Here is a 114485-nt window from a genome sequence, read left to right as displayed (position 1 = left end):
ATGGTGGACGTGCACGTGTTCCGGGCCTAGGGCCGCTGCGGTCGGGGGGAAACCCTTGGGATGGCGCACATCCGGTGCGGGCTTTTCGGAGTTTCCGGGACCGCCAGCAATGAATACGAAGCAGGCCGTGCCGGGTATCCGGTGCGGCCTGTTTTCTTTGGCGGCCTCCGGCGTTCTGGTTCGGCATTCCGGCTTCGCGGGCTGGCTCCGGGCCGCCGTGCATCCGGGGGTGCGTCTGCGGGCAGGGGGACTTCGGTCCGCGCCCTCTTTGCGCAGTGCCGGGTGCACCCGGAATGCCGCTCTGTCCGGTTCCGCCGTCGTGCCCTGGCAGGTCTGCGGTCGTGCTTTGACAGGTCTTCGCTCGGGCCCGGATACGCTCCGGGGGGCACCGCTGCCTCGCCGGCAATCCGCCCTGACACGCTCCGGGGCACCGCTGCCTCGCTGGCATTCGGGCAAAAAAATACCGGGGGAACCCTGACGAGCTCCCCCGGATTTCTGGAACGTTGCGCACGTTCCTCTCAAGTGTTCGTGGCGTGAGCCCCGAAACTACTCGAGAACGATCACAGCACGACGGTTCTGGGGCTCGCGCACGCCATCACCGGTCGGGACCAGAAGGTCAGCCTTGCCCTTGCCGTACACGGCGACCTGCGAGCGCGGGATACCGTTGCGCTCCAGCTCGGCCTTGACGGCGTCGGCACGACGCAGGGACAGCTTCATGTTGTAGGTCTGCGAGCCGACGGTGTCGGTGTGGCCGGTGACGGAGATCACGCTGGTACCGGCGGTCTTCGCATTCTCAGCAGCAGCGGCGATGATGCCGGCGGCTTCCGGGGTCACGCTCGACTTGTCGAAGTCGAAGAAGACCATGTAGCTTTCCGGGGGAACCGGGGACGCAGCAGGCATCGCGGTGACCGGCGCTTTGCAGCAGGCGCTGAGGACGACGGCCGCAGCAATCAGAGTAGCAAGTTTTTTCATTTTTACCTCGACTGTGGATCCAGAGCATTGAGGTCGAGCCGCAGGCAACGCCCCCATGCCACGCAGTGGAAGATAGACATGGACCCCTATGGCGCCGGGCCGTATCTACCTCCGGGGATAACAAAAGCTAACAGAAAAAAGTCTAGGGCGATACCTCTTTTAGAATTCCTCAAAGAGTTGCGCCTTTAAGGATACGATACACAAAATAAGGTGTTATTGGCCAGCTTTTCCCGCTTTTGGTTAAAAGAAAAGCTGTTTTCTCGTGAAGTTGCAGGCTATTTCTGCCCGGAGTCGGCGCGAATCGGGCCAAAAATCACGCTCCGGTCTCAAAAGAGGCCGACCCGGCGCCCCGGACGAAGGGAAATGACCGGCTTCAAGGTGGGCGGAACAGGGGAATCGGAGACACGATCAACGTCCGGTTGGAAGAGCTTGAGGTCGAAGAACTCGCCGGTGCAGACGCTGTCGCCCAGGCCGGGCTCGCCCAGAGCCCCCCAGATCTCGATGCGGCCGAGGCGGGTCAGCAGGACTCGCTGGGACCGGGTGCGTTCCTGGAGCAGGGCAGGGACCGGGGAGTCCGGCTCAAAGACCGAGCGACCGGCGCAGGCCCGCAACTCCCGGATGGTCTCGTCGTCCTCGACCCGGATGCAGTAGTCGATGTGCGAAATGCCAAGACCCAGGTCAAACAGGATCGAGGGGCGGTCGCGCACCCTCAGGGCCTCCGTGTCCCAGCCGATCTCGGTCAGCACGGTGCGCCGGGACATGAAGGCCCGGTTCTCGTAAAGGCACAGGTCGATCCGCGACAGGCTGCCGGTTTCCGGATCCGTGGTGCCGATGGCCTTGATCTTCTTGCCCCGGTGGTCCAGCACAACGCGGATGCCGCCGTAGGCGCCCACCGCATAGCCGCCGTACTCCCACAGGCGGGGCGAGATGGCCACATTGCCCTCGGAGGGGCAGAAGGTGGCGTTGGCGCCCGGCACACCGATGGACCACCGCGCTTTCGGGTCGTCCAGGGATTCCAGGAACAGCCGGTCCAGGGTGGCCATGGGCAGGCCCAGAACCGGAACCCCGAATCCGGTCTCCTTGCGCCGCTGCACCAGGGCCTCGAAAATCCGGGATTTTTCCTCGGCACCCAGGTCTCCCCAGCCGTCGATTTCGTCCCGGGTCCGGGCGCATCCCCTGCAGTAGAGGCCGTCATCGGGAATCTCGCACAGTCCGACGCACGGTGAGGGCATGAGTACAGTCATGGGTGTCTTCCTCGGGCTGAAGGGGAACTGCCCAATTGCGCACGTTTTTTGCTGTTCACGCAAGGGGAAAAACGGCCCGCCGGGTCTGGAGGGGCGGCGGCTGGCGCTGCCCGGCGGTGCCCGATGCTGCGGCTGGCGCTGCCCGGCGGTGCCCGGTGCTGCGGCTGGCGCTGCCCGGCCGGACCCGGCCGGACAAAAGGAAAGGGCCCGGTCAGGGTCCGGGCCCGTTGTCGGTGTCAGTGGCAATGTCAGTGCCGGTGCCGGTGCCAGTTTCAGCGCCCTGGTCGGCCGGCGGTCGTTGTCAGGCGCGCGGGCGGGCGGTTTCCTGCCGGGGAGCGCCGCGTTCTGCAGACCGGGGCGACCAGGCGCGGGCCCGGCAGTCCGCGATCAGGCCCCGGGGGCACGACAGGGCGACAGACCCGTCGGGGAAGCGCCAGCGGCACTGCCGGTCTCCCCGGGCAAGGAAATTGACGGCCTCGATGTCTCTGGGGGCCCCGCCGAATCCCTGGGCCACGTCCTGGGCCACGGCTGCAATGGCCGGAGCGGACACATCCGTGTTCCATTTCGGACCGTAACGGTGTTTCATAAGCGAGTGAAAGAGAAGGACCGCGTTCTGCGCGGTGGACTTTTTCCGGGGCGGGGACATCCGGCCTTCCGGCTCGGACAGTCGCGATACCCCGGGCGGGACGCCGGGGGATGCTGCGGGGGACGAGAGTTCGGTCATTCGAGGATAGACTCCAGGCCGTGTCCTGACCCGTGAGTGCGGCATCATCGGTCACACTGCGCACTCTTTCGGGTGTGGGGGTGTGTGGGGGACAACCAACAGGATATAAAGTCCATACCGTTGTACCTTTTTGCGGGTGAAGATGCCACAGAAATCGACCGCAGTCTGTCCCGTGTTGAGTGTGACCGGTTTGAAAGTCAACGCTTTTTCCTTTCGGTTCGGGATCTTGTCCCGGTTTTCTGAACGATTTTGCGAGCCGGGTCCGGGAGCCGGTTTTTCAGTCAGGATACCCTCATATGGCTATTAAAAAGGACACGGCAGTGACCCGGGGCGGTCGCGACTCCGTGCGATTCGAGGGGGCCGTCAATCCCCCCGTGTACCGGGCCTCCACCATTGCCTTCGAGAGTGTCGAGGATCTGGATGCGGCCTGGGCCCGGCGCTTCGACCGGCCCTATTACGGCCGCTACGGCACCGTCTCCACCCTGGCGCTCGAGCAGGCGCTTGCGGCGGCGGAGGGGGCGGAGCACGCGGTCGTGACCGCCTCGGGCATGGGGGCCATTGCGGGGACGCTTCTGGCGATCCTGCGGCCCGGCGACCATCTGCTGATGGCGGACACGGTTTACCAGCCGGCCCGGGATTTCTGTGACACCCATCTGGCCCGCTTCGGGGTGGCGACCACGTATTACGACCCCCGCGCCGGGGAGGGACTCCGGCACCTGATCCGCCCTGAAACCCGGGTCGTCTATTGCGAGTCCCCCGGCTCCCTGACCTTCGAGGTCCAGGACATTCCGGCCCTGTCGCGGGTGGCCCGTGAGGCGGGGGCTCTGGTGGTCATGGACAACACCTGGGCCTCGCCCCTTGGCTTCCCGGCTCTGGAGCGCGGCGTGGATATCGCGATCCAGTCGTGCACCAAGTATATCGTGGGCCATTCGGACGCCATGCTGGGCTCGGCAGCCCTGAACGACCGGGGGCTCTATGAGCGCATCAAGGAGACCCTGTGCAGCTTCGGCTATGCCTGCGGCTCGGAGGAGGCGTTTTTGGGCCTGCGGGGCCTGCGCACCCTGTCCGTCCGGCTGGAGCGCCACATGCGCAATGCCCTGGAGGTCGCCCGCTGGCTCGAGACCCGCGACGAGGTGGAGAGGGTTCTCTACCCGCCCCTGGAGAGCGATCCGGGGCATGCGCTCTGGGGCCGGGATTTCACCGGGGCCGGAGGGCTGATGGGGGTGATGCTGAAACCCGCACCCGCGGCCGCCGTGCGGCACATGGTGGACGGGCTTTCGCTTTTTTCCCTTGGCTTTTCCTGGGGAGGCTACGAAAGTCTCGCCCTTGTGACCACAGGGCATATCCGGCGCACGGCTGTTCCCTGGACTTACAGCGGCCCGGTTCTGCGTCTGCATATCGGGCTTGAGGACCCGCAGGATCTGATCCTGGACCTGGAGCGCGGCCTCGCGCGCCTGCGGGATGCACAGGCACATGGCAAGGGATGAGAGCACCATGGGAGTGTCCGACACCGCACCGCTCTGGGAGCGGGTGCGTTTTGACAGCAACGGCCTGATACCGGCCATCGCCACCCAGTCCGGGACCGGCGAGGTTCTGATGATGGCCTGGATGAACCGCGAGACCCTGCGCGAGACCCTGGAAACCGGCCGGGCCGTCTACTGGTCCCGCTCCCGGGGGAGGCCCTGGCGCAAGGGCGAGACGTCGGGCCAGATGCAGACCGTCCTTTCGGTCCGGCTGGACTGCGACGGTGACACCCTGCTGCTGGAGGTGGACCAGAAGGGTGTCGCCTGCCACACCGGGCGGCGCTCGTGCTTCTACCTGGAGATCGACCCGAGCGGAAACGTCCGGGAGCTGTGTGCTCCCGAGGTGGATCCGGCGGTTCTCTACGGGGACGCGGCCAAGGGCTGAGGTCAGGGCTGAGGTCAGGGCTGAGGACAGTGGCCCCTGCGGCGGGCCCCGTCGCAGCTGCCCCGGGAGGGCGGCCGCCGGGGCGCCCGGACGCACAGGGGATGACCGGGTGGCTCCATGAGGGCCCCAGGGCCGCGGGCAAGGCGCGGTTTTCGGGCCGCGGGGAAAGCGCGGCTCTTTTGGCCCCCGGGTAAAGTGCGGCTTTCGGGCTTCAGGCACGATGGTTGTGCGAGGGCCGTCCGCCGGGCGGGCGGAGCGGGGCCGGGGGCGCCGGCTCAGCCGCGGGAACGGCCGGTCAACCGGGGGAATGGCCGGAACGGTCGCAGCGGCCGGTCAGTTCTGCTCCCGGGGGGCGTCCTCACCGCTCAGCAGGGGCGGCAGGGGACGGTAGATGGTCTCGTCAAACAGGGCGGCCACCGCAACGGTCCGGAACTCGGTCGCTCCGCTCCACTGCCGGATCAGCCGGACATGGGGCGGCATGTCGGGAACATTGATAACCTCGTCCACGACCCAGACGCTTGTTCCGTTCTTTTCCGCTTTCTCGAAGCGGTCCATGGGGCTGACCGAGTGGCGGCGGAAGTAGGTCTTGACCAGGTTGAAGATCGACACGGGCGGGGACTCCGGAAAAAGGCGATCAGAAAGGAAACAGGGGTGCAGTCCGAACGGCGCGCCCCTCACGACAGGTGCCGCCATGGGGGAGCGTGCGACGCCCAGCATAAGACCAAAAAACACTTAATACAAAGTGTGCGCGTGAGATCCAGGCTTTTTCGCGTCCGCTCCGGCAGGGGGCGTGCCGGGTACGGCCTTTGGAGCGCGAGTTGTCATCTTGGGGTTGTTTTTCCGGCTTTTTAATTGTGTCGGCGGGGCCGGGGCGGTACCCTTGACGGGTCAGGCGAGAGGCGCCGGACGTGTCGGCCTCCGATTTTCCGAATCGGGCCGGTGCAACCGGGGATGTCTCGCCCTCCGCAGGGAGTCTGTCCCATGAGTGTCTTCATCACGCCCGAGACCGTCCGCGCGATTCAGGCCCATGGTCGGGAGCCGGGCGCCCATGGCCGGGAGCCACCGCCCCGCAGCCAGACCTGCCAGAGGTGCGGTGCGACCTTCCGCTGGGAAAAGGCACAGGGCGGCTACGTCATGTGCCTTGTGTCCCCGTCGGAGACCTGCGATTGCGGGTACGGGCAGGCCGGGTCCGGGGCCGGGGAGCCGGAACCGGAGGCGTGAGCGCAACCTCATGCGTGCCCCCCGGCCGCGGTCCGGACGGGCTCTTCCCGGGATGGCGGTTTTGTTGCGATCTGCCCACGCGGCAGGCGGTTCGGGGGGCGGTGATCAGAGCCTCTTGTTGCGGGTGGTCCCGTGGTCAGCCCTGTGGCGAGTGGCGACAGCGTCCCGTGTGACGGTGTGCGCCCGGGATGGGTGACGGCGTGAGCCCGTGACCCCGGGTCCGGTTCGCCTGTCCACCCACACGTCTCCTGTTCCCACGCCGAGGGTACCCGCCCGTCAGGACGGATAGAAGGGCGAGGTGACAATCGGCCGGATCAGGGCCCAGAGGCTTGTCATCAACCCCGCCGCAACCAGAAACAGGGCCGCGCTGCCGACAAGCAGCGCCCAGCGCCGTCGTTGGGCCCGGGCGCGCCGGTGGGCCTGTTCATCCCGCCGGGTCCGCAGCGATTTCGCCAGAACCGGGAACGGCGCGGGCTCTCCGGTGCGGGAATACCGCCGGTTTTCGGGGCGCTCGCACGCATCGATCCGGGAGGGCGTCGGGCGCCCGTCGGGGTTGCTCTGAATTATTTTTAACATCATGTGATGGTGTTTCTTTTCGTTTCCGCAAGTTATGATACGATAGTCCGTACTCGGGCGGAACCGCAGAGGTGTGTCCACCGGGCGATCGGGTGACCGGGCCAGTTTCTTCGGGCCGTGTTCTGCCACCCCTTGCCCCGCGCGCCGTCCCGCCCGTTTGTGCGCGCTCGGACCCGAGGGGCTTGGTGCCCCGGATCCGGCACCGGTCCCGAAGGGCCTTTGCGGTGTTGGTCCCGCAGGGGCCTGGTGGTTCGGTCCCATAGAACCGTGGCGGCGCCGGCCGGTGTGCGCCCGAGTGCAAGGAAACAGAGCCGGGAGATCCCCGACGCAGGAGGACAAGGTGGTCGCAAAACGTCCCTATCGAGTGTTCGCGGTGGAGAAGAGTCTCCAGAAGCGTTTTGCGCAGCAGGCTCAGACAACCATTGATGCCGCCCAGAGCGTGATTGACGCGGCCACCCCGGACCTGGTGGTGTCGGACCAGACGGTCCCCCTTCTGGTGGAGGCGATCAACTCCCTTCGCGAGGACATTGCCCGGATGACCGGCAGCCTGTCGGCCCCCACGCCTGACGGGACGGATCGTGCGCCCGGCGGGGCGGTGCCCAGGACGGACCCCATGTCGGAGGACGAGGCGGACGCGCTGGCCGCATGGGAGGCCCTCGAGCCCTCGGCCGTTGCGTCCCTGTCACCGCAGCCGTCCCAGGTGGACCCCTCAATGGGTCCCGAAGCCCTTCCCACGGGGGTGGGCGACGACGACGCCCAGCTGCTGCGGCGCGAGGTGGCCAGCATGATCCGCTCGCTCGCCGCCGCCAAGCGCGAGATCGCCGAAATCAAGCACCCCGTCGGCGGGGACGACCGGATGAAGCGCGCCACCCTGGAGCTGGACGCCATCGTGGGCGCCACCGAGGAGGCGACCGAGCAGATCCTGGGGGCGACCGAGAGCATCAACGCCAACGTGGACACCATCCGCGCCTTTGCCTCGGGCAGCGCCGAGGTTCTCGCCTCCGTCGAGGTGATCGAGCACGACGTCACCCGCATCATGGAGGCCTGCACCTTCCAGGACATCACCGGCCAGAGGATCACCCGCGTCATCCGGACCTTCGAGTTCATCGAGGACCGCCTGCGCACGATCATCGAAACTCTGGGTGTTGATTCCTTTACGGAAATTCCTGTCTCGTCCGCGGATGTGGTCATCCACAGCGGGGACGAGCTGGTCAACGGTCCGCAGCTTGGGGGCTCGGCCCTCAGCCAGGACGACATCGACGCGCTGTTCGGGTAGGCCCATGAAAACACGAGCCCCACACACGACCTTCACGCATGCCCATCCCGGCCCACGGGATCCGGCTGCCGGTGGCGGGCGGGCGGCGCGGGTGCCGGGCGTCCTGGTTCTGGCCGCGCTGGCGGTCGGGGCGGGGGGCTGCTCGGGCGCAAGCGTTCCCTATATCTATTCGTCCGTCGAGCGGGAATACACCTACTCCCGCTGCGAGACCCTGCGCACCAACATGATGGCCGCCACGGATCCGGTGGAGATCCGCTACTGGGAACTCCGTGTCGAGGATCTCAAGTGCCCGAGCCCGCAGGCAATCATTGATCACGCGCGCTGACAGGAAGGTGATGGTCCTTCTGGGCGGACTGACGTTCGTCCTGTGCGTGGTTCCGGGTGCGGCGGCGGTCTGGATGGCCCAGCAGGTGGCCGCCCGTGATGCCCGGATCGCGGTCCTTGCACCCGAGCTGGAACGCCTGCGCGCGCTGGAGCGTGTGTTCGACGACGAGCGCACGGTTCTGATGGACCAGCTTGTCCTGGTGGAGCAGGAGCGGGACCGGGCCCGGGCGGACCTGGCCCATGAGCGCACCCGCCTCGCCGACCTGGAACGGGAGGTCGTTGAGACCATGGTTCCCCGCGAGATCCTTTCCGCCGCCGATTTCCCGGTGGAGCGGGCCATGGCCCGGGGCGGGGAAACCCTGGAGGCCTTTGCCCTGCGGGAGCGCACCACCGTTCCGGTGCTGACGGCCCTCAATCCCTGGCTCAAGACCGGCTCGACCCTCTCGGCGTACCAGACGCTCTGGGTGCCCCGCACGCCGCGCAAGTGAGGCGCCCTGTGCGAGCGGGCGCCTGCGGCTGCCTGCGGCGCTCGCGGTGGTCCGACATGCTTTGCTACAAGGGAATGCCCCACGCTCCCGGGCGACGGATCAGGCTCCGGTGCCCACGGGGGCGCTCAGGCTCCGGCGGCGCGGTCCGGGGTGTCCTCCAGCCAGTCCAGCAGGGCGGGGCAGGTCTCGAGCACCACATCGGCGCCCAGGCTGTGGTGGGGATCCAGCGCATATCCGTGGGTGAAAACGGCCACCGGAACTCCGGCGTGCCGGGCGCAGCGCACGTCGGTGGCGCTGTCCCCCACAAACAGGGCCTCCGCGGGGGCAATCCCCATGCGCCGGAGGGTCTCGAACAGGGGCGCCGGGTCCGGCTTGCGGGTGGGAAGCGTGTCCCCGCCCACAATGGCGTCCAGAAACGGGGCCAGGCCAAGGTGCGCCAGCAGGGCGCGGGCGGGGGCCTCGGGCTTGTTGGTGCACAGTCCCAGGGTCAGGCCCCTCGCTTTCAGGGTCTCGAGCATCTCCCGGGCGCCGCTGTAAAGGGTGGTTCCCGTGAAGGGGTCGGCGGAATAAAGGGCCAGAAACTGCTTCAAACGCCGGGCGTGGCGCGGATCGTGGCCGCTGGCGTCGCCGGCATCCCGGGCGGCAAAGGCCCGTGCCACAAGAAGCCCCGCGCCTTCCCCCACCATGGCCTGGACTTCCGCCGGATCCAGCGGCGTCAGCCCGTCCTCGGCGAACAGGGTGTTCAGCGCCCGGGTGAGGGAGGGAACCGAGTCAATCAGGGTGCCGTCCAGGTCGAAGACAAGGCCGGAAAAGGATTTTTGTCCCTGCCAGGGGGTTCCGGCCGAGACTGCTCCCGTGTTGTTTTTCATTTTCATCCCCCGTTTTCCTGAGAAGCCACAAGAGCTTCCCGCTGGTTTTATTTGAGTTGGCGCGCCAGTTATGTCACGCTGCGTGCCATCTGAAAACCCGTCTCCAGACCTGCGCCGTCGAAAAGTCTTCCCATGAGCCAAGAAATCGCTGTCGTTGTTCTCGCTGCCGGGGAGGGAACGCGGATGCGCTCCTCCCTTCCGAAGGTTCTTCACCGCCTTGCGGGGCTTCCGCTGGTGGGGCATGTGCTGTCCAGTGGCCGGGCCCTCGGGGTCTCGCGCACCGTGGTCGTGATCGGCCCCGCCATGGACGAGGTCGCCGCCGAGGTGGCTCCGGCCACGACGGTGGTCCAGAAGGAGCGCCTGGGCACGGCCCACGCCCTTTTGCAGGCCCGAAAGGCGCTGGAGGGCTTCACGGGCACGGTGCTGGTGCTGTACGGCGACACGCCCCTGATCTCGGTCCCGACCCTCGAGGCCCTGGTGCGCGAGCGTGCGGCCCCCGACAATCCCGCGCTTGTGGCCCTGGGCTTTGATGCCGACGATCCCACCGGCTACGGCCGCCACGTGGTGGGGGACAACGGCTGTCTTGCGGACATCATCGAGCACCGGGACGCCACGCCGGCCCAGCGCGCCATCCGCCGCTGCAATTCCGGGGTGATGGCCTTTGACGGCGCCGTCCTGTTCGATATCCTGGACCGCATCGGCAATGACAACGTGCGCGGCGAGTACTATCTGACCGACGCTGTGCGGATCGCGAACGCGATGGGGCGGATCTGCCGCGCCGTGGAGGGACCGGAGGAGGAGTTCCTCGGGGTCAACTCCCGGGTCGAGCTGGCCCGCGCCGAGACCCTGTTCCAGGACCGCATGCGCCGCAAGGCCCTGGAGGACGGGGCCACCCTGGTGGCGCCTGAGACCGTCTTCTTCTCCTGGGACACCTGCCTGGGCCGCGACGTGACGGTTCACCCCTTTGTGACCTTCGGTCCCGGGGTGTGTGTCGAGGACAACGCCACGATCCGCTCGTTCTGCCATCTCGAGGGCGCGCGCATCGCCGCCGGCGCCGAGATCGGACCCTATGCCCGCCTGCGCCCCGGCGCCGAGATCGGGCCCAACGCCCGGGTGGGAAATTTCGTCGAAATCAAGAAATCGACGCTGGAAGAGGGTGCGAAAGTCAACCACCTCAGCTATATCGGGGACGCCCGGGTGGGGGCCGGAGCCAATATCGGCGCCGGAACCATCACCTGCAATTACGACGGGTTCGGAAAATACCATACGGATATCGGCCGGGGGACGTTCGTGGGCTCCAACAGCGCCCTTGTGGCCCCGGTGCGCATCGGTGACGGAGCCATGATCGGTGCGGGCTCCACCATCACCCGGGATGTGCCGGGGGGCGCGCTGGCCCTGACGCGGGCCTCCCAGGAGACCCTCGATGGCTGGGCCACCGGGTTTCGCGAGCGCAGAAGCGGGAACGGACCCAGGCGCTAGCGTCCTGTCCGGGCGGGAGCGTCCGCCCGGGACCGGGTTTTTCGGGTCGTGATTTTCGGGTAGTGAATGATACCAGCCGGGCGGTTCGCCCGGTTCCGGGTCCAGGTCCGGTGTTCCGGGGGCGCCGTGCGCCCGCCGGGCTCGTCCGGAGTCCCTTATAACGCAGAGAAAGAGGCCCCCATGTGTGGAATCGTTGGCATTGTTGCCAGAAGCGGAGACATCGTTCCCAACCTGATGGACGGTTTGCGTCGCCTTGAATATCGGGGATATGACTCGGCCGGGATTGCCGCGATCCGGGACGGTCATCTGGAGACCCGCCGCGCCAAGGGGCGCATTCGCAATCTTGAGGCCCGCCTTGCCTCGGAGCCGCTGTCGGCCCCCGTGGGCATCGGTCACATCCGCTGGGCGACCCACGGCGCCCCGGACGAGAGAAACGCCCACCCCCAGAGCGACGGGCGGGTGGCGGTCGCTCACAACGGCATTATCGAGAACTACCTGAGCCTGCGTGAGAAAACCACAGCCGATGGGGCGGTGTTCACCTCCGACACGGATACGGAGGTCGTGGCCCACCTCATCACCTACCATCTGAAGCGGGGCCTGGATCCGGACGGGGCCGTCCTGGCCGCCATCCGGGAGCTTGAGGGCGCCTTTGCCCTCGCCATCCTGATTGCGGACGCCCCGGACCGCCTGTACGCCGCCCGGAAGGGCAACCCGCTGGCCATTGGCGTGGGGGATGCGGGAGCCATGTACCTGGGCTCGGACGCCATGACCCTGGCGCCCTCCACCCAGCGGATCGTCTACCTCGAGGACGGGGACTGGGCCTGCCTGCGGGCGGACTCCTTCGAGATCCGGGATCTGTCGGGCGCGCCCGTCCAGCGGGTCGAGCAGATCTCCTCGGTCTCGGGGGCCATGATCGGCAAGGGCGGCTACCGGCACTTCATGCTCAAGGAAATCTACGAGCAGCCCCAGGTCATCGGCGACACCCTGAGCGCGTTCCTGAACCCTCAGGCCCGCACCCTGTCCCTGCCGGACCTGCCCTTTGACCTCTCCCAGGTGCAGCGGGTTCAGATTCTCGGATGCGGCACGTCCTATTACGCGGGTCTGGTGGCCCGCAACTGGATCGAGCAGGTCGCCCGGGTGCCTGTCGATATCGATGTGGCCAGCGAGTTCCGCTACCGGGCGCCCCCGCTGACCCCGGGCGGGCTCGCGATCTTCATCAGCCAGTCCGGCGAGACCGCCGACACGCTGGCCGCCATGCGCCACTGCAAGGAAGCCGGGGTCTGGTGCGTGGCCGTGGTCAACGCGCCGGAAAGCACCATGGCCCGGGAGGCCCACGCGGTCCTGAACACGCTGGCCGGTCCGGAAATCGGTGTGGCCTCCACCAAGGCCTTCACGACCCAGCTGGTGGTCCTTGCGGCCCTGTGTCTGGTTCTCGGCCGGGAAAAGGGTGTGCTGTCGGACGAGCAGGTGGCCGAGTACGCCGAGGCCCTGGCCGAAGTGCCCGCCCGCGCGGCCGATGTCCTGGGACACGACGCCCGGACCCGGGATCTGGCGGCCGGGCTGGTGGAGGCCCGGGATGTCCTCTATATGGGCCGCGGCCCCAGCCATGCCATCGCCATGGAGGGCGCTCTCAAGCTCAAGGAAATCAGCTACATCCACGCCGAGGGCTACCCGGCTGGCGAGCTGAAGCATGGCCCGATCGCCCTGATTGACGAGACCGTCCCCGTTGTGGTGGTGGCTCCGGGCGATGCCCTGTTTGACAAGACGTTCTCGAACGTGCGCGAGGTTCTGGCCCGGGGTGGTCGGATCATCCTTCTCACCGACGAGCGGGGCGTGGCCCAGGCCGAGGGGCTGGCCGGGGTGGAGCTGATTGTCCTGCCCGGGATCCACGCCTTCACCGCGCCGATCCTCTACGCCATCCCGGTCCAGCTTCTGGCCTACCACATCGCCGTGCTGAAGGGTACGGACGTGGACCAGCCGCGCAACCTGGCGAAAAGCGTTACGGTGGAGTAGGCCGGAGACAGGCATCACGCGCACGGGGACATACCCGGACGCAAACTTTTGGGGCCACGGGGCCGGCGGATGTGCCGGTTTCGTGGCCTTTTTTCGTGAGGCGCCCGCGCGGATGCCCCGTCGGAGGGGACAGGCCGGGGGTGGGCGAGGGGGGTGCCCGTCCGACGTGGCAGGCCCGGGTGGGTGAGGGGGGGCGAGCGGATTCCTGGGCAGCCGTATTTGGTCGTGGTGGGGCAGAGAGTGTGGGGCGGGAGGTGCGAGCGGCCGGGTGAGGGGCTTTCGCCCGGCGTTCGCGTCTGCGCCCCTGACCGCACGGGGCGGGCCGGACGCGAGGGATCCGCTGCCCGCGATCCAATTGTGCCGGGTGGTGGGCGTCGCATCCCGGTGCCTTCCGAGACCGGGAGACCGCCTCGTAGCGTGCCGTCCCCCTGTTTCCGGCCCCGGGTGTGTCTGGCCTGCGCTTTCCGGTGTTGGTGGGGTTCGCTGACCGGTCGGATCCACGAGGGCACGCCGGATCACCCGCAGCTCCCCGGTGCCCCCGGGTCGCGGGGTCGGCAGCAGGTGTGGGCTCAGATGTGCTGGGTTACGGGATTGCGGGCCACGATGAAGATATGGCGCAGGGGGTAGACGATAATTCCGTTCTCGTCGCTCTGATAGACGCCGCGCACCTGTTCAATGTACTCATCCAGGAAATCATAGATCCCGTCCGACCGGGTGCGCGGGGCCTCCAGGCCGATGGGTTCGGACTGGCCGTTGGGGGCGCCCTCCAGGGGGTGCTGGCTTTTCACGACCGCGTGGTAGACCGTCTCCCAGATGTCCAGCTTGTGGACCCGGGGGGTCAGGATGCGCGAGTAGCGGATGGCGGGCGCCAGGGCGACGGAGGCCCCGACATGCTCGGTCCCGTCGAACCAGGGGAGCCCGCGGACCGCCGGGGCCGCCCGTTCGTAGGGCTGGCCCTCCACGTTGCGGGGCATCATGACCGCGAACACGCCCCACGGGGACAGGAGCTTGAGGAGGCTGGGGAAAATCCGCTCATGCCCCGGGAGTTTCTGGAACAGCCCGCAGGAGAAGACCACGTCAGCGCGCCCCAGGGTGTCCCACTCGTCGGGCCTCAGGTCCACGAAGGTGATGCGCCCGTCAGCGTCGCCCTCGCGCCGGGCCCTCTCCAGGGTCTCGGGGTTGATGTCCACGGCTGTGATGCGGGTCTCGGGAAAACGCTTCGCCAGCATGCGGGAGCTCAGGCCGCTGCCGCAGCCCAGGTCGATGATCCTGGCGGGATGCTCAAGCCCGATTCGTTCAATCAGGTCTTGCAGAGACCGCTTGCGCGTCACGTCTACGGACGGGGCAACAGCCAGATCCCATGCAATCATTGTCCTGCTCTCCTCAAGGTTCTCAGAGGCCGGGGCGCTGGGGAAAGATCGGTCCCGGGCTCCGGGAAATCACCTGGCAGTGCGGGGCGGACACCCGTCTCTGGTATTACAGGAGAATTGTATCAAAACTACAGGGGGCGAGCGAGTATTATATTTTCTCCTTATAGGAGCCCCACATTGGAATATATCATGAAATTTTGTTTTGAGGGAGTCTTATCCTCCCGCTATTGGCGCGCTGTAGCTGTAAAGAAGTGTCCCGACGACCAGGTTCCACCCGTCCACCAGGACAAAGAAAATAATCTTGAAGGGCATGGCCAGCATCATCGGGGGCAGCATCATCATGCCCATGGACATGAGAACCGAGGCCACCACCATGTCGATAATGATGAAGGGAACGAAGATCAGGAAGCCGATCTCGAAGGCCCGGCGCAGCTCGCTGATCATGAAGGCGGGCACCAGGGACAGGGTGGAGACCTCGTTCACGTCGCTCACGGTCTCGTTGCGGTAGTCCATGAACAGCTGCAGGTCGCTGGCGCGCACGTTGGCCAGCATGAACTGGCGGAACGGCTCGATGGTCCGCTCCAGGGCCTGTTCCTCGGTGATCTGCTCGGCCACAAGGGGCGCGATGCCCTCGTCCCAGGCCTGCTGGAAGGTGGGCGCCATGATGTAGAACGTCAGGAACATGGCAAGGCTCACCAGCACCATGTTCGGGGGCGTGGACTGGGTTCCGACGGCCGTGCGCAGAAGGGACAGGACCACCACCAGGCGCACGAAGCTTGTGGTGGTGATGATGATGCCCGGGGCCACCGAGAGGACGGACAGCAGGGCGATGATCTGGACAATGCGGGCCGTGGTGGAGCCGCCCCCCTGGCCCAGATCGATGTTCAGGGACTGGGCAAGGGCCGGAGCGGCGAACACGCTGGCGCCCAGAAAGAAAAGGCCCAGGGTTGTCAGGGCCAGCCCGGCCAGCAGGGCGGTCCGGTGGACGCGGCAGGCGGAGCGGAGGGGAGCGGGGCGTGATCGCGTCATGGAGCGGTTCCGGGCTTCTCGGTCATTGCGCTGGGGGAAACGGTTTCATCGTGCAGGAAGCGGGCGAAGTCCCCATCCCCCGACACGGACGGGGCGCTGCCATCCGCCGGGAGTGTCTCCAGCAGGATGTCGTTGCCGCCTCCGATCAGGACAAGATGAAGGACATCGTCCCGCCTGACAAGGAGGACACGCCTGCGGGCGTCGAGTGCCAGGCTTTCCTCAACCCGGAGTCTGCGTTTCGCGCCGCGGCGCATCAGGGGGCGGAACGAGGCGTCGCCGCTCACGAACCGCTTCAGCACCCAGGCGAGGGCGAGCATGGCGCCGAGAACGAAAACCAGCGCGGCCATGTAGTGAAAGTAACCGGTTGAGTCCATCTGGGGTTCCGTCGGGTCCGTGGTCGGGGTCGTGTCAGGTGCGCCGTCCGGTCCCGGAGGGGGCGGACGGGGGAGGGGGCCGTGTGCCCAGGCGCTCATAGGCGGCCCGCACGGTTGCCGGGGCGTGGGGCGCGGGGGGCGTGTCCAGAAGGCCGCTGGCCCGGGCCCGCTCCACAAGGGCGGTCTCCAGCGTCTCGTAGCGCCCGAGAAGGGCCTCAAGGACCGGGACAAACGCCTGCGCGGTCGTGCGGTCCAGGGACTGGATATCCCCGCAAATGCTGGAAACACCCCGGGCGAGGGGCCCCAGGTCACACAGAACGCCGTCGTTCAGCGCGGCCAGGGCCTCGTCCATGAAGGCGCACAGGGACTCCAGGTCCAGCAGGATCCGGTCCTCTGGGGTCATGGGAGGGTCCAGAGGGGGGCGCTGGGCCCCGTCGTCGGGCGGGGCTGTCATCCGCGCTCTCCGCCCGGCGGCGCGGACCGGGGTGCGCGCGGATCCCCGAAGGGCCACGTGGCGTTGGCGTGGTAGACATAGGCGAGGATTTCAGCAACCGCCATGAAGGCCTCCAGTGGGATTTCCGAGTCGATGTCCACGGCGGACAGGACTTCCACCAGGTCCGCATCCTTCCGGACCCGGACCCCGTGGGCGAACGCCAGCTGCAGGATCTGCTCGGCTATGAAGCCGCGGCCGCTGGCAACCACCCGGGGGGCATTGTCCCCGGCCAGAGGGTCATAGTCCAGTGCGACGGCCACCGGAACCGTTTCCCCGGCGGGTTCTTCCTCCTGTCCCTCGAAAAAGACCGACGGGTCGGCCAGCGGGGGCGGCAGGGACGGGGGACGGGGTTTTTCTGGGGGGGCCACAGCTGATGTCTCCGGTCTCGACTGTGATCGTCGGGTCTTTCAACCTTTGCCCCGTCACGATACACGATCGCGCTGGATTTGTGGAGAAATCTGGGGCATCGGGTTTCGGGGGCTTCTCAAAGATGCAGACCGGTAGTATGTGGGTTCTGGACAGTGGCTTGGGCCGCAACAGACCCGGAGAGGTATCAATGACCGGTCAGAGAGAATTCTTTTCGTCCCGTATCGGCTTTATCCTGGCAGCGGCCGGTTCGGCGATCGGCCTGGGAGCCATCTGGAAATTCCCCTACATGACCGGGCAGAACGGCGGCGGCGCCTTTCTGATGGTCTACCTGGCGGTGGTCGCGCTGATCGGCCTGACCATGATCCTGGCCGAGATGGCCCTGGGCCGCGCCACCCACACGGATGCGGTCGGGGCGTTCAGGCGCCTTGGCGGTGGCCGGTGGCGCTTTTTCGGCTATTTCAGTCTTCTGGCGGCGTTTCTGATCCTGTCCTTCTACTGCGTGGTGGGGGGCTGGACGGTGGGCTATCTGGTCAAGGCCGTGAGCGGAAGCCTGTTCGACGAAAGCGCTGGAGACTTCAAGGCCCGCTTCCAGAGCTTTGTGGGCCATCCGCTTGAGAGCCTCTTTTACTTTATCGTTTTCATGGGCATGACCACCGGGGTGATCCTGGGGGGCGTGACCCGGGGCATCGAGCGCCTGAGCAAGGTGCTGATGCCGCTTCTGTTCCTGTTGATGCTGGTCATGATCGTCCGGGCCCTGACCCTGGACGGCGCCATGGAGGGCGTGCGCTTCTACCTCACGGTGGACTTCTCCAAGATCACGGGGCGGGTTCTCATTGACGTGCTGGGCTTTGCCTGCTTCTCCCTGTCCCTTGGCTTTGCGGGGATGCTGACCTACGGCTCGTACATGCAGCCCGGCGAGAGCCTGATCCGCTCGGCGGTGTGGGTCGTGATCCTTCAGACCATCTGCTGCATCCTGGCCGGGTTCATGGTTCTCCCGGCGGTGTTCGCCTTCGGGTTCCTGCCCTCCGAGGGGCCGGGCCTGACCTACATCACCCTGCCGGCCGTGTTCTCGAAAATGGTGGCGGGCCAGTTCTTTGCGGTGGTGTTCTTCTCCCTGTTCCTGATGGCGGCCCTGACGTCGTCCATCTCCATTCTGGAGCCCATTGTCACCTGGCTGATCGACCAGTTCCGGATGACGCGCAAGGCGGCGGGGGCGCTGGTGTCGGTGGCCTCGACCCTTCTGGGGATCTCGGCGTGCTGGTCCTTCGGCGCGGTGGACTGGACCTTCGGGGTGGCGGACCTGCCCGCCTGGCTCCGGCTCACGCCCTTCGAGTTCCTGGACTACATCACCCTCAACGTCATGATGCCGGTGAACGCCCTTGCGGTCTGTCTCCTGATGGGCTGGGTTGCGGACGACGCCTTCCGCCAGCAGCTGTACCCCGCGGGTACGGCCTTCGGTCCGAACGCGGCCCTTCTGCCGCGCCTGTCCTGGCTCTACAGTGATCTGACGGTTCGTTTTGTGGCGCCTGCCGTAATACTGGTGATCATGGCCTCGAGTGTTGTGGATGCACTGAAAAAGGCACTTTAGATCCTGCCTGCGCGCGTTTTTCAGGCACTGTCCGGCGCCTGTTCAGGGGGGCGCCGGGTATTGCCCCCTTTTTTCTGGAAATTGTTCAGGGAGAGAGTTAGAGTGATGCTTGTTTTCCTGTCCGACGGCACTGTCTGCTGTGGAGGCCCTGCACCATGTCTCTGAACAACCTCGCGATTTTTCAGATGGCGAAGATGCGCCTGGACTGGGCCGCCCAGCGTCAGAAGGTTCTGGCCCAGAACATTGCCAACGCGGACACGCCGGGCTATGTGGCCCACGATGTGAAGGCTCTGGACTTCAAGAAACTTGCCGCCTCCCAGGAGCACCGCACCACCATGGTGCGGACCCACGTGGCGCACCAGCCCTCTGTGGCTCCGTCGCCGGGGCCCTACCGGGAGTTCCGGGAGCGCTACCCCTTCGAGAGTTCGCCCGACGGAAACGAGGTGATTCTCGAGGAGCAGATGACCAAACTGTCCGAGACCTCGGACCAGTACAAGATTGCCTCCGAGCTTTTCAAGAAGCACCTGTCCATTCTGAAGTCCGTTTCCCGCAGCCAGCGCTAGCGTGCGCTGCCCCGCCGGTGGCGGTGCGGCCCGCCCTCCAGGGAGGAGGAAAGACACGTGGATACCCTGAGACTGTCCTCAAAGATCGCCACCTACGGGCTGAAGGCCCAGGCGGAGCGTTTGCGGGTCATTTCCCAGAACCTGGCCAACGCCAACTCGGTCGCGCCCCGGCAGGGCGAGGATCCCTACCGGCGGCAGGTGATCACCTTCCGCAACGTGATGGACCGGGAGCTGGATGCCCGCGTGGTGAAGTCGGTCCGGGTGGGCGAGGACATGTCCCCGTTCGACCGGCTCTATGATCCTTCCCACCCCGGCGCGGACGAGCAGGGCTATGTCCTGGCTCCCAACGTGAACATGCTGGTGGAGATGATGGACCTGCGGGAGGCCCAGCGGACCTACGAGGCCAACCTGAACGTGATTACCCTGTCGCGCGAGCTGACCGGCGCGACCCTTGACATGCTGCGCTGAGGCGCATTCGGCCGGCCCGGCTCTGCGGGGGGTGAAACCCACTCCCGGCGGGCCCGCGGGCGGCCCGTGAGGTCCGGACGTATGAGGGCCGGACCTGTGAGGACCGGACCTGTGGAGACCGGACGTGTGGAGACCGGACGATGGCGATTGATTTTGGAAGTGCGGTTGGGGCCTATGACTCGGTGGCGCGGATGTTCACGTCGCCGGGCGGCGCTGTGGACAAGGCCGGGAGCCTCAATCTCCCCGGGGCCTCGCCCGAGGCTCAGGGTCCGTCCTTTACGGATGTGCTGAAGACCAGCCTGCGCTCCACCATCGAGGACAGCCGCAAGGGCGAGGAGTTGACCAAGCTCGCCATCGAGGGCAAGGCCGACCTCCAGGACGTGGTCATGGCCGTGAACAGCGCCGAGGTGTCGCTCCAGACCGTTCTGGCCGTGCGTGACAAGGTCGTCTCGGCCTACGACACGATCCTGCGGATGCCGATCTGAGCGGCGGTCGTCCCGATCGCTCCAGCCTGATGACAAAACGGGGGAACCGGTGACCGAGGGGGTCGTTCTGGACATCGCGCGCGAGGGCATCTGGATGATGCTCCTGCTGTCGCTCCCGCCCCTTCTTGTGGGCATGGGGATCGGGCTGGTGCTGGCCATTTTCCAGACCCTGACCCAGATCCAGGAAATGACCCTGGTGTTCGTGCCGAAAATCCTGCTGGTGTTTCTGACCATCATGTTCACCCTTCCCTGGATGGTGATCCAGCTCACGGATTTTGCCCGCAGGCTGATGGATATCGCCACCCGGCTGCCCGGGGGCGGGTGACCGGCATGGGGGTGCGCCGTGCGCCGGTCCCGCATCTGCCCGGCGTGTCCGAGGACGGTCCGGCGCCTGCGCCCTTGCCTGTGGTGCTGATGCGTGTGGTGCTGACACGGGCTTCTGGTCCTGCATCTGCGCCCGCCCTGTCCGGGGCTCACCCTTCCAGCGTTTGGCCCAGGCGAGCCCGCGGGGGGCGTGCCGCCTCGCGCCCGCCTGTCCGTCGCCGGCTGTGGGGCGGGGGTGCCCCATTCCCCGCAGACGACCTGTCCTGGCGTGCGGCGTTCCGGCGTGCGGTGTGCCTGCCGGAGCCTCGGGGGTGTGGCCGTGCTTGAGCACCTCCTGACCCTCAACGTGTTCCACTTCGCGCTGGTCCTGACGCGGATCAGCGCGGCCATGATGCTGCTGCCCGGCTTCTCCGCCGAGTATGTGAGCACCCAGATCCGGGTGTTTCTCTCCCTTGCCCTTGCTCTGGTGTGTACACCCGCGGTGTCGGCCGGCCTGCCCGAGGTTCCGTCCACCGCCCTTATGGTGGGGCTTCTGGTGGGCATGGAGGCGATCGTTGGCCTTTTTCTCGGGGTCTACGGCCGCTTCCTGCTGGTGGTGCTGTCCTTCATGGGGCACGTGGTCGGCTACAGTTCGGGCCTGATGATGGCCCAGTCCTTTGATCCGGTGACCTACCAGCAGGGCTCACTGATCACCCGCTACTTCAACCAGGTTCTGGTGGTCCTGATGTTTGTGACCGGAATTCACCAGATCATGGTCCTGGGGGTGCTCAACAGCTACACCACCTTTCCCGCCGGAGCGGTGCCCGACACTGCCGATACGGCCCGGCTGTTCACCTCGCTTCTTTTGTCCGGATTCCGGGTCGGGCTTCAGCTTGCGTCACCCTTTATGGTTTACGCTATTCTCTTTCAGGCCACTCTGGGTATCATGGCCCGGCTGATGCCGCGCCTGAACATCCTGTTCATTGCCCTTCCGGCCCAGATCATGCTGGCCTTTGCGATCCTGATCACCGCCGGAGCCTTTATCCTGCGCAGCATGATCGACTACCTTGAGCGCGGGTTCGGGTATCTGGCGATGCCCTGAGGCCACACGGCCGCCCGGCGTCCGCCGCCCACAGGGACCGTGGGGTCCGATCCAGACTGAGGGGCCAAAAGCCCGACCCGGGGAGCCGCGATGGCGGAAGAAGACAGAGACTCAAAAACAGAAGAGCCGACAGAGAAAAAGCTCTCCCAGGCACGGGAGGAGGGCCAGGTTGCCCAATCCCAGGAGATCAAGAGCTTTTTCATGTTCCTGGCGGCGCTTCTTGTGGTCGCGGCCTTTGCACCCTGGATCACCCGGGAGCTGTCCCGGGTGCTGCGGTTCTTTCTCGAGAATGCGGCCTCCCTGCCGCTCTCGCCCTACAATCTGCGCTACCTCAGCCTCGAGACCTTCAACAAGGTCACGCTTCTGCTGTTCATGCCCTTCCTGATTTTCATGGTGGTGGGGGTGCTCGGCTCCATCGTGCAGTTCGGGTTTATCTGGGCTCCCAAGAGCCTTGCCCCCAAAATGAACAAGATCAGCCCCATCGCCGGGGCCAAGCGCCTGTTCTCCAAGCGCTCGATCGTCGAGGGGCTGAAGTCCATCCTGAAGCTGTTCCTGGTCTCGGGGGCGATTTTCGTTCTGGTGGGCCCCCACTTCTCGAACCCCGAGGTGTTCATGGGGCGGGATGTGGCCTACACCATGAGCGACCTCTATGACCTTCTCGTGCTTCTTCTGATCGCGACCTGTATCATCGTGGGCGTGATTGCGATTATGGACTTCCTGTTCCAGAAGTACCAGTTCACCCAGGACCAGCGCATGACCAAGCAGGAGGTCCGTGACGAGCACAAGAACATGGAGGGTGACCCCCATGTGAAGGCGCGGATCCGGTCACTGCGCATGCAGCGCGCCCGGCAACGGATGATGGCCGCCGTGCCGGAGGCGAGCGTGGTGGTCACCAACCCGACCCACTACGCGGTCGCCCTGAAGTACGAGGCCGACAGCATGGCCGCGCCGGTTCTGGTGGCCAAGGGAACGGACCTGATCGCGCGCAAGATCCGCTCGCTGGCCGAGGAGAACGGCGTGCCGGTCGTGGAGAACCCGCCGCTCGCAAGGGCCCTGTTCGCCTCGGTGGAGCTGAACCAGGAGGTGCCTCCCGAGCACTACAAGGCGGTGGCCGAGGTCATCGGCTACGTGATGCGTCTGGGCCGCCGGCGCAAGCCTGCGGCTGCGGACATGAGACCGCCGGGAGGCGATGGCGCAGGGGACGGTGGCCTTGTCTAGACAGTTTGTTCTGCCTTTTCTTTCCGGGCTGGCCCTTCTGGGAACCGGCGGGCTTGGTGTCCTGGCACTCCTGGACGGCGCCCTTGTGACCGGTGGGCTCATCGTGGCCCTGAGCCTGGTGGCTCTGGGGCTGGCGGTTGCCCTGGGCGTGCTCTACGGGCGCGAGCGGGCAAGGGCCGGGCGGGGGCGTGATGCCCTGGTTTTGCTGGACGGGGACGACCGGGCCCGGTGCGTCAGTGACCCCCGGGGGCGGATTGTGCTGGCCAACCGGGCTGCCCGGGACAGCTTCGGGGACCAGGACCTTCTGCCCTGGCTGGAGCGGCGCCTTGTGGTGGACCTCCCCGAGGACCGGGAGCCTCTGGACCGTCTGAAGGCCGCCCTCGACCGGGGCCTGGGGCTGGAGACCGAGCTGGTCCTGGAGGAGGACGGCGAGAGCCGTTACGTGCATATCAGCCTCGAGCCCTCGGAGGCGGGGGACCGGCGGGTGTGGTCGGTGGAGGACATCACCTCCAAGCGCATTATCGACGACCTTCTGGTGCGCGAGCGCGAGGAACTGGCGGATTTCCTGTTCTTCCTGCCTGTGGGCCTGTACTCGGTCGATGTGGACGGGCGCCTGTGCTACGTGAACCAGATGCTGGCCCGATGGCTGGGCGAGGAGCCGGGCGCCCTGGTGGGCCTGCTTCTGGCCAACCTGACGGATGGCCCGGTCCCGGAGCCCGACGGCGTGTGGGAGGGGCGTCTGCGCTTTGCCCCCCTGAACGGGCCGCCGTTTGACGGGCGGGTGTTCCAGTCCACCTATGATGACGCGGGGCGCATCCGCACCCGCTCGGTGGTGCTGCGGCCCGGCGCGCCCGAGGATCTTCTCATTGCCGAGGAGCCCCGCAACGCCCGCGAGCGTCTGTGGCTCTTTGACGAGGCTCCGGTGGGCATCGCCCTGACCGATCCGGAAGGCGCCATCGTGGACTGCAACGCGTCGCTTTTGGGCCTTCTGGGGGAGAACCGCGCCGATGTCCTGGACCGGCCCCTGGCCTCGATTGCGGCGCCGGGGGACCGGGGCCTGCTCTCGACCCAGGCGGCCCGGGTGATGGCGGGGGATGTGGCGCGGGCCCGCTGCGACGTGACCCTGGGCCACTCCGGCTCCGAGCGCTCGGCCGCGCTTTTGCTCTCGCGCATGGCCCGGCAGCTGTCCGACCCCTCGGACGGCCTGATCGTGCACCTGATTGACACCACCGAGCAGAAGAACCTGGAACAGCAGGTGGCCCAGGCCCAGAAGATGCAGGCCATGGGCCAGCTGGCCGGGGGCATCGCCCACGACTTCAACAACCTGCTCACCGCCATGATCGGATTTTCCGACCTTCTCCTGCAGCGGCACGGGGTCGGGGATCCCAGCTTTGCCGACCTGATGCAGATCCGCCAGAACGCGAACCGGGCGGCGAACCTGGTGCGCCAGCTTCTGGCGTTCTCGCGGCGCCAGCCCCTGCGCCCCGTGCTTCTGAACGTGACGGACGCTCTTGCCGAGCTGTCCCATCTCCTGCGCCGCCTGCTGGGCGAGCGGGTCAGCCTGCGTCTCCAGCACTCGCGGGAGCCCTGCTACATCCGGGTGGACCCGGGCCAGTTCGACCAGGTGATCATCAACCTCGCGGTGAACGCCCGCGATGCCATGCCGATCGGGGGCGGCAGCGTCCAGATCGACACCCGGGTGCGCAAGGTGGCCCGCCCGGTCCGCCTGGGGGGCGAGACCATGCCTCCGGGCGAGTACGTGGTCATTGCGGTGTCCGACACGGGCTGTGGCATCCCCCGCGAGGGGCTGGGGCGGATCTTCGAGCCCTTCTACACCACCAAGGCCGAGGGCACGGCCGGGTCCGGCACCGGTCTGGGGCTGTCCACGGTGTACGGGATCGTGAGGCAGACCGAGGGTTATATTTCCGTCGAGTCCACACCGGGTGAGGGAACGACCTTCACCATCTGCCTGCCCCGGCAGGAGGCCGCTCCCCGGGGGATCGACGCCCGCGCCCGGACCGGGGTTAACCGGGACGGCGCACCGGAGCCGCCGCTTTCCGGGGAGCCGGGCCCTCGCAGTCCCGCGCGCACCGCAGGCGCCCGTCCCCGGGATTTGAGGCAAAGCCTGCCGGAGGCGGGCCGGATGGGGCAGGGCCGGGCGGGCCAGGGCCAGATGGATCCCGCCCTGGTGGACCCGGCGAGGGCGGACACCGCCCGGAGCGCGGCGGCGGCCCCGGCGGGGTCCGGATCCTCCGGGGCTCCGGCCCGCTCCGACGGGCCCCGGGCGCCGGAAGGTGGGGGTTCGGTCGACGTTCCGGCCGACCTGGCCCGCAAGGCCGTGATCCTGTTTGTCGAGGACGAGGATGCGGTGCGGGTCTTCGGATCCCGGGCGCTGCGCAACCGGGGCTACGAGGTCCACGAGGCCCGCGCGGGGGAGGGGGCGCTCGAGACCCTGGCGGGGGGAACCCAGATCGACCTGCTGATCACGGACATGGTCATGCCCGGCATGGACGGTGCCGAGCTGGCGACCCGGGTGTGCGAGAGCCATCCGGATATCCCGATCATCCTGGTGTCCGGGTACTCGGAGGACGTGATCCGGGGCGACCTGATGAGCCGGCCCAACACCCACTTCCTTCCCAAGCCGTTCTCCCTCAAGGCCCTGACCGCCAAGGTCCAGGAGGTTCTGGCCGGGGTTCCGTCCGGCGCGGAGCCCTAGGCGCCCCGGACCCGGCGTCCCGGGCGGCCAGGCTCGGGCAAGCCTTCGTGTGCGGGTGATCCCGTGCGAGGGATCGTGTGCACCTGATCCCATGCGGTTGGTCCGTCGCGTCCCTTGCCTCCCGTTGCGTCCGGGTCTCCGGACAGCCTCCGGGTGCGGCGGGGCCGGGAGCCGGGTTCCCGACTACAGACGCGGGAGGGGAAATGTCGTCGTTTTTATAGCCACTCCAGTGTAATTGGAGTAAAATCCCTGCCAGACCCGGGGGCATCTTGATTTCCTGGTTTGGTCCCCTGTATGTCATTTTCCTCGCTACGGGTTTGTAGCGATTCCCAATTATCCCAAAGGAGGAAGCCAAATGGCTGTTCGTGTCGCGATCAATGGTTTTGGACGGATCGGTCGTCTTGTGTTGCGGGCGCTGATTGAGTCCGGGCGCAAGGACATCCAGGTCGTCGCCATCAACGACCTGGGCTCTGCGGAAGCCAACGCCCATCTGCTGAAGTATGATTCCGTGCATGGCGTTCTGCCCGCAGAGGTTTCCGTCACCGGCGACACGATGACGGCGGGCCCCGACAGCTTCCGCGTCCTGGCCGAGCCCGATCCGAAGAAGCTCCCCTGGGGCGAGCTGGGCATCGACATCGTCTTCGAGTGCACCGGCCGCTTTGCCGATCGCGACATGGCCCAGGTTCACCTTGATGCGGGCGCCAAGCGCGTCCTGGTCAGTGCTCCGTCCAAGGGCGCGGACCTCACCGTTGTGTACGGCGTGAACGATTCCAAGCTGACGAAGGACCACCTGGTGGTCTCCAACGCCTCGTGCACCACCAACTGCCTCGCGCCGGTGGCCAAGGTTCTCCACGAGAACTTCGGCATCGAGAAGGGCTTCATGACCACCATCCACGCCTACACCGGCGACCAGCGGATTGTGGACACCCTCCACAAGGATCTTCACCGCGCCCGAGCCGCGGGCCTGTCCATGATCCCCACCACCACCGGTGCCGCCAAGGCCGTCGGCCTGGTGCTGCCGGAGCTGGCGGGCAAGCTGGACGGCACGTCGGTGCGCGTTCCCACCCCCAACGTCTCCGTTGTGGACTTCAAGGCCGTCGTCGCGAAGAACGCCTCCGCCGAGGCCATCAACGCGGTCATGATGGACGCCGCCAACGGTCCGCTGAAGGGCGTTCTCGCGGTCAACAGCCTGCCGCTGGTGTCCATCGACTTCAACCACAACTGCCACAGCTCGATCTTTGATGCGGGCGAGACCAAGGTCATCGAGGGCAATCTCGTGCGTGTCATGTCCTGGTACGACAACGAGTGGGGCTTCTCGAACCGCATGCTCGACACGGCTGCGAAGATCGCCAGCCTGCTCTGATCGGAGCCTCCCGAACAGGCATCCTGCGTTCCCGGAACCCTGGCGGTTCCGGGGGCGCGCGGGCCCGATGTCCGTGGGCTGTGATCCACGGGATGTGATCCATGGCCGTTCCACGGCTGTATCCGGGCGCCCGTACACGCGCCGTGTCCTCTTCCTGTGTCCTTGCCGTGCCCGTTTGCGGGGACTCCGGGCGGGAAACGGCTTTGCAGGCCGCCTGTCTTTTTTGCTATTGTCCAAAAAAACCAACACAACCCCGGCCGGGTTATATGACCTGTACCTCCCTGACAGTGAAAGGCGAACTCATGGTGGCGTTCAAGAAGCTTGAGGATCTGGATGTCAAAGGAAAACGCGTGCTTGTGCGCGCCGATCTGAACGTTCCGATCCGCGATGGCAAGGTCACCGGTCTGAGTCGCATTGTCCGTGGTGCCGAGACCCTGCGGGAGCTGTCCTCCCGGGGTGCCCGTGTGGTGGTGTGCTCCCATCTGGGCCGCCCCAAGGGCGAGCGGAACATGGAGTTCACCCTCCAGCCGGTGGTGGAGCCCCTGGCCGAGGCCCTCGGGCGCCCGGTGGCGTTCGCCGACGACTGCGTTGGCCCCGTGGCCGAAATGGTGGTGAACGGTCTGGGAGAGGGGGACGTGGCCCTTCTCGAGAACCTCCGCTTCCACCCGGAGGAGGAAAAGAACGATCCGGAGTTCGCCCGCAAGCTGGCGACCCTCGCGGACCTGTATGTGAATGATGCCTTCTCCACGTCGCACCGGGCCCATGCCTCCACCGAGTACATTGCCCACCTGCTGCCCTCGGCCGCGGGCCGGCTCATGCAGGCGGAGCTGGAGGCCCTGAGCGCAGCCCTTCGCAGCCCCAAACGCCCTGTGGCCGCCATCGTGGGCGGAGCCAAGGTCTCGACCAAGCTGGAGCTTCTGGGCAACCTCATCACCCACGTCGATGTTCTGGTGATCGGCGGAGGCATGGCCAACACGTTCCTCTACGCCAAGGGGATTTCCGTCGGCAACAGCCTCTGCGAGAAGGAGATGGCCGACACGGCGCGCGCCATCATGGAAAAGGCCGAGACCGAGGCCGGCTGCCGGATCATCCTGCCCATGGACGCGGTGGTTGCCCGCGAGTTCCGTGAGGGTGCGCCCTCGGAAATCGTGCCCATCCGCGACGTCCCCGAGGACAGCATGATCCTGGACGTGGGGCCCGCCTCCGTCACCCGGATCGAGGAGGCCCTGGAGCCGTGCCACACGATCGTCTGGAACGGTCCGCTGGGGGCCTTCGAGATCCCGCCCTTTGACGCGGCCACCGTTGCCGCCGCGAAGTGGGTGGCCGAGCGCACGAAGGCCGGCAAGTTCCTGACCGTGGCCGGCGGTGGCGATACGGTCGCGGCCATGGCCCATGCGGGTGTGACCGGAGACCTGAGCTACCTGTCCGCTGCCGGTGGCGCGTTCCTGGAATGGCTTGAGGGCAAGACCCTTCCGGGCGTCGCTGCACTGGAGGGGTAGGCGTCGTATCGACTTCGGCGGGGCGGCGGTGAGCCGCCCCTTTTCGGACTGATGACAAAAAAGAGGTACGCCTTGCGGTTCCGTTTTCTCCCTTTTGTGACAGTCCTTGTTACTCTTGCCCTTCTGATCCCGGGTGTGGCCGGCGCGGCGCGTCTGTCCGCCTCGGACACCGCCATCTACAACGCCGCCTTCAAGGCAGCCGATGCCGGAAACTGGGGGCAGGCCCTGCACCTGGCCGGGAAGGCATCGGACCGCACGCTGCGCGAGGTGCTGATGTGGCGCTACGTCCGCGCTCCCCTGACCGGGGGACCGGACCTGGCCACCCGCCTTGCGTTTCTGGACGCCCATCCCGACTGGCCCACCGTCACCGGGTTGCGCCGGGTGATCGAGACCCAGCTTCTGACCGAGGCCACTCCGGCCAACCGTGTGATCGATATCCTGGGGCGCTATCCCCCGGTGTCCGCGGTGGGCAAGCGGGCCCTGGCCCAGGCGTATCTCGAGAAGGGACGCAAGGAGGAGGCCGGGCGCCTGTTCCGTGAGGCCTGGATCGAGGGGGATTTCTCCAAGGACAACGAGGAGAAGTTTCTGGCCCAGGCCCGCCCGTTCCTGAGTGCCCGCGATCATATCGCCCGGACGGATCGCCTGATCTGGGACGGCGTGTATGATTCCGCCCGGCGCATGATTGTCCGCCTTCCCAAAGACCAGGGACTTCTGATGCAGGCCCGCATCACCCTGGGCTCGGGCAAGGGGAACCCGACGGCGGCGGTGAACGCGGTTCCCGCCCAGCTCCGGAAAGACCCGGGCCTGGTGTTCGAGCGCATCCGCTGGCGGCGCAAGAGCAAGCTCTACGATGAGGCCATCGAGCTGCTCCAGAGCGCAAAGCCCGTCGCGGGCTATGAGCGGCTCTGGTGGACCGAGCAGAACGTCCTGATCCGTCACGCCCTCTCGAAGGGGCATATCACCCAGGCCTACCGGCTGGCCTCCCGGCACGGGCACACCGCCGGGGCCCACTCCATGGACAGCGAGTTCCTGGCCGGGTGGATCGCCCTGCGGTTCCTGAACGATCCGAAGGCCGCTCTCCCCCATTTCCAGCAGATCCAGAAGAACGTGGAGATGCCCATCTCCCTGTCCCGGGGCGCCTACTGGATCGGGCGCACCTACGAGGCCATGGGGAATACGGCCCAGGCCCAGGAGTGGTACCGCAAGGCCACCGCCTATCCGGCCACGTTCTACGGCCAGCTTGCAGCCTCCCGCACGGGCGTGTCCCTCAACCGGCTGATCTCCGGGCAGGATCCCGCGCCACGGGCGCCGTCCGGAAACACCATGGCCCGCGCGGTCGAGCAGCTGGGCGAGCTGGGGCGACATGATGAGATGCTGCCGTTCCTGATCGTGCTGTGCGACAGCGCGCCGGACCCGGCCCTGCACGCGTTCCTGGCCCGGGCCGCCGCTGCCGCCGGGCGCAATGACTTTGCCGTTCAGGTGGCCCGCCGTGCGGCCCGCCAGAACACGCTGCTGCTGGAGTACGGCTATCCCGTTCCTCCGGGCCTGGACAAAGCCATTGCCCGGCAGGCCCAGGCCAACGGCTTCCCCCAGGCTCTGGCCTACGGTGTGATCCGCCAGGAGAGCAATTTCTATGACCGGGCCCGCTCCGCCGCCGGGGCGCTGGGACTGATGCAGCTCATGCCGGGAACCGCAAAGGACACGGCGAAGAAAGAGGATGTGGCTTACCGTCTGGCCGCCCTGACCGACGAGCCCGCCTACAACACCCGGCTGGGCAACCGCTACCTGGGGGACCAACTGCGCCGCTTTGACGGCTCGATCATTCTGGCGGCCGCGGCCTACAACGCGGGGCCGGGCCGACCGGTGAGCTGGATCAACGAGCACGGTGATCCCCGGTTGATGCGCAACACGGATGATATCATCGACTGGATCGAGCGCATTCCCTTCAGCGAGACCCGAAACTACGTGATGCGGGTCCACGAGGGGGCCCTGGTGTATCGGGTCCGCCTGGGCGAGAAGGTGGATGCGAAGGCGCCGGAGCTCCATCTCCGCCGCGCGGTTCACTAGGGCGCCCGGAGACCGGCGGAAAAAGGGTCCGGCCGGTGCGCCCGGGCGTTCCGCTCGGTCCGGGCCGTTTGCGGGGCAGGCTGGGGCGGGGCAGGTCTTGGACCCCTCGCGGCCCACGCTGAAGGCGGGGCAGGCCTGGGCTCCCTCGGTTCACGCTGAAGGCGGGCCGGGCGTTCGGCTCCGCCCGTTCCTTCCGCTCTGTCACGCGCGGTTGGCCCTGTGCAGTCCGCCCTGCCGGAGCCTCTGTCACGCGCGGTTCGCCCTTTCCGGTCCGTCCTGTCGGAGCCACCGTCCCGTTCGGTCGGTGCCTCCGTTCCGTCCGGGGCGTCAGGTGGGACCGACACCCAGGCCGAAGGCTTCCAGAATGCGGGTCGCGGCCAGGGTGGCCGTCGTCTGCCCCTTGTCCAGCTCCGCCTGCAGCTCCGGCAGGAGGGCGCGGACCTCAGCCTTCTCGTGGACGGCGTCCTTGATCCGGTCCTCGACCATGGACCACATCCAGTGCACCAGCTGGGAGCGTCGCCGCTCGGCCAGGCCCCCGTTTACGGTCATGATGCGGCGGTAATCGCAAATCCGCTCCCACAGGATGTCCAGTCCCTCGCCGGACAGACCGGCACAGGTCACCACGGGAGGCTCCCAGTCCGGGTGCTGGGGCGCAACGATGGACAGGGCGGCCCGGTACTGGGTCGCGGCCAGTTGCGCGGCGGTGTGGTTCTCGCCGTCGGCCTTGTTGACGGCGATCATGTCCGCAAGCTCCAGGATGCCTTTCTTGATGCCCTGCAGCTCGTCGCCGGCGCCCGGCAGCATGAGCACCAGGAAAAAGTCCACCATGTCGGCCACAACGGTCTCGTTCTGGCCGGTTCCGACGGTTTCCACCAGGATGACGTCAAAGCCCGCCGCCTCGCAGACCACCATGGATTCCCGGGTGGCCCTGGCCACGCCCCCCAGCCGCCCGCCGGAGGGGGAGGGGCGGATAAACGCGTTGGGGTCGGAGGACAGGCGCTCCATGCGGGTCTTGTCCCCGAGAATGGAGCCCCCGGTTCGCGAGGACGACGGGTCAATGGCCAGGACCGCGACCTTGTGCCCCTTGGCGGTCAGCTTGCAGCCCATGGCCTCGATGAAGGTGGACTTGCCCACCCCCGGGACACCGGACAGGCCCACCCGGTGGGCGTTGCCCGCATAGGGGAGAAGGCGGGTCAGCATCTCCTGGGCCATGTGCTGGTGGTCGGGCCGGCGGCTCTCCACCAGGGTGATGGCCCGGGCCAGAAGGGTTCGGTTGCCCGAGAGCACGCCCTCGACGTAGGCGTCCAGATCCGGTGTCCTCATGATAAAGCGCTCTCCCCGGGCTTGAGGGGGCTGACGCTGACCGCCGTCCCGTAGACCAGAACCTCGGCCGCGTCATCGGTCACCGAGGACGTGGAGAAGCGGACCGCCACAATGGCGTTGGCACCCATGGCCTCGGCCTGTTCGGTCATGCGCTGCACACACTGCTCCCGGCTTTCCACCAGAAGCTCGGTGTAGCCGAACAGCTCTCCGCCAACGATCTTCTTGAGGCCGGCCATCAGATCGCGTCCGATGTGCTTGGCGCGCACGGTGCTGCCCTGCACCAGTCCGTGATGGCGGTCGATACGATAACCGGGCAGTGTGTCCGACGAGGACAGAAGCATCGGGAATCCTCCAGGTGCCTGCAGGGAAAGGAAGAGGGAGGCGGTGAGGCCTCCCCCGGAAGGATCAGATTACGTGAGCCGGGTCCGGTGTGGGACCGGACCCGAAAAAGGGGACCGGGACCGGAGTTCGCCGCGGAGGGCAGGCCCGGCCCGGCCCGACGGCCCCGAAACCCGTGAGGGCCCGGAGCCGCTGTTGGGTGTCACGCCGCTCAGGCGGCGCGCTCGGGGCCGTAGCCCAGACGCTCGTTGAGCTTGGTGACCAGGTCGCGGGCGCACTCGGTCACGTTGGAGCCCGGCGGATAGATCGCCGACGCCCCGGCCTTGTAGAGGGCATCGAAGTCGCCCGGCGGGATCACGCCCCCCACCACGATCATGATGTCCTCGCGGCCCAGCTTGTCCAGTTCCTGACGGAGCTGGGGCACCAGGGTCAGGTGACCGGCGGCCAGGGACGACGCGCCAACCACGTGGACGTCGTTCTCCACGGCCTGGCGGGCGGTTTCCTCGGGGGTCTGGAACAAGGTGCCGATGTCCACATCGAAGCCCAGGTCCGCGTAGGCCGTGGCGACCACCTTCTGACCCCGGTCGTGCCCGTCCTGGCCCATCTTGGCAATGAGCACCCGGGGGCGGCGGCCGTCGTTCTTCTCGAACTCGTCCACCATCCGTTTCACGCGGTCGATCTCGCCTTCCATGCTGCCCGCCTCCTTGCTGTAGACGCCGGTGATCGCGCGGATTTCCGCCTTGTGACGGCCGTAGACCTTCTCAAGGGCGTCGGAGATCTCGCCCACGGTGGCGCAGGCACGCGCGGCGTCCACCGCCAGGGCCAGCAGGTTGCCCTCGCCGGTGTCGGCGGCCTTCGTCAGCGCGTGCAGGGCCTGCTCCAGGGCGACCGGGTCGCGATCCCGGCGCAGGGTCTCGAGCTGGGCGATCTGCTCGGCCCGGACCTGGGCGTTCTCCACCTTCAGAACCTCGATCTGGGCGTCGTCCTCGACCTGGTAGCGGTTCACACCCACCACGGTCTGGCGGCCGGCGTCGATACGGGCCTGGGTGCGGGCGGCCGCCTCCTCGATCCGCATCTTGGGAATGCCGGTCTCGATGGCGCGGGCCATGCCGCCGGAGGCCTCGACCTCCTCGATGTGCTGCCAGGCGCGACGGGCCAGATCCTGGGTGAGCTTCTCCACGTAGTAGGAACCGCCCCAGGGGTCGATGATCTTGCAGGTGTTGGATTCCTGCTGCAAGAACAGCTGGGTGTTGCGGGCGATGCGTGCGGAGAAGTCCGTCGGCAGGGCCAGGGCCTCGTCGAGCGCATTGGTGTGCAGCGACTGGGTGTGCCCCTGGGTGGCGGCCATGGCCTCGATGCAGGTCCGGGCGACGTTGTTGAACACGTCCTGGGCCGTGAGGGACCAGCCCGAGGTCTGGCTGTGGGTCCGCAGCGACAGGGAGCGCGGATCCTGCGGGTCGAACTGCTTGATCAGCTTGGCCCACAGCAGGCGGGCGGCCCGCATCTTGGCGACTTCCATGAAGAAGTTCATGCCGATCGCCCAGAAGAAGGACAGGCGGGGGGCAAACTTGTCAATGGACAGGCCCGCCTCGATTCCGGCCCTCGCGTACTGGACGCCGTCCGCCAGGGTGTAGGCCAGCTCCAGGTCGGCGGTCGCTCCGGCTTCCTGCATGTGGTAGCCGGAAATGGAGATGGAGTTGAACCGGGGCATGTTCTCGGACGTGTAGGCGAAGATGTCCGAAATGATCCGCATCGACGGCCCCGGGGGGTAGATGTAGGTGTTGCGGACCATGAACTCCTTCAGAATGTCGTTCTGAATGGTGCCCGAGAGCTGGGACGGGGACACGCCCTGTTCCTCGCCCGCCAGGATGTAGAGCGCCATGATCGGAAGCACGGCCCCGTTCATGGTCATGGAGACGCTCATCTTGTCGAGGGGAATGCCCCGGAACAGGGTGCGCATGTCCATGATGGAGTCGATGGCCACACCGGCCATGCCCACGTCGCCGGCCACCCGGGGGTGGTCCGAGTCATAGCCCCGGTGGGTGGCCAGGTCGAAGGCCACCGACAGGCCCTTCTGGCCCGCAGCCAGGTTGCGTCGGTAGAAGGCGTTGGACTCGGTTGCGGTGGAGAAGCCCGCGTACTGGCGCACGGTCCAGGGCTTGGTCACATACATCGAGGGGTAGGGGCCCCGCACATAGGGGGGGATGCCGGGCAGGGTGTCGAGAAAGTCGATGCCCGCGCGGTCTGCCTCGGTGTAGAGGGGCTTGACGGGAATGCCTTCCGGCGTGGTCCAGAGATAGGACTCAGCATGGCTTCCGGTCCGGCTGACGAACCGGCCGTCCCAGTCGGCCTCGGAGGCGGACGCCCGGGTCCGGCCCAGATCGACGCTGGAGAAATCAGGGATACGGGACATTACTCTTCTCCTTCGTCCTGGTCGTCGGCGGGGTAGACCCCGAGACACATCTGGAGTTCCTCGAGGACATCAAAAACCGGGCAGCCCATGTGGACAAAGGCGTCCACTCCGGCGTCCTGGAGAGCGGTGTCCGGTTTTCCGGCCAGGTACAGGCGCGGCAGGCCGGCCTGCTTCAGGGCCCGTGCCACGTCGGCTGCAAGAGCCTCGTAGCGCTCGTCCGAGCCGCACAGGACGGCCGCTCGCGCGCCGGTCTTTTTCCAGGCGGCGACGGCGTCGTCGGCGGTTTCCAGCACACCCCCCGGAAGGGCCTCGATGCCGCCGGCCTCGAAGAGGTTCTGGGCAAAGGTTGCGCGGGCCGTGTGCTCGGCCACCGGGCCAAGGGTCACAAGGAAGATGGACGGATAGCTGCCGTGCTCGTCCTTCCAGGCGTCCGCGTTGTCACGCAGGGCCTCGAAGCCCTCGGCCAGGCGCACCACATCCAGGCCGTCGCGGATGTCCTCCTGGTTGCTGTCGGTCAGCCGGTTGGTCACCGGCAGGAACGGTGCCCCCGCGCGGACGGCCTTCAGCACGTCGTCCGTCGGGCTGGTCTTTCCGTCCAGGGCGTCCAGAAGCTCCCGGGTGGTCCGGGCGGCCGCGCTCATGCGACCGAGCGCCTCCTCCTCGAGGGTGTCCCAGTCGGGCTGGAGCGTCTCGACCTTTGCCTCCCGCAGGTTCGGGAATTCGCTCACCCCGGTGACCGGGATACGGCGCGAGGCAATGGCGCTCTGGCGCTCGGAGCAGGTCTTGCGGATCGACGACAGGAAGGCGTCGCCCTCCAGAGCCCGGACGATCCCGCCCTCGCGCTCGATGCTCTGGAACGCATCCCACGAGGTTTGGGCCAGCTGTTCCGACAGGCTTTCCACCGCCCAGGAGCCGCCCGCCGGATCGATGACCCGGCCCAGGTTGCTCTCGTCCTTCAGCAGGATCTGGACGTTGCGGGCGATGCGTCGTGCGAACTCCGTCGACAGGCCCGCCGCCGCGTCAAACGGCGTGATGGTGATGCTGTCCGCGCCGCCCACAACCGAGGCAAACGTCGAGACCGTGGTGCGCAGCATGTTCACCCAGGGGTCACGCTCGGTCAGCATGCGCTGGGCCGTCTTGGCCGCGATCCGGATGACGCGCTCGTTTTCCGGAACGCCGCAGGCCTCGAGAACCCGGCCCCAGAGCCGCCGGAAGGTGCGCAGCTTGGCAATGCCCAGGAACTGGTCCGCATCCATGGGGATGCTGAAGGTGATCTGGCGGGCGGCCCGGGTCGCATCCAGTCCGGCGGCCTCCATGGCGCGCAGGTAGGCCACGCCGGTGGACAGCATGGCGCCCATCATCTGGGATTCGGAGGATCCCGCACTGTGGTAGACGGCGCCGTCCACCTGGGCCGTGGTGGCGTTGGGCCAGCGCGCGGCCATATGGGCGGCCAACTGCCCCAGACGCGCCAGAGCCCGCTCCGGGGTCACGATCACGGTCCCGCCGTAGGCGTAGTCCGCAATGGGATCGGCGTTGAGGCCGCCCCGGGCCTGCTCGGGAGCGATGCCCTTTTCCTCCCACAGGGCGGTGAGGGCCAGACCCGCCGCCTCGAAGGAGTGCCCGGCGTTCAGGTAGACCGGCGCGGCGTCCAGGTGAACGCCCTCCAGGGCCGTTCTCAGGTCTGCGAGCGTCTGGACAAACACGCCGTCAAAGGCCAGGCCGGTTCCCTCGCCGAAGCAGGCCTGGTTCAGGCCGGACTGGGTGATCCAGTCCAGGCTCAGCAGCAGGGCGGTGGCCCCTCCCTCCAGCTCGCTGAGGGCCTGCCGGGCGGCTTCCTTCGGGTCGGGGTGATTGATTTCCTGACAGATTTCCCAGCCGCCGACGCTGGCGCCCTCGGCGCTGGCACCGCGCAGGAAGGGGGCAAACCCGGGAAGACCCTCGGAGACGGGAAGGGCGGCCTCGTCGGCCCGTGTGTAAAGCGGGTGGAGCGAAAACCCCTCAAAGGTTTTGGTGAGCATTTTCTTGTCAAAAGGTGCGCCGTTCAGCGACTTCTCGACAAGGGTCTTCCAGTCTTCAAGGTCCGGTGTGGGGAACTCGGCACCAAGGGGAAGGTTGTCCTGTGTCATGGGATACCCGGAAGTTTGAGGGCAAGAAAAACGTCCAGAGAGTAAAAATGAACGCTCGACAGAAGGGCGGATTATAGCCGAGAGCCCGAGGCCCGTTCAATCCCCGGAAGCAGGCCGCTGCCGTGGGTTTCCCACGCGTGTGCCCCGCCCCGGGGCGCAGGAGTCGGGCCTTTGTGGTCCCGCTTCGGGCAGCCGGTCAAACCGTCCGGCCTTCGGTGCTCCGGTGGACCGGTGTGGGGGGGCGGGCCCGGTGCGGGGATCCGCCCTGTGCGTCCGGCTTCGGTGGGGGGGGGGGCTGCGGCGCGTCGGGCAGGGAGCGCCGGTTGGGGGGGGCCCGGTGTTGTGGGGCTTCGGTGTCGGGGTGCTTCAGGCGCGTGAAACCGGCGCACAAAAAAAGCACCCGCCGGTGGGGCGGGTGCTTCGCAACAGGGTATCCTCGCGGGTTCGCGAAAACGCCGGATCAGCGCTTCGAGAACTGGAAGGAGCGGCGGGCCTTGGCCTTGCCGTACTTCTTGCGCTCGACCGAACGGGGGTCACGGGTGAGGAAGCCTTCCGACTTCAGCGCCGCGCGCATGTCCGGGTCGTAGTTGCACAGGGCGCGCGAGATGCCGTGGCGCAGCGCACCGGCCTGGCCGGAGAGACCGCCGCCCTTCACGGTGCACATCACGTCGAACTGGCCGGCGGTGTTGGTGACCACAAACGGCTGGTTGATCAGCATGCGCAGCACCGGACGGGGGAAGTAGACGTTCACTTCCCGGTCGTTGATGATGATGCGACCCGTGCCGGGCTTGACCCACACGCGGGCGATGGCGTCCTTGCGTCGGCCGGTGGCGTAGGAGCGGCCCTGGGCGTCACGCTTCGGCTCGCGCTTCACGGGCGCCTCCTGGGCGGACACCGGAGCGACCTGCTTGAGGTCCTCGAAGGATTTGATTTCTTCGGACATCTATCAGGCGCTCCTTTTGTTTTTCGGATTCAGGGCGGCCACGTCCAGAACTTCCGGCTTCTGGGCCTCATGGGGGTGTTCGGTCCCGGCGTAGACGCGCAGCTTGCCAAACTGGGCCCGGCCAAGCGGTCCCTTCGGAATCATGCGCTGCACGGCCTTCTCGATCAGGCGGTTCGGGTGGGCCCCGTCGCGGATCTGGCCGAGGGTGCGGCTCTTGATGCCGCCCGGGTAGCCGGTGTGCCAGAAGAAGCGCTCGTCGCTGGCCTTCTTGCCGGTCAGGTGCACTTTTTCGGCGTTGATCACGATGACGTGGTCACCGGTGTCGATGTGAGGCGTGTACATGGGCTTGTTCTTGCCACGCAGAATGTCTGCGATGATCACGGCAAGACGACCCAGAACGACGCCGTCCGCGTCGATCACGTACCACTTTCTCTCCACCTCGCTCGGCTTTGCGGAGTAGGTTTTCATATTGGCTGCGTTCCCTGGGAGCGGGAGGCGTCCGCCGCGACACGGCGAAGGCCTCTTGATTAAGACGGCGGAACTATGCCAGACGGACGCTGAAAGTCAAACGATAAATATCATTTAAAATCAACATGTTATAAGTATGGTATTATTATACCATACGGTAACGGCTGCGGGGACAAGGGAAAACCCGGGATCCGGGGCCGTCCGCGTTCGTGCCTTCGTCTTTGCAGCGGAACCGGGAGCGATTTGGCGACCCGGCTGGAGGCTCTCTCTGCTTTCCGGGCCCGGTTCCCGAAACCGGGCGCTTCGGGTGGCCTGTCAAAGGGTTCGGAGCCGGTTTGGGGGGGGCGGGGTCGCCCGCGGTCCGGCGCCCTTGCGTGCGTTGCGGACGCGTTGGGTGCGGCCGGGAGGGGGGCTCCGGGGGGCGCGCAGGCGGTGCGGGGGAGAGGCTCCAGGTGGGGAGAGGCTCCAAGTGGGGAGGGGCGGTCGTGTTGGGGCTCCGGCGCAGCATTTTTTGCCCCCGCGGTGGCCTGGCGCCCGGTCCGGGTGATCGAGTCGGGGCGTTCCGCATCCGGCCAATGCGGAGTCTCCCGGATCATGGGATGCGGCCTGTCCTGCAAAAAACGCCTGAGTAGAGATGATCAAGCGAAGGTTGTGGGCAGGTGTGTTTTTTCCGATCCCAAATCATCCGGAAGACAACTCACGCGGGACAAGTCGCGAATATTTTTACGTTTTCTCGTGTCATTGTAGTCATTTTAATATGTTCCTTTACGGCACCCCGGATTTTGGATTAACTCTATATAACGCAATGGTTGTTTCTGTGTGACCCCGGGCTCGCCGGGGTCTGCGAGTTTCAGGGAAGGGCCGTGTTATGGGTCGTGCTGTCTGCAGATCGTCCACCGGTCTTCTGTCCGCACTGGCACTGGCGCTGTCTGCGGGGGTCGCCGGTGCGGCGGCCGGAGCCGTTCCCGGTGACGGGACCGCGGTTCCTGCCATGGTTCCGGCTGTGTCCGGCCCTGCTTCCGCCGCCAGCCCGGGGGGTGCCCCGGTGTCTGAACGCGGGGCATCCGAGGGGAAGGGGGTGGAGGTTCGTCCCGGCGCGCTGGGGCAGGGTCTGTCGTTTCGCATCCGCTCGGACCGAACGGGGGCGCCACGGCAGACCGGGCAGGATGCGGTTTCGCCGGGCGCGGAGGGCGCACGGGAGGCGGGGTCATCCGGGGTGGATGCCACGCCCGGCGAACCTGTTTCTGGGGTCCGTTCGGCTGCCGTCCCGTCCATCGTGGTTCGTGACCGCGGGCCTGTGGCCCGTTCGGATGTGGTCCCGCCGTCCGGGGGCCGCGCGCCCGAGCCCGCGCCCCGCTCGGCGGCAGCGCCTTTTTCCGGGGCCCGGGAGCCCGGTGTTCCCGCCCGCGCCCGGGAGCCGCGTCCGCTTGATCCGGCGGAGCCCGGCTCTGCAGCCCGTGCGGGGGAGCCGCGTCCGGCGGTCCCGGGGGACGCTGCGGTTTTTGGCGGGATGACCTTCCGTCCGGCTCCGCCCCTTTCGGCCCGGTCCGGGGGTGGCCTCGGGGTTGGATCCGGGGCAGGGGTGCGAGGGACGCCCGGCGAGGGAGACGCCGTCCGCGCTGCTGTGCCGGAGGACGGCGCGCAGGACGCCCGCCGCCCCTCCGCCGTGCGGGAGGCCCGTGTGCAGGAGGCCGGTGCGCCGCCGGCCGGTTTCCATGCGGGCGATACCGGGGCAGTGAACTCCGGCGGTGCGGGTTCCCGCCCGGACCCGGATCCGGGGGAGCCTGAGGCTGCGGCCTCTCTCGCCTCTGGCGCGGAGAAGCGGGAGACCATCTTCTATCCCGACGCCAGCCTGCCCCCGACCCTGGCCGGCACCGGGGTGCTCCGCACACCGGATGAGGAGAGTCCCCCACCGGAACCGGTTCCGTCCTTTCCCACGGATGTGGCGATCGTGCCGGGTGTCCGCTCGTCGCTTCGTCCCGGAACGGGGTCGGATCCCGCTCTCCCGCTTGATCGCACCCCGAGCCGTGATCCCGGGGCCGATGCCGGCTCGGAGGCCGCCCCGGAACCCCGGGACGGGCGGGAGCTTGCCGCCGTGGCCGGGGACGGTACCGCGGGGGCGGGGGCAGACGCCCCGGCTTCAGACGCCGCGAGCGCACACACCTCGGGCGCAGAGCCCTTCGGCGTGGAGCGCGCCGGGCCTGCCTCGCCGGCGCCGGGCGCAGACGCCCCGGATCCGCTCCGGGAGGAAACGGCTCCGTCCCGGGGGGAAGCGGCTCCGTCCCGGGGGGACGTGGCGCCGGGGGCAGTCGAGCCCGTGCAGTCTGCCGCAGTGGAGGCCCGCCCCTCAGGGCAGAGCCTGGCGTTCCGGGCGTCAGGGGCCGGCAAAACCGGTGCTGCTGCGCCTGCGGAGGTCGGGACCGAGTACATGGTGGACGCCCGCGCGGGAATGGTGATGACCAAGACCTATGAAAAGGATCTTGTGGTTGACCGGAGGTATCTGACCACCGGTGACGGTACGGGTGTTGTCGAGGTCAATCGGACGCTTCGTTTTGGCGGGGTGAAGGGCGCGGAGGTGGCACTGCAGTCCCGGGGCGAGGGCAGCGGGATGACCGTCCGGGACGGAACCCGGGTGGAGGGGGACGGTCGGGTGGTCGTTGCGAAGAAAAACACCGTATCCCTCGGGGATACCTGGGTCGCCCCAAAAACGACCCTGGAATTGAGAGGGCCCGATGATGTCTCTCTTGGGGCAGGGAGCGCCACGATGGGCCATCTGATCCTGGAGAAAGAATCGACCATTGTCCTGGGGCGCGCCCATCAGGCGCTCGAGAGTGTCTCGCTGACCGGACTCACTCTTGTGGGAGCCGGTTCCCTGTGCGTGGGGGACGTGCCCCTGGCCATTGCTCCGAGCCCGCGCGCAACCCTGACCCTTGTGCCTGATGAGGCGACCCTGAAGCCCATGTTGGTGATGAACAGCCCGCAGAGCGGAAGTCTGACGGGGCATTTTGCCCGGATTGATGTTGCAACGCCGCAAGAGAGGCAGTTCCTGGCGGGTTCCGTAAAGGCCACCGGATCCGTGGGCGCCGGTTACCGTGTCATTGAGGGCTATGAGGGAACCCTTCCCGCGGGGCTGGGGTTCGAGGTCGCCGGGGAGCGCTATACGTTCGTGGTGACGGGGGGAAACCTCGTCTTGCAGCGGGATGCCGCCTATGACGGAAAATACACCGACACCTACGAGCGGCCAAAAACCTTGGGGAAAGACCGGGTCTGGATCGCCGGGGGAACGGGTGACAATACGTCCGACGGCGGCTCGGATTTCTCCGGTGGCCTGCGGGAGGTCCGTTTCCGGGGGGATGTGACCCTGGAAGACGGGGCCCGGGCCGAGTTCCGGAGCGCTCCCGGCAAGGATCTGGCGGTTACGTTCGCTGCAGACCTGAGAGGCGCGGTGCTTCTGGACGCGTCGCCGGCCCCCGGGGCAACACTGATGACCTCCATTACCCGGCTGGATGCCACCGGACAGGATGCCTCGGTGACGCTCAGGGGCGTGGCAAAGGGGGAGACGCGCATCGCCGGGGTGGCGCTGGCGGGCGGGCATTCGGTTCGTCTCAGCCGGGACGACAGCTCCACCGCACCGTTTCTGATCTCGGGCTTCCATTTGGGGGACGGCGGCGGTCGCTTTGATTTCTCCCACCCGATCCAGGCGGAAACGGGGTTTTTCGCTCTCGACCTCACGGTTGCCCCCAAGGCCGCCACGGGGTCGGACGTCCTGTTCCGGGCCTCGGGAAGCGCGGGGTTCTCGGGGGTGACGGCCGCGTCCTTTGTGACGTCGGAGGCCTCCCGCCGGGCCCTTGCCACCGGCGCGAACCGGGGTGGCAGTTTCATCAACGTGATGGACGGCCTTCCGGGCGCCACAGGGGGCAATCCCCTGGGCTTTGGCTCCGAGCCCCTTGTGGCGCCGGCCGGGGACGGGACGGATTCGGGCGAGTATGTCCTGTCCTCGGTGTTTGCCCACAACCGCCTGGTGGCCTATGTGAGCCGCCTGGAGGTCGGGGACATCACCTACGCGTCCGACCGGCGGTTTGATCCGGTCTACGGGCGCTATACCGAGGTGGTGCAGGGGGTCATGACCCTCGAGAAGGGGGTTGCCCTTGACTACTCGGCAGTGTCGGACGACCGGACCGCGCGCCTGGACCTGTCCGGCGCCCGGGGCGTGAGCGTCTCGGGGTTCGGAAACCGGCTGAAGGTGGGTCCGGGCTCGAAAATCGACCTGGCCGGGAAGGCCCTGACCTTCCTGATCGACGCGCCGGTTGACCTTGCAGTTCCCATGCTCGCCATCTCCTCGCCGGGCGCGGTGAGCCTGGCCGGCGCCCAGGTGTACCTGGATGCCACCGCCGCCGGGAGCGCGGCGTTCGACGGGGACGGGCTGACCCTCCTGTCCCTGGACGGCGGGGGGCTCCTGGACGGTGAGATTGCAAAGGCGGTCCTGCGGGACGGGCTTGTGCAGTACAGCGGGCTCGAGGTTCTCAAGACCGCCGACAGCAGGTCGCTGCTGGCCCGGTTCGGCCCCGGGGGAGGGGCGCCGGACACCAGCGGCGGTCATGGCTACATCCTGGGCGCGTTTGCCACCGGCTCGGTGCTGCGCAGCGCGGCCGATGCTCTTGCCGAGGCGGGGGGAACGGTGGTTCCCCTGCCGGGCACCGAGGTCTGGTGGAACGGGGAGTACGAGGGGGTTGGGTTTGCCACGCTCCGGGGATACCGGGAGACGCTGGAGCCGGCCTCCGAGGTGCGCACGACCGGCTTTTCCTTTGCGGGCGGCGCGGGCGTGCGCTGGAACCACGATGCCGGTCCGCTGGCGGTCCTGGCGGTTCTGGAGGGCGGGCGCGGCAGTTACGACATCGAGCACACCTTCGCCGGCTTTGCGGCCTCCGGCGGGGGCAAGGTCATGGCCATGGGTGGCGGCCTTCTGGCCCGGCAGGATTTCCTGAACCGGCTGTATCTGGAGGCCTCCCTCAGGGCGGGGCGGGTGGAGAACGAGTACCACAACCACGGTGTGGCCGGGGGGAGGGACGTGACCCTCAGGAGCGCCTGGTTCGGGGCCCACGTGGCGGCGGGCTATGAGATCCCGGTTTACGAGGACATCGGCTCCCTGGATCTTTCGGCGCGCCTGCTGTGGACCCGGATCGGCTCTGGCAGCGGGGACGTGGGAAGCGGCCAGAGGGTGCGGATCGACGCCTCGGATTCCCTGCGGCTTCAGGCCGGACTCCGCTACACCCAGGTGCTGGCCTCCCAGGTGCGCGGGTTTGTCGGGGTGGTTCTGGAACAGGAGACGGACGGCGAGGTCACCGGCTCTGTCGTCCGGGCCAATGGCCAGGGGGTGCCCCTTCCCCCCGCGGATCTCAAGGGGACCACCGCCCTGTTCGAGGGAGGTGTGAACTGGCATCTGGAGAGTGGCCTGACCCTGGATGCCCGGCTTTTCGGTTCCGTTGGGGAGCGCGAGAGCATTGGCGGGCGGGTGTCGGCCAACGTGGCGTTCTAGGGTCGCGGCGTTGTGGCTCTGTGCTTGCGCCCCTGCCGGGACATGCGGGCGGGGAGGGGGCCGAATCCTGCGCTCCGGAGGCCCGGGCTCCCGACGTCCCGGCCTCCAGCCGTTCCAGGGGTGACGGGCGGCCCCGGGCATGAGCGCTGGCGGGTCCGGGTGCGTTGGGGTCAGCTGCCTCGGCCGCGCCCGGGATCAGGTGTTACGGGCCGTTCCAGGGGTGACGGGTGGCCCCGGGCGTGAGCGCTGGCGGGCCCGGGTGCGTTGGGGTCAGTTGTCCTCGGCCGCGCCCGGGATCAGGCCGTGCCAGCTTTCCACGGGGATGAAGCGCTCATTCCACAGCCCGCGGCCTTTCTCGCGGGCCTCGCGCATGGCGTCCATGTAGGGGCTGTCCGCCGTTATGGGCAGCGCCCAGCCCATTTCCACCATGAGCCGGTTGATCTCCTGGTTTTCCACCTGACAGACGGCGATGGTGTTGCCCTCCGCGTCCTGGGAGTTGCCCTCGCAGGACAGCTCCCGGCCCTTGATGATCTCGGTCAGGAAGAACGCCGCCCAGGTACCGCAGCCGTGCTTGTCCCCGCAGGTCTCGGACAGCGGGGGCACGAACACGCTCCCCAGGACCACCGGCACTCCGCCGGTGCACTTCCCGTAGGCCCTGCGTCCGTTCACCACGATGTGGCTGCCATCCGATATGCAGGCCTTTCCCGTGATTGGGCCACTGGCGGCTTCTGCGGTTCCCGGAGCGGAGCCCGCGACAGCAGCAAGGAAAACAGCAGAGCAGACCGGAAGAAGCTTTTCCACAGCGTGTCCCCAGAACGGAGTGATCGGAAGGTGCGAAAGGCCCGGGCCCGGGGCCCGGGCCGGAAAGGAAGGCGCGCCCTCAGCAGCCGAAGCTCAGGAGCGCGTCCACATCGAGAATGAGCATCAGCTCGCCCTGGAGACGGACGACCCCCACGGACACCGAGCGCCAGTTGGCCAGCATGGTGGTGGGGTTGGGCTCGATGTCCGACTGGGGCAGGGTCAGGACGTTCCCGACCGTGTCCGCCATCATGGAATAGAGCTCGTTCCCCTTCTCGATGGTGACGCACATGGCGTTCTCCCGGTCCTCCTTGGGGGGCAGGCCCAGGCGCGCGGCCACATCGATGACCGTGACAATCCGGCCCCGGAGGTTGATCGTCCCGGCGACCTCGGGGGGCGACAGGGGGATGTTGGCGATTTTCTCCGGCGAGAGGATGTCCTGGACACGCTCCACCGGGATGCCGAACAGCTGGTTGCGGACGTAGAAGGTGACGAACACCTGGTCGTCGGGTTTCATCAGGGCTGTGTTCTGGCTGCTCGGGGCCAGGGCGCGGCTCTGGTCCTTGACGCTGGTGAGTTCATTCATGGACGTGTTCCTGCTTGTGTTCCCGACGGTCGGTTCCACCGTGTCTCTCAGAGTCCCGGCAAGTCAGAGTTCGTATCATAATGCCTTTTTTCTTAACAAATTTGACCTTTTCTTTCAATGAATTTCAGGTAAACCTGTCCGGGTGTCGCGGCCCCACGGCAGGCCGAACCCGCGGGGCGGGCCGAATCGGCTTCCGGAGAGCCCGGGTTTGTGGTAAGCCGTTCCGGTACAACGACAAGGCGATGGAAAGATCACGCTATGAAGTATTCGGATACGGATATCCTCGAGGCGCTGGAAAGCGGGCAGATCGAGATCGATCCCCCGGTTCCCCCGGAGGGAATCGGCGCGGTATCTGTGGATCTTGCGCTGGGTGACCATTTTCGCGTGTTCCGCTCCACCTTCACCGGAGCCATTGACCTGGCCCCGCCGGGAACGGGTGGGCCGGCCATTGACTTCGACCGGATCATGGATGATCTGGTGGTTCCCGAGGGGGAGGCCTTCGTCCTGAACCCGGGAGGGTTCGCGCTCGGGATCACGCGCCAGAGGGTGCGCCTGTCCGCGGGCCTTGCCGGGCGCCTGGACGGCCGCTCGTCCCTGGCACGGGTGGGGCTGATGGTTCATGCCACCGCCCACACCATCGATCCGGGCTGGAACGGTCGGATCACCCTCGAGTTCTTCAACTGCGGCCCGCTTCCCCTGATGCTGAGGCCCGGCATGCGGATCTGCGCCCTGTCCTTCGAGGTCGTGAAGACGCCGACCTCCAAGCCCTATTCCAGCGCGCCCTCGTCCAAGTACAAGGACCAGCACTCTCCCATCCCCTCGCGCATCACCCGCGACCGGCAGGACGGGTGCGGCTCCGATACGGACACAGGCGCCGCCTGATCCCCGGGGGACGATCCCGTCCCCTCGCACACGGAGGGTGTGGCCAGCCCGGGGCGCTGTTCCCGAGGCGGGCGGCTGCCCGGGTTCCGTCTTTCCGGAGGAAATCATGACGACAGCGAACGAGATGGCCCGCCGGTTCCCGGGGGCGCATATCCTGCCCTTCAACGGCATCTGGCCGAAGATTGCCGAGGGTGTCTTTATTGCCCCCGGGGCCGTGGTGGCGGGCGACGTGGAGATTGGTCCCGGATCGAGCGTCTGGTTCGGCTGCGTCCTGCGCGGCGACGTGAACGTGATCCGCGTCGGTGCGCGCTCCAACATCCAGGACGGAACCGTGGTGCACGTGACCGCCGGCGGTTGGGGAACAACCATCGGGGACGATGTGACCATCGGGCACCGGGCGGTTCTTCATGCCTGCACGCTGGAGAACGCCAGCTTCGTGGGCATGGGCGCCGTGGTGCTGGATCAGGTCGTGGTCGAGGAAAAGGCCATGCTGGCCGCCGGAGCCCTTGCCTCGCCGGGCAAGCGCATCACCGCGGGGACGCTGTGGGCCGGATGTCCCGCCTCCGAGAAGAGGCCCCTGCGCCCGGCGGAAATGGACGGTTTCCTGGACTCCGCGCGCAACTATGCGGCGCTGGCCGCCAACTACCTGGACGCGGCCGCCCGGGGCTGAGGCCCGGGCTATTTCCTGACACCGGCGGGCCTGTGCGCCCTTGCAGGGGGCGCCGGGTCTGGTCCTGGCGGCGGTTTCCGGTCTCGCACCGGTCGCCGAACCCCTTCATCACACGATGCTGCGAGCCTCCCCGGGGGCGCCACTGCCCGGCTTCGCCGTTCCCGGAGCGGGCCGGACAGGCCTCGCCCCGCACGGTGGGCGACCGTACAGGGGCGGCGTTCTGTCCATCGGGTGTGCTGAGGTTCCGGTGTGCGGTCGTCAGCCCTGTCTGGAGCCGGCAAGCGCCGTGCGCAGGGTCTTTTCCGCCGCGAAGGCATCGCGTGCCAGGCGGATGACCGGCGCCACGCGGGGCGGGGATACGGCCAGAGCCTTCAGCAGGGGCATGACCCGGGTTCGTCCGTGCTTGTCCACGCCGCCCATGATCCAGGGGGGGACCGAGCGCCCGGCCGGGTCCGCAACGGCCCGGATCACACAGAAGGGGACGGCGCAGGCCTGGGCCTCCACCGCAATGGCGTGGCTTTCCATGTCGGCGGCCACCGCCCGGCTGGACTCGAAGAGGGAATTCTTGTCCGACGGCCCGAAAAGGGGCTCGTCCACGCCGTAGAGGATGCCGCGCTCGGCGCGCTCTCTCAACTCGGGGGGGAGCAGGCTCTCCAGCAGCCGGGGATCCGTTTCCGCCTCGCCGCCCTGCCAGACAATGCGCTCGGGCAGCAGCAGGGTTCCGGGCGCAAGACCCGGAGCCAGACCGGCCGCCGTTCCGAAACTCACCAGGGCGTCGCAGCCCTTGACCAGCAGCCTGTGGGCGGCTTTTTTGGCTTTCCGGGGGCCCGGGCCAAGACACAGAACCCTGGAGCCGGCGGGCAGCAGCGCTGCCTCTCTTTCCAGACCACAAACAAATCCGGGAATCATGACCTCACCTGTGGGATACGCCGGACGAACGCCGGACTGGACAGGAAGTCTGCGCCAGTCGCGGAAAAAAAGCGAGGACATAATCACCCTCGCCCATTGCGGGAGCGGGGGTGAAGGCCCGGGGCACCCACAGAAGGCCCGCAAACGCAGCGTGATTGGGCGGGTGAACGCGGGGTGCTGCACGCCAGGGGGGCACGGACGCGCGTCCTGTCGGGCGGGAAACACAGGCGCGGTCCGGCGGGACGCATCCGTGTTGCGGACCGAAAAAAAAGCGGGGAGAGTTGCCTCCCCCCGCGGGCTGTCTGCCGGTCGGGACCGCCCGTGTACCCGGCCCCGGGGCGCCTCTGGTGTGTGCCCCCGGTAACGGGCTCTGCCATGGGGCGCCGGACCCCGGTCCCTGCCGTCGGTCCTTGCCGAGGGCGTGTGCCGCCGGTCCCTGCCGCCGGTTCCTGATATGGATCCCGGACGGCAGGCCGTCGCGTGGTCCTACATGCCGCAGAAGGGCTGAAGCACGGCGCCGCGGGTCTGGTTGCGGTAGCGTGCAAGGGCCCAGAGCGGGAAGAACGCCGGATAGCCGTAGTAGCGCAGGTAGAAGAAGCGCGGGAATCCGACGGCGTTGTAGTAGAGCTCGTCCCACTTTCCGCCGTTGCGCGGTGCGTTCAACAGGTAGTTGACGCCACGCTCCGCCTCGGGGGAGTGGACCTCGCCCGCCGCCATCAGCCCCATGAGGGCCCAGGCCGTCTGGGTGGGGGTGGAGGCCTTGACCTCGGCCTTGCGCTCCTCCCAGTAGGACGCGCAGTCCTCGCCCCAGCCGCCGTCCGGCTGCTGGCGCCCCTTGATGTAGTCCACGGCCTTGCGCACGCGCGGATCGTTCTTGTCCACCCCGGCGGCGTGCAGCGCGTTCAGCGCCGACCAGGTGCCGTAGAGGTAGTTCGTGCCCCAGCGGCCGAACCAGGACCCGTCCTCCTCCTGGTGGGAGAAGATGTAGTCCAGCCCCTTCCGGATTGCCGCCTCGTTGCGGGCGTCCGGGTCGTTGCGCATCTTGCCCAGCTGGACCAGCATGCCCACGCAGCGGGCCGAGACGTCCACCGTCGGCGGGTCCAGAAGCGCGCCGTGGTCGGCAAAGGGAATGTAGTTCAGGAAGTAGTGGGTGTTCTCGGGCTCGAACGCACCCCAGCCGCCGTCGGACGACTGCATGCCGATGATCCAGTCCTCGGCGCGGCGGATGGACTCGTCGTTGACCGCGCCCTCTTTCGAGCGGTCCATGGCCATGACCACCACGGCGGTGTCGTCCACGTCCGGGTAGTGGTCGTTGCGGTACTGGAAGGCCCAGCCGCCGGGGACCACGTCCGGGCGGCGCGAGATCCAGTCTCCGCGCACATCCAGGATCTGGCGCTCGCGCAGCCACTCGTTGGCCTTGCGGATGGGCTCGTCCTTGCCGGACAGTCCCGCCTCCTGAAGGGCGTGGGAGGACAGGCACGTGTCCCAGACCGGCGAGAGACACGGCTGAACGTACTCGATGTCCCCGTGGCGCACGCACAGCAGGTCCACGGCCTCGCGGGCGATCCGGTAGTTCGGATGGTCCTTGGGCAGGCCCAGCTCGTGGTAGGCCATCAGGGTGTTGGCAATGGCCGGGTAGATCCCGCCCAGGCCGTCGCGGCCGTTCAGGCGCTCCTCGATGAAGTCGAGGCACCACTTCTCGGCCTTCTTCTGGAACAGCCGGTGCAACAGCGGCTCGGCCGTGCGCAGAACCTTGTCAAACTGGATCAGGGCCCCGCCCATCCAGTGGCCGGTGGCGTTGGTCATCCACTTGCGGAGGGTCCAGGGATCCTCGCGGAAAAGCTCCCGCACGCCGATGCCCGTCGGGTTGACCGCCTTCGCCTTGCGGGTGCACAGGATCATCAGGGGCGCCATGACCGTCCGGGACCAGTAGGCCACCTTGCTCATGTGGAAGGGCGCCCACTTCGGCAGCAGGACCACCTCGACCGGCGTCGAGGGGCAGGCCTTCCAGGGAACCTGCTGGAACATGGCCAGCGTCATGCGGGTGAAGACGTTGGACTTCTCGGCCCCGCCGTGCTTCAGGATCGCCTCGCGGGCGCGAACCATGTGGGGCGCGTTGATGTCGTCGCCGATCAGCTTCAGGGCATAGTAGGCCTTGACCGAGGCGGACATGTTGAAGTCGCCGTCGTAGTACAGGGGCCAGCCGCCGTGATCGCCCTGGATGGCGCGCAGATAGTTTCCGATCCGGGCCTCCTGGGCGGGGTCGATCCCCTCGTTCAGGTGGTGGTTGAGAAGAATGTACTCGGAGGGGATGGTGGCATCGGCCTCCAGCTCAAAGACCCAATGGCCGTCGGACTTCTGCTGGTCGAGCAGCCAGCGCGAGGCCTCGTCGATCACAGAGTCCAGACGGGCGTCATCCACGCCCGTGCCGCTGGACTGTCCGGCCGCGTGCGCGCCAGGCGCACCGGAAGCGCTCCGGGCGGAAACCGCCGGGTTTTTGAGGGCCTTGCCCTCTCCTGTAGCTCCAATCCATTCCATTTTTTTCACACACTCTTCTTTCGGTTTGGGCCGGACCGCACACGGGTCGGGCACGATCTGGTCCGGCAGACCTTCCGGGAGACGGCACGGATCGCCGTGCAGGTCGGGATCACGGGCGAGCCCGCGTGAAACCGTCGTGCAGGGAAATCCATGCGGCGCACAGGCTCGGAAAGACCCGCGTGGCACTGGATCGCGGGCTGGTCCGGATGTCCGGATCCGGGAGCGACCGGGCGGTCGCCATACAAAGCAGACTTACGTATGGAAAAAAACCGTCCCGCAAGTCAAGTGAGCCGCTGGTGCAGTGCAGCATAAAATTGGTCCACTGAGACATTTTTGCAACAATTGATCGTTGAGGGGCGGGGGAAAAACGCGTTTCCGTTTGGGCCGGGCCCAGGATTGGGGGTGGTCGCGGGGGGTATCCGGCGGGAAACGGACAGGACTGCGGCGGGGGACGGGTGTGGGGGATGGCGTCGCCAGCGGCGGGCGGAAGGGGATGGGGAATGGCGTTGCCGGCGGCGGGAGGAGCGGGAAGGGGAATGGTGTGGCGGGAAGGTGGCGGGCGGAAGGGGACTGCAGGGTGCATGCCCGGTGCGGAGCCGCACAGGGGGACGGGTATGGGAATGGCGTTGGGGACGGCGAGCGGAAGGGGAAGGGTGTGGGGAATGGCGTTTCCAGGCGGCGGGCGGAAGGGGACCTGGCAGGATGCGTGCCCGGTGCGGAGCTGCACAGGCGGAAGGGTATGGGAATGGCAATGGGGTGGCACGGTGGGGTGGTGCGGCAAGGCGGGGGCCGCCCCCTTGCCCTCCGGTCCCCTGGTCGCTCGCTACCTGTCCCCTGTCCCTGTCCCCTGGTTCCCCGTCCCCTGTGGTTCCCTGTCCTCTTGTCCTCTGTCCCCTGTCCCCTGTCCCCTGTCCCCTGTCCCCTGTCCCCTGTCCCCTGTTCAGCCCTCACTCCACCAGCATCATCCAGCCCCCGTCGGACAGGGGCACCACCTGGTAGTTCACGATGCGCCCGCTGCGCAGCATCAGGGAGGCATCCCCGGAGCGGGCGTTCAGGTGGTCGCGCAGCATGGCCGCATCCGCCCCCGAGCGGATTTCCCGCAGCATGCGCTCCAGGAAGCTCATGATGGTCAGGGGCGGCAGGGGGGATCCGATTTCCAGGAACAGCCCGAACGCGGGGCTGGCCTGATGCAGAACCCCGTTGGCGTCGAACAGGGCCACGCCCTCGCGCAGGTGGCCGATGGTCTCGCCGAAAATCGTGCTGATCTGGGAGTAGGCCCGCTCCTTGGCCAGGCTGTCGGTCACGTCCTCGGTGGTGATGATCAGTCCGCCCAGGGGGTGGGCGGCCACGACCCGGCGCAAGGTGGCCCCGTCGGGCAGGTGGAGGATCTCCTCCTTGGGGCTCATCATCCGGGTGAAGAACGCGATCTCGCCCGCCTTGTAGGCCGGGAAGTCCGCCACCTCGGGGAGCCTGCGGCCTTCGCGCAGGCGCTCGAGGACGTCGCCGTAGTCCGGGCCCGTCTCCAGCCAGCGCGGATCGAGCTTCCACAGCCGCGCCCAGGCCCGGTTGAAGAAGCGCAGCTGGGTGTCGGCGGAAAAGAAGGCCACGCCGGAGGTCAGCCGCTCCAGCACGGCGGCGTTGGTGTCGATCTCGTTTTCCAGCCGGTCCTCGACCTCCTCGATGGCCGAGATGTCAATGGCCTGGCCCACGGTGGTCCGGTGGAGGGTTCCGACACCCACGGGGCGCTCGGTGACCTCGAACAGGCGCCGCTCGCCCTCGACCACCGCGTGGAAGCGTCCCCGGGCCGGGGCCATGCGTGCGCGGGATCCGGCGGCCAGGGCCCGCAGCTCCAGGGCGGCGGTGCCGTCCACCAGTTCGCGGCGGCTGGCCAGGGCCTGGGTGCGTCCGGGCACGTCGAGCGCCCGCACAAAGGCCGCGTTGCACTCGGTCAGCAGGAGTTCCTCGTTGCGGGCCCACACCGGTGTCGCGAGCGCGTCCAGCATGCCCCGCAGCCGGTCGCGCTCCTCCCCAAGCGAGGCCAGGGAGGCGTTCTGCCGCTCCCGCGAGGTTTCCTCCCGGGTGATGTCCCGCATCCAGAGCACCGCGTCATAGGGCTTCGTGCGCATGGTGCCCACGGGCTGCCCCGTGATGCGGATCCGCCGCCCGCTGAGGGTGTCCCCCAGCTCGAGGGTAAAGGTTCTGGCGTCGGAGCGCACCGCCTCGAAGGCAGTTTTCAGCGCCCGGGCGTCGTCTTCGGAAAAATGTTCCAGAATATCCTTAAAGGAGGCCTGCTCCCCCGCGGCCAGGTCCAGAAGCACCGCAAGGCGGCGCGAGCAGTGGGTTGTCCCGCCTCCGGCCGTGAGCGTGCCCGGGGTTTTCCCGGGGCCTGCGGTGCCTCCCTCTGATCGCCACAGGAACAGCCCGTCCGGGCAGGTCGCCAGCAGTTCCCGCAAGTCCTCTGTATCCTTGCGGCTGTGTTGCAGGGCTTTCGTCCGGGCGCGCCGGTGGGACACAAGAAGGGACAGCCCCACCCCAAGCAGGCACAGGACCAGAATGCTGGCGGAGACGATCCAGGAGGACGGCACGCTCGCCGGCAGGGCGAACGGGACCAGGCTGTCCGTGGGGACCAGGGTGCCGGTCCGGGTTTCCGCGGGGGCGGGAGTGCCGCCGGGAGCGGCGAGGGCGGGAGTGGCGGCGGGAGTAGTGGCGGCGGGCCCTGCCGCTCCGGTAACGGCCACAGCCGGGTCTGCTGCCGGAGCCCCTGTGGCCGGAGCAATTTTGGCGGGAGCCGATGGGGCCCTGGCAGCCTTCGGGCCCGTGTCAGCCGCCGGGGCTGCCGAAGGCGCGGGGTCGTGAGCTGCCGGCGGTTCGGGCAGATCCTCGGTATCGGTCTGGGAAAGGACGAAGCGGTCCGGGTCCATCGGCGGGTCTCGGCTGAGGGAGGTTCAGGGTTGGGTTCAGGCTCGGTTTTCGCGCGAAAAAGTCAAGCATCTTTAGGCCCTGGGTGTCTGTTCCCGGAAAGGACGGGGCGTTCGGTGGGGGCGTCCCTCCGTGCGCTCCCGCTCCCCCGGCTGTCCCGTTGCGCAGGGCGCCCCGGGTCCGCTATGATCGGGGCACGCGGCCGGTGGTCCCCAGCCGGGCCTCCCGCCTTCTGTCCTTTCCGTCCAGTCCGAGCAAAAAAATGAAACTTCAGGAGCTTGCCGATCTTCTTGGTGGAACTCTTCATGGGGATGGCTCCCTGGAGTTCGCGCGCCCCCTTCCTCCGGTCGAGGCGGGGTCGGCCGATCTTGCGGTTGCCATGCAGCCGGAGCTCCTGGGCGATCTGGGCCGCTCGCCGGCCCGCGTCGGCCTTCTCGCCAACGGGACCGAGCCGCCGGAGGGCACCCTGGACGCCTGGGTGTGCGTGGGCCGTCCCCGGTATGCGCTTCACCGGCTGACGGGGGCGCTGGGGCAGGAGCCGTTTGTGGCTCCGGGGATCCATCCCACCGCGGTGGTGGAGCCGGGTGCCGAGGTCTCTCCGGATGCCTCTCTCGGGGCCTTTGTGTATGTGGGCCCCCGGGCGCGCATTGGCCGGGGCGCGCGCATTCTCAATCACGTCTCCATCGGTCAGGATGCGGTCATCGGCGAGGACACCTTGCTGCACCCGGGCGTGCGGGTGGGCGAGCGGGTCCGTATCGGCGCCCGGGTGATCATTCACTCCAACGCGGCCCTTGGCGCGGACGGCTTCAGCTTTGTCACCCCCGAGCCGGGATCGGTGGAGCATGCCCGCTCCAGCGGCTCAGGGAAGGTCAGTTCCTTCAACGAGCACATCGCGCGCATTCACTCGCTCGGCTCTGTGGTCGTGGGCGACGATGTGGAGATTGGCGCCAACACCTGCATCGACAAGGGCACCCTGACGGACACCTGTATTGGCAGCGGAACCAAGATCGATGACCTGGTCATGATCGGCCACAACGTCCGGATCGGCATGCTGTGCATGATCTGCGGGCAGGTGGGGATCGCGGGCAGCACGGTGATCGGAAACGGCGTGGTTCTTGCGGGGGGCGTTGGCGTGGCTGATCACGCGAAGATCGGGGACCACGCGGTGGTGGGCGCACGCTCGGGCGTCATGGGCGAGATCCCGGAAAAAGAGGTCTGGATGGGCTATCCCGCACGGCCGCGCAAGGAGACCATGGAGATTTTCGTCTACCAGTCCAAGCTGAAGGCCCTGTTCCGCGAGGTCTCGGACTTCCGCAAGGCGTTCGCCTCGTTCCTCGAGGACGGCCGGGGCAAGTAGGCCCACGGGCCGGGCTTGCCGCCAGGCTTTTCCCCCGGTCCGAAGCCGGGGCCGGGGGTGTGACGCGGGGCACGGGCTCGTGCTGCCAGCGGTCGGCGCGACGGTCAAGGGTCGGGGGCGTGCCGGGGGTGCGCTGCCGTGTTGGCGGCGGTTACCGGGCGGTTCGGGGTTTGCGCCCGAGTGCGGTGGTGTCCCGCTGTTGCCGGTCGCGGGACCGGGGTGCGGGTGTCCTGCCGGGGAGCGGTTCTGTCCAATTGCTCCGGTCCGGGAGTCTGGTTTACACTTTCTGTCTGTAATGCGGGCGCCTGCAGCCCGGTTGGAGTAGGGGCTGCCTGCAGCCCGGGGCCGGTTCCGCGGGCGGACTGTTCGGGGGCGGGGTGTGCAAGGGAGACTGTGCGCGTGGTGCTGAAGAGCCGGGGTGTCCTGTTGTCAGCCCTGGCGCTGCTGTGTGCGGCGCTGGTTGTCACGCCTGCCCGGGCGGCGTCCTGCCGTTCCGTCGATGCATCCGGGGTCGCGAAGAGCCATCCCGGCCCGGTTCCCTTCTATCTGAACGGTGCGTGGGGCTTTGTGTCCTCCTCCGGCGCGCTTGTCATCCCGCCGCGCTTCCAGGCGGTCCGGGATTTCACGGCCTCGGGCGTCGCTGCGGTGATGGAGGGCGGGCGCTGGGGCTTTGTGGACACCTCGGGGGCCTGGCGGGTGGCACCGCGCTTTGAGTCCGCAAAGGATGTGGAGGCCGCCTCCCTTGCGCCGGTGCGCCTGGACGGTTCCTGGGGCTACGTGGACCTGTCGGGAGAGTCCGTGATCGGGCCCCGGTTCGAGGACGCGTGCCCCTTCGAGTCCACCGGGATTGCCCGGGCCAGGGAGCGGGGGCTTTGGGGCTTCATTGACCGGACCGGTCGCTGGGTCATCCCCCCCATGCTGGAGGCCGTGACCGGTTTCCACGAGCGGAATACGGCTCTGGCGCAGGTTCGGGGGCGCTGGGGAGTGATCGACCGTCACGGCGCCTGGGTGATCCGCCCGCGGTTCGACGCCCTGAGGCCCTGGGGAGGCTCGGACCTGACCCCTGCGCGCATGCGCGACGGCCGCTGGGGGCTGGTGGGCCCCTCCGGCGATCCGGTGAGCCGGGAGACCTACGATGAGGCCGGAGCGTTCTCGGGCTCCGAGCCCGTGGCGCCGGTGCGGGTCGGGGAGCGCTGGGGCCTTGTGGGAACGGCGGGACGCATCGTCATCAAGCCCCGGTTCGAGGACATGCGGGCGTGTCATGGCGACGGCCTGTGTTTCGCGCGCGAGGGCGGGCTCTGGGGCCTTGTGGGGCTGAGCGGGGCGTGGGTGGTCAAGCCCCGCTGGGAGAGCCTGGGCCTGCGCCTGTCGTCGGAGGGGCTGCTGCCCGCCCGGCAGGACGGCCTGTGGGGCTACATTGATGCCCGCGGCACGTGGGTCATTCCCCCGGCCTACGACGAGGCCCGGGACGTTGAGCCCGGCGGCCTGGCCCGGGTCCGGCTGGGGCAGGAGATCCGTTACCTGGACCCTTCGGGCCGGGTGGTGCTGAGGCTGGAGCCGGTGTGCGGGGCGCTCCGGGTTGCGAAGGCTCCCGACGGTCGGGTTCTGTGGCCGGCGGACCCGAAGGCCCTCCGCTGTGCGAAGCCGGAGTAGGGAATGGACCATCTTCCTGTGCCGGACCGCGAGGCCCGGATTGTTCCGCCCCGTTCGGGTGCCCGGCGCGAGGGGTCCGGGCCGCGCCTGCGCTGGCTGCGCTTTCGCCTGAACCATCCGTCGCCGCGCCCGGGCCGGTCCTTCCGGCCGCTGGCTTGGGCTCTCAAAGTGGTTGCCGGCGTTCTTGTCTTCGCCCTGCTGGTCTGGCCCCTGCTGGGGGTGGCCCTGTGGTCTGTGCTGCCGGTGCCCCTGACGCCCCTCATGGTCCAGCGCAGCCTGGCCGAGGCCGAGTGGCCCCAAAAAAGCTGGATCTCCCACGACCGGATCCCGGACACCCTGCGCCGGGCGGTCCTGGCCAGCGAGGACCAGCGCTTTTGCGAGCATTCCGGGTTTGACTGGGCCGAAATCGGGAGCGCCTGGGGGGAGTACCGCTCGGGCCGGCGCCTTCGGGGGGCCTCGACCATCTCCATGCAGACCGCGCGGACGGTGTTCCTGTGGGGCGGCCGCGACCCGGTTCGCAAGGGTCTGGAGGTCTGGTATACGGTCCTCCTGGAAACCTTCTGGAGCAAGAACCGCATCCTGGATGTGTACCTGAACACGGTGGAGTGGGGGCCGGGCATTTACGGTGCCGAGGCCGTGTCCCGGCACTATTTCGGCATTCCCGCCCGGCTGCTCCACCGCTCGCAGGCCGCGCGGCTGGTGGCGGTGCTGCCCAATCCCCGCCACCGGGATCCCCGCCGGGAGACCGGCCCGGTTGCCGGCCGGGCTGCCTGGGTGGAGCGTCAGGTGGGCGCCATGCCCGTGCGCGACGGGCGGGCCTGCCCCTGAGCGGCATCCGGTGGCCCCAGGATTCCGGCGCCTGGCTCCTGGCGCCTGATGCGGGGCCCGAGGGTCAGGGCTGGCGTTCGGGGCCGGTCATTTGGAGCCGGGGGCCAGGGACGCCGCGCTGTGGCCGGGCCCGTGCGGGTCCGGTGTTGCGGCATTCCTGTGGGCGCCGTGGCCGGGCCCGTGCGGGTCCGTTCGCTGCCCGGTGTCCCGGGGTCAGGCGGTTCCTGTGGACCCTTCGTGCTCAGGCCGTCCCTGTGGATCCGAATCCGCCCGCGCCCCGCTCCGACTCCGGCAGGGTGTCCACCGTCTCGAACGGCATGTGGGCGACGGCGGCCAGAACCGCCTGGGCGATCCGGTCTCCCGGGGCAATGGTGTGGGCGACCGGGGAGATGTTGGTCAGGATGGTCTTGACCTCGCCACGGTAGCCGGAATCCACGGTTCCCGGGGCGTTTGCGACGATCACGCCCTTGAGGGACAGCCCGGAGCGTGAGCGGACCTGCATTTCAAAACCCTCGGGGATTGCGACACAAAACCCGTTGGGAATGGCGGTGATGGCCCCCGGCTCCAGGGTCACGGGCTCGGAGATGGCGGCCCGGAGATCGAAACCGGCGTCATGCTGGCGGGCGTAGGCAAGCGGGCCGTACTGGTCGAAATCATAGTGCTCGAGGTAGTGGACAAGGAGTTTCAACGGCAGGTTTCCTTCCGGATTCGGTATTGGGGCACCCATTTTGGGGTGTGGACCCCGGAGAACGGCCTCGACGGGGGGTTCCGTATCGTTTTATAAGGTTTCCGCACGAAAAAACAGACGAGAGGACGCGATGCCCCCACCCATCGACATGCTCTTCAGGAACAACCGCAACTGGGCGGTCCGCCGGGAGGAACTGGAACCCGGCTATTTCCGAAGGCTCTCGGCGATCCAGGAACCCAAGTATCTCTGGATCGGCTGTTCGGACTCCCGGGTTCCCGCCAACGAGATCGTCGGCCTGGATTCCGGAGAGCTCTTTGTCCACCGCAACATTGCGAACGTGGTTCCCCACTCCGACCTGAACTGCATTTCGGTCATCGAGTACGCCATCAACGTCCTCAGGGTCGAGCACATCATCATCAGCGGCCACTACGGCTGCGGGGGCGTGCGCGCGGCCCTGTCCTGCCGAAGCTACGGCAAGATTGACCACTGGCTGGCCTACATCAAGGACGTGGCGAGCCAGCACCGGGTGGAGCTGGACGCCATCGAGACCCCCGAGGCCAAGGTGGACCGCCTGTGCGAGCTGAACGTCATCCACCAGGTTCAGAACGTGGCCCGCATGCCCCAGGTCCAGAACGCCTGGCACCGGGGGCAGGAGCTTCAGGTCCACGGCTGGATCTACTCCCTGAACGACGGTCTTGTGCGTGATCTCAACGTGACCATCACGGGCCCCGAGGCCCTGCCGGACATGCTCCGGCTGGATGTGTCCTCCCTGAACGGGGTGAGCCCGGTGGTCACTCCGGATCCGGAGGCGGTGGCCGCCGCGGAGGCCCCGCCTGCAGACAGTGCGGATCCCGCCGCGCCCGAGGCCGGGGAGGCTGCGGAGGCTCAGGGGCAGACAACTGCGGAGGACCGGGCTACGGTTCCGCTCGCGCCGCCCAGTGCCCGGGATCTGGCCCCCGAGACCGCCGAGGAGCGGGAATACGCGCCGGTCGTGTCCAGGGATGCCCGGAGCACCGCTCCGGAAACTGCGGAGGAACGGGAGTACGTGCGGGTCGGGTCGCCGACGGAGGAACCCGGTCGGGCAAGGTGATCACCGGCCGCACGGATTCCTGACGGGCGCAGGCCAAGGGCCGGTCCGCCCGGGTCCGGTGGTGCCGGGCCCGGTCCGATCCGGTGCGCAGGCGGTCCGATCCGGCGTGGTCTGTCCGGTCCCGGGGGAGCCGCCGCTGTGCCCGCCTTGACCGCCATGGCCCCGGCTGTGGCGTCCGGCTCCGGTCCGGGGAAGGCGATCACGTCCCTGCAGCCCTCGGCCATGGCCCCGGCTGTGGCGTCCGGCTCCGGTCCGGAGCTCAGGTGGGGTTGGCGCAGACCGGCACCCACAGAACGTCGTCAATGGTGGCGGCCCCGGCCAGCAGCATGACCAGCCGGTCAAAGCCCAACGCAATGCCCGAGCACTCGGGCAGGCCCTGCTCCAGCGCCGCAATAAAGTCCCCGTCGATGGGGTAGCGGGTGCCGTACAGGGCCTCACGCACGTCCATGTCCGCTGTAAAGCGCCGCACGTGTTCCTGCGGATCTTGCAACTCGCCGAAGGCGTTGGCCAGCTCCAGGCCGCCCACATACAGCTCGAAGCGCTCGCAGGTTCCGGGCTCTGCCTGCGAGGGGCGCGACAGGGCCGCCATGCACAGGGGGTAGCCGTACAGGAGGGTGGGGCGCTCGCAGCCCAGGGCGGGCTCGATGTGTTCGAGGAAAATCCGGAAGAACACGTCGTCGAAGCGATCGTGCTCCGCGCTGTTCAGGGCCAGGCCCCGGTCCCGTGCGGCCGCGGCCAGGGGGCGGGGATCGGGCTCCATGGGTCTGCCGCTCAGGCGCACGCCGGCCTCAAGGGCCGCGTTCAGGTCGAGGCCAATGCGCGCGAAGGCGCCGGCGGCGCTCAGGCGCTCCCAGGGCTGGTGCGGATCCACCCGGTGTCCGTTCCAGGTGAGGGTGTCCACCCCCACGTCCCGGGCGACGGCCTGCACCAGGGCCTCGGTCTCGTCCATCAGGTCCGACAGGGAAAAGCCGCTGCGGTACCACTCCAGCATGGTGAATTCCGGGTGGTGGGTGTCGGAGCGTTCCTCGTTGCGGAAGACCCGGGCCAGCTGGAAAATGTCGCTCTCCCCCGCGCACAGAAGCTTCTTCATGGCGAATTCCGGGGAGGTGTGCAGGTAGAGGGTGCTGCGCCCGGTCTCGAAGGGCTCGGCCAGCTCGGTGGCGAAGGCCGAGAGGTGGGGCTCCAGCCCCGGCGAGGCCTGGAGGGCCGGGGTCTCGACCTCCAGCACACCGCGGGCCTCGAAAAAACGGCGGAGACTGGAGACGGCTTTTGCCCTCAGAAGCAGGGCGGGGCGGCGGCGGGCGTGGAGGGTTCGGTCAAACCAATGGCGCGTGGCGCCGGAACGGGAGGTCATGGGGCAGGGCTACCGGAAGAGAAAAACAGCACAGCACCAGACCCGGCACAGGCGGGACAACCAGCCCGATGTTGCGCCACGGGCCCGATCCTGCTAGGGTCCGCTTTTTGCGGACGACAATCTACGGACAATTTCCATGAAAATGCAAGCCAACCAGATTCGCCCCGGGCACGTTCTCGAGCACCAGGGCAAGCGCTGGAGCGTTCTGAAAATCCAGCTGATCCAGCCCGGCAAGGGCGGCGCCTTCATCGCGGTCGAGATGCGCGACCTTGAAAGCGGCAACAAGACCAACGAGCGCTGGAGAACCGCCGACACGGTCGAGCGCCTGGAAGTGCGCGAGCGCGACGCCCAGTACCTGTTCCAGGACGATCACGGCTACACCTTCATGGACAGCGAGACGTTCGAGCAGTTCACCATGCCCACCGACATGATCGGCGAGCGTGCGGCGTTCCTCCAGGAGAGCATGCAGGTCACGGTCGACCTGATCGAGGGCCAGCCCGTCTCCATCAACCTCCCCTCCCAGGTGATCCTGGAAGTGGTCGAGGCCGATGCGGTGGTCAAGGGCCAGACCGCGTCCTCGTCCTACAAGCCGGGCGTTCTGGAAAATGGCCTCAAGGTCATGATCCCGCCCTTCATCGAGGCCGGAACCAAAATCGTGGTCAGCACCACCATTCCTCCGGAATACGTCGAAAGGGCGAAGTAGGCGGACATGGCTCTGCGTTCTCCCAACCTCAATGTCATGGTCAGCGCGGCCCGTATGGCCGCGAAGGGCCTGATTCGCGATTTCGGCGAGTTGGAAAACCTTCAGGTGTCCCGCAAGGGGCCCAGCGATTTCGTGACGGTCGCCGACACCCGGGCCGAACAGATCCTGAAGGCCGAGCTGAGCCGCGCCCGGCCCGACTATTCCTTCCTGATGGAGGAAAGCGGAGCCCAGGACGGGGCCGACAAGACCCGGCGCTGGATTGTCGATCCCCTGGACGGCACCTTGAACTTCATGCACGGGATCCCGCACTTTGCCATCTCCATCGCCCTTGAGGAGAAGGGAGAGATTACGGCCGGTGTGGTCTACAACCCCGTGACCGACGATCTCTACACCGCGGAGAAGGGCGGCGGCGCCTATCACAATGACCGCCGCTTGCGTGTCGCGGCCCGGACGAATTTCGCGGAGAGCGTTTTCGCCACCGGCATTCCCTTCCAGGGGCGTCCCGGACACCGCGAGTTCCTGATGCGTCTGGCCCGGGTGATGTCCGTGTCGGCGGGTGTGCGCCGGTTCGGCGTGGCCTCGCTGGACCTCGCCTTCGTGGCGGCGGGCCGCATGGACGGCTACTGGGAGGAGACCCTCCAGCCGTGGGATGTGGCGGCGGGCATCCTGCTCGTGCGCGAGGCGGGCGGCTACGTGACCACGGTTCAGGGAACGGGCAATCCGGTTGCCACCGGCTCGGTGGCGGCGGCGAACGCGGCCCTGCACCCCCAGCTTCTCAAGGTGCTGAAAATCGACGAGGGCGGGGCCGCCTAGGGTCTCCTTCCTGGTCGTGGCGCTGTCCGGGCCCATCCGGGCGTGCCGGGGTTCCCCGGCTTCGGGTGGGGCCCCACGCCTTCGGACCCGCCCTGCGTCGCTTGAAGCGGCGCTCGCGGGTGGACCGGGGGACCGGCACAGGCTGTGCACCGGCTTACACATGCAGACCCAGGGGGGCCTTCGGGCTCCCCTTTTTCGTGCCCGGTCGCGCCGGAGGGGGGGCGGGATGTGCGGTGGCGCGCCGTGCCCCGTCGTGCTGGGCCGCACCCCGTTGCGTCCTGCGATGGTGTGCCATTGCGCGCGGTGCCGTGCCGCCGCGCCGCGTCCTGCTATGGCACGCTGTGCCACGCGCTGTGATGTCGTTCCACGTCCTGTCGTGCCGCCCCCTCCGTGTCCTGTCAGCGCGCGCCGTGTGTCTGGCGCTCCCTCCGGGTAGCCCTTGGGTGACCGGTGTGCACGGCCCGCGGCGGAGCGATGTCCGTCGCCCCCGCACCTTGCCGCATACCCCGCGTCGCATACCCCATGTTGCATACTCCATGTCCGGCGCTCCGGTGTACTTTCCGGCGGTTGGGAGACGTTTTCGTCTGTTTCTTTTCAGGGTTGTTCTATACCATAAGGGGAGCGTTGGCAGGCATTCCTGCCCCCGGAGGAGCGGGCGGGAGCCACGCTCCGGCACGGACGAGCAGGAGACCACAGTGACAGGTCAGGACCATACTTCCATTCCCCCGGACAGGGCGGCGGCCCGCAGACGGCTGCTGCAGACCTGGCGGGGACTGGCTCTTCGCGAGAAGATCGCGATTCTGGGCGTCCTGATCGCAACGGTTGCCATTGTTGGCAACCTCTCCCTTTACGCCGAGCAGCTCTCGCGCGGTGATGTCCAGAAGGTCCAGATCCGTGGCGCCGGAAACCTGGTGGCCGGGCCCGGATCCGTGGTGACGGTCTCGAACACCAGCCATCTGGCGGGCGCCGGCCGCGTGCCCGAGGCCGTTGTTCAGAGTATCCTCGACGGTGCGGATGCCGAGGTTCGCGCCATGGACGAATCCCGCAAGGCCGCCCTTCTGGAGCGCACAACGCTCGACTACCGGGACATGACCGTCCACTGGCGCGGAGTTCTGGTGATGGATCCGGTCGTGAGCCGTTTGCGGGGCGCGGCGCTGTCGGCCCTCGAGGAGGGGCGCTTCGATGCCGCGCGCTCGTTCCTGCGGGAGGCGTCCGACCATGTGCGCTCGACCCGGGGCGGCAACACCTCCCGGTCCGGAGCGACCGCATCGGCGGAAGCCCGGCGGACGGGCCTTCTTCTCGGACTTCTTGCGGGGGAGGAGGCGGACTCCTACCGGCTCCAGCCGAGTCGCCATAGCTATCGCACCGCCATACGCCTCTACAGCGAGGCGGCGGAGCAGGTCGGGGATGCGGGGCCGAATGTGGCCCGGGAGTTCCGGATCCGGCAGGCTCTTGCCCTGTTCAGTCTTGGCGAGGAATTTGGCGACTCTCCGGCCCTGCTGGAGGCCGTCCAGCTTCTGAGGTCGATGCTCGCCCCCGGCGCGCCCGGGGCCAGCGGGGTGGTTGGGGCCAGCGGCACGGGCGGGGAGCCTGTTTCGGATGCCGCCCGCATTCACACCATCCTTGGTATGGTCCTGCGCTCCCTCGGGCACCGGGAGGACGGAACCGCGCGGCTGGAGGAGGCCGTCACGGCCTACCAGTCGGCGCTGGAGGCTTTGGAGAACGCTCCCGACCTCGCGGTGGAGGCCGAGGCCTGGCACGCCCTGTGCGGGGCCCTGCGCGTCCTGGGCGAGCGGGAGGACAGCGTGCCCCGGCTGGAGGCGGCGGTGGAGGCGTGCCGCACCGCGCTGACCGGGCGTATCCATGAGTTTCCCCGCCTGCAGTGGGGGGCGGCCTGGACCAACCTGGGGCGGGCGCTTCTGCGCCTGGGGGAAAGGGACGGCGGCACGGACCATCTTGTGGAGGCGGCGTCCGCCTGCCGCACCGCGCTCGAGGGGCTGAACCGCGAGGGCGACACGGACCAGTGGGCGGTGACCCGCATCACGCTGGGGGACGCCCTGCGGCTCAGGGGGCTGCGGGAAAACGACCCCGCCCTTCTGGAGGACGCGCTGGCGGCCTACCGGCCCGTTCTGGCTTCGGACGTGCGCGAGCGTGTGCCCCGGCTCTGGGCCGGCGCCAAGATCAACACCGGGATCACCCTGTGGGAACTGGACAACCGGGACAAGGCTTCAGGCCGCCTTCCGGGCGCGGTGGAGGCCTACCGCAAGGCGCTCGGCGTCTTTACCCGGGAGAGCCACCCCCGGCGCTGGGCGGAAATCCAGAACAATCTGGCCATTGCCCTGCGGGATCTGGGAGACCGGGAGAACGACACCCGCAGCCTGGCCGAGGCCGTGACCGCCTGGCGCGCCGCGCTGGAGGGCAACACCCGCGAGCATGATCCCCGGCGCTGGGGCATCCTTCAGGCCTCACTGGGGGGAACCCTGTTTCGGATCGGCGAGCACACGGAGGATCCCGCCACGCTGGCAGAGGCGGCCGACGCCTATCAGGCGGCTCTTGGCGTGATGTCCCGCGAGGACGCCCCCGCGGACTGGGCCCGGGTTCAGAAAAATCTGGGCGCGGTGCTGCTTCGCCTGGGCGAGCTTGACCGGGAGGGGCTCCCGGATGCCGGATCGGGCTCGGGGAAGGCCTCCCGCGCGGGGTCGGGCTCCGGATCGGGGTCGGGCGCCGGGACCGCCCTCGGGACGGCCTCTGACGCGCCGTCGGTCGCCGGTTCTGGCGCCGCCCCTGCCGCCGGTTCGGCGGCGGGTGCTGCTTCTGCCGCCGGTGCGGTGGGCTCCGGGACCGCCCTCGGGACGGCCTCTGACGCGCCGTCGGTCGCCGGTTCGGGCGCCGCCCCTGCCGCCGGTTCGGCTTCGGGTGCTGCTTCTGCCGCCGGTGCGGTGGGCTCCGGGACCGCCTCGGGCTCTGGCGCGCCGTCGGTCGCCGGTTCGGGCGCCGCCTCTGCCGCCGGTGCGGCTTCGGGTGGTGTCTCAGCGTCCGCCTCCGCCTCCTCCTCTGCCTCCGGCGCGGGGCAGGGCGGGGCCGAAGGCGCGGGCGGGGACCGGCTTGAGCAGTCCCTGGCCGCAAGCCGGGCCGCTCTCGAGGTGTACACCCTGGAGGATGCCCCTCTGGACCGGGCTGCGACCCTCTACACCCTCGGGCGGGCCCTGCTGGCCCGGGGTGTGCGCAGCGCGGATCCGGACCGGCTTGACCAGGCGCTCAAGGCGCTGGGCGAGGCCCGGGAGGTATTCGCCCGTCAGGATCCTCCCGACCCCCTGGCCACCTGCTGTGACGAGTTCATGGATTCCGCGAGAGAGGCCCTGAGCCGCCTCCGGTAGCTCCACCGGGACGCGGGCTGGCACACACCATGCCGCGGGGCCCGGGGCGCACGGTGGCACCCTGAACCGCGTGCCGTGGTGCCCGTCCGCCTGCCGTCCGTTTGTCCGGCTCCCGGCGGTGTCCCGCGCCGCCAGGGAAAAACTCTTTGGCGGGGTGCGGTATCCCCGTGGCCGGGGACAGGGGCCAGTCTCCAGTCTCCGGGCTCCGGGCGGCCTTCTTCCGGCAAGCGCGGGCGCTCACGTGTTGTGCGCTCCCGGGGCCTCCCTTTTTCCCTTTCCCCGTTCCCCTCGTGTCGGTCCCGGCTCCGCAGCCGGCCTGCCGAGGTGGCGGGCTCTGGCTGGGGCCTTTTCGGCAGGGCGCGTCCTGTCCGATGACGCCCCGGGATGGGCTGGGCCTGTCGGGCCCACGGTATGCCGGTACGGATATTCTGACCCGCCCCATGACTTTTGATGTATAATGAATAAATTTCCACCAGAGGGAGATGTCGAGCCATGTCCAGTTCTCCTGACAGGGAGACCCCGCCCGATAACGCGAGCGCCGGAGGCACCGGCGCCCCGTCCGGTTTGCCCCCCGGTGCGGACCAGGATCCTGCGTCCGCAATGCCGGCCGGCGCGGCATCCGGCCCCTCCTCACAGCCGGGCCCCGAATCGGGCCCGGAACCGGATCGGGACGCGGGACTGTCCGCCTTCTGGCGACGGCGCTTTGCCCTGATCGACCGGGCCGGCGGCTGGGACGGGCAGAGGCTTGCGAACCCGAAGGCCCTGACAAGCTGGGAACTCGTCCGCGTCCAGGTCAATATCTGGGCGCTTTTGTTCGGGTGCCTCTATTACCTCTTCAAGGGAATGTGGAAAAAGGGCCTGGTCTTTCTTCCGATCTCCCTGATTATTGGAAATGTCTCCTATTTTCTTGGGCTTCCAATGTTCAGCGCGGCTTTTGTGGCTGCCGTACCCTGTGCGGTGTTCGCAAACGGGGACTACTACCGTTTTCGGCGGTTCGGCGAGACCATGTGGCCCGTCGTTCGGGTGCTGGACCGGGTGGCCGTTCTTCTGCCGTCCTCGCTGGGGGCTGTTTTCCTCACGATGGCTCTGTTCACGGTTCTGGGGATCGAGCAGGAGTACAGCTGTTCGTCGGAGAGGGTGACCGAGGGCCTGCGCGATCTGCTGCACGAGAAGTGGGACGTGCCCCGTTCCGGGCTGAGCGTTGAGAATATCCGCACCGTGGGCGAGGGGTTCACGCCCGGCAGTCTTGCCTGTGGGGCTCTGGTGCGCGGCGTGGTCCCGGAAGCGCCCATGGTGACGTTCTATGTCCTGGAAAAGGGGGAAGGATTCGGCGACATCACCATTTCCGTTGTCGGGAGGTAGGGCGCGGCTGGCAGGCTTCGGGTATCATGATCCTGCCACAATCACCGTTGCCCGCGCGGGTTTTCCCCTGCTGCGGGGTTCAATGGAAAAAAGCACCTTCGGCGGGCGTTTTGGTCACGGCACGATTGCCTCTTTGTGTGAAACGGGTCAAAACTACCGAAAAGGGATCCTTCGACCCGGACCCCCTTCAGCGAAAGGTGCGCATGACAACAGAAAGGCTTGAGATCACCGCCCCGATTTTTGACGGGCAGTTCATCGTCAGCAACGCGGAAAAATACGTCTTCATGACCTGGACCCGTGAGCACATTGCCCAGGGGTTTGTCTGGAGCCGTGACAACGTGGCCCTTGCCATTCCCAGCCACATGGCCGGTGATTTCCGCATTGGTGTCAACACGACCGCGACAGAGCGTGTGGTGCGGCCGGATGCCTTCCGGGCGATTGTTGTGCCGTTTCATGCGGGCCCCAGGGGGGTTGCGCTGCGCAATTTCGACTACAACCTGGTGACCCTTGATCTCCCGGAGGGCAGCTACGAGCTTCTGTGGCAGCTGTCCCTGCCGGAGACGAGGGAGCCCTCGACTGTGGCGCTGCGGCTGGACTTCTCGTTTGTGCGCACCGACACCCCGCGGTTTGGCATCCTGCGCCGGGACCGCGAGATTTCCGCTTCCCACGTTCTGACAACCGAGGGCCATAACGTGGCCGTCTCGCTGCTGGAGCGGATCAATACCCTTCCCCTTGAGGCTCTGCGGCCGGAAGAGCTGCGAGAGATCAAGGAACTGAAGAAAAACCTCATGTTCTGAGCCGGATGCGAAACCATGCCTGTTCTTCCCCTGGAGGAGTTCCGGAGCGCGCTTCCGGCCATGCGGTGTCTTGTGGGGCTTGACCCCGGCACCCGCACGATCGGTGTGGCGGTTTCCGACCTGACACGCATGATCGCCTCCCCCGTGACCACCATCCAGCGCACGAAACTCCAGCGGGATCTGGAGGAGCTCGGCGCCATCCTTGCCGACCGCAATCCAGCGGGGCTGGTGATGGGGCTTCCTCTCGAGATGGACGGGGGCGAGGGCCGGCGGGCCCAGTCGGTCCGCGCCTTCGGGTCGAGCCTGATGAAGGCGTTCGACCTGCCTCTTCTGTACTGGGACGAGCGGCTGTCCACCTCCGCGGTGGAGCGCACCCTGATCGGCGAGGCCGACCTGACCCGCAAGCGCCGCAAGGAGGTCGTGGACCGGGCTGCGGCGGCCTACATTCTCCAGGGCGTTCTGGACCGTCTGTCGATGGGGTTCTTTTAGGCTGGAGCGTCGCTCGACGGCGTTCCTTCCGGGGCCTTCGGGCTGCGGCGGTTCCGGACGGCTTTGCCCGCGCGTCCGGCCGGTCCGAGGGAACGGCGGGCCCGTCATCCGGTTAGTGGTGTGTCCCGGGCCCGGGTGCGCGTTCGCTGGTTCCGTCAGGGGAGCGGGATCGTGAGCCCCTGGTGCGCCCGTGTGCTCCCTGGTTCCGCACCTGTGACATCCGTGTCCCGGCGTGTCCCGGGGGCTTGGTTCCCATCGGCGGGGCGTTCCGGCCCCGTTACGGGTTCCCGGTCCGTGAGCCGGCGCCGGTGCCCGTGCGCTCCGCGTTTCCGCTTCCGCTTCCGTCTCCGGCCTCATCCCTGGAGCCGCTGTCCGTCCCGGTTCTCTCCGGGGCGACGGCTGCCCCTTCACGTTCAGGGGAACCCCCGTCACCGGTGGCGCCGGCAGGCAGCGTGTCCCCGGTCATGTTGTCCCCGGCGGGAGCATCGTTTTGCCCATTGCCGTCCCGTGCGTCTCCCTCCCGCACCGAGGCGAGAAGGGCCGCAATCCAGGGATTGCGCAGCGACAGGTTGGCGCTTCTCAGAAGCCGGTCCAGAAGGTCGTCCCGCGACAGGTACTCGATCTGCAGCCAGAGGTCCACATAGGGGATGCGGGCGAAGTCGTCCCCCGCGAGGGCGGCAAGAACGGGCCAGTACACCAGGGCCTCGTCATCGCCGAACCCCCGGGCCCGGGCCTCGTCCAGCCGGACCATAAGCCAGTCGTCCAGGTCGGCGGGCTTCCGGGCTCCGAAGCGCTCGGGAAAGGCAAGGCCCAGAAAGCGGGCAAGGCGGGCCCGCAGCTCTGCGTCGTCGGCGGCGTTGGGCTCCCAGCCCAGAAGAAGGCTCCGGGCGCGCATATCGTCGAAGGCCTCCGGGGCGATCTCGCACGGCGCCACCCACTGGGGCTTGCCCACCTTGGGCCAGGGGCCCCGGTACTGTCCGGCGGCCGAGCTCATGTCCCCATCCAGGGACGGCGGCCAGATGGAGCGCCAGGCCAGCAGCAGAAGCGCGTTCTCGTTCAGCAGATCCCGGGGCGGCAGGGCCGCCATGGCGGCCGGGTCGGGCACGGGGCGCGTTGGTTCTGTTCCCGGCTCCGGCTGGGGCTGGGCCGCATCCAGGAACCAACTGGCCTCGTTTTCCGCGAGCGGGGTTTCCAGGCGGATCCGGGACAGCAAGGTGGCCCGGTCCAGGTCCGGCTCGAAGACGGTGACCTCGTCGTACTCGTTGAAGAAGGCGATGTTGTCCGCCTGGTCCGGGAAGCGCTCCACAAACCGGCGCACGAAATCCAGGGTGAAGTACTCGCAGCCGTCCTCCTCGAAGCGGATGGAGCGCCGGTTTTCCGGGATGAAGCCATGCACACTCAGGCCGTCCAGCCCGGGCAGGCCGGTCAGGTCCACCTCGAAGCGCCAGGAGGGCACCGAGGTCTCGCGCCAGTCCTCGAAGCGCCAGGCGGTGACGGCCCAGTTCTGCCGGAAGAACGTCTCGAAGGCCTGGATGTCCTCGATCAGGGGACGCGCCGGATCCCGGGCCATGATCGAGCCGCTCCAGAAAAACTCCAGGGCCGCGGTGTCCGGGGAGAGACCCTCCGGGGCGCTTCCGGCTCCGGCTGCGCTGGCCTCGTGTCCTCTCTCGTGTTCGGTCTCGTGACCGGCCCCGGTGGCGCCGCTGTCCGGGAGACCGTCCGCGTCCTCGAGCATCCGGCTCGCGGCCGGGTTCGGAGTCCGGGCGGGAGCGGGAGCGGAAGATGCGCGCTCCGGCGCCGGCGCTGCGTCCGCGCCCCACGGGAGCAGGCCAGGCAGGACCAGCGAGACGAGGCACAAGGCAGGAAGGATCAGGGGACGGGACCGGACCATGCGGCGGGATTCCTGGCAGGCGGGGTATCGGGGCAGGAGTTCGGCAGGGGGCGCGGCTCCGGGTGCGGGACCGCACGGGACACGGCGTGGACCACGGAGCCTCTGCAGGACACAGACCATAGCAAAGAGTGCGGGTGTGCGCGACTCCTCATCGAGTGCGCCGGCCTGTGGGACGCCGGGGGGTATCCCGCGGGCCGAGGGGCCCGGCACCGGGGCCGGGGCGCGCCCCCGTGCCAGTGCTTTTGCCCGTTCCCGAGCCCGTGCCTTTGACCGGGCCCCTGTCTTTGGCCGTGCCCCTGCCTTTGCCCGTGCCCAAGGTGGCGCCGCTGGCGGGACCGGCTCCGCGGGCGGACGTCCGCCAGGCCGGCGTGTCGCGCACCGGGCCGGTGTCATAGCGGGCCGCCGGGACCAGGTGGCGTTTCGAGGGGCCGATCAGGTCGGTGCGGCCCATGGCTTTCAGGGCCTCCCGGATCAGGGGCCAGTTTTTGGAGTCGTGCCAGCGCAGAAGAGCCTTCTGGAGCCTGCGCTGCCGCAGGCCCTTGGCGCTGGACAGGGCCTCGAAGGCGCCGTCACGGCTCTGGACCATGGGGTTGGCGCCCGCGTGGTACATGGCGCTGGACAGGGTCATGGGCGTGGGCAGGAAGGTCTGGACCTGGTCCGGGCGCACGTCATTGCGCTTGAGCCACAGGGCCAGATTGAGCATGTCCGCGTCCGTCGTGCCCGGGTGGGCCGCAATGAAATAGGGGATGAGGTACTGCTCCTTTCCGGCCTCTTTGGAGTACTGCCGGAACAGGGTGCTGAACTGCTCAAAGCGGTCCATTCCGGGTTTGAGCATCAGCTTGAGCACGCCGGGCTCGGTGTGCTCGGGGGCGACCTTCAGGTAGCCGCCCACGTGGTGGGTGACCAGCTCCCGGACATACCGGGTGGAGCGCAGGGCAAGGTCGTAGCGCAGCCCCGAGGCCACCACCACCTTCTTCACCCCGGGGATGGCGCGGACTTTCCGGTAGAGATCAACCAGCGGGCCCTGGTCCGTCTCCAGGTGGGCGCAGATATCCGGATGCAGGCAGGACCAGCGGCGGCAGACCGCCTGGAGAGCCGGGTCGCGGCAGCCCAGCTGCCACATATTGGCCGAGGGGCCGCCCAGGTCCGAGATGACGCCGGTAAAGCCCTCGGTGCGGTCCCGGACCCGCTCGACCTCGCGCTCGATCGAGGCGGTGGAGCGGCTCTGGATGACCCGGCCCTCGTGGCTGGTGATGGCGCAGAACGAGCACCCGCCGAAGCACCCGCGCACGATGGTCACCGAGTGGCGGATCATCTCCCAGGCCGGGATCGTGAGGGAGCCGTAGGACGGATGGGGCGCCCGGGCATAGGGAAGCTCGAACACCCGGTCCAGATCGTCGGTAGGCAGGGGCAGGGGCGCCGGGGTCACGACCAGGTCCCGGTTCCCGTGGCGCTGGACAAGGGTGCTGGGCCGGAAGGGGTTGCTCTCCCGGTGCATCTGGCGTGAGGCCTCCAGGTAGGCCTGCGGGTCGGCGCTGACCTCCTCGAAGCCCGGGAGCCGCAAAAGCGTGCTGTGGGGCACCAGGGCGCCGGAGGCCTCCTGATGCTCCTCCAGCGACCCGCCCAGGGCAAAGGCCGCGCCCCGCAGGTCCAGCATGGACGAAATGGGCTCGCCCCGGGCCAGCCGGAAGGTGAGGTCCACCAGGGCCCGCTCCGCGTTGCCGTACAAGATCACGTCCGCCTTCGAGTCCAGAAGCACCGAGCGGCGCACCGTGTCGGACCAGTAGTCGTAGTGGGCGAAGCGCCGCAGGGAGGCCTCGATGCCCCCAAGGACCACCGGCACATCCCGGTACGCCTCGCGGCAGCGCTGGGCGTAGACCGTGGCGGCCCGGTCCGGCCGGCACCCGGCCTCGCCCCCGGCGGTGTAGGCATCCTCGCGGCGCAGCTTGCGGTCGGCGGTGTAGCGGTTGACCATGGAGTCCATGTTCCCCGCCGTCACGCCGAAGTACAGCACCGGACGCCCCAGAGCCCGGAAGGCCTCCGCGCTGGTCCAGTCCGGCTGGCTGATGATCCCGACGCGAAAGCCCCTGGCCTCCAGAAGCCGCCCGATCAGGGCCATCCCGAAGGACGGGTGGTCCACGTAGGCATCACCGGTCACAAGGACCACGTCGCAGGCGTCCCAGCCGAGGGCATCCATCTCCGCGCGGGTGGTCGGCAGGAAGGGTGCGGGCCCCAGGCGGGAGGCCCACCAGGGTTTCCGGGAAAACAGGGACGCGGGGGAGGACATGGTGGGACGCCGATACAGTAAGGGGGACAGTCGGGAGGACGCCTTCAGGGGACAGGCTTCCAACACGGTTGGAAGTACATATCGCGCGTGTTAGCCTGCGCGCTTATGAAATGACCCGCCCGTGCAGGGCCCGTGGTCACGCGCGCGGGCACCGGGTTCGGATCCGGACGCGTTGGTGCGGAACAAAAGGGAATGACACATGGAACCCGGCAAGGACAACTGCTTTTCTGTCCCGGAGCACACGGCTCTGCTCGACCGCGAACTCCTCGACAAGACCCTGGGAGGACATACGTCCCTGATCATCAAGTCGATGGAAATGTTTTTTAAAACGGCTCAGGATCTCATGGACGGCATGCGCGCCGCCATCGCCGCCGACAACAACGGGGATCTGGAGACGAACGCGCATTCGTTGAAAGGCATCGTGGGGTATTTCAACCAGGGTGTTGTACACCGTCTGTGTGCCGAGCTTCAGTTTTCCGGTCGGGACGGGTCGCTTCCCGGGGATCACGCCAGGGTTGAGAGGGAGTTCCAGAGGCTCGAGGCCCTGATCCGGGATCTGTGTGAGGAAATGAAGGAGGAGATGGTCCGGCTCGCCTGATGCCCGGCCTGTCCCCCACCCGGTCGTCCGGTGCCCGTTCCGGATGTTTACCCGGATGGTCTGCCGGATTTCCCGCGTTTTTCGGCGCATCTGCCCGAGTTCCGGTGCTCCATGCGCCGGGTGTGCACGGGCAGTTCCCGTAGTCGCGGTCCGGTCCCGGCCTGGGGGCCGTTGGGGGTCGCGCCGCTCCGGCAGGCCCCTCCGCCTTCCCGAATGCCCGGTTTGGGCCCCGGATCTCCGGTTTTCTGCTCGCTTAGCGTGCGCCCCCGTGCTCCGGTCCGGGGGCATTTTTTTGCCGTCCGCTCCGTTCCGAGTCGCTCCGGACGCCCGGCTTTTCCTGCTCTCAAGGGGTGTGTTTGTGTTCCTGTCCCCGCAAGGGGCGTTGCCGGGCCCTGTGGACCCGGGACAGATTTCAACTTTTTTTCACCGTGGCCGCAGGTCACCGGACCGGTCGCGGGCCGGAGTGCGGACCGGTGCCGGCGCCGGGCGCCTGTAGCGGCCCCGGGCCCCTGTTACCGGCCCCGATCTCAGGGGGTGGGGGCGGGATCCTCGCGGTAGTGGCACCCGAGGGAGGTTTTGTTGCGCAGGGCGGCTTCTGTGATCAGGCAGGCGGTCTGGCAGCCGTGGAACAGGTCAATCAGCGGCTTGGAGAGCGGCGTGCTCTTGTAGAACGCGTTCAGGGTGCGCGACAGATCCCGCAGCTCGTCAAAGGCCCGGTTCAGGCGCGCGGTGGTGCGCCGGATCCCCACGTAGTTCCACATGGCGTTGCGGATGGTGGCCCAGTCCTGGGCAATCAGGGCCGGGTCGTCGTTGCGCTCCGTTCCCGAATGCTCCCAGTTGCCGATGGCCTCGTGCACGGCGCGGTCCTCGGACAGCTCGCCGCGCTCGATCCGGGCGGACACGTCCCGGGCCGCCTCGACGGCCCAGAGCACCGCCTCCAGCAGGGACGTGCTGGCCAGGCGGTTCGCCCCGTGGATCCCCGTGCACGCGCACTCGCCGATGGCATAGAGGCGCTCCAGCGTGGTGCGGCCGCGCAGGTCCGTGAGGATACCGCCGCAGAAATAGTGGGCGGCGGGGACCACGGGAATGGGCTGGACACGGATGTCCAGGCCCCGGTCCATGCACGAGCGGAAAATCAGGGGGAAGCGCTCCTCCAGATCGACGCCGGTGGCCCGGGCGTCCAGGAAGGCGCACGGCTCGCCCGTGGCCAGAAGCTCGTCCATGATGGCTCTCGAGACCACGTCGCGCGGGGCCAGCTCAAGGCGCGGGTCCACGGATTCCATGATCCGCCGACCCTTTGCGTTCAGCAGAAGGGCGCCCTCGCCGCGCAGGGCCTCGGTGATCAGAAGGCGCCGGGGCTCGATATGGTAAAGGGTCGTGGGGTGGAACTGGACGTACTCCAGGTTCTCCATGCGCACGCCAGCCCGGCTGGCCATGGCAATGCCCGAGCCGACCGCGCTGGCCGCGTTGGCCGTGTGCAGGTAGATCTGCCCCACGCCGCCGGTGGCCAGCAGGACCACATCGGCCAGGTGGGTCTTGATGGTGCCCGTGGCCTCCTCGTAGACGTAGGCGCCGCAGCAGCGGTTCTCCAGCTCGTAGCGCCAGGTCATGCCCCGGGTGTGGTGGTGCGAGGTCAGCAGGTCCACCGCCGTGTAGCCCGGCATCAGGGTGACCAGGGGGTGGGCGGCCAGCGCCTCGGACAGGCACTCCATGATGCTCTTGCCCGTGTGGTCCGCCACGTGGGCGATGCGGGCGCTGGAGTGTCCGCCCTCCCGGGCCAGATCCCAGCGGGCCTCCCCGCCGGCGGAACCGTCGGCGGCGCTGTCGAAGGGGACGCCCAGACGGTGGTGGAGGATGGCCTCCAGCGCGTCGGGTCCGTGGACCGCGAGGTGGCGCACCGCGCCGGGGTTGTTGTGGTGGCGCCCGGCCTCCAGGATGTCGGCGATCAGGCTCTCCGCATCCCCCGGCAGCCCCGAGCGGTGGATGATGCCCCCCTGGGCCAGCCAGGAGTTGGCGTTCTCCGGATCCTCGGAGGCGCACAGGACCGTGACCGGAACGCCCCGGTCCGCAAGACACAGGGCCGCAACGCCCCCCGCCAGCCCCGAGCCGATGACCAGGGCCCGGCTGTGAACGCGAAGATTCCCCATGATGTCCTTCCTGTCAGGCGCAGACGCGCAGCATGGTTTCCAGAGCCTGCCGGGCGCCGGGTTTCAGCGCCTCGGGAACGTGGGTCGCGCACGGGAAGTCCTCGCCCCGCACCAGGGTGCGAAGGGTGTCCTCCAGGCTGGTTTCCGTGTTCTTGGCCATGTAGCAGCAGCTGCTCGGCCGAAGCGGGAGCACGCGAAGGCGGTTCGCGTGCTGCTGGGCCAGGCGCTTCACAAGGTTGATTTCCGTTCCCACGATCAGGGTCGTTCCGTCCGGCGCCTCGTTCGCATAGCGGATCAGGAACGAGGTCGATCCCGCCGCATCCGAGGCCTGGACAACCTCCCGGCTGCACTCCGGATGGACAATGATCCGGGCGTCCGGGTACTCGGCGCGGCTGGCGGCCACGTCGGCTGTCTTGAAGCGGGTGTGGATCGGGCAGTGTCCCGGCCACAGGAGAAGCGTCTTACGGGCGGCCGCGTCCGTATCCAGCCGGCTCCCGCCGCCCCGGATGTCGATCACAAGGCGGTCCTCCTCGGGGAGGCCCAGCCGGTCGGCGGTGTTGGTGCCCAGGTTCTTGTCCGGCAGGAACAGGACGCTGTCGCCTTGCTCCAGGGCCCAGGCGAGCATCTTCTCGGCGTTGGCGGAGGTGCACACGGCGCCCCCGAAGTCCCCGACCACCGACTTCAGCTCCAGGGTGGAGTTCACATAGGCCAGAGGGATCACCCGGCGCCCATCCCGGTTCAGGCTTTCCAGAACGGTGCGCGCAAGGGGCCCCGGCGACATGAGCGCCATGGTGCATTCCGCGTCGGTTGCCGGGATGTGGACCGTCTGGCCCGGCGCGGCAAGAAGTGCTGCGGTTTCGGCCATGAAGTAGACGCCGCAGAACACGATGTGCTCCGAGGTGACCTCGGAGGCGACCCGTCGCGCGAGTTCCAGGGAGTCCCCCCGGATCTCGGCGTGGCGAATGACCTGCTCGGACTGGTAGTGGTGAGCCACGATGGTGACCCGGTCCCCCAGTTCGGCGCGCAAGGCTCCGATTGCTTCCGTGCCCATTTTCACTGCGACCTCTCTTGATCTTTTATGTTTGACCGGTCTGCGGTTCCGGGGGGCCAGCGGCGGCCCTTGACGGTGTCCGGGGTGTCACTCTGCGGCAAACAGCATGGAAAAATCAGCGGCGACGGCAGAGTGGGTGAGTTTTCCTACAGAGACGAAATCCGGCGTGCGCACGGCTCCTGTGTAGTCGAGGGCGCTGATATCCTCAAGCGACACGCCACCACTGATTTCGATCTCGATCTCCTGCGGTATCATGTTCAGGGCCCGGACCGCAAGCTCGCGCGTCATGTTGTCAAGCATGATCCGGTCCACCCGGCAGGCCACGGCCTCGGCCACATCCTCGAGTGTGCGGCACTCCACCTCCACCGGGAGGGGCGGGTCATAGGGCGCGCGGACCTTCTCCACCGCCTGGCGCAGGCCTCCGGCGGCGTCGATGTGGTTGTCCTTCAGCATCAGGTAGTCGGACAGGGACATGCGGTGGTTGGTGCCCCCTCCCATGCGAACGGCATACTTGTCCGTGTAGCGCAGGCCTGGCATCGTTTTTCGCGTGTCCAGAAGCCGGATTCCCGTGCCCTCGAGCCGGTCCACGTAGCGGCGGGTCAGGTTCGCGACCCCCGAGAGGCGCGACAGGAAGTTGAGGATGATCCGTTCGGCCCGCAGCAAGATCCGGGCGCTGCCGGTCAGGGTCATGATGACCGTGCCTTTTGCCACGCGGTTCCCCTCGTCGACCAGGGCGCGGGCGCCCCACTCGCCGGGCTCCAGGCGCGCGGTTTCCTCGAGGATCAGGGGCACCAGGGGCAGGCCGGCGACCAGGGTGTCCTCCTTGGCCAGGATGGTGGCGTTCATGGTGTCATCGGGCCGGAACACCGCGTTGGTGGTCCGGTCGGTGCCGTCCTCGTCCAGAGCCAGCCGGATGGCCCGGATGAGACAGTCCCGGGCGTGCCCCTGAAAAAAGGTGTCGAACAGTGCCGCAGTCATGACGCGCCTCTGAAGTGAAGGGAGTTTGAATGGAGGCGGACGCTACCACAGCATGGCGGCAAACCCAATACTCTCGCGCGCTTCGGAGCGCGAATTCCTCACTTTTAAGGTGTGGTGGCCGTAGAGTGCGGCCTGGGCGTGAGGATCGGGGCTGCGAGCTAAAATAAATCTATATCTATTGTGGTTTTCCGGGACCGTATTAGGGGGCGGGAAAACCCGATTGAACGGGGGACGTGCCGGAGTTTTCTTCACGTCTGTTCAATCGGGCCGCCACTATTGGCGTGTTGGGTGTGCGGGCGTCTCCAGTAGTCCCTTTTCAAGGGGGTGCTTTCCGCGTCGGGATCTTTCGGTGGCGGGGGCTTTGTCCTTATTGGTCCAGCGGTTTCACAAGGAGCCTTTTTTCCCTCATGTTGAACTGGACTGCAAAACGCTCGAAGAAGTCCTGTCCCAGCAGGCCGTCCAGGCGGAAGTCCTCGGGCAGGCCCTGCCAGACCAGGGCGTAAAAGACGGGAGAATCGTCGATCCCGGCCACCTTCAGGGGGGTGAACCGGAGCTCACCGGTCTGCGGGGCCCCGCTGTTGCCGCCGCTCCCGGGGTTCGGGGAGGCCGGGCGTATCGCGTCCAGGGGCACGCGCGGCGCTCCCTCGGGCAGGATCTCAGCCTTGACAAGGCTCGCGCTGGCCGCCGTGTCCAGCACAAAGGGGTAGGTCCGCGTGCCGTCCGTCATCATCACCACCAGCCCCTCCTCATCCAGGCGGTAGGGCAGTTCGGTCCAGCCGTCCCGGGACAGGGGGCCGCGGTCGCCCAGGGTGAGGCGGTTGTTGGGGAGGTCAATCAGGGTCCAGAGGTCTTTGAAGAACTCAAGACCCACCACCGGAACGCCTGCTTCCGGCGCGCTGTACCCGCCGATGGACAGACCCCAGGGCTTCAGGGCCACTCCCTGGACATCACGGAGCGTCAGGTGGCCCAAAGACAGGCGCGGAATGACGAACCGGTCCGACTCGCTGACTGTGCCGGTCAGGTCCAGGGAGCGGGCTTTCTCGCCGGTCCAGCGCAGGCCCGGGATGGTGGCGCTCAGGGACGCGGGGAGATGGAGGGCGTCCCGCGATCCCGTATCAAGGATGAACCGCTCCGTCGTGCCGCCAAGGGGCATGTCGACGTTGGCAATCCCCAGGTCGTCCGTCTGCAGGGGCAGGGATGTGGTGGCGGAGCGGGCCTCGTGACCCGGAAGCAGGGACGCGGCCAGCGCCAGGGCGAGCGCCAGGCCCACGGTCCGGGCCAGGGCCGGGGTGCGGGACGGGCGCGGGGCCGGAAAAGAGCGCCGTATCAGGGGGGCGGAGCCCGGGAGCTTCGAGAAAACCGTCATGGGGGCCTGCCGGTAGCGTGAGGGTGAAAGGGGGGCGTTGGGTCGCTCCGGATGGGAACCCGGGTGAGGGGGATGTCCCGTGTGGTGCCCGGGGTGTGCTCAATCCTGGAATGGCCGGAGTGTGCTGCGTCCTGCCGGGGGATGTTCCGCAGTGCCCGGGGAGATCCGTGTCACTCCGGGCGCTGTGTGGCCTGCCCGGAGCGAAGTGGTCTGCCGGGAGCGGGGGCGTTCCGCCAAGGTGCGGGGCGTTCCGCAAAAGTGCGCTCTGTCCTGCCGGACGTGCGGTGTTCGGCCGGGTGTGGGCGTCTCCCGCCAGAGAGCGGGGGGCGCCGGGGAGTGGCCGGGGCTCCCAGTAAATTTCGAGGGCCTCCGGCGTGCTCCGGTCCGGCGGCACCGCACGACCCGCCCGGTGGCGCGGCCCGCTCCTCCCGGGGCGCGATCCGATCCACCCGGGGCAGCACAGGAACCAGCGTACACGAGGCCCCGCCTCGGTGCCATGGGCTCGGACGCCCCCCGGAACCGCTGGGTCCGGCGGCACCGCACGACCCGCCCGGTGGCACAGCCCGCTCCTCCCGGGGGCGTGATCCGATCCACCCGGGGCGGCACAGGAACCAGCGTACACGAGGCCCCGCCTCGGTGCCATGGGCTCGGACGCCCCCCGGAACCGCTGGGTCCGGCGGATGGCGGTCAATCCCGGGGCTCAGACCTTGCGGTGGACGGAGCGCACGCTCTCGAACCCGTCGTCGTCGTGCACCACCTCGATGTCGGCAAAGATCCGCGGCGCGAAGTCCTTGAGGCGCCGGGCCATCAGGCAGGCGAGGCGCCGGATCTCCAGGTCCGCGTCCGCGTGGCCCCGCAGCTCGATCACATGACGGGCGGCGCGCAGGTTCATGGTCCAGACCATGCGGGTTTCCGCCGCGTTGGGGAGCATGCACCGGGCGGCCTCGTTGGCCCGCTTGCGGATAACCGTGCCCTCGCAGCAGTTCATGGTGGAGAGCTTCTCCTGAAAGAGCTCCTGCCACTCGGTGTAGGACCGCAGGGCCTCCCGGCAGTCGGACCGGAAGCGCTCGGTCAGGCAGAAGGCGGCGTCCGAGTCCCCGTTGTCCGCGAGGTCATGGATCTGCTGGACCAGAAGCGGCGGCACCACAAACCGGAGCTCCTTCGAGTCCACATAACGCTGGCTCTCCTGGGACACCGCGGTGCCCGCCCGGTGGCGGATCAGCTCGTGGGTCAGGGAGCGGGAGATGCCCGAAAGCGCGAACGAGATGTTCACGTGCTCCAGGACCGAGCCGTGGCCGCTTTCCAGGATGTGCTCGACGTACTCGTCCGACCCGCGCCCCCGGCGGAAGGACCGGTAGCAGAAGCGACCGGCAAACTCGGGCAGGGCCTCCGCACCGCGCCCCTCGGAGGCCTGGCGGGCCAGCTGGGACAGGGGAGTGCTGCTGTCCTCGAAAATGTCCGTGTAATCGCTTTCCGCTGCCCACTGCATCAGGGCGTTGTGGGCCAGCTCCGTCGCGCCGAGGATGACGGCACCGGGCGCGAAAACCAGTCGGGGAGTCTGTTCGGGCATGGATACGATACTCCAGTTTGCAAAGGTTCCCCGGCTGAAAACCGGAAGGTGTACGGGCAGGATAGTCCACTCTGGCGGGTTTTTGAAACCCGGATTGGAACGGGTCCGGAAATCTGCCGGCTCCGCTGGGCTGTGTCGGGCTCCCCGCGTTCTTGTGTCGGGTTCCCCGCGGCTTTGTGTCGGGTTCCCCGCCGGGCCGCGTCGGGCTCCCGGTGCGGCCGGTCGGGTCTGCGGTTTTGCCAGGACGCTGTTGGCGCCGGTCGGGCCTGTAGCGCGGGGGGGTGACGGGGTCCGGTCCGCGCCGTTTCGTCCCCGGGTCCGTGGGAGACGCCCCGCAAACCGGGCCCGGGAGGGATGTCACGGGTCAGGGTCACGGGGCAGGGTTGCGAGCAGGGTCACGGGGCAGGGGAGCGGGCCGTGCAGCTCACCCGGCCGGACCGAACCGGCGGGGCGCGCCCTGCAGGACGCCCCGGCTCTCCGGCTGCGGCCGTTCCCTGCTGTTGTCCCGTCGGCCTAGAGGGACATCCAGGCGGTCTTGTTGTTGCGTGCCCAGGTGGCCGCGTCGGCGATGCTCTTGTGGAGGGGGACCGAGGGAGTCCAGCCCAGATCGCGGGTGATGGCCTCGGTCGGGTACACGGCCTTCAGGCGGTAGAGGTCCAACTCGTAGAACGAGGGGGCGCCCAGAAGGGCCTCGCGCGCCTTCGACCGGAACAGCGGAATGGTGTCCGAGACCGCCTTCAGGGGCCCCGCACCCAGCACCCGGAAGCCGATCATCTCCATTTTCATGTCCCGGGTGTAGGGGAACTCCATGGCCTGGTTATACTTGTCGAAGAAGGCGTTCCAGGTGATCTGCTCGGGGCCGTTCACGTTGTAGGTCTTGCCGGCAGCCTCGTCGCGCAGGATGGCGGCCTCCACCGCGGCGGCCAGATCCCGGATGTCCAGGATGTTGGCGGTGCCCTCGCCGGCGATGCCGATCCGGCCCCACTTGCGGGCCCGCAGGCGCTGGGTCAGAACCTTGCCCCAGGACGAGATCCCGCCGTGGGACAGCACCTGGGCGGCCCGCAGGATCACCACCGACATGGAGGATCCGGCCGCGGCCCGGCACAGGCTCTCGACCTCGGCCTTTTCCCGGGCCTCGATGGTGTGGTCGTCATGCTTGGGGGGCGCGGCCTCGTGGACGGTTCCGCCGGTCAGGCCGTAGTAGCTGGTGCAGCCCAGGTAGATGAAGCGCCTCACGCCCTGGTTCCGGGCGGCTGTCAGCAGCGCCTGGGCCCCGTTGACCGAGACGGCCCGGGATCCGGCGGCACAGAACACCACCGTGTCCACGCCCTTGAGCGGGGCTTCCAGCGTCGAGGCGTCCTGGAGATTGAAGGGTGCGGTTGTGACCTTTTTGGCGAGGTCTTCGGAAAGCGGCGTGGTGTGAAGGCCGGCGACAACGGAAAATTCGGGATGTCCGGCGAGGTGGGCGGCGATCTCGCGCCCCGTGAAACCGGAGGCTCCGGCAACGAAAATTTTCTTCATGGCGTCGCAACACTCCCCTGAGGATCAAGCCTGCCGGGCTGGCGCTCCAGCCCTGTGCCGGGGGGCGGATCCTGTGGCCCGGCACCGTTTTTTATTAAGCCACCCGCTCGGGTGTGGCAACACTCCTTTGATACCTGTCCCCGGCGGCGGCGTGGGAAGAATGGTGCTTTTCCATTCGGTGTCCGGTCCCTATAATCACACACGACGTTGACCAAAATCTTCGCAGCTCTTCCGGGGTTCTGAAATGAAGTCGCATCCGACACTGATGAAAACGCTCAGTCTTTGTCTTCTGGCTGCCGCCCTTTTTATGGGGCCGATACCGCGTGACGCCTGCGCGGATCCTCTGGCGGAGCCTGACGGGGTCGGATTTTCCGGGGAACAGGCCCAGTTTTCCTGGCCCGTGAGCGCATCGGACCTTCTGAACCTTCCGGTGCGGATTTACGGCGGGGCTCCGCCGGTCTCGGTCGTGGATGACCTTCTGCTCAAGGCGGACGGGCGCGTTGTACGGGTCATCATCGACAACGGCCAGTTCCTGCGCATGGGGCTGGACGGGAAGCGGGTGGCTCTGCCCTATGAGGGCGCCATCGTTCCCGGAGCCGACGGCGAGCCCGCGTTCTTGCGCATCAACATCGCCGCCAGCTATGGCGAGGTGATCCGCGAGTTCCGCTACGAGCTCATGTCCCCCACCGACTACTCGATGAAGGCGATTCTCGGGGCGCCGGTGTCCACGTCGGACATGCCGGGGGCCGGGTCTCTCCACACCCTGTGGGTGAGCGAGGCCGGAACCGTGGAGTACGCGGATGTGGATCTCTCGGTCCTTCCGGGCCAGCTCTCGAAGCGGGTGCGCATTCCGTTCACCGATCTCCGGCTGTCCCGGCTGGGCCCCATGGACGAGACCCGGGCCTTTGTGGACTATCCCCTGCTGGATCTGAGGACCATGTCCGAAGCCGTTGGGGCGCCGACGTCCCCGGACACCCCCTAGGCCGGGCGGGCCTGTTCATCTTGTGGGGGCGGGGCCGGGTCAGGGCGGGTTGGGCCGGTCTCCCTCCCGCGCCACAAACACCAGACAGTCGGAATAGCCGTCATTGTGAAAGTGGTAGGTGGTGTCCGGTTCGGCCCGTCCCGTCGGGTCGTGCAGGTTGAAGCCCTGCTTTGCAATGCCTGTCAGGGTGCGCCGCCCCGGTCCGGGTCCGAAATAGCCGATATAGAGCCGGTCCTTGCGGATCTGGTTGAACATGCCTTCCCGGCAGCTTCGGGACAGGGCCGGATCCAGCGTGCCGACCTTGCGGAAGGTGCTTCCTGTCAGGCCGTAGAGGGTGGTGCGCTCCGACGCCACCGCGTCCCCGGCGGCCATAAACAGGGACAGGCCCGCCACAGCGGCCAGGGCTAGGCACAGGCCCGAAAGCGGGCGTGTTGCGCGTGATGTGGGCATGGGTGTCCCCGGGTATCTGTTGGCGTGCATGTGTGCGGCGTATTCCCCGCAAAGGATGCCTCGCGCAGGGAGCCCGCGCAAGGATGTTGGGGGACTCTGCCCCCGCCGTGATCTCGGAGGATGGGAATGCGGGCGGTACGGGGGGCTCTGCCTGCCACCCCGGTCTCGGAGGATGGGGATGATGCGGCCCTGGGCTGTCCACGCCCACGTCCGCGCCCAAGTCCGCGCCCACGCCGCGCTCTCCTGTCGCCCGCGCCCGTGGCACATCCCGGTTTTGGCGGTTGCATCACGTCTTTTGTTTTGCGCGGGAGTCGGGTATACAGGCGCCTTCCCTGTTTCTGCTCGTGCGATAAACAAGAGGCCAGCATGTCCCTGTCCAAAAATATCCTGTTCCTTCCCGGTGACGGAATCGGCCCCGAGGTCATGACCCAGGTGCGTCGTGTGATGGCGTGGTTCAACGCCTCCGGCGCCACCGCGTTCGAGATCGAGGACGGCCTCGTGGGGGGCTCGGCCTACGACGCGCATGGCACGCCGCTCCATGACGACACCATGAAGCTGGCCCTGGACGCCGATGCGGTTCTCCTGGGCGCGGTCGGTGGTCCGAAGTGGGACAACCTGGACTTCTCCGTGAAGCCCGAGCGTGGTCTCCTGCGCCTGCGCAAGGAGATGGAGCTGTTTGCGAACCTCCGTCCGGCTCTGGTCTTCGAGGCGCTCGCCGAGGCGTCCTCCCTGAAAACCGATCTGGTGGCCGGTCTGGACATCATGATCGTGCGCGAGCTGACCGGCGGCGTGTACTTCGGTCAGCCCCGGGGCATCGAGACCCTGCCCAACGGCGAGCGCCGCGGCATCAACACCCAGGTGTACGACACCCACGAGATCATCCGCGTGGCGCGGGTGGCCTTCGACCTGGCGCGCGCCCGTGACAGCCGGGTCTGCTCGGTCGAGAAGGGTAACGTGATGGAAAGCGGCCTGCTGTGGCGCGAGGAGGTCACGAAGCTGGGCGAGTCCGACTACGCCGATGTGGCCCTGTCCCACATGTACGCCGACAACTGCGCCATGCAGCTGGTCCGCCGGCCCAAGCAGTTCGACGTGATCCTCACCGACAACCTGTTCGGCGATCTGCTGTCCGACTGTGCGGCCATGCTGACGGGCTCGCTGGGCATGCTGCCCTCGGCCTCTCTGGGCGCGAAGGACGCGAACGGAAAGATCCCGGCCATGTACGAGCCGGTCCATGGCTCGGCTCCGGACATCGCGGGGCAGGACAAGGCCAACCCGCTGGCCACGATCCTGTCGTTCTCCATGATGCTGCGCTACAGCTTCGACCTGGGCGCCGAGGCGGATCTTCTGGACGGGGCCGTCAACGACGTCCTGAACGAGGGCTTCCGCACGGGGGACATCATGCAGCCGGGCAAGACCCTTGTGGGCACCACCGGAATGGGTGACGCGGTTCTGGCGGCGCTGGACCGTCGCGCGGGCTGACGCCCTTTCACAGGTGTCGTGGTTCGGGGCTGCCCCGGACCGGCCCCTGAAAAAAGGAACCGGGACAGGGGAGCGGGCGCCGCACGGCAGCCGGTGTCCCCGTTCCGGGCCTGTTTTCCGGAAGGGAGCCCCAGGGCTCCCTTTTTCGGCTCCGGGTTCCGGGTGTGCCGTTCGGGCGGCGGGCCCGGCCTGCGGGCCGGGGAGAAAAATCATGCCTGAACTTCCCGAGGTGGAAACCATCGCCCGGACCCTCGCGCCCCGGGTCTTCGGCCGCCGGGTCTCCGGGCTTCGCGTGCTTTTGCCGAAGTCCTTTCAGGATCCGGAGCACCTGGCCGCGTGCCTGGAGGGCGCCGGGATCGGCGCGGTCTGGCGCCGGGCCAAGCTGCTGATGATCCCGCTGTATCCGGCGGCCTCGGCCCGGGATCCGGAGCCTGCGGCCCTGGTGATGGCCTTTCACCTGAAAATGACCGGCAGCTTCTTTGTCCATCCACAGGGCACGCCGCCCCTGCGCCACACGCGCCTTGTCTTTGACCTGGACAACGGGGAGCGCCTGTTTTTTGACGACATCCGCACCTTTGGCTGGGGCCGCCTGATGCGCGCGGACGCCCTGGGCGCCTGGCCGTTCTGGGCGTCGCTGGGGCCCGAGCCCCTGGAGCCCGCGGCCGCGGCCCTGGGGAGCGCGCTGGCCACCCGCCTGAAAGACAGCCGCCGGGCCATCAAGGCCGCCCTTCTGGACCAGACCGTGGTGGCCGGGGTTGGCAATATCTACGCGGACGAGGCCCTTTTTGCCGCCGGGCTGGATCCGTCCACTCCGGCGGGGCAGATTTCCGGGGCCGGGTATCAGGCTCTGGCCGGGTCGCTCCAGGGCATCTTGCGCCAGGCCATCCGGGAGTGCGGCAGCTCCATCCGGAACTACCGGGATGCGGGCGGCAATGCGGGCGCATTCCAGAACGCGTTTGCCGTCTACGGCCGGGCGGGGCAGCCCTGTATCCGCTGCGGAATGCCTCTGGAAAGCCGGCAGATCGCCGGGCGCACCACGGTCTGGTGCTCCCTGTGCCAGGGAAACCGCTAGGGCAGGTCGTCGATGGTTCCGCCACCCGGATTGAGCCCCGAGTCATAGGACGGCGCCGGAAGGGGCGGCGGTGTGGCCAGCCCGGGGCCCCGCCCGGTCCCCGGAAGGCCGGGAGAGCCGCCCGTCGTGGTGCTGCCGGACAGCGGCGGGGGCAGGGCCAGGCCCGCATCGGGCATGGTGTCGGGAAGTCCGGGCATGCCTCCGGTCGCTGTGCTCCCGGGAAGGGGAGGCGGCGGCGCCAGGCCGGGATCCGGCCGGCTGGAGGGTGTCGTAGGAATGCGCCCAGGGGAATCGGGGGCCCGGCCGAAGGCGTCCAGAGGTTCCCGGATCTGGCCGGGCCAGCTGTCGGCGGTGGTCTCCGGCAGCACCGCTTCCGGCCCAAGGGGAGAGTTGCTCCTGTCGGCCGAATCCCGGGTGCAGGAGCTTGCCGCCTGGTTGCAGCCGGACTGGCAGGCCGCCAGCCGGTCCATCGAGGGGTCCAGGTCGGATTCGCAGGAACTCAGGCAGGCTTCCAGGGCGCTCAGGCAGGGATCGGCGGCGGACGCCTGGGCATGCGCCACAGGCGCCGGGGCGAGGGCGCCCAGAAGCGCGATCACCGGCACGATCAGGGGTATACGCCGTTTGGCGCGGGGAAGGGCGCGTGGGGCCATGGGGGCTCTCCTGTTCCTGTCGGAGCTCGGACCGGGGCGGGCGGATGCCCGGGTGGCGGGCCGGTCGGCGGCTTCGGGTTCGCGTACAGGCTGGATATGGGGTCGTGTTTCCCCCGTTACTATGGGGTTTGTGTGTGAAAACGCCAGCGAAAACACGCCATGGTGGTTTTTCCGGGACAGGCAGTGACCCGAAGCCCGGGCATCCACGAATCGGCAGGCTCGGGCGCGCTGGCGGACCCGGCGGGTTCTCGGTGGATTTCACGGTATCCTGGCCCCTTGCGCCTTGACATTGCCGGGCCGGGGGGCTACACCGTGCCATCGGTTTTTTCCTGGATTTGAAGACCGGGGCCGTTTTTGTCGTCTTTTTTTGGAAAGACGCCTCCGAGGAGGTCCGCCAGTCCGCGAGTGTCGCGCACTGGCGCCGTTTTCGTTTGGCCAAACGCCGGGCGGGACGGAACCCCTCTCCGGCAGGGATGTTTGTCCGGCCCCCGGGTCGTGCGGATGTCCGGGAACGCTCCGACAGACACCCCGTCAGGGGCAGAGGCAGGCACAGGATGTTTGATGGTCTTTCCGCCCGTCTGGGCGACGTATTCGAGAAGCTTACACGACGCTCGTCCCTGTCCGAGGGTGACGTGGACACCGCCCTGCGCGAGGTCCGTCTTGCCCTTCTGGACGCGGACGTGGCGCTGCCGGTGGTCAAGGAGTTCGTCGCCCGGGTTCGCGAGGACGCTGTCGGCCAGCAGGTGATCAAGTCGGTCACCCCGGGCCAGATGGTGATCAAGATCGTCCACGACGCTCTTGTGTCCATGCTGGCGGGCGAGGGCGAGGACGAGCCCGATCCCATGGCTCTGGGCATCGACATTGCCCACACGGCGCCGGTTCCGGTGCTGATGGTCGGCCTCCAGGGCTCGGGCAAGACGACCACCTCGGCCAAGATCGGCCTGCGCATCACCAGCCGCGAGAAGAAGAAGGTTCTTCTGGCCTCCCTCGACGTCTACCGTCCGGCGGCCCAGAAGCAGCTTGCGGTCCTGGGCGAGCAGACCGGCGTCGACACCCTGCCGGTGGTCGAGGGGCAGATGCCCGTCGAGATCGCCCGCCGCGCCATGGACGAGGCCCGCCGGGGCGGCTACGACGTTGTCATTCTGGACACCGCCGGACGCCTTCACGTTGACCAGGAGCTGATGGCCGAGGTGGCCGCGGTCCGGGATCTGGTGAAGCCTCGCGAGACCCTGCTGGTCACGGACGCCATGACCGGTCAGGACGCGGTGAACGTGGCCGCCGAGTTCCAGGAGAAGGTCGGTATCACCGGTATTGTCCTGACCCGTGTTGACGGTGACGCCCGCGGTGGTGCCGCCCTGTCCATGCGGGCGGTGACCGGCGTTCCCATCAAGCTTCTGGGCATGGGCGAGAAGATGGACGAGCTGGACTCGTTCCATCCGCGCCGCGTGGCCGGCCGCATTCTGGGCATGGGCGACATTGTCTCGCTCGTGGACAAGGCCGCCCAGACCATGGAGATGGAGGAGGCCGAGCGCCTCGCCAAGCGCATGGAGGCCGGCAAGTTCGACATGGACGACCTGCTCGTCCAGCTCCGGCAGATCCGCAAGATGGGCGACATCAAGGGGATCATGGGCCTGATGCCCGGGATCTCGAAGATGCAGCGCCAGATGGCCGAGGCCAAGATCGATGACAAGCTCATCGTGCGCCAGGAAGCCATCATCCTGTCCATGACCAAAAAGGAGCGCCGCAACCCGGATCTCCTGAAGGCCAGCCGCAAGAAGCGCATTGCCCTGGGCTCGGGCACCTCGGTTCCCGAGATCAACAAGCTGCTCAAGCAGTACGAGCAGATGGCCTCGGTCATGAAGCGCCTCAAGAAGCTGGGCGGCCGCAAGGGGCTGATGAACATGTTCAAATCCCTGGGCGCGGACGATCCCGACAACCCTCCCGACATGTCCCAGCTGGCCAAGGCCCTGGGCGGCGCCGGGACGCCGGGCGGTCTTCCCCCCGACCTCCTGCGCTCCATGGGGAAGCGCAAGCGCTAGGTTCCAGTTTGCTTTCCGGTCCTGCGCCGGTCTGCTCCCCCGGGGAGCCGGTCAGGTCCGTTTCCGGTTTTCACGATTTTTCTACACGACCCTCACAGGAGTAATCGAATGTCTCTTCGCATCAGGCTCGCCCGCAGCGGCGCCAAAAAGCGCCCGTTCTACCGGATTGTGGTCGCGGACTCCCGCTCCCCGCGCGATGGCCGCTTTATTGAGCGCCTCGGCTCCTACGATCCGATGCTGCCGGCGGACAACGAGCGTCGCCTTGTGCTGAAAAACGAGCGCATCCAGTACTGGCTGGGCTGCGGCGCCCTGCCGACGGACCGTGTGGCCCGCTTCCTTGGCCAGGCCGGTCTGACCGCGCCGCGCGCCATCCCCGAGCAGACCATCAAGAACCAGCCCGGCAAGAAGGCCCAGGAGCGCATCCGCGAGGCGGAAGAGCGTGCCCGTCAGGCCGCCGAGGCGGCTGCGGCTGAATCCGCAGAGGCTTGAGGAACTCGGATCTCCTCATGAGCGAGCGGCTGGTTGTGGGCATTGTTGTGGGAGTGCATGGCGTAAGGGGACTGGTGCGGGTCAAACCGTTTACCCTGGACCCCTTCGCCCTGGGCGACTATGGCCTGCTTTCGGACGAGAGCGGGACACGGTCGTTCCGCGTCACGGTCAAGAATGCCCTCAAGGACCAGCTGCTGTGTTCGGTAGAGGGTGTTGCGGATCGGGATGCGGCCCTGGCCCTCAAGGGCACGCGGCTGTGTATCGAGCGTGACCGCCTGCCGGACGACGCCCTCGACGAGGACGAGTACTACCACGCTGACCTGATCGGTCTTCCGGTCGAGCTTGCGGACGGAACGCCGCTGGGCTCCATCCGGGCCGTCGAGGACTATGGTGCCGGGGATCTCCTGGACATTGTCCGGCCTCAGGGACAGGCTCCGGTCATGGTGCCCTTCACCCGGGCCTGTGTCCCGGTGGTGGACCTGGCCAACCGGCGCGTGGTTGTCGATCCTCCGGCCGGGTTGCTGGACGATCCCGAGAACCGACCCCGTCAGGGGACGCCGGGCAGGGGGCGCGGATGACCTTCCGGGCCTGTGTTCTGACCCTGTTTCCCGAGATGTTTCCGGGTCCGCTTGGATCCTCCATCCCCGGGCGCGCCCTGAAGGCGGGGCTCTGGGAGCTGGAGGCTCTGGACATCCGGGACTTCGCGACGGACCGTCACCGCACCGTGGACGACACGCCCTTCGGCGGCGGAGCCGGCATGGTTCTGCGGCCCGACGTGGTGGACGCCGCAATCGAGGCGGGCTGGCCCAAGACCGGTCCCCTGGTCTATCTGACCCCGAGGGGCCGTGTTCTGGATCAGGAGCTGGTCCGGGAGTTCGCGGCCCAGCCCTCGCTGACGATCCTGTGCGGGCGCTACGAGGGGGTGGATGAGCGGGTGCTCGAGGCGCGGGAGGTGACCGAGGTCAGCCTTGGCGACTTCGTCCTGTCCGGCGGGGAGCCTGCGGCTCTTGCGCTTCTGGACGCGGTGGTCAGGCTGCTGCCCGGTGCGCTCGGGGCGACGGACTCGCTCGACGAGGAGAGTTTTGAAAACGGACTGCTGGAGTATCCGCACTACACCCGCCCCGCCGTCTGGCAGGGCCGGAGTGTTCCGGAGGTTCTGCTGTCCGGCCATCATCAGAAGGTTTCCGAGTGGCGAAAAGCCCGGGCGGAGGCCATTACCCAGACGCGGCGCCCCGACCTTTGGGCCCGCTACACCGCCCGGCGGGCGGAATTCACAAACACCGCCGTCGGCGGTCCCAACGGAGAATGCGGACAATGAATATCATCGAACAGCTTGAGAAAGAGCAGATCGAAAAATTCCTCGCAACGCGGACTGTTCCCGAGTTCCGTCCGGGCGACACCCTCAAGGTGCACGTCAAGGTGACGGAAGGCAACCGCGAGCGTATCCAGGCCTACGAGGGCGTGTGCATTGCGCGCCGCAACTCGGGCATCAACTCCTCCTTCACGGTTCGCAAGATCTCCTTCGGCGAGGGTGTGGAGCGTGTGTTCCCGCTCTACGGTCCGGCCATCGACCGTATCGAGATCGTCCGTCGCGGTAAGGTGCGTCGCGCGAAGCTGTACTACCTCCGTGACCGTCGTGGCCGCGCCGCCCGCATCCTCGAGGACACCAACGCCACCCAGAAGGCGCTGGCTGTCGAGCGTGAGATCACGCAGGAGCGCAAGCAGGCGGCCCGCACCGACAAGGCCTGATCCAGGCCTGTCCGCGTTCCGTTTGTGGTGGACGGGCCCCCGGGGCCCGTTCTGCCGCAGCGTATCGGGGGGGTCTGCGACCGGACCCCTTTATCGGAGTGTGCCTTGTTCCCACCTGTAGGGAACAGTCCCGGACGAACCAGTGAGGAGAAACGGTGCCATGGGCAAGCCGACCACGCTCTTTAACAAGATCTGGCAGAGCCATCTGGTGGAAACCCAGGAGGACGGGACCTGCCTGCTCTATATTGACCGGCATATGGTCCACGAGGTGACCAGCCCCCAGGCATTCGAGGGACTGCGCATGGCGGGCCGCTCGGTGCGTCATCCGGAGGCAACCCTCGCGGTGGCCGACCACAACGTCCCCACCGAAAACCGCAAGCAGGGCATCTCCAACGAGGAGAGCCGCATCCAGGTCGAGACACTGGAGGCCAACGCGGCCAGCTTCGGTGTTCCCTATTTCCCCATGTCCGACATCCGTCAGGGCGTGGTGCACATCGTCGGCCCCGAGCAGGGCTTCACGCTGCCCGGCACGACCGTGGTGTGCGGTGACTCCCACACGGCGACCCACGGTGCGTTCGGCGCGCTGGCGTTCGGCATCGGCACCTCCGAGGTCGAGCACGTGCTCGCCACCCAGACCCTTCTCCAGAAGCCTGCAAAGGACATGCTGGTCCGGGTCACGGGAGAGCTGAAGCCCGGCGTCACCGCCAAGGATCTGGTCATGGCCATCATCGGCAAGATCGGCACGGCGGGCGGCACGGGTCACGTGATCGAGTTCGCCGGCGAGGCCGTGCGCAACCTGTCCATGGAAGGCCGCATGACCCTGTGCAACATGGCCATCGAGGGCGGTGCCCGCGCGGGTCTGGTGGCTCCGGACGATGTGACGTTCGAGTACGTCCGCAACCGTCCCCTGGCGCCCCGTGGCGACGAGTGGAACCGCGCTGTTGACTGGTGGCGGACCCTGAAGACCGACGAGGGTGCGCACTTCGACACGGTGGTCGAGATCGATGCCTCCGCCATCGAGCCCCAGGTCACCTGGGGGACCAGCCCCGAGAACGTGCTGCCCATCACGGCCAAGGTTCCCGACCCGGAGAAGGTCGAGGATCCCGCCCGCAAGGCCGCCATGCGCCGCGCTCTCGACTACATGGGTCTCAAGCCCGGCCAGAAGCTCACGGATGTGAAGATCGACCGGGTCTTCATCGGCTCGTGCACCAACGGACGCATCGAGGATCTGCGCGCCGCCGCCGCGGTGGCCCGTGGTCGCAAGGTGGCCGAGGGCGTGCGCGCCATGGTGGTTCCCGGCTCCGGCCTGGTCAAGGAAATGGCCGAGGACGAGGGTCTGCACACCATCTTCAAGCGGGCCGGCTTCGAGTGGCGCGAGCCCGGCTGCTCCATGTGCCTTGCCATGAACGACGACCGTCTTGAGCCCGGCGAGCGCTGCGCCTCCACCTCGAACCGCAACTTCGAGGGACGGCAGGGACGCGGCGGACGCACCCACCTTGTCAGCCCCGCCATGGCGGCAGCGGCAGCGGTGACCGGTCGCCTGACCGACGTGCGTGATCTCTAGGGGAAGGAAACACGATCATGGAGAAGTTCACGACTCTGACCGGGATCTGCGCTCCCTTGCCTCTGATCAATATCGACACCGATATGATCATCCCCAAGCTGTTCCTGAAGACCATCAAGCGGACCGGCCTCGGGCGCAACCTGTTCGACGAGATGCGCTACAACGCCGACGGTTCGGAGCGGCCCGAGTTCGTTCTGAACCAGAAGGAGTACCGCGAGGCCAAAATCCTCGTGACCGGTGCGAACTTCGGCTGCGGTTCCTCCCGTGAGCATGCCCCCTGGGCGCTGGCGGACTTCGGGATCCGGGCGATCATCGCGCCGTCCTTTGCGGACATCTTCTTCAACAACTGCTTCAAGAACGGGATCCTTCCCATTGTTCTGCCTCAGGCTCAGGTGGACCGGCTGATGAATGCGAATGACCGCACCGTCACCATCGACCTGGAGAAGCAGGTGGTCCGCGGCGCGGGCGACGAGTTCCGCTTCGAGGTGGACCCGTTCCGCAAGCAGTGCCTTCTGGAGGGGCTGGACGACATCGCCCTGACCCTCAAGAAGAAGGCCCGGATCGACGCGTTCGAGGCGGAGCGTCTGCGGGACATGCCGTTCCTGGTGGCGGGCCAGCGCAAGGCCTGAGCCCCCCGGTTCTGATCGAGAAAAAGCCCCGCGGTTTCCCCGGGGCTTTTTTTTGTGGCATTCTCGGGCACCGGCACCGGCACCGGCGGGCGCCGTCTGTGCGGCGGGCGGTGCCGGTCCCTTTCTGTCCGGCGGGAGGACCGGGCAGGCGGGTTGCGAAACCTTCGGCGCGGGCCCATGTGGCTCGCCAGGACTGACAAGGACTAAACAGGACAAACCAGGGTCCGGGGGCTTCCCGGCACCCATGTGGAGGACAACGCGGGTCATGACCAGAGAGCCGGGATCGCCCCGGCCCCCGGGAAGCGGGGCAGGCGGGGACGGAGCAGGCCCCAAGGCGGGCCCATCGCGGGGGCGCACGCCTCCCGGTCCGCTGAGGGCCGGCCCCCGGCCGGAGACGTCCTCCAGCCGGAAGAAACCCGCTGCGCCAAAGAAAAAGGCAGGGACTGCGGCCCCGGCGCCCAGGCGCTTTCGGGGGCTGAAGCGGCGCATTGCCACCTGGCTGGCGGTGGCCATGATCTGGGGCCTGATTCTGGCAGCCGCGGCCCTGGTCTGGTTTTGCTATGACATTCCCAATCCGGTGCGCGAGGCCGCTGTCACCCGTCGCCCCTCCATCACCCTTCTGGCGGCGGACGGCACGGAGATCGGCACCTGGGGCGACCTTCACGGGGATGTGCTGCGGATCGGCGATCTGCCCCGGCACCTGATTGATGCCATCCTGGCCACCGAGGACCGGCGGTTCTACTCCCACTTCGGGCTGGATCTGGTCGGCATCGCCCGGGCGGCGGCGGCCAACCTGCGGGCCGGGCACGTGGTCCAGGGGGGCTCCACCATCACCCAGCAGGTGGCCAAGAACCTGTTCCTGACCCACGAGCGGACCTTCCGGCGCAAGGTCCAGGAGTTCGTCCTGTCCCTGTGGCTGGAGAGGATCTTCACCAAGGACCAGATCCTGATGCTCTACGTCAACCGGGTGTACCTGGGGGGCGGAACCTACGGGGTCGATGCGGCGTCGCGGCGCTACTTCCAGCGACCGGCGCGGGCGGTCACGGTCTATCAGGCGGCGATGGTGGCGGGCCTGCCCAAGGCTCCGTCGCGCTACAATCCCCACGCGGACCCGAAGGCCGCCCACACCCGGGCGAGGGAGGTGATCGGCAAGATGGTGGAGGCGGGGAGCCTGACCCGCCGGGCGGCCGAGGCCGCGCTTGCGACGGCTCCGACCGCGGTCCAGCCCTCCACCCGGAGCGCGGCCAGCGGCTATTTCGCCGACTGGATTCTGGAGCAGGTGGGGGACTACGCCAACATCCGCGATCAGGATCTGGTGGTGAGAACGACCCTGGTGCCGGGGCTCCAGCGGGCGGCGGAGGAGGCCCTGGAAGGGGTTCTGGCCGAGAAGGGGGCGGCGTCCCGGGTCTCCCAGGGCGCCGTGGTGGCTCTGGACGGGGCGGGAGCCGTGCAGGCCATGGTCGGCGGGCGCAGCCATGCCCGCGCGCCCTTCAACCGGGCCGCTCATGCGTACCGTCAGCCCGGGTCGGCCTTCAAGCCCTTCGTGTTTCTGGCGGGGCTGGAGGCGGGCCTGTCCCCGGACAGCATTCTCGAGGACACGCCGGTTGCCATCGGATCCTGGAGGCCCGGGAACTACGGGGGCCGCTACCGGGGCCCCATCACCATGCAAGAGGCTCTCGCCCACTCGTCCAACGCGGTGGCCGTGCGCATTTCCGAGCAGGCGGGGCGCATGGCGGTGGCGGGCGTGGCCCGGCGGTTCGGGATCGGGCCGGCCGGGGCGGTGCGCCCGTCCATCGCGCTTGGTGTGTTCGAGACCACACCGCTCGCCCTTGCGGGAGCCTATGTTCCCTTTATGAACGGCGGCCTGCGGGCGCGGCCCTGGGGCATCGTGAGCATCGCCACCCGGGACGGGCGGCTGGTCTACCGGCGCAGTGTGCCGACCGCGCACCGCATCGTGGATCCGGGCCACGCAGAGTCCCTGCGGCGCATGCTGGCGGCGGTGGTGTCCTGGGGAACCGGGCGGAACGCGGCTCTCCCCGGCGAGGCGGTTTACGGCAAGACCGGCACCTCCCAGAACTACCGGGATGCCTGGTTCGCGGGCTTTGTTCCGGGCCGGGTCGCGGTGGTCTGGCTGGGGAACGATGATTCCAGCCCCATGCGGGATGTGACGGGGGGCGCTCTGCCTGCCGAGGTCTGGCGGCGCTTTATGGAGCGGACGCTGCCCCGGCCCGCGCCCTGAGCGGGAAAGGGAGCCTTGGGTTTACGCGGGGGCGTTCCAGGGGGGGCGCCTCTGTCTGCCAGTCCATCGTCCATCCCTGCGGCCCGGCGTTCCGGTCCCGGGGCGCCTCTGTCTGCCTGTCCATCGTCCATCCCTGCGGCCCGGCGTTCGGGGGGCGTGACCCGGGCCGGTTCCTGTGGGGCGCCGCTGCGGGGCCACTCCGGTGTCCGGGGCCTGTCCGGGGCCTGTCCCGGGCCTGATCCGGGGAGGGGTTCCGGGGGAGCTCTGTCGCCGTCGCGCCGGCCGGGCCCGTTTTTTCGCACGGCGGGGGGCATCACACGGATTGTTTTTGACGCCAAAGTGGGAAACACTCGCCGTCAGGTTCCCTCATCCCATTTTGGGGTGTCCGCCTTCCGTCCGGGGGTGTCCCCGCCTTCCGTCCGGGGGTGTCCCCGTGTTCCGTTTTGGGGTGGTCCGTCCGTTTTTAGGGGCCGCGTCCCCTCCGCCCTGTTGCCCCGCATGTTTGCCTCTGTTGCCAGGAGTCGCCTATGAGCCCGTCCGCCCGTTCCGGGAGCCCCCGTGAGTTTGTCGTCTTCTCGGGAGGCGAGATCATTGGCGACGGGATGTTCAAGCTTCCGTTCGTCCGGGCTTTGCGCGCGGCGATGCCCGAAAACAGCCGCCTGGTCTGGATGACCACCGGGGACACGGTCTACCGGACCCTTCTCAAGGATCTGACCGAGGGCCTGGTGGACGAGTACCTGAGGCTGCCTCCCCTTCGTGTCGGGTATCGGGATCTGCTGGGTCCGCCGGTCCTGGACCGGCAGTTCGACACGCTCATGGACACCCAGCACAAGATCCGCCGCACCCTGTGGCTTCGCAACCGCCTGAGCTCCCGAACGTTTGTTTCCGGCAGCCTGAGGGGCTTCCTGTCCTCTCCCCTGTCGAAGGCCCGTCCGGCGGGGCCGCCCACGGCGCACCTTCTGGACCGGCTGTTTCGCATCGGAGAGGCCGCCGTCGGCGCGCCCCTGAAGCCCGTGCCTCTGGTCCTGCCCGACACGCGCTGGGACGAGACGGCCCGGTCCCTTCTGGATCCGGAGCGCCCCTGTGTCGGTCTCGTGCCGGGCTCGGGAGATCCGAAGAAACGCTGGCCGCTGGAGCGTTTTGTGGCCCTTGCCCGGGGTCTGGTCCGGATCGGGATGCAGCCGGTGTTTGTTCTGGGTCCGCAGGAGGCCGGTATCGCGGCCACATTGCGCGAGCAGGTGCCCGAGGCGCTCTTCCCCCTGGAGCAGGTGCCCGGGGCCGATCCGTGCCTGACCATTGCACTTGCCCGCAGGCTTCACGCCACGGTTGCGAACGACAGCGGCGGCAGTCATCTTGTGGCGGCGGCGGGACGGCCCATGGTGTGCCTGTTCCGCTCGGCGAATGTTCGCGACAAGTATGCCCCGCGGCTCGAGGTGGTGCGGGCTCTCGCCCCCCAGGACTTCGGGAAGACCGACATGGGGGGCCTGACGGTCCGCCACGTGGAGGAAGCCCTGTTCGCCGTTCTGGGGGCGGCCGCGCCCCCCCCTCCGGCCTGAGGCCCCGGGAGCGGCTGCACTCCGGCCCCGGGAGGGTTCGCGGTTGCGTAATCCACACCGATTCGCGGGGTTGTGGAGACGTGTTCCGGACTCTTGCAATCCGGGGCGCATTCCCCGATAACCAAGGAACGCATCCCTCCCACATTGTCCAGCTTCGGGGCTCCCATGACGGAAAACAGCAATTCTCCAGTGTTGCGCACGCCGGATTTGAAGCGTCTTTACGAGAAATGGCGCGAGCTGTGTCACAGCGGGGCCATCCCCATGGCTGTGGACGTGGACCCGGCGGATCTCCGCCCCTGGCTCAAGAACCTGGCCGTGATCAAGGTCACGCCGGACGGCCAGTACGTGTACGGCTACTACAGCGCCGGGTACGCCGAGATCTTCGACGGCGACAAGGTGGGCAAGTCCATCGATTCCCTGCCCGCGGCCCAGCGTAACATCCTCCTTCAGGAATACGAGACCGTGAGGCAGGAGCAGACCCCCGTGTCCCGCACCTACACCGCCTTGTTCGACGGCGAGGAGCAGACCTGGGAACGCCTTGTCCTTCCCTTCCTTTCGCATGGCGGCGAGGTGGAGAAACTCCTGGTTGCCGCTTACAGGGTGTCATGATGAGAAACACGGGTTCTGAGGATACGGCGTCTTCGCTGCCCCCGACGGAAAAGGGATCGGCAGCGGACGAGTTCAACCTCTGGTGTGCCATGAACGATCGGCCGTTTGCCCTCCACCTGACCGAGTGGCCGGCGGACACCCGGGAGTGGTTTATCGAGGTTGACCGGGGCTGTCCCCAGGTCGCCGCCATCTGGGGAACCGGAACGGACGACGAGGCCACGGCTGCCGCCATCGCCTACGCCTTCGTGGCCGGGATCGAGTGGGCCGAGAGGGACCGCGACCATCGCAGGGATGACGTCGAGCCCGAGGTCGGCGATGACTCGGCCTTCGGGGGGCAGTGGCTCGAGACCACCGACACCAGCACCGCCTCCTGGTCCGGGGTACGGGGCAACGCACCCCTGGCCGCCAAGATCCTGGGCGGCGTGACGGCGGGCCAGGTCGAGGCCAGCCTGATGCCGTGCGGCTTCGGCTCGTTTGCGCTGCCTGCAGGCGACGCCTTTGGTCTTGATCCGCAGGACGACCCGGACGACGCGAACCGTGACGGGGATATCCCCTCGCCGGACGATGCGGACCTTGCCGACGCCGAGGGTGGCCTTTCGGCGGACGCAGGGGCCGGGTCCGGTGAGGTGGGCGCGTTCCCCGCGGACTTTGCCGCCTCCACAGAAAACGACGGGGCGGATGCGGACGGGCAGGACTTCCCGGACGCCGAGGACGCCGGGAGCCCGGATGGCTCGGAGGCCGACCCCATCGACGAGGAGCGGATGTGGGCCTTTGCGCCGCCGCCCGTGTCCCAGCGGGGCCGGGCCGGGGCCACGGATCCCAAGGCCGCCGTCGCCGGTGATGTGGACACGCCGTTCATTCCGGAGCCGCCTGCGGACCCCGGCTCCCTTGAGGAGCTGTTCGAGGCAGCGGGCAGCGCCGCCACGACCGGGGAGGCTCCCGCAACCGCCTCGGCAGCCGCCTCCGCGCCGGAACCCGAGTCCGCTTCGGCCTCCGCGTCCGGGGCGGCGACGGCCCGTACGCCTGCGCCGTTGCCCCGTCCGTCCGTGGCCCTTCTGTCCTCGCCCCCCGAGGACCGTCTGGCCGGGGACAGCGACGAAAACGAACTGGCGGGCAAGGCGGCCAAGCTGGAGACCGTGCTCAAGAACTTCCGTGTGCGCGGCGAGATCATGGAGGTCCGTCCCGGACCCTGCGTGACCCTGTTCGAGCTGGAGCCGGTGCCGGGAACCAAGTCCTCCACCATCATCAACCTTGCGGATGACATTGCCCGATCCATGAGCGCGGTCACGTGCCGTATTGCCCTGGTTCCGGGGCGCTCGGTCATCGGCATCGAGCTGCCGAACGAAACCCGGGAGATGGTCTACCTGCGCGAGATCCTGGATTCCCGCGCCTGGCGCGAGTCCCGCGCCCGCCTGCCCATGGCCCTGGGCAAGGACATCGGCGGCGAGCCCGTGGTCGTGGATCTGGCCCGCATGCCCCACCTGCTGATTGCCGGGACCACGGGGTCGGGCAAGTCGGTGGGCATCAACGCCATGATCCTGTCCCTGCTCTACCACCTGGAGCCGGAGCAGTGCCGTCTGATCATGATCGACCCGAAGATGCTGGAGCTGTCCGTCTATGACGACATTCCGCACCTTCTCACACCCGTGGTCACCGATCCCCACAAGGCGGTCTCGGCCCTGAAGTGGGTCGTGCGCGAGATGGAGAACCGTTACCGCGCCATGGCCCTTCTGGGGGTGCGCAACCTGGATGGCTACAACGCCCGGGTGGCGGACCTGAACGCCCGCGGCGAGCAGGTGACCTCCCGCGTCCAGGTGGGCTTCGACAAGGAAAAGCGCGAGCCGATTTTCGAGGACCGCATCGTCCAGCTCGAGCCGCTGCCCTGCATCGTGGTGGTGGTGGACGAGATGGCCGACCTGATGCTGGTGGCTGGAAAGGAAATCGAGACCCTGATCCAGCGCCTGGCCCAGATGGCGAGGGCGGCGGGCATCCATCTGATCATGGCCACCCAGCGTCCCAGCGTGGACGTGATCACGGGGACCATCAAGGCCAACTTCCCGACGCGCATCAGCTTCCAGGTCACCAGCAAGATCGACAGCCGCACCATTTTGGGTGAGTCCGGTGCCGAGCAGCTTCTGGGGCAGGGCGACATGCTGTTCATGCGCGCTGGCGGGAAGATCTCCCGGGTTCACGGCGCCTTTGTCTCGGACCACGAGGTGGAGAGCGTTGTGGCCTATCTCCAGGCCCAGGGGCAGCCGGACTACGTCTATGCCGTCACCGAGGATGAGGACGGCGAGCCGCTGGACCTGTCCGGTCCCAACGGCAACGGGGGCTCGCCCCTGGAAGAGCGCTTCACCGACGATGGCGAGGACGGGGATCTCTACTCCCAGGCCATTGCCGTGATCCTGCGCGAGGGCAAGGTCTCGGTCAGCTTCGTGCAGCGTCACCTCCAGATCGGCTACAACCGGGCCGCCCGCCTGGTGGAGCGGATGGAGAACGAGGGTGTGGTCAGTGCGCCCAACCACGTGGGCAAGCGGGAAATCCTGCCCGGAGCCCGCAGCTACTTCGCCGGACGCGAGGGCTGAGCCTTCGCGCCTCCGGTTCCCCTCCGGTTCGGCCCGCGTTCCGCTTCGGCGCATGCGCGGCCGGCCGGGGCTCCGGGATGCCCTGAAGCCGTGACGCCGTGGCGCGACACCGTGACGCCGCACTCTGGCGCTCCATGGATCCCTTCCGGGCCCCCGCCTGATCGCGGGGGTCTGTGCGGGGCGTATCCACCCCCGTCCAGGCCCGGTGCCCGTCTTTCCCCAAATTCTGGCCCGCTGCCCCGGCTGATCGTTTACGTTCGCCGGCTGCCGTGTTGCGCATGCGGACGCCGGGTGCGCGTGCGCGGGCTCAGGCTCCGCCCAGGGCAAACAGGCGGGCAACCTGCTCGTCCAGGCGTTCGGCCGGAAGTTCCATAAGCCGTGGCCCGTCGGTCCACACGATAAAGCAGCGGACCGTTTTTTCCGGGAAAATGTCCTCGAGCACCCGGCGGTAGGCGGCCATCTGGCGGAGATAGGCCACCGCCACGCCGTCGGCGGTTTTGGGGGGCGGGCGGTTGGTCTTGTAGTCGGCCACCAGGACCTCGGTTCCGGTCACGGCAAGGCGGTCGATCTGCCCGCTGACCACGTGGTTTCCGATCCGGCCGGTCAGGGGCACCTCGGCGCGTGAGCCGTCCGCGAACAGCATCCGGCAGGAGGGGTCCTCCAGCACCGCGAGAACCTCCCGGGCGAGGGCATGCGCGTCCTCGGCGCTCTGGTCCTGGCCCCGCAGGGTCAGCCAGGCGACGGCGGCCGCCTCGCGCTCGCTGGGGGGGAAGTCCGGCAGCATCTGAAGCAGACGGTGGATCAGGCGGCCCCGCTGGAAGCGGCTGGCACCGCCGGCTTCGGCCTCGAGGGGAGAGCGGCAGGGCGGTGTCTCGTCAAACAGCTGGGACGGGCGCAGGGGGATGCCCGGCAGGCGGGGCTGGGGCGCCGGGCGGTGCAGCCACACGGGCGCCGGGACGGCGGGGGCTGCGGCGGGCGCCGGGGTGGGGGCCACCTCGCGTTTTTGCTTGCGCTCGTAGCGCAGGACCGGCTCCGTCGGCAGGCCGTCCCGGACCAGGTGTTCGTCCTCGTGCGGAGTGGCGATGTCCTCCATGGCGCTGCGCGTCAGGGCGTACCAGCTTTCCGTTTCCGCGTCCTTGCGGGTCTGGCGGGTTTTCCAGCCGCACACATACAGGCGGTCGGCGGCCCGGGTCATGGCCACGTACAGCAGGCGGCGGTACTCGTGGCTCCGCTCCCGGGCGGCCTCGTCATACAGCTCCTGGATGCGCTCCTCCCGGTCGGCGGCGCGCGGACACCACAGGCCCACGGGGCGTCCGTCCCGGCTGCGGGTCCAAAACAGGGTCTGGAGCCCCCTGGGCAGGGTGCAGGTGTCCGGCAGGAACACGATGGGCGCCTGCAGTCCCTTGGAGCCGTGAACCGTCATGATCCGCACCGCAGACGCCGCCCCCTGGTCCAGGTCGCGCTTGACCTCGGCCTCGCCGCGCTCGGTCCAGTGCAGGAAGCCCTGAAGCGACGGAACCTCGGTGTGCTCGAACGACAGGGCAAGGGCGAGGAACTCGTCGATGGCGTCCTCGGCCTCCGCCCCCAGGCGGGACAGGAGCGCGGTCCGTCCCGCCGGCGGGCCGTCCAGAACGTGGGAGTAGAAGGCATACGGGGTGACCCGGGCCGCAATGGCGCGCAGGGGCTCGAGGAAGGCCAGGGCCCGGCCGCTCGCGGTGTCCGTCCCCGCCCGGAGCCGCAGACGGCTCCACAGGCGCTCGCCCCGGCGCCGCCCATGGGCCAGCTCGAACAGCTCGTCCTCCGAGACGCCCCCCAGCGGGCTTTTCAGGAACGCCGCCAGGGACAGGTCGTCCTCGGGCAGAAGCATGACCTTGCCCAGGGCCATCAGGTCCATGATGGCAATCTGGTCCAGCAGCATCATGCGGTCCACGCCCGCCACCGGAACATCCAGAGCCTTCAGGGCGCTGACCAGATCGTTCTCGAACCCGCTTCTCTGGCGCAAAAGAACCATGATGTCCCCGGCCCCGATGGGGCGGCCGCGGCTTTCCAGAACCTCGCCGGAGGTGATCATGCGCCGGATGCGCGAGGCGACGGCGAACGCAAGCCGCCCCCGGGCGCTCTCTCCGGCCAGAGCCTCCACCGGCGGTTTCCAGGGCAGGGGTGGCTCCTGTCCGGCGGGGACAATGCAGGGCCACAGCTCCACAAGGCCTCCGTCGCCGGTGCGCGCGGACAGGTGGGTGATGTCCTCATCGGGCTCGGCCACGCCGTCCCGGGCGGGGCTGGTACGGAAGACCTGGTTGACCAGGGTCAGCACCGGCTCGCTGGAGCGGAAGGAGGTGTTGAGGGGAACCGTCTCGAAGCGCCCCTCCAGGGCCTCGATCTGGTCGGCGAAGTGGTTTCGCATGGCGTCGAAGACCCGGGGATCCGCCCCCTGGAACCCGTAGATCGACTGCTTGCGGTCTCCCACGGCGAAGATGGTGCGCGGCTGTTCGGCATCCCACCGGGTGAGGTCGTCGAAAAAGGCGTCCGCCAGCATCCGGGCGATGGACCACTGCTCCGGACTGGTGTCCTGGGCCTCGTCGATGAGCAGGTGGTCAAGGCCCCCGTCCAGCTTGTAGAGAACCCAGGCGGCCGCGTGGCGCTGGGTGAGCAGGCGCCGGGTGGAGAGGATCAGGTCTTCGTAGTCCAGGCGTCCGAGCGCCTGTTTTTGCCGCGCGTAGTCCCCCAGCATGACCGAGGCCACCCGGAACAGGGCCGCACTGGAACAGGCCACCGAGGCGGCCCGCAGCCGGGACGACAGCTCCAGCACGCGGCGGGCTTCGGTCTCCAGGATCGCCCGGCTGCCGGGCGCGCGGTCCTCTGTGGGCTTGGTGCACAGGGTCTTGCGGATCTCGCCCGATGTTTTGGTCACGAAGACGTCCGCATAGTCGTCGAACCCGGCCACGTCCAGCGCGTCCGGCTCAAGGGCCAGGAACTCCAGCAGGCGCTGGCCCTTCGCGGAATCTGTCGCGGAGGTGGTGCACTCCAGCATGGCCCGGGCCACATCCCTCAGGCTGTCCCGGTCCAGGGCGTCGGGCGCGAAGGCGGCCCGCACCAGGGCTTCGGGGGTGTCCCCGGGCTCCAGCCCCATGGCCTCAAAAATTGCCTCCACAAGCCCGTCGATGCCCCCGTGCTCGGCCAGGGCGGACTCGAGCGCATCGCGCCGGGTCATGAGCTCCCCGAGAAGGCTCTGGAAGCGGTCCTCGTCCAGTTGCAGGGATAACGTGGTCCAGGCATCGACAAGTTCGGGAGCCTCGTCCCGGGACCGGTCGATGACGTGGGCCAGGTTTTCCCGGACACCGGTTTTCAGGGCCTGCGCCTCGCGCTCGGAGAGGATCTCGAAGTGGGGAGGGACGCCGGCCTCGAGGGGGAAGCGCTTCAGGACCGTCTGGCAGAAGCTGTGGATCGTCAGGATCCGCATGCCGCCCGGGGTATCGAGGGTGAGGGCAAAGAGCTGGCGTGCCCGCCTCATCAGGTCCGCGTCCCCGGGAGTGTCCGGGTCCGGCTCCCGCCCCAGAAGGTCCGTCAGCCGGGCCCGCAGCCCCGCGTCGTCCAGGATGGTCCAGTCCGCGAGGACACCCGAGATGCGTCCGGCCATTTCGGCAGCGGCGGCCCGGGTGAAGGTCAGGCACAGCAGCCGCTTGGGGTCGGTGCCGTTCAGCAGGAGGCGCAGAACCCGGTCCGTGAGCACCTTGGTCTTTCCGGTGCCCGCGCTGGCGCCCACCCACACGCTGGCGAGCGGGTCCGAGGCCTGGCGCTGGGCGCGGGCGGCCCGCTCCAGGGGCAGGGTCACAGTACTGTCAGTCCCCATCGCCGGTCTCCCCGTCCTCGTCACTGGCCCATTCGGCGACCCGGGCCAGATGCTGGTAGGCGTTGAACCGGGGCGCGTATCCCGGGTGCGGACGCGCGATGTAGGGCGTGTCCGGGTTGTCGAAGGCGGCCACAAGGCCCCGCACGCCCTCCAGGGCTTCGGTGGCCAGGTCGGCCGGGGTCTTGGTCTTCCTGTCGAGGGTGAGAGGCCTGCGGACCTCCCCGGGGCGACGGCCGCCCCGCAGGTGCCAGAAGGCGAGGTCCGAGATGCCCGGGACAGTCCCCACGGTCCCGAAACCTCCGGCCAGGGCGATGGCGGCCTCCAGCGCCAGCTGGGGGGCGTAGCCGGCCCAGACCTCCCGGGTGGAGGGGGGCGTGCCGGTCTTGTAGTCGATGATTTCCAGGGTTCCGTCCCTCATGACGTCGATGCGGTCCGCAATGGCCGACAGGGTGAACGGTCCGGCGGGGCCCTCGATGCTGATCTGCCCGGCCTGCTCGGCCAGGCGCACGGTGACTTTCGGCGCGCGCTCCCGTTCCTGGTCGGCAAACCAGGCGGCGATGGAGCAAAAGCGCGGTTCCCAGATGGCGCGGACACCCGGCGGCAGGGCCGGATCCTGGAACCGGGCCCGGCCCAGCTCCAGAAGGCGGGCTTCCGGGTTCTCGGGCAGGGCGTGGCGGCACTCGGTCACGAAGTCCTCCAGAATCGCGTGCACCAGCGAGCCATAGGTGGCGCGCGACGGGTCCGCCTCCAGCGGGTCCAGCTCGTCCAGTCCCAGAATGTAGCGGGCATAGATGGCGTACGGATCGCGCATCCAGGTCTCGATCCGGGTGGCGGGCAGCTTTCTCGGCCGGGCGGCCACCGGAGGGCAGGGGTGGGGCTGGCCTGTGCGCCGGGGCGGCCCCTGGGGGATTTCAAGCTGCCGGGCCAGGTCGAGCCAGACCGTGCCCCGGCGACGCGCGTCCTCGAAGGCTTCGGCCAGCCCCGCGGCCCGGGCGGTGGTTTCCAGGCGGACCCACCAGCGCGACGGCAGGCACGGCGAGCCCTCCACCCGCCGGGAGCGGCTGAGGATCACCTCGGGGGCGTGCAGGGCCTGGGAAACGTCGTGGGCGGACAGGCCCGTGGCGCGCTCGGGCTGGGGCAGGCCCAGGCTGGCCAGCATGGGGCGGCTGAGCCAGGGCCCGGTGTCGGGAAACGAGGGCCAGGTGCCCTCGTTCAGCCCTCCCAGGATCAGCACATCCGGGCGCTGGAGACGCGCCTCCAGCGGGCCCCAGATGGCCAGGTTGGGGTGAACGTCCCGCCGGGGGCGCACGACGGCCGAGCTCAGGAAGAAGTCCAGAAGCGCCGGGTAGTGCGCGGGCCGGATGGGGCCCAGGGACTCAAGGGCAGCCGACAGGTCCGCAAGCAGGGGGGCGGCGGTCTCTCCCGCCTCGCCCGCCCACAGGCGGTCCGCGCCGGCCACCGGCTCGCCGTCGATCCGGGCTGCGGCCATGGCCTCGGCGAACGCCACGTGGGCGTCCAGAAGCGCCTTGCCCTCGGCCCGGGGTGTCTGGAAAAGGGAGAGGAACGGCCCACAGGCGTCCGTGAAGCGCTCCAGCCAGCTCTGAAGCGAGGTGCGGGTGCGCGGATCCCCAAGGGCGCCGATGGCGGCCTCCAGGCCCGCCGGTCCGGGGGCGGGGCGGGGGCCGCGCAGGACGTCCCGGTTGAGGCGCCGGATCCGGGTGCGAAAGCGCCCCGGTGCCTCCCCCAGGGCGGAAAGGGGGTGCTCCAGAAAGGCGAGAAGGGCCACCGGGGCCAGGCCCGAGGCCACGGCCCGCGCTCCCAGCCGCAGGTACAGCCCGGGCGCCGTGTTGCCCAGCGGGGTTCCGGCGCTGTCGTCGATGGTCACGGACCAGCGGTCCAGAGCCGCGGCCACCCGCCGTCCCAGGGTCCGGTCCGGCGTGATGAGGGCGGCGGTCCGGCCTTCGGTTTCCAGAACCTCGCGCATCACGAGGGCAATGGCGGCCGCCTCTTCCCGCTGGCCCGGGGCCTCGATCAGGGTGACGCCGTCCAGCGCCCCGTGCAGGGAGTCCGGCTCCAGGGACCGCCAGACGTCCGTCGTCCGGGCCGGGCGAAAGGCATGGGAGACAAAGGCCTCCCTCGCCCGGGCGGATGCGGGGGACGGGGGCGCGGGGGACGCCGATGCGGGCGGGCACGGGGACGGGGGCGCGCTCAGGGACCAGGACCCGGTCGGGGAGGGGAAATCCCGGACCTCCTGCCGCTCCACCCCGAAGCGGGCCAGAAGCCCCTTCAGTCCCGCCTGGGGGTGGGTGTCCTCCAGGGCGGCCCAGCTGTCATCGTCCATGGTCCGGTCCAGGCCGGGCAGCAGCACCAGCCCCCTGGGGAGCCCCGCCACCACCCTCATCAGGTCGGCAGCGGCGGGAATGGAGCCCGTGGAGCCGGCCGCAATCACCGGGGTGTCCGGGGGGAAGCGTGTCCACGCCTCGGCCTGGGCCCGGAGGACCAGGTTCCGGTGCAAGGACGGATCCACGCAGCCCCGGGCGCTCAGGATCCCGGGCCACACGGTGGTGATCACGTCCAGGAAGTCCAGGGTCTTCTGCCAGTGCTCGGAAAACTCGGGCTTGCGGTCCACCAGGCTGGCAAGGGCGTCCAGGCTGGCGCCCTCGGTGTGGGCCTGGTCGATCAGCCGGGCCAGCTCCGAGCCCAGAGCCAGGGCCTGCGCCGGAGAGATTGCCGCATCCCGCGCCATGATCAGCCGCGCCAGCAGGCACAGCCTCTCCACGTCCGTGACCGGGGTCGGCAGTCCCGCAAGGGAGGTGGCCGCCGGTCCCGAGAGGGAGTCATGAAACAGGGCCTCGTCCTCGGCCACGTCGCCCAGAGGCACAATGCGGGGCAGGAGGATGGCCTTGCCCCCGGACTGGCGCAAAAGGGCGTCTTGCATGGCCCGGGCGGCCCGGCGGGTGGGCAGAAGCAAGGTGGCCCGGGTCGCGCCCAGGGGATCCGCATCGGCGGCTTCGGTTCCCAGGAGAGCGGGAAGCGAGGCCGCCAGCGTGTCCAGAAAGGGCAGGCTGGCAGGGATCGAGGCGACACGAAGGGGCATACTGTCCACCTGTGAAGGGACCGGGTTCGGAACAACGGAGGCCCATTGTCCGGGGGAACGGCCCGGTTCTTCAAGAGGAAAACGTCGTCCCCGTCCTGTCCGGGACAAGGGGAGCCCACCGCGCCGGTGTCCCCGGGATCCGGTCCCGGGGATGGGTGTGCACCGGGGTGCGGGTGTCAGTGGCCGCGGGGCATCCGCTTGCGGCACAGGGCGTCCTGGGCCAGCTTCAGCGAGGGCATGGTGCCGATGTGGTACCAGTCGCCGTCATGGGCGATGGTGCCAAGGCGCTGGTCGTTCAGGGCCCGGTCATAAAGATCGTTCAGGGAGAACGGGGTGTCCGGGGTGTCTTTGAACAGGCGCGGGTGCAGGATCTGGATCCCCGCAAACACGAACGGCGCCATCTGGCCGGTCTTCCGGCGGTGGACCTTACCCAGAGGATCCATCTCGAAGTCGCCCTTGTCGGTGTACCCGTGGGCTCCGGCCAGCGGCTGGAGCAGCAAAAGGGCGTCCATGGTGTCCGGATCCCAGGCGTCGGCCAGGCGCTGAAGCGCGGGCCGGGTTCCGTTGAGCCAGATGATGTCCGAGTTGATGACGAAGAACGGATCGTCACCCAGAAGGGGCAGGGCCTTTTTCACGCCGCCGCCGCTTTCCATCAGGCGGTCGGTCTCGTCCGAGAACACCACGCGCGGGCGCTCCTCGCGGTTCTTCAGGTGGGCGACAAGGATGTCCGCAAGGTAGTGGACGTTGACAACCGCCTCCTCGACACCGGCGCTTTCCAGGTGATCCAGGGACCAGTCAATCAGAGGCTTGTCGCACACGCGAACCATGGGCTTTGGCAGGCTTTCGGTCATCGGCCGCATGCGGGTGCCCAGTCCGGCGGCCAGAATCATCGCCTTCCGGGGGACGTGTGCGGTGGAGCTGCGTGTCATGGTTCGGCCCTTTCTTTTAGTTGTTTCGCCTCCAAACACCGATAATAGGGTTGGCTGTGGCGCGGGCGCAAGATGAGTTTCCCGAACACAGGACCGCCTCCGGACACCACTGGGGTGTCCGGGTGCGCGGGTACCGGAAAGGCCAAAAAATCCTGGAACGGGGTCAGGGTGCGGCTGTGTCGTGCGGGCTGACGGCGCGGGCGTCGGGCGCGGGCGCGTTGGTGGCGATCCAGTCGGCCAGCTCGGACAGGATCGGATGGCCCAGGGCCGCGTCCAGGAGCCTCCAGCGCCGGGGGATGTCCTGCAGGTAGGCGGGTTTGGAATCCCGCCGGTCCAGCCGGGTGAAGACCCCGATCACCTTGATGTGCCGCTGGGCCGTGAGGATGGCGTAGCTGGTCTCGAAGGTCTCCGGATCCAGGGAGCGCTGCGTTCCGGTCAGGTAGCGCTGGCGGAGCCGCTGCTTGACCACGGCGGGCAGGTCGTAGCGGTCCTCGAGGAGGCTCATGATGTCGTAGGTTACCGGCCCGCCCAGAGCGTCCTGGAAGTCCAGGAAGGCACACTGGCGCAGCCCGGTTTCCCCGGCCTTCAGCATCAGGTTGTCCACGTGGACATCCCGCAGCACCAGGGTCTGGGGCACATCGTTTGCCGCATCGGAGAGTTTGGCCCAGATATCCCGGAAGTCCGCAAGCGCGCCGGGAGACGGGGGCATGCCCACCGCGGGAAGGTACCACTCGGCAAAGAGCATGGCCTCCCGGGTCAGGGCCGCGGTGTCATAGGCGGGCAGGTCGGCCGGGATGGACCGCTCCGGAGGCAGGCCGTGGAGGTAAGCAAGGGCGTCCACGGCCAGGCCAAACAGGGCCTCCGGATCGCGGCCCGCGTTCAGGAGCACCCGGAAGGTGTCGTCTCCCAGGTCGTCCAGCAGCAGGAAGCCCGCGTCCGTGTCCGAGGCGCTGACCCGGGGCACCGAGAGCCCCAGTGTGGTCAGGTGGGCGGACAGGTGCATGAACGGGCGCACGTCCTCCAGCGGCGGAGGGGCGTCCATCAGCACGGCCCGGGCCCCGTCCGGCCGGACCAGGCGGAAGTAGCGCCGGAAGCTCGCGTCCGCGGCCAGGGGGACGCACGGGGCCGCTCCCCAGCCGGCGTCGGCCAGGAACGCGGCGATTTCGTCCATGCGGTCCGTTTCCTCGTCCCCGTTTGCCGGGTCGTCTGCCAGAAGGGCGGCGTTTTCCATCATGTGTCCTCGAAAGCCGTCAGGAGAACCGGGAGCCGGGACGCCCAGGACGCCCCGTGGGGCTCGAGCGTTGCCGTGCGCAAACCGGGATTGTCCGCTCCGTCCGGGGAAAGATCAAGAACGATATCAAGGCGCCGGGACGGAAGGTGGGGGCCCAGCTGTCCGGGCCATTCCAGGAGCGACACCCCCAGGCTGAAGGCATCATCGATGTCCAGGGCCGGGGCCTCGTCCGGATCCTCCAGGCGGTAGAAATCAAAGTGCCAGATCAGGGCGCGCTCCGGATCGTGGGGCTCGTAGGTCTGGACCAGGGTGTACGTGGGGCTGGGAACGTCCTCGTCCGGTCCGGTCAGGGCCCGCACAAAGGCCCGGGCCAGCGTGGATTTTCCCGCGCCGAGGTCACCCCACAGGGCGAACACGTCGCCCGGCCGGGAGTGGCGGGCCAGCACAGCGCCCAGCCGCTCGGTGGCGTCCTGGTCCGGCAGGAGAAGGCGGGGACGGGGCGGGGGCGTGGTCTCGGGCAGCATGGGCAGGTCCAAAAAGCAGTAGGGGGAGGGGGCGTTGGGAGGCGGGAGCCCTGGTGCGGGCGCGGCGGGTGATCGTGTAGGGCGGCGCGGCGTGATGGCGCCGGGAGGCGCGGACTGGTTCGCCGAACGGCGGTGGGCGTGGTGTCGGGCATTGGCGCTCTGGGGCCAGCGCTTGCGCTGATTATGGCTGAGCCTGTTGGCGGGGCTTTGGGTGGGTGCGCTGGCGGCCACCCGCCTTTCCGGGCGCCGGGTGCGGTCCCGTCAGCGTGACCGGGTGCGTCCGAGCGTGCCCGGAGCGGCAGTGTCTCACAGCCGCCGGGCCCTTTCTAGAGGTAGAACAGCGCGTCCCCCTCCCACACGGCCTCCAGATCGTCCCAGTCCATGGACAGGGGGCCGTCGGCGGTGGTCCCGTCGTCGCGCTCCTCCCGGATCAGGAAGGTGGCGGCGCTGCCGTCCGGGCCCCCGGTGATTCCCTCGACAAGGGCGGCGGAGCGGTCCTTGAAGACGATCAGGAACGGATACGCCGGGATGTCCGAGACCGGAACGCCGCGCCGGAGCCGTCGCCGGATCCCCGTGGCTCCCCGACTTTCCCCCAGTTCCACAAGGCTGTCCAGCGTGACCCCGTCCAGGATCAGGCTGGCTGCCGCGGTGCCCCGGTTCCGGGCCGGGCCGTATCCCCGCTCGGACAGGAGGCCAAGGGCACGTTGCAGGACGCAGGGGTCCAGCTCATCGTCGTCGCTGTCAGGAGCCATCGGACGCTCCCGGTGCCGGGCGGGTGAAGGTGCCGGGCTGGCGGGCCTCGGCCGTGACGGCGGCCCGGATCGCGGCGCCCAGGCGGGCGATGTCGTCGGCGCTGGAGACAAAGGGCGGCATCACGTAGACCAGGCGGCCGAAGGGCCGGATCCAGACTCCGTTCTCAACGAAAAAGGCCTGGAGGGGCGCCATGTCCACGGGGTGTTCCAGCTCCACGACGCCGATGGCGCCCAGAACCCGCACGTCCCGGACCGTGCCCGTGAGGGCGGCCAGGGGCTCCAGTTCCTGGCGCAGGAGCCGCTCCAGGTCGCGAACCGTTTCCTGCCAGGGGCCGGACACCAGAAGGGACAGGCTGGCCTCGGCCACGGCGCAGGCCAGCGGGTTGCCCATGAAGGTCGGGCCGTGCATGAGGCAGCCTCCGTCCCGTGAGACGGTCTGCGCGACGTCGTCGGTGCACAGGGTCGCGGAAAGGGTCATGGTGCCGCCGGTGAGCGCCTTGCCCAGGCACAGGATGTCGGGCACCACGTCCGCATGCCGGAGGGCGAACATCTCGCCGGTACGGCCGAAGCCGGTGGCGATCTCGTCGAAAATGAGCAGCAGGCCGTGCTGCGAGCACAGCTCCCGGGCCTCCCGGAGCCACTGCGGGTGGTAGAACCACATGCCGCCGGCGCCCTGGACAACGGGCTCCACGATCAGCGCTGTCAGGGTGTCCCCGTGCTGCGCGAGGGCGGTACGAAGGGGCTCCAGGCTGGCGGGATCAAAGGGGGCGTCAAAGCGGCAGGACGGCCGCTCGATGAACACCTGCCGGGCCAGAAGCCCGGTGAACAGGCCGTGCATTCCCGTGACCGGATCGCACACCGACATGGCGCCGGTGGTGTCTCCGTGGTAGCCGCCCCTAAGCGCAAGGAACCGGTTCCGGCCGGTTTCGCCCCGGCTCATGCGGTACTGGAGCGCCATCTTGAGGGCAACCTCCACAGCCACCGAGCCGGAGTCCGCATAGAAGATCCGGTTCAGCGCCGGGGGAACCAGGGACAGGAGCCTCTGCCCCAGGGAGACCGCCGGGTCATGGGTCAGGCCCCCGAACATCACGTGGGACATGCGCGCCGCCTGCCGGTGCAGGGCTCGCACCAGCTTCGGGTGCGAGTAGCCGTGCACCGCAGACCACCAGGAGGACATGCCGTCCACCAGGGAGCGCCCGTCCTCAAGGACGATGCGGGTGCCTGCCGCGCGGCGCACGGGAAACACCGGAAGCGGGTGGGTGCTCGAGGTGTAGGGGTGCCAGAGGTGATCGCGGTCGAAGGACGCCAACTCGCCGGTGCGGGGGGGGGCCTGCGGACGGACAAGAGCCCGGGCCAGGGGCTCCAGAAGGGCCGCAAGGGGATCCGTGCCCGCGGCCCCGGCGCCCGTTTCGCTGCCGGCCGTCCGGCCGTTGTCGCGGTCACTGCCGGAGGACGCCCCGGCGCCGGTCCCGTTCGGTGCAGAACGGGGGGCCGAAAGGTGGTCGGGCAGGGGATCCAGAAACGGGATCTCCAGAACCCGGTCCCCCAGTCCCGAGTGCCGGGCAATGGCCTCGCGGTTGTGGTCGCGCACGCGGGCAGCCGTGTCGTCTTCCGGTGCCTCGCCGGGCCCGGGGCGGTTCAGCACAATTCCGGCGGTCTCAAGCCCGTGGCGGGCCAGGGTGTCGGCGGCCACCAGGGTCTGGCTGATGGTGCCCAGCCGGTTCGGCGCCACAAGCACCACCGGCAGGTCCAGGGCTCTCATCAGGTCCAGCAGGGTTTCCCGGTCGTTCAGGGGGACCATCAGTCCACCGGCCCCCTCGATCACCAGGACATCACAGGAGGCGGCGAGCTCCGCGATCTCCCGGCTCAGGCTCTCCACATCCAGGGTTTGGCCCTCGCTTTGGGCGGCCAGATGGGGTGAGGCGGGCAGCGCGAAGCGGTGCAGCGTCACCGGGGGCAGGCACCGGGCGGGAGCCACCAGGGCGGCGGTGGCCTGCCCGTAGACGGCCGCGTCCGCGTGCCGGTCCCCGTCCTCCGGCGCGACACCGGTCTGCACGATCTTCACGCCGCGCAGGGTCGTCCCCTCCGGCAGAACCGTGGCCAGGGCGCGCAGAAGGGCGGCGGTGACGAGGGTCTTGCCGACCCCCGTGTCCGTGCCTGTGACAATCACGCCCCTCATGGGGTGGCCACCTCCAGTCCCTGGCCTGCGATGAGGTCCAGGTCCTCGACCAGGGCCGAGCCCCGGGTGGTGAGGTAGTCCCCGGTCATGAGCGCGTTGGCGCCCGCCCGGAACATGTCCCTCTGGCGGTCTCCCAGAACCGCCGGGCGGCCGCCGCAGATGCGCAAGGTGGCCGCCGGCAGGATGTGGCGCAGAAGGGCAATGATGCGCAGGGCCTCCTCGGGGGCCATCTTCGGCATGTCGCCAAGGGCCGTGCCCGAGTGGGCCGTCAGGAAGTTGACGGGGATGTTGTCCACGCCCTCGTCACGCAGGCGGAAGGCAAGGTCGATCCGGTCCTCCCAGGTCTCGCCCATGCCGAACAGGCCCCCCGAGCACACGGGAATGCCCGTCTTCAGGGCCCGGCGCACGGTCCGCATCCGGCTTTCCCAGGTCTGGGTGGTGCAGATCTCGGCGTAGTGGCGTTCCGAGGTTTCCATGTTGTGATGGTAGCGGGAGATGCCCGCGTCCCTGAGGCTCTCGAGGTGCTCCTGGTCCAGGCGCCCGAGAGAGCCGCAGACCCGCCCCTGGAGCTCGGCGGGCAGGGTCTCGATGATGCTTCGGACCCGCTCGAACTCGGCGCCCGAAAGCGCGCTGCCGCTGGTCACAATGCCGATGTTGGTCACCGGCAGGCGTCCGAGAGCGGACAGCCGTTCCCGGAGCTCCTCCTCCTCGTACAGGTCGAACGTGGCGATGGGCGCTTGCGACCCCTTCGCCTGGGAGCAGAAACGGCAGTCCATGTTGCAGTTTCCGCTTTTTGCGTTGATGATGGCGCAGAGTTCGATCCGGTTTGAAAAGTTCTGGATTCTCAGAGCGTTGGCGCTGTCCAGCAGCGCGTCGAGATCCGTGTCCCGGGCGAGTTTCAGTGCACCATCCCGCGACAGGCCGGTACGGTCCTTATGCGTTGTCGTGTCCAGAAGGCTGGGCATGGCTGGTGTGCTCCGGTATTTTTTTTGGGGAAATCCGGTCTTGAGGTAGCGCACCCGGAGGCGATAAACAAGGGAGCGTGATCCGCTGCGGGACAATATCACGGTTCTGCCGCAAAAGCTGTCCCGACCGCCGGTGCACACACAGGGAGGCATCCATGGCACACTCACGGTCTTTGGGGTTCCGGGCGCTGGAGGCGGCCCGCAGGTCGGCCCCTGCCGTCCTGTTGTGCGCGGCCCTTGCCTGCGCACCCGGTGCCGCGTCTGCCCGGGGCTCGGGCTCCGGGGCTGATGCCGGAGCCGGGACCGGGACGGGCGCCCCCGCTCCTGCCCCCGAGGTTCTGAGCCCGTTCGAGAAGTCCGATCTGCTGATCGAGTGCTGGGACGGTCGCAAGCTCCCCTTCCTTGTGGAGGAGGCCACGACCCCCACCTTGCGCTCCCTGGGGCTGATGTACCGCACGAGCCTGGGCGCGGACGAGGGCATGCTGTTCGTCTGGGAGGACGACCAGCCCCGGACCATGTGGATGAAAAACACGCCCATCTCCCTGGACATGCTGTTTCTCAGCCGTGACGGCATTGTCCTTCACATCGTGCGCAAGACGACTCCCGAGAGCGAGATGCTGATCATGTCCCCCGAGCCCGCCCGCGCGGTGCTGGAACTGGGGGCGGGAACCACCGATCTGTTGTCCATCGAGCCCGGGGACCGGGTGCTCCATCCGCTTCTGGGGGCGACACCCGAGGACATGCGCCGCCGCCCGCCGCCGGTTCCGTCACCCGACGCGGGGCCCGCCTCCCGCGTGCGTTCACACCCCGACAGCGCGCCCTGAGCCGGCGCGCCCGCCCGCCCGGGAGCATCCCTCCCGGGGAGATTGTCCCAGCAGGAGACCCCTTCCGATGTCCGAAACGGAGACCGCCGATCTGGAACCCCTGACCGAGGAGGAGTGCCGCATTCTTGAGGGCACCCCGTTTCCGGGCCTTCGCCCCGGCGACAACCTCTGGCCCGAGATCAATATCGTCGATGTGCGCTCGGGCCATTTTGTGGGGGACGGGGCGGTGGTGGACCGGATGATCCGCCGCCAGCTTCTTGTGGGGGAGCCCATGTGGGCGGGAAAGGCGGACCGCCATCCGTCCGAGGGCTTCCGGATCGACTTCCCCTACATCTACCGCATGAGCACCGGGGCCGCCCGTCTTCTGGAGCAGGCCCGCGGGCGGCGGCGCGGCTGAGAGCCTTCTGTCCGCCTGCGTCTCGCGCGGTTTTTCAGGCCAGTGCCCGGCTCGAGCTGCCGGCCCGCTCCGGGCGTCGTTTTGCCTGCCCGCTCCGGGCGTCGTTTTGCCTGCCCGCGCCGGGCGTCCTTTTGCTTGCAAACACCGGACACAGGTTTTAAGAAATAGCGTCCGTCGGGGTGTAGCTCAGCCAGGTAGAGCGCCAGCTTTGGGAGCTGGATGCCGGAGGTTCGAATCCTCTCGCCCCGACCAGTACCGGGGCCGGACCCCCACCGTTTCGCCCTGGTCGTGGCTCCCGGTACAGGGGGCGCCTGCGCCAGGCTGGAGAACTGTTATGACCCGACGTGTCCGCCTTTCCCGTCCGTCCGTCAGTGTGGCCCAGTCCGCATCGGGGAACAGCCGCCTCTGGCAGCTGACCTTCGAGCCCACCGGGCAGCGCGTCAACGATCCGCTGACCGGCTGGTGCGGCTCCCGCGACGTGGCGCGCCAGGTGACGCTCCGCTTTGAGACCCGCGACCAGGCGCTCCACTATGCGCGCAAGCACCGCCTTGTGGTTGAGGAACTCCCGGTGCAGACCCGGGCCTTCCGCCAGCGCGCGTACGCCGACAACTTCGCCTTCCGAAAAGTGTCTTGAAACTGTTCGCCGCATCCGTTTAAGGTGCGGCCCGGCTGACCCGGCCCCGCCGGGTCTTCCCGCTCGGACAGACCCCGATATGCGTCCTTAGCTCAGCTGGATAGAGCAACGGCCTTCTAAGCCGTAGGTCACAGGTTCGAATCCTGTAGGGCGCACCATTCTTCTTAAGGGGTTATGGGCTGTTGCGCACAAAACCGGATGCCGGTTAGACACCCTTTTCCGAAAAGTTAGACACCCTCATCCCCTGACTCCCCTGAACTCCCCGGAACCCGTGCCTTTCGGCCAGCGGACGGCTTCGCTCGCCCGCGCTTGCCGCGTTGCCGCCCGGCAGGGGCGGGGCGGCTGCCTGCCTGTGTTTTCGCTGCGGATGGCACGCAGGCAGGTCTGACACCGGTTGGGTCGGGGCGGGGAGGTGCAGGGGAGGGAGGGAGACCCGCGGGGACGCGGGGGCGGATTTCCGGTGCGAGGTCCGGGGCGGGAGCCCCGGAACAGGGGACTACCAGCGCCAGGACAGGCGGGCGCGGCCCCCGTGGGAGGTGC

The 114485-nt window shown here is 68.2% G+C and carries 93 protein-coding genes and 2 tRNA genes (1 of these 95 running past the window's edge); 53 read left to right on the top strand and 42 right to left on the bottom strand.

Features of this window, described 5'->3' with window-relative positions; translation table 11 throughout:
* On the top strand, window positions 1-30 hold the 3' end of the coding sequence (locus tag IHV25_RS05360; RefSeq protein WP_192534080.1) for a ribonuclease J. The gene continues 1665 nt to the left of window position 1, outside the view; only the last 30 of its 1695 coding nucleotides appear in the window; its start codon lies off the left edge, out of view; its stop codon occupies window positions 28-30.
* A 516-nt stretch (window positions 31-546) separates the two neighbouring features.
* On the opposite strand, the gene IHV25_RS05355 is transcribed toward IHV25_RS05360, so the two are convergent.
* The 3 genes from IHV25_RS05355 to IHV25_RS05345 form a co-directional block, all read right to left on the bottom strand.
* Window positions 547-972, bottom strand: coding sequence for an OmpA family protein (locus tag IHV25_RS05355; protein WP_242018822.1), 426 nt, complete (start codon window positions 970-972; stop codon window positions 547-549).
* A 326-nt stretch (window positions 973-1298) separates the two neighbouring features.
* Window positions 1299-2216 (bottom strand): DUF1289 domain-containing protein, encoded by a 918-nt coding sequence (locus tag IHV25_RS05350; protein ID WP_192534078.1) that lies wholly within the window; start codon window positions 2214-2216, stop codon window positions 1299-1301.
* Window positions 2217-2517: 301 nt separating this feature from the next.
* On the bottom strand, window positions 2518-2862 hold the full coding sequence (locus IHV25_RS05345; RefSeq protein ID WP_192534077.1) for a hypothetical protein: 345 nt from the start codon (window positions 2860-2862) through the stop codon (window positions 2518-2520).
* Window positions 2863-3236: 374 nt separating this feature from the next.
* Between IHV25_RS05345 and metC the strand changes: the two genes are divergently transcribed.
* Both metC and hisI read left to right on the top strand, forming a co-directional pair.
* On the top strand, window positions 3237-4427 hold the full coding sequence (gene metC / locus IHV25_RS05340; protein ID WP_192534076.1) for a cystathionine beta-lyase: 1191 nt from the start codon (window positions 3237-3239) through the stop codon (window positions 4425-4427).
* Entirely contained in the window at window positions 4414-4848 is a 435-nt protein-coding gene (gene hisI, locus IHV25_RS05335; protein WP_197974961.1) for a phosphoribosyl-AMP cyclohydrolase, read from the top strand. The genes metC and hisI overlap by 14 nt, the downstream gene beginning before the upstream one ends.
* A gap of 333 nt (window positions 4849-5181) precedes the next feature.
* On the opposite strand, the gene IHV25_RS05330 is transcribed toward hisI, so the two are convergent.
* Window positions 5182-5457, bottom strand: coding sequence for a hypothetical protein (locus IHV25_RS05330; RefSeq protein ID WP_192534074.1), 276 nt, complete (start codon window positions 5455-5457; stop codon window positions 5182-5184).
* Between the two features lie 372 nt (window positions 5458-5829).
* On the opposite strand from IHV25_RS05330, the gene IHV25_RS05325 reads away from it, so the two are divergent.
* Entirely contained in the window at window positions 5830-6069 is a 240-nt protein-coding gene (locus IHV25_RS05325) for a hypothetical protein (protein WP_192534073.1), read from the top strand.
* 276 nt (window positions 6070-6345) lie between these two features.
* Here the strand turns inward: IHV25_RS05325 and IHV25_RS05320 are convergent, their stop codons facing one another.
* On the bottom strand, window positions 6346-6648 hold the full coding sequence (locus tag IHV25_RS05320; protein WP_192534072.1) for a hypothetical protein: 303 nt from the start codon (window positions 6646-6648) through the stop codon (window positions 6346-6348).
* 337 nt (window positions 6649-6985) lie between these two features.
* On the opposite strand from IHV25_RS05320, the gene IHV25_RS05315 reads away from it, so the two are divergent.
* From IHV25_RS05315 to IHV25_RS05305, 3 genes are read left to right on the top strand one after another with little or no spacing between them, the layout of a single operon-like run.
* Entirely contained in the window at window positions 6986-7921 is a 936-nt protein-coding gene (locus IHV25_RS05315) for a protein phosphatase CheZ (RefSeq protein ID WP_338048588.1), read from the top strand.
* A 4-nt stretch (window positions 7922-7925) separates the two neighbouring features.
* Window positions 7926-8246 carry a hypothetical protein gene (locus IHV25_RS05310; protein ID WP_192534071.1) on the top strand — a complete coding sequence of 107 codons (321 nt, stop codon included), beginning with the start codon at window positions 7926-7928 and terminating at the stop codon, window positions 8244-8246.
* Window positions 8230-8733 (top strand): LysM peptidoglycan-binding domain-containing protein, encoded by a 504-nt coding sequence (locus IHV25_RS05305; protein ID WP_192534070.1) that lies wholly within the window; start codon window positions 8230-8232, stop codon window positions 8731-8733. The genes IHV25_RS05310 and IHV25_RS05305 overlap by 17 nt, the downstream gene beginning before the upstream one ends.
* Window positions 8734-8858: 125 nt before the next feature.
* Here IHV25_RS05305 and gph read toward each other — a convergent pair whose 3' ends face one another.
* A complete protein-coding gene (gene gph, locus IHV25_RS05300) occupies window positions 8859-9608 on the bottom strand; it encodes a phosphoglycolate phosphatase (protein WP_192534069.1) in 750 nt (249 codons plus the stop codon).
* Between the two features lie 126 nt (window positions 9609-9734).
* Between gph and glmU the strand changes: the two genes are divergently transcribed.
* Together glmU and glmS are read left to right on the top strand one after the other, a co-directional pair.
* Complete coding sequence (glmU, locus tag IHV25_RS05295; protein WP_192534068.1) at window positions 9735-11081, top strand: bifunctional UDP-N-acetylglucosamine diphosphorylase/glucosamine-1-phosphate N-acetyltransferase GlmU; 1347 nt, start codon at window positions 9735-9737, stop codon at window positions 11079-11081.
* A gap of 180 nt (window positions 11082-11261) precedes the next feature.
* A complete protein-coding gene (glmS, locus tag IHV25_RS05290) occupies window positions 11262-13094 on the top strand; it encodes a glutamine--fructose-6-phosphate transaminase (isomerizing) (RefSeq protein WP_192534067.1) in 1833 nt (610 codons plus the stop codon).
* Window positions 13095-13663: 569 nt separating this feature from the next.
* Here glmS and IHV25_RS05285 read toward each other — a convergent pair.
* The 5 genes from IHV25_RS05285 to IHV25_RS05265 form a co-directional block, all read right to left on the bottom strand.
* Entirely contained in the window at window positions 13664-14464 is an 801-nt protein-coding gene (locus IHV25_RS05285) for a methyltransferase domain-containing protein (protein WP_192534066.1), read from the bottom strand.
* Between the two features lie 213 nt (window positions 14465-14677).
* Entirely contained in the window at window positions 14678-15493 is an 816-nt protein-coding gene (gene fliP / locus IHV25_RS05280) for a flagellar type III secretion system pore protein FliP (RefSeq protein ID WP_192534065.1), read from the bottom strand.
* Complete coding sequence (locus IHV25_RS05275; protein ID WP_192534064.1) at window positions 15490-15867, bottom strand: flagellar biosynthetic protein FliO; 378 nt, start codon at window positions 15865-15867, stop codon at window positions 15490-15492. The genes fliP and IHV25_RS05275 overlap by 4 nt, the downstream gene beginning before the upstream one ends.
* A 34-nt stretch (window positions 15868-15901) precedes the next feature.
* The gene (locus IHV25_RS05270; RefSeq protein ID WP_192534063.1) at window positions 15902-16321 is read right to left on the bottom strand and encodes a hypothetical protein; all 420 of its coding nucleotides are present in this window, start codon (window positions 16319-16321) and stop codon (window positions 15902-15904) included.
* Entirely contained in the window at window positions 16318-16683 is a 366-nt protein-coding gene (locus IHV25_RS05265) for an EscU/YscU/HrcU family type III secretion system export apparatus switch protein (protein ID WP_192534208.1), read from the bottom strand. The genes IHV25_RS05270 and IHV25_RS05265 overlap by 4 nt, the downstream gene beginning before the upstream one ends.
* 233 nt (window positions 16684-16916) lie before the next feature.
* Here IHV25_RS05265 and IHV25_RS05260 point away from each other — a divergent pair, with 233 nt between their 5' ends.
* From IHV25_RS05260 to IHV25_RS10650, 11 genes are all read left to right on the top strand, one after another.
* Window positions 16917-18317, top strand: coding sequence for a sodium-dependent transporter (locus IHV25_RS05260; protein WP_192534062.1), 1401 nt, complete (start codon window positions 16917-16919; stop codon window positions 18315-18317).
* Between the two features lie 155 nt (window positions 18318-18472).
* Window positions 18473-18880: a flagellar basal body rod protein FlgB gene (gene flgB / locus IHV25_RS05255; protein WP_192534061.1), complete on the top strand. Its 408-nt coding sequence runs from the start codon at window positions 18473-18475 to the stop codon at window positions 18878-18880.
* Window positions 18881-18937: 57 nt separating this feature from the next.
* On the top strand, window positions 18938-19348 hold the full coding sequence (gene flgC / locus IHV25_RS05250; RefSeq protein ID WP_192534060.1) for a flagellar basal body rod protein FlgC: 411 nt from the start codon (window positions 18938-18940) through the stop codon (window positions 19346-19348).
* A gap of 140 nt (window positions 19349-19488) precedes the next feature.
* Entirely contained in the window at window positions 19489-19833 is a 345-nt protein-coding gene (gene fliE / locus IHV25_RS05245; protein WP_192534059.1) for a flagellar hook-basal body complex protein FliE, read from the top strand.
* Between the two features lie 49 nt (window positions 19834-19882).
* Window positions 19883-20158 (top strand): flagellar biosynthesis protein FliQ, encoded by a 276-nt coding sequence (gene fliQ, locus IHV25_RS05240; RefSeq protein WP_192534058.1) that lies wholly within the window; start codon window positions 19883-19885, stop codon window positions 20156-20158.
* A gap of 318 nt (window positions 20159-20476) precedes the next feature.
* Window positions 20477-21238 carry a flagellar biosynthetic protein FliR gene (locus tag IHV25_RS05235; protein WP_192534057.1) on the top strand — a complete coding sequence of 254 codons (762 nt, stop codon included), beginning with the start codon at window positions 20477-20479 and terminating at the stop codon, window positions 21236-21238.
* A gap of 90 nt (window positions 21239-21328) precedes the next feature.
* Window positions 21329-22456: a flagellar biosynthesis protein FlhB gene (gene flhB, locus IHV25_RS05230; protein WP_192534056.1), complete on the top strand. Its 1128-nt coding sequence runs from the start codon at window positions 21329-21331 to the stop codon at window positions 22454-22456.
* Entirely contained in the window at window positions 22449-25172 is a 2724-nt protein-coding gene (locus IHV25_RS05225) for a hybrid sensor histidine kinase/response regulator (protein ID WP_242018821.1), read from the top strand. Before flhB ends, IHV25_RS05225 begins: the two co-directional genes overlap by 8 nt.
* A gap of 355 nt (window positions 25173-25527) precedes the next feature.
* Window positions 25528-26535, top strand: a complete 1008-nt coding sequence (gap, locus tag IHV25_RS05220; RefSeq protein ID WP_192534054.1) for a type I glyceraldehyde-3-phosphate dehydrogenase — start codon at window positions 25528-25530, stop codon at window positions 26533-26535.
* A gap of 302 nt (window positions 26536-26837) precedes the next feature.
* Complete coding sequence (locus IHV25_RS05215; protein WP_192534207.1) at window positions 26838-28034, top strand: phosphoglycerate kinase; 1197 nt, start codon at window positions 26838-26840, stop codon at window positions 28032-28034.
* Between the two features lie 96 nt (window positions 28035-28130).
* A complete protein-coding gene (locus IHV25_RS10650) occupies window positions 28131-30101 on the top strand; it encodes a transglycosylase SLT domain-containing protein (protein WP_192534053.1) in 1971 nt (656 codons plus the stop codon).
* A 327-nt stretch (window positions 30102-30428) separates the two neighbouring features.
* Here the strand turns inward: IHV25_RS10650 and meaB are convergent, their stop codons facing one another.
* The 6 genes from meaB to rplM all read right to left on the bottom strand — a co-directional run bounded on the left by meaB (window position 30429) and on the right by rplM (window position 37713).
* Entirely contained in the window at window positions 30429-31424 is a 996-nt protein-coding gene (gene meaB, locus IHV25_RS05205) for a methylmalonyl Co-A mutase-associated GTPase MeaB (RefSeq protein WP_192534052.1), read from the bottom strand.
* Entirely contained in the window at window positions 31421-31765 is a 345-nt protein-coding gene (locus IHV25_RS05200; protein WP_192534051.1) for a YbjQ family protein, read from the bottom strand. Before IHV25_RS05200 ends, meaB begins: the two co-directional genes overlap by 4 nt.
* A 209-nt stretch (window positions 31766-31974) precedes the next feature.
* Window positions 31975-34176, bottom strand: a complete 2202-nt coding sequence (gene scpA / locus IHV25_RS05195) for a methylmalonyl-CoA mutase (RefSeq protein WP_192534050.1) — start codon at window positions 34174-34176, stop codon at window positions 31975-31977.
* Entirely contained in the window at window positions 34176-36302 is a 2127-nt protein-coding gene (locus tag IHV25_RS05190; RefSeq protein WP_192534049.1) for a methylmalonyl-CoA mutase family protein, read from the bottom strand. The genes scpA and IHV25_RS05190 overlap by 1 nt, the downstream gene beginning before the upstream one ends.
* Before the next feature lie 460 nt (window positions 36303-36762).
* Window positions 36763-37245, bottom strand: a complete 483-nt coding sequence (gene rpsI, locus IHV25_RS05185; protein ID WP_192534048.1) for a 30S ribosomal protein S9 — start codon at window positions 37243-37245, stop codon at window positions 36763-36765.
* Window positions 37246-37248: 3 nt separating this feature from the next.
* Window positions 37249-37713, bottom strand: coding sequence for a 50S ribosomal protein L13 (rplM, locus tag IHV25_RS05180; RefSeq protein WP_192534047.1), 465 nt, complete (start codon window positions 37711-37713; stop codon window positions 37249-37251).
* Between the two features lie 2317 nt (window positions 37714-40030).
* On the opposite strand from rplM, the gene IHV25_RS05175 reads away from it, so the two are divergent.
* Window positions 40031-43249: an autotransporter outer membrane beta-barrel domain-containing protein gene (locus IHV25_RS05175; protein WP_192534046.1), complete on the top strand. Its 3219-nt coding sequence runs from the start codon at window positions 40031-40033 to the stop codon at window positions 43247-43249.
* A gap of 270 nt (window positions 43250-43519) precedes the next feature.
* Here the strand turns inward: IHV25_RS05175 and IHV25_RS10435 are convergent, their stop codons facing one another.
* Together IHV25_RS10435 and IHV25_RS05165 are read right to left on the bottom strand one after the other, a co-directional pair.
* Window positions 43520-43921, bottom strand: a complete 402-nt coding sequence (locus tag IHV25_RS10435) for a thermonuclease family protein (protein WP_192534045.1) — start codon at window positions 43919-43921, stop codon at window positions 43520-43522.
* A gap of 208 nt (window positions 43922-44129) precedes the next feature.
* On the bottom strand, window positions 44130-44633 hold the full coding sequence (locus IHV25_RS05165) for a chemotaxis protein CheW (RefSeq protein ID WP_192534044.1): 504 nt from the start codon (window positions 44631-44633) through the stop codon (window positions 44130-44132).
* A gap of 258 nt (window positions 44634-44891) precedes the next feature.
* Here IHV25_RS05165 and dcd point away from each other — a divergent pair, with 258 nt between their 5' ends.
* Both dcd and IHV25_RS05155 read left to right on the top strand, forming a co-directional pair.
* Window positions 44892-45515 (top strand): dCTP deaminase, encoded by a 624-nt coding sequence (dcd, locus tag IHV25_RS05160; protein ID WP_192534043.1) that lies wholly within the window; start codon window positions 44892-44894, stop codon window positions 45513-45515.
* A gap of 106 nt (window positions 45516-45621) precedes the next feature.
* On the top strand, window positions 45622-46185 hold the full coding sequence (locus IHV25_RS05155; RefSeq protein ID WP_242018820.1) for a gamma carbonic anhydrase family protein: 564 nt from the start codon (window positions 45622-45624) through the stop codon (window positions 46183-46185).
* A gap of 258 nt (window positions 46186-46443) precedes the next feature.
* Here the strand turns inward: IHV25_RS05155 and IHV25_RS05150 are convergent, their stop codons facing one another.
* The 3 genes from IHV25_RS05150 to IHV25_RS10645 all read right to left on the bottom strand — a co-directional run bounded on the left by IHV25_RS05150 (window position 46444) and on the right by IHV25_RS10645 (window position 52370).
* On the bottom strand, window positions 46444-47175 hold the full coding sequence (locus IHV25_RS05150; protein WP_192534042.1) for a phosphorylase family protein: 732 nt from the start codon (window positions 47173-47175) through the stop codon (window positions 46444-46446).
* A 405-nt stretch (window positions 47176-47580) separates the two neighbouring features.
* Window positions 47581-49632, bottom strand: a complete 2052-nt coding sequence (shc, locus tag IHV25_RS05145) for a squalene--hopene cyclase (protein WP_192534041.1) — start codon at window positions 49630-49632, stop codon at window positions 47581-47583.
* Window positions 49633-50579: 947 nt separating this feature from the next.
* Complete coding sequence (locus IHV25_RS10645) at window positions 50580-52370, bottom strand: PAS-domain containing protein (RefSeq protein ID WP_192534040.1); 1791 nt, start codon at window positions 52368-52370, stop codon at window positions 50580-50582.
* A 443-nt stretch (window positions 52371-52813) separates the two neighbouring features.
* Here IHV25_RS10645 and IHV25_RS05135 point away from each other — a divergent pair, with 443 nt between their 5' ends.
* The 3 genes from IHV25_RS05135 to mtgA all read left to right on the top strand — a co-directional run bounded on the left by IHV25_RS05135 (window position 52814) and on the right by mtgA (window position 56389).
* A complete protein-coding gene (locus IHV25_RS05135) occupies window positions 52814-53908 on the top strand; it encodes a UDP-3-O-(3-hydroxymyristoyl)glucosamine N-acyltransferase (protein WP_192534039.1) in 1095 nt (364 codons plus the stop codon).
* Window positions 53909-54307: 399 nt separating this feature from the next.
* Entirely contained in the window at window positions 54308-55561 is a 1254-nt protein-coding gene (locus tag IHV25_RS05130; protein ID WP_192534038.1) for a WG repeat-containing protein, read from the top strand.
* 3 nt (window positions 55562-55564) lie between these two features.
* On the top strand, window positions 55565-56389 hold the full coding sequence (mtgA, locus tag IHV25_RS05125; protein WP_192534037.1) for a monofunctional biosynthetic peptidoglycan transglycosylase: 825 nt from the start codon (window positions 55565-55567) through the stop codon (window positions 56387-56389).
* Window positions 56390-56630: 241 nt separating this feature from the next.
* Here mtgA and dut read toward each other — a convergent pair whose 3' ends face one another.
* Window positions 56631-57077, bottom strand: coding sequence for a dUTP diphosphatase (dut, locus tag IHV25_RS05120; protein WP_420825415.1), 447 nt, complete (start codon window positions 57075-57077; stop codon window positions 56631-56633).
* A 130-nt stretch (window positions 57078-57207) separates the two neighbouring features.
* Here dut and can point away from each other — a divergent pair, with 130 nt between their 5' ends.
* Window positions 57208-58167 (top strand): carbonate dehydratase, encoded by a 960-nt coding sequence (gene can, locus IHV25_RS10550; RefSeq protein WP_274605249.1) that lies wholly within the window; start codon window positions 57208-57210, stop codon window positions 58165-58167.
* A gap of 259 nt (window positions 58168-58426) precedes the next feature.
* Here the strand turns inward: can and epmA are convergent, their stop codons facing one another.
* Complete coding sequence (gene epmA, locus IHV25_RS05110; RefSeq protein WP_192534035.1) at window positions 58427-59521, bottom strand: EF-P lysine aminoacylase EpmA; 1095 nt, start codon at window positions 59519-59521, stop codon at window positions 58427-58429.
* Window positions 59522-59657: 136 nt separating this feature from the next.
* Between epmA and efp the strand changes: the two genes are divergently transcribed.
* The 6 genes from efp (at window position 59658) to ruvX (ending at window position 67062) form a co-directional block, all read left to right on the top strand.
* Window positions 59658-60224, top strand: coding sequence for an elongation factor P (gene efp, locus IHV25_RS05105; protein ID WP_192534034.1), 567 nt, complete (start codon window positions 59658-59660; stop codon window positions 60222-60224).
* Between the two features lie 6 nt (window positions 60225-60230).
* The gene (locus IHV25_RS05100) at window positions 60231-61037 is read left to right on the top strand and encodes an inositol monophosphatase family protein (RefSeq protein ID WP_192534033.1); all 807 of its coding nucleotides are present in this window, start codon (window positions 60231-60233) and stop codon (window positions 61035-61037) included.
* 695 nt (window positions 61038-61732) lie between these two features.
* Complete coding sequence (locus IHV25_RS05095) at window positions 61733-64414, top strand: tetratricopeptide repeat protein (protein ID WP_192534032.1); 2682 nt, start codon at window positions 61733-61735, stop codon at window positions 64412-64414.
* 492 nt (window positions 64415-64906) lie between these two features.
* Window positions 64907-65776, top strand: coding sequence for a DUF2628 domain-containing protein (locus IHV25_RS05090; RefSeq protein WP_192534031.1), 870 nt, complete (start codon window positions 64907-64909; stop codon window positions 65774-65776).
* Between the two features lie 203 nt (window positions 65777-65979).
* Entirely contained in the window at window positions 65980-66573 is a 594-nt protein-coding gene (gene comJ, locus IHV25_RS05085; protein WP_192534030.1) for a competence protein ComJ, read from the top strand.
* 15 nt (window positions 66574-66588) lie between these two features.
* Window positions 66589-67062 (top strand): Holliday junction resolvase RuvX, encoded by a 474-nt coding sequence (ruvX, locus tag IHV25_RS05080; RefSeq protein WP_192534029.1) that lies wholly within the window; start codon window positions 66589-66591, stop codon window positions 67060-67062.
* Between the two features lie 277 nt (window positions 67063-67339).
* Here ruvX and IHV25_RS05075 read toward each other — a convergent pair whose 3' ends face one another.
* Both IHV25_RS05075 and IHV25_RS05070 read right to left on the bottom strand, forming a co-directional pair.
* Window positions 67340-68953 (bottom strand): hypothetical protein, encoded by a 1614-nt coding sequence (locus tag IHV25_RS05075; RefSeq protein ID WP_192534028.1) that lies wholly within the window; start codon window positions 68951-68953, stop codon window positions 67340-67342.
* Window positions 68954-69101: 148 nt separating this feature from the next.
* On the bottom strand, window positions 69102-71240 hold the full coding sequence (locus tag IHV25_RS05070; RefSeq protein WP_197974960.1) for a YgiQ family radical SAM protein: 2139 nt from the start codon (window positions 71238-71240) through the stop codon (window positions 69102-69104).
* 199 nt (window positions 71241-71439) lie between these two features.
* Here IHV25_RS05070 and IHV25_RS05065 point away from each other — a divergent pair, with 199 nt between their 5' ends.
* Window positions 71440-71838 carry an Hpt domain-containing protein gene (locus tag IHV25_RS05065; protein WP_192534027.1) on the top strand — a complete coding sequence of 133 codons (399 nt, stop codon included), beginning with the start codon at window positions 71440-71442 and terminating at the stop codon, window positions 71836-71838.
* A 527-nt stretch (window positions 71839-72365) separates the two neighbouring features.
* On the opposite strand, the gene nadB is transcribed toward IHV25_RS05065, so the two are convergent.
* From nadB to IHV25_RS05035, 6 genes are all read right to left on the bottom strand, one after another.
* On the bottom strand, window positions 72366-73985 hold the full coding sequence (gene nadB / locus IHV25_RS05060; RefSeq protein ID WP_192534026.1) for an L-aspartate oxidase: 1620 nt from the start codon (window positions 73983-73985) through the stop codon (window positions 72366-72368).
* Window positions 73986-73998: 13 nt separating this feature from the next.
* A complete protein-coding gene (gene nadA / locus IHV25_RS05055) occupies window positions 73999-75096 on the bottom strand; it encodes a quinolinate synthase NadA (protein WP_274605250.1) in 1098 nt (365 codons plus the stop codon).
* 27 nt (window positions 75097-75123) lie between these two features.
* Window positions 75124-76014 carry a carboxylating nicotinate-nucleotide diphosphorylase gene (gene nadC, locus IHV25_RS05050; RefSeq protein ID WP_192534024.1) on the bottom strand — a complete coding sequence of 297 codons (891 nt, stop codon included), beginning with the start codon at window positions 76012-76014 and terminating at the stop codon, window positions 75124-75126.
* A 367-nt stretch (window positions 76015-76381) separates the two neighbouring features.
* The gene (locus tag IHV25_RS05045) at window positions 76382-77380 is read right to left on the bottom strand and encodes a pepsin/retropepsin-like aspartic protease family protein (RefSeq protein WP_192534023.1); all 999 of its coding nucleotides are present in this window, start codon (window positions 77378-77380) and stop codon (window positions 76382-76384) included.
* A gap of 700 nt (window positions 77381-78080) precedes the next feature.
* Window positions 78081-78950: an FAD-dependent thymidylate synthase gene (thyX, locus tag IHV25_RS05040; protein ID WP_192534022.1), complete on the bottom strand. Its 870-nt coding sequence runs from the start codon at window positions 78948-78950 to the stop codon at window positions 78081-78083.
* A 513-nt stretch (window positions 78951-79463) separates the two neighbouring features.
* Window positions 79464-80471 carry an NAD-dependent epimerase/dehydratase family protein gene (locus IHV25_RS05035; protein WP_192534021.1) on the bottom strand — a complete coding sequence of 336 codons (1008 nt, stop codon included), beginning with the start codon at window positions 80469-80471 and terminating at the stop codon, window positions 79464-79466.
* A 400-nt stretch (window positions 80472-80871) separates the two neighbouring features.
* On the opposite strand from IHV25_RS05035, the gene IHV25_RS05030 reads away from it, so the two are divergent.
* On the top strand, window positions 80872-81453 hold the full coding sequence (locus IHV25_RS05030; RefSeq protein WP_338048587.1) for a hypothetical protein: 582 nt from the start codon (window positions 80872-80874) through the stop codon (window positions 81451-81453).
* Between the two features lie 39 nt (window positions 81454-81492).
* Here IHV25_RS05030 and IHV25_RS05025 read toward each other — a convergent pair whose 3' ends face one another.
* Complete coding sequence (locus tag IHV25_RS05025) at window positions 81493-81903, bottom strand: hypothetical protein (protein ID WP_192534019.1); 411 nt, start codon at window positions 81901-81903, stop codon at window positions 81493-81495.
* Between the two features lie 366 nt (window positions 81904-82269).
* Between IHV25_RS05025 and leuB the strand changes: the two genes are divergently transcribed.
* A complete protein-coding gene (gene leuB / locus IHV25_RS05020) occupies window positions 82270-83382 on the top strand; it encodes a 3-isopropylmalate dehydrogenase (RefSeq protein ID WP_192534018.1) in 1113 nt (370 codons plus the stop codon).
* Between the two features lie 211 nt (window positions 83383-83593).
* Window positions 83594-84454, top strand: a complete 861-nt coding sequence (mutM, locus tag IHV25_RS05015; RefSeq protein WP_192534017.1) for a bifunctional DNA-formamidopyrimidine glycosylase/DNA-(apurinic or apyrimidinic site) lyase — start codon at window positions 83594-83596, stop codon at window positions 84452-84454.
* Here mutM and IHV25_RS05010 read toward each other — a convergent pair.
* Window positions 84451-85104: a hypothetical protein gene (locus IHV25_RS05010; protein WP_192534016.1), complete on the bottom strand. Its 654-nt coding sequence runs from the start codon at window positions 85102-85104 to the stop codon at window positions 84451-84453. The two genes, mutM and IHV25_RS05010, sit on opposite strands and share 4 nt — an antisense overlap.
* 554 nt (window positions 85105-85658) lie before the next feature.
* Here IHV25_RS05010 and ffh point away from each other — a divergent pair.
* The 11 genes from ffh (at window position 85659) to IHV25_RS04955 (ending at window position 98563) form a co-directional block, all read left to right on the top strand.
* A complete protein-coding gene (ffh, locus tag IHV25_RS05005; RefSeq protein ID WP_192534015.1) occupies window positions 85659-87143 on the top strand; it encodes a signal recognition particle protein in 1485 nt (494 codons plus the stop codon).
* Window positions 87144-87251: 108 nt separating this feature from the next.
* On the top strand, window positions 87252-87632 hold the full coding sequence (gene rpsP, locus IHV25_RS05000) for a 30S ribosomal protein S16 (RefSeq protein ID WP_192534014.1): 381 nt from the start codon (window positions 87252-87254) through the stop codon (window positions 87630-87632).
* 17 nt (window positions 87633-87649) lie between these two features.
* Window positions 87650-88210, top strand: coding sequence for a ribosome maturation factor RimM (gene rimM / locus IHV25_RS04995; protein ID WP_192534013.1), 561 nt, complete (start codon window positions 87650-87652; stop codon window positions 88208-88210).
* Window positions 88207-88950, top strand: coding sequence for a tRNA (guanosine(37)-N1)-methyltransferase TrmD (gene trmD / locus IHV25_RS04990; RefSeq protein WP_192534012.1), 744 nt, complete (start codon window positions 88207-88209; stop codon window positions 88948-88950). The genes rimM and trmD overlap by 4 nt, the downstream gene beginning before the upstream one ends.
* Entirely contained in the window at window positions 88947-89381 is a 435-nt protein-coding gene (gene rplS / locus IHV25_RS04985) for a 50S ribosomal protein L19 (RefSeq protein ID WP_192534011.1), read from the top strand. The genes trmD and rplS overlap by 4 nt, the downstream gene beginning before the upstream one ends.
* 160 nt (window positions 89382-89541) lie before the next feature.
* Entirely contained in the window at window positions 89542-90945 is a 1404-nt protein-coding gene (gene leuC / locus IHV25_RS04980; RefSeq protein ID WP_192534010.1) for a 3-isopropylmalate dehydratase large subunit, read from the top strand.
* A gap of 17 nt (window positions 90946-90962) precedes the next feature.
* Window positions 90963-91574, top strand: coding sequence for a 3-isopropylmalate dehydratase small subunit (gene leuD / locus IHV25_RS04975; RefSeq protein ID WP_192534009.1), 612 nt, complete (start codon window positions 90963-90965; stop codon window positions 91572-91574).
* Window positions 91575-92085: 511 nt separating this feature from the next.
* Window positions 92086-93813, top strand: a complete 1728-nt coding sequence (locus tag IHV25_RS04970) for a transglycosylase domain-containing protein (RefSeq protein ID WP_242018819.1) — start codon at window positions 92086-92088, stop codon at window positions 93811-93813.
* 527 nt (window positions 93814-94340) lie between these two features.
* A complete protein-coding gene (locus IHV25_RS04965) occupies window positions 94341-95369 on the top strand; it encodes a glycosyltransferase family 9 protein (protein ID WP_192534007.1) in 1029 nt (342 codons plus the stop codon).
* A 165-nt stretch (window positions 95370-95534) separates the two neighbouring features.
* Window positions 95535-95978 carry a PAS domain-containing protein gene (locus IHV25_RS04960; RefSeq protein ID WP_192534006.1) on the top strand — a complete coding sequence of 148 codons (444 nt, stop codon included), beginning with the start codon at window positions 95535-95537 and terminating at the stop codon, window positions 95976-95978.
* Window positions 95975-98563, top strand: coding sequence for a DNA translocase FtsK (locus tag IHV25_RS04955; RefSeq protein ID WP_242018818.1), 2589 nt, complete (start codon window positions 95975-95977; stop codon window positions 98561-98563). The genes IHV25_RS04960 and IHV25_RS04955 overlap by 4 nt, the downstream gene beginning before the upstream one ends.
* 307 nt (window positions 98564-98870) lie before the next feature.
* Here the strand turns inward: IHV25_RS04955 and addA are convergent, their stop codons facing one another.
* The 8 genes from addA to bioB form a co-directional block, all read right to left on the bottom strand.
* Entirely contained in the window at window positions 98871-102413 is a 3543-nt protein-coding gene (gene addA, locus IHV25_RS04950; protein ID WP_192534005.1) for a double-strand break repair helicase AddA, read from the bottom strand.
* Window positions 102403-105510: a double-strand break repair protein AddB gene (addB, locus tag IHV25_RS04945; RefSeq protein WP_192534004.1), complete on the bottom strand. Its 3108-nt coding sequence runs from the start codon at window positions 105508-105510 to the stop codon at window positions 102403-102405. The genes addA and addB overlap by 11 nt, the downstream gene beginning before the upstream one ends.
* Before the next feature lie 176 nt (window positions 105511-105686).
* Window positions 105687-106439 (bottom strand): nucleotidyltransferase family protein, encoded by a 753-nt coding sequence (locus IHV25_RS04940; protein WP_192534003.1) that lies wholly within the window; start codon window positions 106437-106439, stop codon window positions 105687-105689.
* 163 nt (window positions 106440-106602) lie between these two features.
* Entirely contained in the window at window positions 106603-107673 is a 1071-nt protein-coding gene (locus IHV25_RS04935) for an aminoglycoside phosphotransferase family protein (protein WP_242018817.1), read from the bottom strand.
* On the bottom strand, window positions 107670-108425 hold the full coding sequence (gene tsaE, locus IHV25_RS04930; protein WP_338048586.1) for a tRNA (adenosine(37)-N6)-threonylcarbamoyltransferase complex ATPase subunit type 1 TsaE: 756 nt from the start codon (window positions 108423-108425) through the stop codon (window positions 107670-107672). The genes IHV25_RS04935 and tsaE overlap by 4 nt, the downstream gene beginning before the upstream one ends.
* Before the next feature lie 95 nt (window positions 108426-108520).
* Window positions 108521-108946 carry a hypothetical protein gene (locus IHV25_RS04925; protein WP_192534002.1) on the bottom strand — a complete coding sequence of 142 codons (426 nt, stop codon included), beginning with the start codon at window positions 108944-108946 and terminating at the stop codon, window positions 108521-108523.
* Entirely contained in the window at window positions 108936-111125 is a 2190-nt protein-coding gene (gene bioA / locus IHV25_RS04920) for an adenosylmethionine--8-amino-7-oxononanoate transaminase (protein WP_192534001.1), read from the bottom strand. The genes IHV25_RS04925 and bioA overlap by 11 nt, the downstream gene beginning before the upstream one ends.
* On the bottom strand, window positions 111122-112090 hold the full coding sequence (gene bioB / locus IHV25_RS04915; RefSeq protein WP_192534000.1) for a biotin synthase BioB: 969 nt from the start codon (window positions 112088-112090) through the stop codon (window positions 111122-111124). Before bioB ends, bioA begins: the two co-directional genes overlap by 4 nt.
* A gap of 155 nt (window positions 112091-112245) precedes the next feature.
* Here bioB and IHV25_RS04910 point away from each other — a divergent pair, with 155 nt between their 5' ends.
* From IHV25_RS04910 to IHV25_RS04890, 5 genes are all read left to right on the top strand, one after another.
* A complete protein-coding gene (locus IHV25_RS04910; protein ID WP_192533999.1) occupies window positions 112246-112914 on the top strand; it encodes a DUF192 domain-containing protein in 669 nt (222 codons plus the stop codon).
* 67 nt (window positions 112915-112981) lie between these two features.
* On the top strand, window positions 112982-113311 hold the full coding sequence (locus tag IHV25_RS04905) for a hypothetical protein (RefSeq protein WP_192533998.1): 330 nt from the start codon (window positions 112982-112984) through the stop codon (window positions 113309-113311).
* A gap of 175 nt (window positions 113312-113486) precedes the next feature.
* A tRNA-Pro gene (locus IHV25_RS04900) sits at window positions 113487-113563 on the top strand.
* A gap of 82 nt (window positions 113564-113645) precedes the next feature.
* Complete coding sequence (locus tag IHV25_RS04895; protein WP_192533997.1) at window positions 113646-113945, top strand: NADH dehydrogenase ubiquinone Fe-S protein 4; 300 nt, start codon at window positions 113646-113648, stop codon at window positions 113943-113945.
* Window positions 113946-114026: 81 nt separating this feature from the next.
* Window positions 114027-114103, top strand: a tRNA-Arg gene (locus tag IHV25_RS04890).
* Window positions 114104-114485 lie beyond the last annotated feature (382 nt).

Origin of the sequence: Phaeovibrio sulfidiphilus (assembly GCF_014861485.1) — a bacterium.
Taxonomy (GTDB): Bacteria; Pseudomonadota; Alphaproteobacteria; order Rhodospirillales; family Rhodospirillaceae; genus Phaeovibrio; species Phaeovibrio sulfidiphilus.
The sequence above is the reverse complement of the archived record's forward strand: the minus strand, read 5'-3'. Positions and strand labels throughout refer to the sequence as shown.

Excerpts from the sequence above, each read along its gene's own strand:
- IHV25_RS05355 (WP_242018822.1), bottom strand. The coding sequence starts at position 972 with ATGAAAAAACTTGCTACTCTGATTGCTGCGGCCGTCGTCCTCAGCGCC.
- IHV25_RS05350 (WP_192534078.1), bottom strand. The coding sequence starts at position 2,216 with ATGACTGTACTCATGCCCTCACCGTGCGTCGGACTGTGCGAGATTCCC.
- IHV25_RS05345 (WP_192534077.1), bottom strand. The coding sequence starts at position 2,862 with ATGTCCCCGCCCCGGAAAAAGTCCACCGCGCAGAACGCGGTCCTTCTC.
- metC (WP_192534076.1), top strand. The coding sequence starts at position 3,237 with ATGGCTATTAAAAAGGACACGGCAGTGACCCGGGGCGGTCGCGACTCC.
- hisI (WP_197974961.1), top strand. The coding sequence starts at position 4,414 with ATGGCAAGGGATGAGAGCACCATGGGAGTGTCCGACACCGCACCGCTC.
- IHV25_RS05325 (WP_192534073.1), top strand. The coding sequence starts at position 5,830 with ATGAGTGTCTTCATCACGCCCGAGACCGTCCGCGCGATTCAGGCCCAT.
- IHV25_RS05320 (WP_192534072.1), bottom strand. The coding sequence starts at position 6,648 with ATGATGTTAAAAATAATTCAGAGCAACCCCGACGGGCGCCCGACGCCC.
- IHV25_RS05310 (WP_192534071.1), top strand. The coding sequence starts at position 7,926 with ATGAAAACACGAGCCCCACACACGACCTTCACGCATGCCCATCCCGGC.
- gph (WP_192534069.1), bottom strand. The coding sequence starts at position 9,608 with ATGAAAATGAAAAACAACACGGGAGCAGTCTCGGCCGGAACCCCCTGG.
- glmU (WP_192534068.1), top strand. The coding sequence starts at position 9,735 with ATGAGCCAAGAAATCGCTGTCGTTGTTCTCGCTGCCGGGGAGGGAACG.
- glmS (WP_192534067.1), top strand. The coding sequence starts at position 11,262 with ATGTGTGGAATCGTTGGCATTGTTGCCAGAAGCGGAGACATCGTTCCC.
- IHV25_RS05285 (WP_192534066.1), bottom strand. The coding sequence starts at position 14,464 with ATGATTGCATGGGATCTGGCTGTTGCCCCGTCCGTAGACGTGACGCGC.
- fliP (WP_192534065.1), bottom strand. The coding sequence starts at position 15,493 with ATGACGCGATCACGCCCCGCTCCCCTCCGCTCCGCCTGCCGCGTCCAC.
- IHV25_RS05275 (WP_192534064.1), bottom strand. The coding sequence starts at position 15,867 with ATGGACTCAACCGGTTACTTTCACTACATGGCCGCGCTGGTTTTCGTT.
- IHV25_RS05270 (WP_192534063.1), bottom strand. The coding sequence starts at position 16,321 with ATGACAGCCCCGCCCGACGACGGGGCCCAGCGCCCCCCTCTGGACCCT.
- IHV25_RS05260 (WP_192534062.1), top strand. The coding sequence starts at position 16,917 with ATGACCGGTCAGAGAGAATTCTTTTCGTCCCGTATCGGCTTTATCCTG.
- flgB (WP_192534061.1), top strand. The coding sequence starts at position 18,473 with ATGTCTCTGAACAACCTCGCGATTTTTCAGATGGCGAAGATGCGCCTG.
- fliE (WP_192534059.1), top strand. The coding sequence starts at position 19,489 with ATGGCGATTGATTTTGGAAGTGCGGTTGGGGCCTATGACTCGGTGGCG.
- flhB (WP_192534056.1), top strand. The coding sequence starts at position 21,329 with ATGGCGGAAGAAGACAGAGACTCAAAAACAGAAGAGCCGACAGAGAAA.
- gap (WP_192534054.1), top strand. The coding sequence starts at position 25,528 with ATGGCTGTTCGTGTCGCGATCAATGGTTTTGGACGGATCGGTCGTCTT.
- IHV25_RS05215 (WP_192534207.1), top strand. The coding sequence starts at position 26,838 with ATGGTGGCGTTCAAGAAGCTTGAGGATCTGGATGTCAAAGGAAAACGC.
- meaB (WP_192534052.1), bottom strand. The coding sequence starts at position 31,424 with ATGAGGACACCGGATCTGGACGCCTACGTCGAGGGCGTGCTCTCGGGC.
- IHV25_RS05200 (WP_192534051.1), bottom strand. The coding sequence starts at position 31,765 with ATGCTTCTGTCCTCGTCGGACACACTGCCCGGTTATCGTATCGACCGC.
- scpA (WP_192534050.1), bottom strand. The coding sequence starts at position 34,176 with ATGTCCCGTATCCCTGATTTCTCCAGCGTCGATCTGGGCCGGACCCGG.
- IHV25_RS05190 (WP_192534049.1), bottom strand. The coding sequence starts at position 36,302 with ATGACACAGGACAACCTTCCCCTTGGTGCCGAGTTCCCCACACCGGAC.
- rpsI (WP_192534048.1), bottom strand. The coding sequence starts at position 37,245 with ATGTCCGAAGAAATCAAATCCTTCGAGGACCTCAAGCAGGTCGCTCCG.
- rplM (WP_192534047.1), bottom strand. The coding sequence starts at position 37,713 with ATGAAAACCTACTCCGCAAAGCCGAGCGAGGTGGAGAGAAAGTGGTAC.
- IHV25_RS05165 (WP_192534044.1), bottom strand. The coding sequence starts at position 44,633 with ATGAATGAACTCACCAGCGTCAAGGACCAGAGCCGCGCCCTGGCCCCG.
- dcd (WP_192534043.1), top strand. The coding sequence starts at position 44,892 with ATGAAGTATTCGGATACGGATATCCTCGAGGCGCTGGAAAGCGGGCAG.
- IHV25_RS05155 (WP_242018820.1), top strand. The coding sequence starts at position 45,622 with ATGACGACAGCGAACGAGATGGCCCGCCGGTTCCCGGGGGCGCATATC.
- IHV25_RS05150 (WP_192534042.1), bottom strand. The coding sequence starts at position 47,175 with ATGTCCTCGCTTTTTTTCCGCGACTGGCGCAGACTTCCTGTCCAGTCC.
- shc (WP_192534041.1), bottom strand. The coding sequence starts at position 49,632 with ATGGAATGGATTGGAGCTACAGGAGAGGGCAAGGCCCTCAAAAACCCG.
- IHV25_RS05135 (WP_192534039.1), top strand. The coding sequence starts at position 52,814 with ATGAAACTTCAGGAGCTTGCCGATCTTCTTGGTGGAACTCTTCATGGG.
- mtgA (WP_192534037.1), top strand. The coding sequence starts at position 55,565 with ATGGACCATCTTCCTGTGCCGGACCGCGAGGCCCGGATTGTTCCGCCC.
- can (WP_274605249.1), top strand. The coding sequence starts at position 57,208 with ATGCCCCCACCCATCGACATGCTCTTCAGGAACAACCGCAACTGGGCG.
- epmA (WP_192534035.1), bottom strand. The coding sequence starts at position 59,521 with ATGACCTCCCGTTCCGGCGCCACGCGCCATTGGTTTGACCGAACCCTC.
- efp (WP_192534034.1), top strand. The coding sequence starts at position 59,658 with ATGAAAATGCAAGCCAACCAGATTCGCCCCGGGCACGTTCTCGAGCAC.
- IHV25_RS05100 (WP_192534033.1), top strand. The coding sequence starts at position 60,231 with ATGGCTCTGCGTTCTCCCAACCTCAATGTCATGGTCAGCGCGGCCCGT.
- IHV25_RS05090 (WP_192534031.1), top strand. The coding sequence starts at position 64,907 with ATGTCCAGTTCTCCTGACAGGGAGACCCCGCCCGATAACGCGAGCGCC.
- comJ (WP_192534030.1), top strand. The coding sequence starts at position 65,980 with ATGACAACAGAAAGGCTTGAGATCACCGCCCCGATTTTTGACGGGCAG.
- ruvX (WP_192534029.1), top strand. The coding sequence starts at position 66,589 with ATGCCTGTTCTTCCCCTGGAGGAGTTCCGGAGCGCGCTTCCGGCCATG.
- IHV25_RS05075 (WP_192534028.1), bottom strand. The coding sequence starts at position 68,953 with ATGGTCCGGTCCCGTCCCCTGATCCTTCCTGCCTTGTGCCTCGTCTCG.
- IHV25_RS05070 (WP_197974960.1), bottom strand. The coding sequence starts at position 71,240 with ATGTCCTCCCCCGCGTCCCTGTTTTCCCGGAAACCCTGGTGGGCCTCC.
- IHV25_RS05065 (WP_192534027.1), top strand. The coding sequence starts at position 71,440 with ATGGAACCCGGCAAGGACAACTGCTTTTCTGTCCCGGAGCACACGGCT.
- nadB (WP_192534026.1), bottom strand. The coding sequence starts at position 73,985 with ATGGGGAATCTTCGCGTTCACAGCCGGGCCCTGGTCATCGGCTCGGGG.
- nadC (WP_192534024.1), bottom strand. The coding sequence starts at position 76,014 with ATGACTGCGGCACTGTTCGACACCTTTTTTCAGGGGCACGCCCGGGAC.
- IHV25_RS05045 (WP_192534023.1), bottom strand. The coding sequence starts at position 77,380 with ATGACGGTTTTCTCGAAGCTCCCGGGCTCCGCCCCCCTGATACGGCGC.
- thyX (WP_192534022.1), bottom strand. The coding sequence starts at position 78,950 with ATGCCCGAACAGACTCCCCGACTGGTTTTCGCGCCCGGTGCCGTCATC.
- IHV25_RS05035 (WP_192534021.1), bottom strand. The coding sequence starts at position 80,471 with ATGAAGAAAATTTTCGTTGCCGGAGCCTCCGGTTTCACGGGGCGCGAG.
- IHV25_RS05025 (WP_192534019.1), bottom strand. The coding sequence starts at position 81,903 with ATGCCCACATCACGCGCAACACGCCCGCTTTCGGGCCTGTGCCTAGCC.
- leuB (WP_192534018.1), top strand. The coding sequence starts at position 82,270 with ATGTCCCTGTCCAAAAATATCCTGTTCCTTCCCGGTGACGGAATCGGC.
- mutM (WP_192534017.1), top strand. The coding sequence starts at position 83,594 with ATGCCTGAACTTCCCGAGGTGGAAACCATCGCCCGGACCCTCGCGCCC.
- IHV25_RS05010 (WP_192534016.1), bottom strand. The coding sequence starts at position 85,104 with ATGGCCCCACGCGCCCTTCCCCGCGCCAAACGGCGTATACCCCTGATC.
- ffh (WP_192534015.1), top strand. The coding sequence starts at position 85,659 with ATGTTTGATGGTCTTTCCGCCCGTCTGGGCGACGTATTCGAGAAGCTT.
- rpsP (WP_192534014.1), top strand. The coding sequence starts at position 87,252 with ATGTCTCTTCGCATCAGGCTCGCCCGCAGCGGCGCCAAAAAGCGCCCG.
- rimM (WP_192534013.1), top strand. The coding sequence starts at position 87,650 with ATGAGCGAGCGGCTGGTTGTGGGCATTGTTGTGGGAGTGCATGGCGTA.
- trmD (WP_192534012.1), top strand. The coding sequence starts at position 88,207 with ATGACCTTCCGGGCCTGTGTTCTGACCCTGTTTCCCGAGATGTTTCCG.
- rplS (WP_192534011.1), top strand. The coding sequence starts at position 88,947 with ATGAATATCATCGAACAGCTTGAGAAAGAGCAGATCGAAAAATTCCTC.
- leuC (WP_192534010.1), top strand. The coding sequence starts at position 89,542 with ATGGGCAAGCCGACCACGCTCTTTAACAAGATCTGGCAGAGCCATCTG.
- leuD (WP_192534009.1), top strand. The coding sequence starts at position 90,963 with ATGGAGAAGTTCACGACTCTGACCGGGATCTGCGCTCCCTTGCCTCTG.
- IHV25_RS04970 (WP_242018819.1), top strand. The coding sequence starts at position 92,086 with ATGATCTGGGGCCTGATTCTGGCAGCCGCGGCCCTGGTCTGGTTTTGC.
- IHV25_RS04965 (WP_192534007.1), top strand. The coding sequence starts at position 94,341 with ATGAGCCCGTCCGCCCGTTCCGGGAGCCCCCGTGAGTTTGTCGTCTTC.
- IHV25_RS04960 (WP_192534006.1), top strand. The coding sequence starts at position 95,535 with ATGACGGAAAACAGCAATTCTCCAGTGTTGCGCACGCCGGATTTGAAG.
- IHV25_RS04955 (WP_242018818.1), top strand. The coding sequence starts at position 95,975 with ATGATGAGAAACACGGGTTCTGAGGATACGGCGTCTTCGCTGCCCCCG.
- addA (WP_192534005.1), bottom strand. The coding sequence starts at position 102,413 with ATGGGGACTGACAGTACTGTGACCCTGCCCCTGGAGCGGGCCGCCCGC.
- addB (WP_192534004.1), bottom strand. The coding sequence starts at position 105,510 with ATGCCCCTTCGTGTCGCCTCGATCCCTGCCAGCCTGCCCTTTCTGGAC.
- IHV25_RS04940 (WP_192534003.1), bottom strand. The coding sequence starts at position 106,439 with ATGACACGCAGCTCCACCGCACACGTCCCCCGGAAGGCGATGATTCTG.
- IHV25_RS04935 (WP_242018817.1), bottom strand. The coding sequence starts at position 107,673 with ATGATGGAAAACGCCGCCCTTCTGGCAGACGACCCGGCAAACGGGGAC.
- IHV25_RS04925 (WP_192534002.1), bottom strand. The coding sequence starts at position 108,946 with ATGGCTCCTGACAGCGACGACGATGAGCTGGACCCCTGCGTCCTGCAA.
- bioA (WP_192534001.1), bottom strand. The coding sequence starts at position 111,125 with ATGAGGGGCGTGATTGTCACAGGCACGGACACGGGGGTCGGCAAGACC.
- bioB (WP_192534000.1), bottom strand. The coding sequence starts at position 112,090 with ATGCCCAGCCTTCTGGACACGACAACGCATAAGGACCGTACCGGCCTG.
- IHV25_RS04910 (WP_192533999.1), top strand. The coding sequence starts at position 112,246 with ATGGCACACTCACGGTCTTTGGGGTTCCGGGCGCTGGAGGCGGCCCGC.
- IHV25_RS04905 (WP_192533998.1), top strand. The coding sequence starts at position 112,982 with ATGTCCGAAACGGAGACCGCCGATCTGGAACCCCTGACCGAGGAGGAG.
- IHV25_RS04895 (WP_192533997.1), top strand. The coding sequence starts at position 113,646 with ATGACCCGACGTGTCCGCCTTTCCCGTCCGTCCGTCAGTGTGGCCCAG.